This is a genomic window from Shewanella sp. 10B, assembly GCF_023475885.1.
Lineage (GTDB): Bacteria > Pseudomonadota > Gammaproteobacteria > Enterobacterales > Shewanellaceae > Shewanella > Shewanella mangrovisoli.
Map to the genome: position 1 here is coordinate 1 of NZ_JAMDJO010000004.1, position 115,343 is coordinate 115,343.

General features: G+C 49.0%; 102 protein-coding genes (1 of these 102 running past the window's edge). 62 read left to right on the plus strand and 40 right to left on the minus strand.

Going from position 1 to position 115,343, the window contains the following annotated elements:
* Positions 1-564: 564 nt before the first annotated feature.
* A complete protein-coding gene (locus M0415_RS15145; protein WP_011718636.1) occupies positions 565-1,470 on the minus strand; it encodes a substrate-binding domain-containing protein in 906 nt (301 codons plus the stop codon).
* A 56-nt stretch (positions 1,471-1,526) separates the two neighbouring features.
* On the minus strand, positions 1,527-2,423 hold the full coding sequence (locus tag M0415_RS15150; RefSeq protein WP_249556425.1) for a formate dehydrogenase accessory sulfurtransferase FdhD: 897 nt from the start codon (positions 2,421-2,423) through the stop codon (positions 1,527-1,529).
* Between the two features lie 296 nt (positions 2,424-2,719).
* Between M0415_RS15150 and M0415_RS15155 the strand changes: the two genes are divergently transcribed.
* The 13 genes from M0415_RS15155 to M0415_RS15215 all read left to right on the plus strand — a co-directional run bounded on the left by M0415_RS15155 (position 2,720) and on the right by M0415_RS15215 (position 18,426).
* On the plus strand, positions 2,720-3,184 hold the full coding sequence (locus M0415_RS15155; RefSeq protein ID WP_039976978.1) for a DUF3305 domain-containing protein: 465 nt from the start codon (positions 2,720-2,722) through the stop codon (positions 3,182-3,184).
* Complete coding sequence (locus tag M0415_RS15160; protein ID WP_249556426.1) at positions 3,184-3,852, plus strand: DUF3306 domain-containing protein; 669 nt, start codon at positions 3,184-3,186, stop codon at positions 3,850-3,852. Before M0415_RS15155 ends, M0415_RS15160 begins: the two co-directional genes overlap by 1 nt.
* A 186-nt stretch (positions 3,853-4,038) precedes the next feature.
* A complete protein-coding gene (locus M0415_RS15165; RefSeq protein WP_249556632.1) occupies positions 4,039-5,700 on the plus strand; it encodes a 4Fe-4S binding protein in 1,662 nt (553 codons plus the stop codon).
* A 10-nt stretch (positions 5,701-5,710) separates the two neighbouring features.
* On the plus strand, positions 5,711-6,388 hold the full coding sequence (locus M0415_RS15170) for a TorD/DmsD family molecular chaperone (protein ID WP_249556427.1): 678 nt from the start codon (positions 5,711-5,713) through the stop codon (positions 6,386-6,388).
* A 167-nt stretch (positions 6,389-6,555) separates the two neighbouring features.
* Positions 6,556-6,753, plus strand: a complete 198-nt coding sequence (locus tag M0415_RS15175; RefSeq protein ID WP_249556428.1) for a twin-arginine translocation signal domain-containing protein — start codon at positions 6,556-6,558, stop codon at positions 6,751-6,753.
* A 17-nt stretch (positions 6,754-6,770) separates the two neighbouring features.
* Positions 6,771-9,623 (plus strand): molybdopterin-dependent oxidoreductase, encoded by a 2,853-nt coding sequence (locus M0415_RS15180; RefSeq protein WP_249556633.1) that lies wholly within the window; start codon positions 6,771-6,773, stop codon positions 9,621-9,623.
* A 26-nt stretch (positions 9,624-9,649) separates the two neighbouring features.
* Positions 9,650-10,246 (plus strand): formate dehydrogenase FDH3 subunit beta, encoded by a 597-nt coding sequence (gene fdh3B / locus M0415_RS15185; protein WP_007651894.1) that lies wholly within the window; start codon positions 9,650-9,652, stop codon positions 10,244-10,246.
* A gap of 49 nt (positions 10,247-10,295) precedes the next feature.
* Positions 10,296-11,324, plus strand: a complete 1,029-nt coding sequence (locus M0415_RS15190) for a formate dehydrogenase subunit gamma (protein ID WP_011624443.1) — start codon at positions 10,296-10,298, stop codon at positions 11,322-11,324.
* Between the two features lie 381 nt (positions 11,325-11,705).
* On the plus strand, positions 11,706-11,906 hold the full coding sequence (locus M0415_RS15195; protein WP_011624444.1) for a twin-arginine translocation signal domain-containing protein: 201 nt from the start codon (positions 11,706-11,708) through the stop codon (positions 11,904-11,906).
* Positions 11,907-11,923: 17 nt separating this feature from the next.
* Positions 11,924-14,776 carry a molybdopterin-dependent oxidoreductase gene (locus tag M0415_RS15200; RefSeq protein ID WP_011718643.1) on the plus strand — a complete coding sequence of 951 codons (2,853 nt, stop codon included), beginning with the start codon at positions 11,924-11,926 and terminating at the stop codon, positions 14,774-14,776.
* A 29-nt stretch (positions 14,777-14,805) separates the two neighbouring features.
* Positions 14,806-15,375 carry a formate dehydrogenase FDH3 subunit beta gene (gene fdh3B, locus M0415_RS15205; protein WP_011627524.1) on the plus strand — a complete coding sequence of 190 codons (570 nt, stop codon included), beginning with the start codon at positions 14,806-14,808 and terminating at the stop codon, positions 15,373-15,375.
* Between the two features lie 76 nt (positions 15,376-15,451).
* On the plus strand, positions 15,452-16,435 hold the full coding sequence (locus tag M0415_RS15210; RefSeq protein ID WP_249556429.1) for a formate dehydrogenase subunit gamma: 984 nt from the start codon (positions 15,452-15,454) through the stop codon (positions 16,433-16,435).
* A gap of 407 nt (positions 16,436-16,842) precedes the next feature.
* On the plus strand, positions 16,843-18,426 hold the full coding sequence (locus tag M0415_RS15215) for a methyl-accepting chemotaxis protein (RefSeq protein ID WP_220056773.1): 1,584 nt from the start codon (positions 16,843-16,845) through the stop codon (positions 18,424-18,426).
* A 178-nt stretch (positions 18,427-18,604) separates the two neighbouring features.
* Here M0415_RS15215 and M0415_RS15220 read toward each other — a convergent pair whose 3' ends face one another.
* Both M0415_RS15220 and M0415_RS15225 read right to left on the minus strand, forming a co-directional pair.
* Positions 18,605-20,575: a hypothetical protein gene (locus M0415_RS15220; RefSeq protein ID WP_249556430.1), complete on the minus strand. Its 1,971-nt coding sequence runs from the start codon at positions 20,573-20,575 to the stop codon at positions 18,605-18,607.
* Positions 20,576-20,832: 257 nt separating this feature from the next.
* Entirely contained in the window at positions 20,833-21,768 is a 936-nt protein-coding gene (locus M0415_RS15225) for a bile acid:sodium symporter family protein (RefSeq protein WP_249556431.1), read from the minus strand.
* 386 nt (positions 21,769-22,154) lie between these two features.
* On the opposite strand from M0415_RS15225, the gene M0415_RS15230 reads away from it, so the two are divergent.
* The 3 genes from M0415_RS15230 to M0415_RS15240 all read left to right on the plus strand — a co-directional run bounded on the left by M0415_RS15230 (position 22,155) and on the right by M0415_RS15240 (position 24,808).
* Complete coding sequence (locus M0415_RS15230; protein WP_088212454.1) at positions 22,155-23,492, plus strand: coproporphyrinogen III oxidase family protein; 1,338 nt, start codon at positions 22,155-22,157, stop codon at positions 23,490-23,492.
* Between the two features lie 115 nt (positions 23,493-23,607).
* Positions 23,608-23,841 carry a helix-hairpin-helix domain-containing protein gene (locus M0415_RS15235; RefSeq protein WP_249556432.1) on the plus strand — a complete coding sequence of 78 codons (234 nt, stop codon included), beginning with the start codon at positions 23,608-23,610 and terminating at the stop codon, positions 23,839-23,841.
* A 28-nt stretch (positions 23,842-23,869) separates the two neighbouring features.
* Positions 23,870-24,808, plus strand: coding sequence for a DUF4424 domain-containing protein (locus M0415_RS15240; RefSeq protein WP_249556433.1), 939 nt, complete (start codon positions 23,870-23,872; stop codon positions 24,806-24,808).
* Between the two features lie 57 nt (positions 24,809-24,865).
* Here M0415_RS15240 and M0415_RS15245 read toward each other — a convergent pair whose 3' ends face one another.
* On the minus strand, positions 24,866-26,857 hold the full coding sequence (locus M0415_RS15245; protein WP_249556434.1) for a ligand-gated channel protein: 1,992 nt from the start codon (positions 26,855-26,857) through the stop codon (positions 24,866-24,868).
* 121 nt (positions 26,858-26,978) lie between these two features.
* On the opposite strand from M0415_RS15245, the gene M0415_RS15250 reads away from it, so the two are divergent.
* Together M0415_RS15250 and M0415_RS15255 are read left to right on the plus strand one after the other, a co-directional pair.
* Positions 26,979-27,941 (plus strand): LysR family transcriptional regulator, encoded by a 963-nt coding sequence (locus tag M0415_RS15250; protein ID WP_249556435.1) that lies wholly within the window; start codon positions 26,979-26,981, stop codon positions 27,939-27,941.
* An 80-nt stretch (positions 27,942-28,021) separates the two neighbouring features.
* Positions 28,022-28,894, plus strand: coding sequence for a patatin-like phospholipase family protein (locus M0415_RS15255; RefSeq protein ID WP_249556436.1), 873 nt, complete (start codon positions 28,022-28,024; stop codon positions 28,892-28,894).
* On the opposite strand, the gene M0415_RS15260 is transcribed toward M0415_RS15255, so the two are convergent.
* Together M0415_RS15260 and M0415_RS15265 are read right to left on the minus strand one after the other, a co-directional pair.
* Entirely contained in the window at positions 28,887-29,822 is a 936-nt protein-coding gene (locus tag M0415_RS15260) for a LysR substrate-binding domain-containing protein (RefSeq protein ID WP_249556437.1), read from the minus strand. The two genes, M0415_RS15255 and M0415_RS15260, sit on opposite strands and share 8 nt — an antisense overlap.
* Positions 29,823-30,677, minus strand: a complete 855-nt coding sequence (locus M0415_RS15265; protein ID WP_249556438.1) for a DMT family transporter — start codon at positions 30,675-30,677, stop codon at positions 29,823-29,825. It abuts the gene before it with no gap.
* Positions 30,678-30,873: 196 nt separating this feature from the next.
* Between M0415_RS15265 and trmL the strand changes: the two genes are divergently transcribed.
* The 3 genes from trmL (at position 30,874) to M0415_RS15280 (ending at position 33,430) form a co-directional block, all read left to right on the plus strand.
* Positions 30,874-31,338 carry a tRNA (uridine(34)/cytosine(34)/5-carboxymethylaminomethyluridine(34)-2'-O)-methyltransferase TrmL gene (gene trmL / locus M0415_RS15270; RefSeq protein ID WP_088212461.1) on the plus strand — a complete coding sequence of 155 codons (465 nt, stop codon included), beginning with the start codon at positions 30,874-30,876 and terminating at the stop codon, positions 31,336-31,338.
* A gap of 406 nt (positions 31,339-31,744) precedes the next feature.
* Positions 31,745-31,897 carry a DUF4406 domain-containing protein gene (locus M0415_RS15275; RefSeq protein ID WP_283771713.1) on the plus strand — a complete coding sequence of 51 codons (153 nt, stop codon included), beginning with the start codon at positions 31,745-31,747 and terminating at the stop codon, positions 31,895-31,897.
* A 123-nt stretch (positions 31,898-32,020) separates the two neighbouring features.
* Positions 32,021-33,430, plus strand: a complete 1,410-nt coding sequence (locus M0415_RS15280; protein WP_249556439.1) for a hypothetical protein — start codon at positions 32,021-32,023, stop codon at positions 33,428-33,430.
* A gap of 288 nt (positions 33,431-33,718) precedes the next feature.
* On the opposite strand, the gene M0415_RS15285 is transcribed toward M0415_RS15280, so the two are convergent.
* On the minus strand, positions 33,719-34,273 hold the full coding sequence (locus tag M0415_RS15285; RefSeq protein WP_249556440.1) for a hypothetical protein: 555 nt from the start codon (positions 34,271-34,273) through the stop codon (positions 33,719-33,721).
* A gap of 244 nt (positions 34,274-34,517) precedes the next feature.
* On the opposite strand from M0415_RS15285, the gene M0415_RS15290 reads away from it, so the two are divergent.
* On the plus strand, positions 34,518-36,545 hold the full coding sequence (locus M0415_RS15290; protein WP_249556441.1) for a S9 family peptidase: 2,028 nt from the start codon (positions 34,518-34,520) through the stop codon (positions 36,543-36,545).
* Positions 36,546-36,626: 81 nt separating this feature from the next.
* On the opposite strand, the gene M0415_RS15295 is transcribed toward M0415_RS15290, so the two are convergent.
* From M0415_RS15295 to M0415_RS15305, 3 genes are all read right to left on the minus strand, one after another.
* Complete coding sequence (locus M0415_RS15295; protein WP_249556442.1) at positions 36,627-38,090, minus strand: M16 family metallopeptidase; 1,464 nt, start codon at positions 38,088-38,090, stop codon at positions 36,627-36,629.
* A complete protein-coding gene (locus tag M0415_RS15300; RefSeq protein WP_249556443.1) occupies positions 38,087-39,418 on the minus strand; it encodes a M16 family metallopeptidase in 1,332 nt (443 codons plus the stop codon). Before M0415_RS15300 ends, M0415_RS15295 begins: the two co-directional genes overlap by 4 nt.
* Positions 39,419-39,555: 137 nt before the next feature.
* The gene (locus tag M0415_RS15305) at positions 39,556-40,953 is read right to left on the minus strand and encodes an amidohydrolase (RefSeq protein ID WP_249556444.1); all 1,398 of its coding nucleotides are present in this window, start codon (positions 40,951-40,953) and stop codon (positions 39,556-39,558) included.
* A gap of 319 nt (positions 40,954-41,272) precedes the next feature.
* Here M0415_RS15305 and M0415_RS15310 point away from each other — a divergent pair, with 319 nt between their 5' ends.
* Together M0415_RS15310 and ftsZ are read left to right on the plus strand one after the other, a co-directional pair.
* Entirely contained in the window at positions 41,273-42,268 is a 996-nt protein-coding gene (locus M0415_RS15310) for a helix-turn-helix transcriptional regulator (protein WP_249556445.1), read from the plus strand.
* Positions 42,269-42,349: 81 nt separating this feature from the next.
* Complete coding sequence (gene ftsZ, locus M0415_RS15315; protein ID WP_249556446.1) at positions 42,350-43,486, plus strand: cell division protein FtsZ; 1,137 nt, start codon at positions 42,350-42,352, stop codon at positions 43,484-43,486.
* On the opposite strand, the gene M0415_RS15320 is transcribed toward ftsZ, so the two are convergent.
* Both M0415_RS15320 and M0415_RS15325 read right to left on the minus strand, forming a co-directional pair.
* Positions 43,483-44,121 (minus strand): class I SAM-dependent methyltransferase, encoded by a 639-nt coding sequence (locus M0415_RS15320; protein ID WP_249556447.1) that lies wholly within the window; start codon positions 44,119-44,121, stop codon positions 43,483-43,485. The two genes, ftsZ and M0415_RS15320, sit on opposite strands and share 4 nt — an antisense overlap.
* A gap of 58 nt (positions 44,122-44,179) precedes the next feature.
* Positions 44,180-44,533, minus strand: a complete 354-nt coding sequence (locus M0415_RS15325; protein WP_249556448.1) for a hypothetical protein — start codon at positions 44,531-44,533, stop codon at positions 44,180-44,182.
* Between the two features lie 293 nt (positions 44,534-44,826).
* Between M0415_RS15325 and M0415_RS15330 the strand changes: the two genes are divergently transcribed.
* The gene (locus tag M0415_RS15330; protein WP_249556449.1) at positions 44,827-46,947 is read left to right on the plus strand and encodes a putative bifunctional diguanylate cyclase/phosphodiesterase; all 2,121 of its coding nucleotides are present in this window, start codon (positions 44,827-44,829) and stop codon (positions 46,945-46,947) included.
* 270 nt (positions 46,948-47,217) lie between these two features.
* Here M0415_RS15330 and M0415_RS15335 read toward each other — a convergent pair whose 3' ends face one another.
* Both M0415_RS15335 and M0415_RS15340 read right to left on the minus strand, forming a co-directional pair.
* Positions 47,218-47,817, minus strand: a complete 600-nt coding sequence (locus M0415_RS15335; protein WP_249556450.1) for a tRNA-uridine aminocarboxypropyltransferase — start codon at positions 47,815-47,817, stop codon at positions 47,218-47,220.
* 127 nt (positions 47,818-47,944) lie between these two features.
* Positions 47,945-49,153, minus strand: coding sequence for a multidrug effflux MFS transporter (locus M0415_RS15340; RefSeq protein WP_249556451.1), 1,209 nt, complete (start codon positions 49,151-49,153; stop codon positions 47,945-47,947).
* 115 nt (positions 49,154-49,268) lie between these two features.
* Between M0415_RS15340 and M0415_RS15345 the strand changes: the two genes are divergently transcribed.
* Entirely contained in the window at positions 49,269-50,228 is a 960-nt protein-coding gene (locus M0415_RS15345) for a LysR family transcriptional regulator (RefSeq protein ID WP_088212468.1), read from the plus strand.
* 61 nt (positions 50,229-50,289) lie between these two features.
* Here M0415_RS15345 and M0415_RS15350 read toward each other — a convergent pair whose 3' ends face one another.
* Positions 50,290-52,161, minus strand: a complete 1,872-nt coding sequence (locus M0415_RS15350; RefSeq protein WP_249556452.1) for a methyl-accepting chemotaxis protein — start codon at positions 52,159-52,161, stop codon at positions 50,290-50,292.
* 431 nt (positions 52,162-52,592) lie between these two features.
* On the opposite strand from M0415_RS15350, the gene M0415_RS15355 reads away from it, so the two are divergent.
* Complete coding sequence (locus M0415_RS15355; RefSeq protein WP_249556453.1) at positions 52,593-52,928, plus strand: hypothetical protein; 336 nt, start codon at positions 52,593-52,595, stop codon at positions 52,926-52,928.
* Positions 52,929-52,930: 2 nt separating this feature from the next.
* Here M0415_RS15355 and M0415_RS15360 read toward each other — a convergent pair whose 3' ends face one another.
* Positions 52,931-54,388: a DUF4145 domain-containing protein gene (locus tag M0415_RS15360; RefSeq protein WP_249556454.1), complete on the minus strand. Its 1,458-nt coding sequence runs from the start codon at positions 54,386-54,388 to the stop codon at positions 52,931-52,933.
* Between the two features lie 36 nt (positions 54,389-54,424).
* Positions 54,425-55,132, minus strand: a complete 708-nt coding sequence (locus M0415_RS15365; RefSeq protein ID WP_011718673.1) for a hypothetical protein — start codon at positions 55,130-55,132, stop codon at positions 54,425-54,427.
* 190 nt (positions 55,133-55,322) lie between these two features.
* On the opposite strand from M0415_RS15365, the gene M0415_RS15370 reads away from it, so the two are divergent.
* Together M0415_RS15370 and M0415_RS15375 are read left to right on the plus strand one after the other, a co-directional pair.
* Positions 55,323-55,850: a DUF2780 domain-containing protein gene (locus tag M0415_RS15370; RefSeq protein WP_011624477.1), complete on the plus strand. Its 528-nt coding sequence runs from the start codon at positions 55,323-55,325 to the stop codon at positions 55,848-55,850.
* A gap of 96 nt (positions 55,851-55,946) precedes the next feature.
* Positions 55,947-56,408: a tellurite resistance TerB family protein gene (locus M0415_RS15375; RefSeq protein ID WP_249556455.1), complete on the plus strand. Its 462-nt coding sequence runs from the start codon at positions 55,947-55,949 to the stop codon at positions 56,406-56,408.
* 89 nt (positions 56,409-56,497) lie between these two features.
* On the opposite strand, the gene M0415_RS15380 is transcribed toward M0415_RS15375, so the two are convergent.
* Complete coding sequence (locus tag M0415_RS15380) at positions 56,498-57,322, minus strand: HDOD domain-containing protein (RefSeq protein WP_249556456.1); 825 nt, start codon at positions 57,320-57,322, stop codon at positions 56,498-56,500.
* Between the two features lie 295 nt (positions 57,323-57,617).
* On the opposite strand from M0415_RS15380, the gene M0415_RS15385 reads away from it, so the two are divergent.
* Positions 57,618-58,229: an energy transducer TonB gene (locus tag M0415_RS15385; RefSeq protein WP_249556457.1), complete on the plus strand. Its 612-nt coding sequence runs from the start codon at positions 57,618-57,620 to the stop codon at positions 58,227-58,229.
* A gap of 71 nt (positions 58,230-58,300) precedes the next feature.
* Here M0415_RS15385 and yjeH read toward each other — a convergent pair whose 3' ends face one another.
* Entirely contained in the window at positions 58,301-59,569 is a 1,269-nt protein-coding gene (yjeH, locus tag M0415_RS15390) for an L-methionine/branched-chain amino acid transporter (protein ID WP_249556458.1), read from the minus strand.
* 227 nt (positions 59,570-59,796) lie between these two features.
* On the opposite strand from yjeH, the gene M0415_RS15395 reads away from it, so the two are divergent.
* Complete coding sequence (locus M0415_RS15395; protein ID WP_011624482.1) at positions 59,797-60,228, plus strand: Lrp/AsnC family transcriptional regulator; 432 nt, start codon at positions 59,797-59,799, stop codon at positions 60,226-60,228.
* Positions 60,229-60,498: 270 nt separating this feature from the next.
* Here M0415_RS15395 and nrfD read toward each other — a convergent pair whose 3' ends face one another.
* The 4 genes from nrfD to M0415_RS15415 form a co-directional block, all read right to left on the minus strand.
* Positions 60,499-61,440, minus strand: a complete 942-nt coding sequence (gene nrfD, locus M0415_RS15400) for a cytochrome c nitrite reductase subunit NrfD (RefSeq protein WP_088212475.1) — start codon at positions 61,438-61,440, stop codon at positions 60,499-60,501.
* The gene (locus tag M0415_RS15405) at positions 61,437-62,123 is read right to left on the minus strand and encodes a 4Fe-4S dicluster domain-containing protein (RefSeq protein WP_249556459.1); all 687 of its coding nucleotides are present in this window, start codon (positions 62,121-62,123) and stop codon (positions 61,437-61,439) included. The genes nrfD and M0415_RS15405 overlap by 4 nt, the downstream gene beginning before the upstream one ends.
* Positions 62,124-62,127: 4 nt before the next feature.
* On the minus strand, positions 62,128-62,592 hold the full coding sequence (locus tag M0415_RS15410; RefSeq protein ID WP_088212477.1) for a nitrite reductase: 465 nt from the start codon (positions 62,590-62,592) through the stop codon (positions 62,128-62,130).
* A gap of 77 nt (positions 62,593-62,669) precedes the next feature.
* On the minus strand, positions 62,670-63,143 hold the full coding sequence (locus M0415_RS15415) for a DUF2726 domain-containing protein (protein ID WP_088212527.1): 474 nt from the start codon (positions 63,141-63,143) through the stop codon (positions 62,670-62,672).
* 413 nt (positions 63,144-63,556) lie between these two features.
* Between M0415_RS15415 and M0415_RS15420 the strand changes: the two genes are divergently transcribed.
* The 5 genes from M0415_RS15420 to menE all read left to right on the plus strand — a co-directional run bounded on the left by M0415_RS15420 (position 63,557) and on the right by menE (position 69,768).
* Positions 63,557-64,525 carry a LysR family transcriptional regulator gene (locus M0415_RS15420; RefSeq protein ID WP_249556460.1) on the plus strand — a complete coding sequence of 323 codons (969 nt, stop codon included), beginning with the start codon at positions 63,557-63,559 and terminating at the stop codon, positions 64,523-64,525.
* Positions 64,526-64,701: 176 nt separating this feature from the next.
* Positions 64,702-66,423 carry a 2-succinyl-5-enolpyruvyl-6-hydroxy-3-cyclohexene-1-carboxylic-acid synthase gene (gene menD, locus M0415_RS15425; protein WP_249556461.1) on the plus strand — a complete coding sequence of 574 codons (1,722 nt, stop codon included), beginning with the start codon at positions 64,702-64,704 and terminating at the stop codon, positions 66,421-66,423.
* Positions 66,423-67,226: a 2-succinyl-6-hydroxy-2,4-cyclohexadiene-1-carboxylate synthase gene (menH, locus tag M0415_RS15430; RefSeq protein WP_249556462.1), complete on the plus strand. Its 804-nt coding sequence runs from the start codon at positions 66,423-66,425 to the stop codon at positions 67,224-67,226. The genes menD and menH overlap by 1 nt, the downstream gene beginning before the upstream one ends.
* Before the next feature lie 22 nt (positions 67,227-67,248).
* Positions 67,249-68,298 (plus strand): o-succinylbenzoate synthase, encoded by a 1,050-nt coding sequence (menC, locus tag M0415_RS15435; protein ID WP_249556463.1) that lies wholly within the window; start codon positions 67,249-67,251, stop codon positions 68,296-68,298.
* A gap of 6 nt (positions 68,299-68,304) precedes the next feature.
* Positions 68,305-69,768, plus strand: coding sequence for an o-succinylbenzoate--CoA ligase (gene menE / locus M0415_RS15440; RefSeq protein WP_249556464.1), 1,464 nt, complete (start codon positions 68,305-68,307; stop codon positions 69,766-69,768).
* 59 nt (positions 69,769-69,827) lie between these two features.
* On the opposite strand, the gene rpoH is transcribed toward menE, so the two are convergent.
* From rpoH to ftsY, 4 genes are all read right to left on the minus strand, one after another.
* The gene (gene rpoH / locus M0415_RS15445) at positions 69,828-70,685 is read right to left on the minus strand and encodes an RNA polymerase sigma factor RpoH (RefSeq protein WP_011624492.1); all 858 of its coding nucleotides are present in this window, start codon (positions 70,683-70,685) and stop codon (positions 69,828-69,830) included.
* Positions 70,686-70,915: 230 nt separating this feature from the next.
* Positions 70,916-71,881, minus strand: coding sequence for a permease-like cell division protein FtsX (gene ftsX, locus M0415_RS15450; RefSeq protein WP_088212483.1), 966 nt, complete (start codon positions 71,879-71,881; stop codon positions 70,916-70,918).
* Positions 71,878-72,579 carry a cell division ATP-binding protein FtsE gene (ftsE, locus tag M0415_RS15455; protein ID WP_011718689.1) on the minus strand — a complete coding sequence of 234 codons (702 nt, stop codon included), beginning with the start codon at positions 72,577-72,579 and terminating at the stop codon, positions 71,878-71,880. Before ftsE ends, ftsX begins: the two co-directional genes overlap by 4 nt.
* A 3-nt stretch (positions 72,580-72,582) precedes the next feature.
* Complete coding sequence (ftsY, locus tag M0415_RS15460; protein ID WP_249556465.1) at positions 72,583-74,370, minus strand: signal recognition particle-docking protein FtsY; 1,788 nt, start codon at positions 74,368-74,370, stop codon at positions 72,583-72,585.
* Between the two features lie 213 nt (positions 74,371-74,583).
* Here ftsY and rsmD point away from each other — a divergent pair, with 213 nt between their 5' ends.
* Positions 74,584-75,231: a 16S rRNA (guanine(966)-N(2))-methyltransferase RsmD gene (rsmD, locus tag M0415_RS15465; protein WP_249556466.1), complete on the plus strand. Its 648-nt coding sequence runs from the start codon at positions 74,584-74,586 to the stop codon at positions 75,229-75,231.
* A gap of 1 nt (position 75,232) precedes the next feature.
* Complete coding sequence (locus M0415_RS15470; RefSeq protein ID WP_133181637.1) at positions 75,233-75,505, plus strand: DUF1145 domain-containing protein; 273 nt, start codon at positions 75,233-75,235, stop codon at positions 75,503-75,505.
* Here the strand turns inward: M0415_RS15470 and M0415_RS15475 are convergent.
* Entirely contained in the window at positions 75,462-76,463 is a 1,002-nt protein-coding gene (locus M0415_RS15475; RefSeq protein ID WP_342190789.1) for a GlxA family transcriptional regulator, read from the minus strand. The genes M0415_RS15470 and M0415_RS15475 overlap by 44 nt on opposite strands.
* Before the next feature lie 97 nt (positions 76,464-76,560).
* Here M0415_RS15475 and M0415_RS15480 point away from each other — a divergent pair, with 97 nt between their 5' ends.
* Positions 76,561-77,097 carry a cysteine hydrolase family protein gene (locus tag M0415_RS15480; RefSeq protein WP_249556468.1) on the plus strand — a complete coding sequence of 179 codons (537 nt, stop codon included), beginning with the start codon at positions 76,561-76,563 and terminating at the stop codon, positions 77,095-77,097.
* A 69-nt stretch (positions 77,098-77,166) separates the two neighbouring features.
* Here M0415_RS15480 and cymA read toward each other — a convergent pair whose 3' ends face one another.
* Entirely contained in the window at positions 77,167-77,730 is a 564-nt protein-coding gene (gene cymA / locus M0415_RS15485; RefSeq protein ID WP_011718695.1) for a NapC/NirT family cytochrome c CymA, read from the minus strand.
* A gap of 432 nt (positions 77,731-78,162) precedes the next feature.
* On the opposite strand from cymA, the gene M0415_RS15490 reads away from it, so the two are divergent.
* The 6 genes from M0415_RS15490 (at position 78,163) to M0415_RS15515 (ending at position 84,796) form a co-directional block, all read left to right on the plus strand.
* Positions 78,163-78,540, plus strand: a complete 378-nt coding sequence (locus M0415_RS15490; protein WP_088212488.1) for a hypothetical protein — start codon at positions 78,163-78,165, stop codon at positions 78,538-78,540.
* Positions 78,541-78,635: 95 nt separating this feature from the next.
* On the plus strand, positions 78,636-79,094 hold the full coding sequence (locus M0415_RS15495; RefSeq protein ID WP_249556469.1) for a DUF2057 family protein: 459 nt from the start codon (positions 78,636-78,638) through the stop codon (positions 79,092-79,094).
* 107 nt (positions 79,095-79,201) lie between these two features.
* Positions 79,202-79,642 carry a hypothetical protein gene (locus tag M0415_RS15500; RefSeq protein WP_249556470.1) on the plus strand — a complete coding sequence of 147 codons (441 nt, stop codon included), beginning with the start codon at positions 79,202-79,204 and terminating at the stop codon, positions 79,640-79,642.
* 222 nt (positions 79,643-79,864) lie between these two features.
* Positions 79,865-80,125 (plus strand): heavy metal-binding domain-containing protein, encoded by a 261-nt coding sequence (locus M0415_RS15505; RefSeq protein ID WP_249556471.1) that lies wholly within the window; start codon positions 79,865-79,867, stop codon positions 80,123-80,125.
* A 21-nt stretch (positions 80,126-80,146) separates the two neighbouring features.
* A complete protein-coding gene (locus M0415_RS15510; RefSeq protein WP_249556472.1) occupies positions 80,147-81,649 on the plus strand; it encodes an efflux RND transporter periplasmic adaptor subunit in 1,503 nt (500 codons plus the stop codon).
* 9 nt (positions 81,650-81,658) lie between these two features.
* Positions 81,659-84,796: an efflux RND transporter permease subunit gene (locus tag M0415_RS15515; RefSeq protein ID WP_011718701.1), complete on the plus strand. Its 3,138-nt coding sequence runs from the start codon at positions 81,659-81,661 to the stop codon at positions 84,794-84,796.
* A gap of 67 nt (positions 84,797-84,863) precedes the next feature.
* Here M0415_RS15515 and trpS read toward each other — a convergent pair whose 3' ends face one another.
* A complete protein-coding gene (trpS, locus tag M0415_RS15520; RefSeq protein WP_220054165.1) occupies positions 84,864-85,895 on the minus strand; it encodes a tryptophan--tRNA ligase in 1,032 nt (343 codons plus the stop codon).
* 307 nt (positions 85,896-86,202) lie between these two features.
* Here trpS and M0415_RS15525 point away from each other — a divergent pair, with 307 nt between their 5' ends.
* Positions 86,203-87,360, plus strand: a complete 1,158-nt coding sequence (locus tag M0415_RS15525; RefSeq protein ID WP_249556473.1) for a ribonuclease T2 — start codon at positions 86,203-86,205, stop codon at positions 87,358-87,360.
* Between the two features lie 223 nt (positions 87,361-87,583).
* Complete coding sequence (locus M0415_RS15530; RefSeq protein WP_249556474.1) at positions 87,584-89,545, plus strand: methyl-accepting chemotaxis protein; 1,962 nt, start codon at positions 87,584-87,586, stop codon at positions 89,543-89,545.
* A gap of 112 nt (positions 89,546-89,657) precedes the next feature.
* Here M0415_RS15530 and M0415_RS15535 read toward each other — a convergent pair whose 3' ends face one another.
* The 3 genes from M0415_RS15535 to plsB form a co-directional block, all read right to left on the minus strand.
* Positions 89,658-90,434 carry a VOC family protein gene (locus M0415_RS15535; RefSeq protein ID WP_249556475.1) on the minus strand — a complete coding sequence of 259 codons (777 nt, stop codon included), beginning with the start codon at positions 90,432-90,434 and terminating at the stop codon, positions 89,658-89,660.
* 132 nt (positions 90,435-90,566) lie between these two features.
* Positions 90,567-91,823: a tryptophan permease gene (gene mtr / locus M0415_RS15540; protein WP_249556476.1), complete on the minus strand. Its 1,257-nt coding sequence runs from the start codon at positions 91,821-91,823 to the stop codon at positions 90,567-90,569.
* Positions 91,823-94,246: a glycerol-3-phosphate 1-O-acyltransferase PlsB gene (gene plsB / locus M0415_RS15545; protein WP_220054170.1), complete on the minus strand. Its 2,424-nt coding sequence runs from the start codon at positions 94,244-94,246 to the stop codon at positions 91,823-91,825. The genes mtr and plsB overlap by 1 nt, the downstream gene beginning before the upstream one ends.
* A gap of 161 nt (positions 94,247-94,407) precedes the next feature.
* On the opposite strand from plsB, the gene lexA reads away from it, so the two are divergent.
* The 6 genes from lexA to M0415_RS15575 all read left to right on the plus strand — a co-directional run bounded on the left by lexA (position 94,408) and on the right by M0415_RS15575 (position 100,542).
* A complete protein-coding gene (lexA, locus tag M0415_RS15550; protein ID WP_011624510.1) occupies positions 94,408-95,028 on the plus strand; it encodes a transcriptional repressor LexA in 621 nt (206 codons plus the stop codon).
* Entirely contained in the window at positions 95,025-95,537 is a 513-nt protein-coding gene (locus M0415_RS15555) for a cell division inhibitor SulA (protein WP_249556477.1), read from the plus strand. The genes lexA and M0415_RS15555 overlap by 4 nt, the downstream gene beginning before the upstream one ends.
* Positions 95,538-95,943: 406 nt before the next feature.
* Positions 95,944-97,485: a cytochrome c oxidase subunit II gene (gene coxB, locus M0415_RS15560; protein ID WP_249556478.1), complete on the plus strand. Its 1,542-nt coding sequence runs from the start codon at positions 95,944-95,946 to the stop codon at positions 97,483-97,485.
* Between the two features lie 9 nt (positions 97,486-97,494).
* Positions 97,495-99,087, plus strand: coding sequence for a cytochrome c oxidase subunit I (gene ctaD / locus M0415_RS15565; RefSeq protein WP_011624513.1), 1,593 nt, complete (start codon positions 97,495-97,497; stop codon positions 99,085-99,087).
* Position 99,088: 1 nt separating this feature from the next.
* Positions 99,089-99,670 (plus strand): cytochrome c oxidase assembly protein, encoded by a 582-nt coding sequence (locus tag M0415_RS15570; RefSeq protein WP_249556479.1) that lies wholly within the window; start codon positions 99,089-99,091, stop codon positions 99,668-99,670.
* Complete coding sequence (locus M0415_RS15575; protein WP_086902448.1) at positions 99,667-100,542, plus strand: cytochrome c oxidase subunit 3; 876 nt, start codon at positions 99,667-99,669, stop codon at positions 100,540-100,542. Before M0415_RS15570 ends, M0415_RS15575 begins: the two co-directional genes overlap by 4 nt.
* 28 nt (positions 100,543-100,570) lie before the next feature.
* On the opposite strand, the gene M0415_RS15580 is transcribed toward M0415_RS15575, so the two are convergent.
* Positions 100,571-100,801 (minus strand): DUF2909 family protein, encoded by a 231-nt coding sequence (locus tag M0415_RS15580; protein ID WP_041412864.1) that lies wholly within the window; start codon positions 100,799-100,801, stop codon positions 100,571-100,573.
* Between M0415_RS15580 and M0415_RS15585 the strand changes: the two genes are divergently transcribed.
* The 5 genes from M0415_RS15585 to M0415_RS15605 all read left to right on the plus strand — a co-directional run bounded on the left by M0415_RS15585 (position 100,746) and on the right by M0415_RS15605 (position 104,932).
* Positions 100,746-101,657 carry an SURF1 family protein gene (locus M0415_RS15585; RefSeq protein WP_249556480.1) on the plus strand — a complete coding sequence of 304 codons (912 nt, stop codon included), beginning with the start codon at positions 100,746-100,748 and terminating at the stop codon, positions 101,655-101,657. The two genes, M0415_RS15580 and M0415_RS15585, sit on opposite strands and share 56 nt — an antisense overlap.
* 67 nt (positions 101,658-101,724) lie before the next feature.
* Complete coding sequence (locus M0415_RS15590) at positions 101,725-102,270, plus strand: redox-active disulfide-containing membrane protein (protein ID WP_023266448.1); 546 nt, start codon at positions 101,725-101,727, stop codon at positions 102,268-102,270.
* Entirely contained in the window at positions 102,270-103,328 is a 1,059-nt protein-coding gene (locus M0415_RS15595) for a COX15/CtaA family protein (RefSeq protein WP_249556481.1), read from the plus strand. The genes M0415_RS15590 and M0415_RS15595 overlap by 1 nt, the downstream gene beginning before the upstream one ends.
* Positions 103,329-103,345: 17 nt before the next feature.
* Complete coding sequence (gene cyoE, locus M0415_RS15600; RefSeq protein ID WP_249556482.1) at positions 103,346-104,248, plus strand: heme o synthase; 903 nt, start codon at positions 103,346-103,348, stop codon at positions 104,246-104,248.
* A gap of 54 nt (positions 104,249-104,302) precedes the next feature.
* Complete coding sequence (locus M0415_RS15605) at positions 104,303-104,932, plus strand: SCO family protein (RefSeq protein WP_249556635.1); 630 nt, start codon at positions 104,303-104,305, stop codon at positions 104,930-104,932.
* Between the two features lie 14 nt (positions 104,933-104,946).
* On the opposite strand, the gene M0415_RS15610 is transcribed toward M0415_RS15605, so the two are convergent.
* The gene (locus M0415_RS15610) at positions 104,947-105,993 is read right to left on the minus strand and encodes a polysaccharide deacetylase family protein (RefSeq protein ID WP_249556483.1); all 1,047 of its coding nucleotides are present in this window, start codon (positions 105,991-105,993) and stop codon (positions 104,947-104,949) included.
* Between the two features lie 22 nt (positions 105,994-106,015).
* Between M0415_RS15610 and M0415_RS15615 the strand changes: the two genes are divergently transcribed.
* Positions 106,016-107,383: an MATE family efflux transporter gene (locus M0415_RS15615; protein WP_249556484.1), complete on the plus strand. Its 1,368-nt coding sequence runs from the start codon at positions 106,016-106,018 to the stop codon at positions 107,381-107,383.
* 77 nt (positions 107,384-107,460) lie between these two features.
* Positions 107,461-109,398, plus strand: a complete 1,938-nt coding sequence (locus M0415_RS15620) for an alpha/beta hydrolase family protein (protein WP_249556485.1) — start codon at positions 107,461-107,463, stop codon at positions 109,396-109,398.
* 64 nt (positions 109,399-109,462) lie between these two features.
* Here the strand turns inward: M0415_RS15620 and nfuA are convergent, their stop codons facing one another.
* Positions 109,463-110,041 (minus strand): Fe-S biogenesis protein NfuA, encoded by a 579-nt coding sequence (gene nfuA / locus M0415_RS15625; protein WP_011624525.1) that lies wholly within the window; start codon positions 110,039-110,041, stop codon positions 109,463-109,465.
* Positions 110,042-110,208: 167 nt separating this feature from the next.
* Positions 110,209-111,015: a ComFC family protein gene (locus M0415_RS15630; protein ID WP_011624526.1), complete on the minus strand. Its 807-nt coding sequence runs from the start codon at positions 111,013-111,015 to the stop codon at positions 110,209-110,211.
* A gap of 25 nt (positions 111,016-111,040) precedes the next feature.
* Between M0415_RS15630 and bioH the strand changes: the two genes are divergently transcribed.
* Both bioH and M0415_RS15640 read left to right on the plus strand, forming a co-directional pair.
* Positions 111,041-111,835 carry a pimeloyl-ACP methyl ester esterase BioH gene (gene bioH, locus M0415_RS15635; protein ID WP_249556486.1) on the plus strand — a complete coding sequence of 265 codons (795 nt, stop codon included), beginning with the start codon at positions 111,041-111,043 and terminating at the stop codon, positions 111,833-111,835.
* Between the two features lie 61 nt (positions 111,836-111,896).
* Positions 111,897-112,451, plus strand: coding sequence for a hypothetical protein (locus M0415_RS15640; protein WP_249556487.1), 555 nt, complete (start codon positions 111,897-111,899; stop codon positions 112,449-112,451).
* A gap of 66 nt (positions 112,452-112,517) precedes the next feature.
* On the opposite strand, the gene M0415_RS15645 is transcribed toward M0415_RS15640, so the two are convergent.
* Both M0415_RS15645 and M0415_RS15650 read right to left on the minus strand, forming a co-directional pair.
* Positions 112,518-114,482 carry an LTA synthase family protein gene (locus M0415_RS15645; protein WP_249556488.1) on the minus strand — a complete coding sequence of 655 codons (1,965 nt, stop codon included), beginning with the start codon at positions 114,480-114,482 and terminating at the stop codon, positions 112,518-112,520.
* A 217-nt stretch (positions 114,483-114,699) separates the two neighbouring features.
* On the minus strand, positions 114,700-115,343 hold the end of the coding sequence (locus M0415_RS15650) for a Tex family protein (RefSeq protein WP_249556489.1). The gene runs 1,696 nt beyond the window's last position; only the last 644 of its 2,340 coding nucleotides appear in the window; its start codon lies beyond the right edge, outside the window; its stop codon occupies positions 114,700-114,702.

A 115,343-nucleotide genomic window follows, 5' to 3' on the forward strand; every position in this document is an offset into this window, starting at 1 on the left:
ACACCTGTGAGTGTCCACACAGATTTCTTGTTTAGATTGTTAAAGAGCATTTGACCATCTACTTCGCGTTACCGCTCAGCGGGTCAGGGCTGCGTATTCTACGCATTTCCCGAGTCGCGTCAAGGCGTTTTTGCAAACTTCTTGCCGCTTTCGAATCAACTGCACATTTTGCATTCGATTCGCACTGATACCGGATTCGCTTTCGCTGTCTGCCGTGTCAGTGGATGCGCATTATAGGCAGCAGAACTTTTTGTGCAAGGGCTTTTTTGAAGTTTTTTGCATTATTTTTCAAATGCCTTTTTACACCCAATCTAGGCACAAGCTACCCACGAGTTATACCCAGAGTTATCCACAATCGCTGTATTTATCACCGCTGAGTGCCGCTCAAAATCGCTAAGAGAAACGATTTATCACTCAATACAGACGCATGGTTGCAATATTAAAGAAGGAATAAAGATGAAATTCGGCAATGAGGATGGAAAAGCTAAATAGAGGAAGTCGCGACCTTATACTTATATAGCTATATAAAGTACAAGGTCGCGCAACGCGCGCTTACTTGTGGTGTTAGTTAGCACTCCACAGTAACTGGCCGCAATCGGTAAGATCGTACCCACCTAATAACGAGGCCATTTGGCGCGTATGCCCGCTACTCAACATAGTAAAGAGCTGTTGCAGTTGTCTGCGAAAGTAAATGCTTTGCGGCATCACAAAGTCGAAGGACTCTTTAACGAGTGGCACGAAGCTTAAGCCGCTCTCTAAGGCAACGGATTGGCAACCGAAACCTATGTCGGCATCACCCCGCGCGATATATCCTGCAAGTTCACGTTCGCTATAGGCCGTTAGCACCACATTGAGTTGATCTAAACGTGCCCCTTGCTTTAATAGCCATTGTTCTAGATGTTGCTGACTACCAGCGCCACCTTGGCGACTGACCCAACGCCAGGGTAAGGTGAGTACCTTATCCTCTTCTTGGCATCTGTGGTGCATATCGGTACGCATGATCAAGCCTTGCTGGCGGGAATAACCATGCACCATGATCCATTGTTGGTGGTTTTGATAACCTTTAAGTAAGGCTGGATGACGGATATTCCTATCCTCCATGCTACCCCAGTGCAGGGTACAAACGTCGGCATAGCCCTTTGCTAATAGCTCTAACCCGAGGCGCGAGCCCGTTGCGCTGTAACTGATCAGTTCACGGCTACCCACCTGTGCCATCAAGCGCGCCACTAACATAGAAAGCAGGGGATCATCACTGCCAGTGATCAAGAGCCGGTCGGTTAACATACCGCTGTGGCAGGAGTCCATCACCCAACGGTCAATTAACACCTTAGGGAATAGCCATTTACCGGTGATTTTCGTTGCAGGCAGAATTCGGTCATTCGCCATAGCGTAGACTTTCTTCTCGTTTAGATCTAAATACTCAGCAACCTGCTTCGCGCTCATGTAAATCAATTCACTGGCGGATGTCATCTTATGTCCTTGTCGTCCTATCTCTTCTAAATTCAACCGATACCATCGTGAGCAGCTTATTTGCCAGCAGTGGTATTCGCATCAAATTCAATATTTTCACTACCGTGATAGATCAAAAAGTGGCGCCCTTTCGCCCGGGCAATAATGGTGATGCCCAGCTGCTGCGCAAGCTCTAGCCCCATTTGCGTCACGCCACTGCGCGATAGCAATACGGGGATCCCCATTTTGGCAACCTTGATCACCATCTCCGAAGTGAGTCGCCCCGTGGTATAGAAAATCTTGTTATCGCCCCGATCCTGAGCCAACCACATATCACCCGCTAAGGTGTCCACGGCATTGTGGCGCCCTACATCTTCTACGAAGGCAAGAATTTGGTCGTTCTCGCAAACACCACAGCCATGAACAGCGCCGGCATTCTTATAAGTGTCATTATATTCATTGATATTTTTAAGCAAACTGTAGAGCGTACTTTGCTTAAGACTTGGCGTGGGCAGCTGGATATCATCTAAATCCTGCATAAAACTGCCATAAACTGTCCCTTGGCCACAGCCTGAAGTCACGGTTTTTTCTGATAATTTTTGCTCGATATCGGCAGTTTGCTCGCGGGTTAACACGGCGGCGGAGTTCACATCCCAATCGACAATCACTGAGTCCAACTGGCTAACATCGGAAATAAAGCCTTGATTTTTAAGATAGCCTAACGCAAGCGACTCGGGTTTAGCTCCTAAGGTCATCAGGGTCACAATCGGACGCCAGTTCAGGTAAACCGTTAAAGGTCGCTCACAGGCAACATGCTTATCGATCACTTCACCCGATTCGTCTACGGCTTTGACGGCAATCGTTAACGGCACTTCAGCCTGGGTTTTCACAAAAGTGAAGGCTGGTTTCGCTGGCGATGGAGGGTCATTCGGCTGTGCTTGCTGAGCAATATTAGAACTATTATCAGAAATCATAATGTTACCGCTTTACGTGTGATGGCATCAGCATAGCAATATTTATACCTAGGTATGAAACTCTGGGCTAAATGCGTGATCCGTCGCAATTATGAATATTCCAGTGGGCGTAAATGTCCCAGACAAAATGACTCATTAGACAAAATGTCCTAAATTTACCCTTATTTTGATGATCCACCTCAAACAAATACCCCCTGTTTAATGGCATTAATATTGCAGTGACCTTTTATCGCAATCAGTAGGGGAAAGAGAACCGTTCGCTCAGGTTCGCCCCTCTCGGCTGAAACGGAGAGACAATGCAACATACCACTAGTGTTTGGCCAATGTACGTTTCGCTCAAAAAAGTAGAGAAACAAATGGGTCGTTGGACCTCAGTACAATGGGAAATCGATCATCTACTGCCCGCCACCCACGAAGCCCCCGAAGGCGCAACCTTAGTACTGCTAGAACTGCACAAAGATGAACGCGCCAGTTATCGCATCAACCTCGACATGGATAATGCCATGCTGTACTTGGTCTGCGATGAAATGGCAGACGGCACTTGGGTACCCGCGTTACTCTCGGCAGATCAAAACGTGGCGGCAGGCTGCCTTGAAGGCAACACCCCCGTTATCAACATGCTGATGCCAGAGGCGATCGCCTGCTGGATTGAAGCCTTTATCACCCAATACGGCGAAGTTGAAATCGCCGCATATCGCCGCAAGCATGTCGACCACCGTAAAAACCAAGGCCCTAGCCACGACCCACTGCGGAGGGACTAATGGCTGACTCAACCCCAAAGGCTAACGGCTTTTTTAGCCGTTGGAGCCAGCGCCGTGAGCAGGTCGCCGCCGAAGAAGCCGCACTTGCAGCTCAAACGGCCGAAAAAACCGCGGAAGCAAACTTAAATACCACAACTGAGCCCACTGTGGTTGAGCCTGCCGCGCCGACTTCTGAACCTCAGAATACCTTCCCACAAACCGATGAGGATCCCAACCGCCTCCTCACCGCGGAAGAGTTGCCCAATCCCGAAGAAATTGAGATTGGCGGCAGCTTTGCTAAGTTTATGGGAGCCAATGTTGACCCCGCGGCCAAAACGGCGGCGCTGCGCGCATTGTGGAAACAGCCCCATTTCAATGAGATAGATGGTCTTTTGGAATATGCGCTCGACTACAGCAATCAGCCCAAGCTGACGCCTGAGGTATCTGCTGAGTTAGCCCAAAAAGTATTCCGTTTTATCACCAAAGAGAATGAAGAGTCAGACGAAGATCCGACCTCAATCCCTAGCGATGCGGTGGTGAATACAGAAAATGCAATGGAATCAAAAAACAGTGATGTCGAAACCGAATTAGCAAACACTCAGATCACGGACAATTTGGATGGGGAGACTGATGACCTACCCCAAAATGCACCAGAGCCTGCCGCTCAGATGCAAAAGCCAGTTGTTTAATGTCAGTTTAGCTAATTTTTATGTCCATAACTTTGGTATGTGAATTGCTGTACTAAGGGATAAAAACTTAGATAAAAGCAGAAAAGGCAAGGACTTAGTCTCAAATTACCGCCTAAATCTGCAGCAAAACAGCTATAAAAGAGCAGCCAAAGTACTGTTCAGGAACGCAATGTGAGCACTCATTTGATGACCAATCAAACCCAGCTTGCGCTAAAACAAGCGCGGCAAAATGTGTTAGCCCAAACGCAGATTTTACAGAATCTGATCCCGCCAACAGTGAGCTACACCACTGAAGGCACAGTGCTAATTATTGGCCCAGAGGATCTGGCACGCCTCGCGGCGGACAAATTGTCCACTATGGCGAGCCGTGTGATTTTGGCTAACGAAGCGATTACCAGCCAAGATGAAACCCACCTTGAACAGGTGATGGCTGCGGCGACGGATGTCGAAAGCTACTACAACAGACTCATTGGCATTAAAGGATTTTTAGGTCAATTCCAAGTCAGCGTTGAGCATCAAAATGGCGCGGCGGAATTGAGTGTTGTCGCCATTCGTAAACCTCATTTCGATTTGATCCTCGATTTAAGCAGCACACCTTGCCTGAATTTAGAGATGCTGCCGCCGGGCTATTTCTATGTCGGTCAAGACGAAGCCAAACTGGCCGATGCGCTGGAGCAACTCCCTGAATTGGTGGGCCAGTTTGATAAACCCCGTTACGTTAAAATCAATGCCGACTTATGCGCCCATGACCGTAATGGCATCAACGGCTGTAACCGCTGCCTCAACTTCTGCCCCGCCGATGCGATTAGCAGTGTTGCCAAGAAAATTGAGGTCGACCCTTACCTCTGCCACGGCGCAGGTAGCTGTGCGAGTGCCTGCCCGACAGGTGCAATTGGTTACGACTTACCGACGCCACAGGCACTGCATTCTTACCTGAATAAGATTATCAACCGTTACCGTGAGCAAGCCCAAACCGCCCCCGTGATCCTGTTCCACGACAACGCGGTTGGCGCAAGCTTGATAGGGGACGACTTAGCCGGGGATGTGCTCCCCGTTGCCCTAGAAGAAATCACCGTTGCCAGCATTGACCATTGGTTAGCGGCTTTGGCTTGGGGCGCACGCCAAGTGTTAATTCTCAATACCGAGGCGACAGCTCCCACACTCACGCAAATGTTGAAAGGGGAACTCGCTTTAGCCAACAGCATGTTAGATGAAATCGGCCAACCGCAGCGCCTGAGCCTTATCGACCCAAGCATGCTAACGAATTTGGAGCCGCTGCTCGATATCAGCCTCGATTGGCCAGTGATTGTGCCGGGCGCTTTTGCATCGACCACTAAACGTAACACCTTGTTTGACGCGATTGACCATCTGAACAGCCAGGCAGGTGAAATCAACAGTAGTTTAAGTATCAACAACGTTCCCTACGGCAAAGTCAGCGTCAATGTCGAGAAATGTACTCTGTGTATGTCCTGCGTGGCGATTTGCCCCACCATGGCATTGCAAGATGGTGGCGACAAACCTGCACTACACTTTATTGAGCAAAACTGTGTTCAATGTGGCTTATGTGAGGCGGCGTGCCCTGAAAAGGTCATCAGCCTGACGCCACAAATTAACTTTGATAAAGCTGCTCGTCAGCAATTACAAACCCTGAAAGAAGAAGCCCCATTCGAATGTATTCGCTGCGGCTCTCCTTTTGCGACCCAATCTATGGTGCATCGGATGCTGGATATGGTCGGCGCGCACAGCGCATTCTCAGCCAATATTGAACGGCTGAAAATGTGTGGCGATTGCCGGGTAAAAGACATGTTTGAAGACATTCTTCAAGATCCTGAAAAGCAACTGCGATAAGAGATCCGCTATGACCGAATCAGTAAGACAAGTATCAGAAAACGATCAGTTGAGAGCCGATATCTATCAACTGTTGGCCGCCCTGTTGCGTCGCCATCCAAACCCTGAGCTGCTGCAATTTTTGGCCAATCTTGAAATCGATGCCAATGAAGACAATGAGATGACCAAGGCTTGGTTATCCCTGCAATTGGCCGCCCAGCAGTTCAGCAGTGAACAATTAGAAGATGAGTATTTTGCCCTGTTCCTCGGTGTGGGTTGTGGCGAAATTCTGCCCTATGGCAGCTGGTTTATGACGGGCTCACTGATGGATAAGCCTTTAGCTCTGCTGCGCCAAGACTTAATGCAACTCGGTTTTGAACGTGAAGAAAACGTCAAAGAACCCGAGGATCATGTGGCCGCACTGTGCGAAGTTATGGGCATCTTGATCCTAGAAGCGCCAGGCTACCGTCAATTGGCATTCTATCAACGCCACATCGGCAGTTGGATTCAGCGCTTCTGCGACGCCGTCAGCAAAGCCCCAAGCGCGGCGTTTTATGCCACAGTTGCCCATCTTGCGAAGGCATTTTTCGAGATGGAAGCCACCGAATTTGAACAACTGAGTTTAGACATTCCCGTCAATTGCCCCGGCAGTGCGGAGCTACAACCCGCCGCCAGCGATTTAGAAAAACAAGTGGAATTAATGAACTAAACTTAAAACGGTTGGCGATACGCAGATTCAGTGCCTATCGCGTTTTAGTTTGATAGGCAAAGGTGGACTTAAGGTTCACCTTTGCCACAAAAAGGAAGCTTAGGCTTCCACAGTAACCGAGGTGGTCGTGGTATGCATCACCTCATCCAGTAACACAAGGAGACACTATGAAGAAGCAAGCTTCCGACATGGGCCGTCGTCAATTGCTCAAAGCATTGGCACTCGGCAGTGCGGCTGGCGCGGTAGCGACTGTTAGTAGTCAGGCATTAGCCGCGACCCCAACCGTTGCCCCTGTCACCCCACAAAGTGACAACTACCGTGAAACCGACCATATCCGCAACTACTATGCGTCGTTGAACAACTAACCAGAGGAGAGTGTGTGATGCGATTAACCCGCAAAACAGACCAAGTTGTTGAGCCCAAAGTGGCCGCTCTAGGTCTTAATCGTCGCCAATTCTTAAAATCGGCAGGTCTTGCCACTGGTGGAATTGCAGCAGCTTCAATGCTGGGCACAGGTATGATGCGTAAAGCACAGGCGCAGGAACATATCCCCCATAATGCACCGACTGAAGTCAAACGTACCATTTGCTCTCACTGCGCTGTGGGTTGTGGTATCTATGCTGAAGTGCAAAACGGTGTGTGGACAGGTCAAGAACCCGCGTTCGATCATCCATTTAACCAAGGCGGCCACTGCGCGAAAGGGGCTGCACTGCGTGAACACGGCCACGGTGAAAAACGCCTGAAATACCCAATGAAGTTAGAAGGCGGTAAGTGGAAAAAGATCTCCTGGGATCAAGCCATCAATGAAGTGGGCGATAAAATGACTGCGATTCGTCAAGAATCGGGTCCAGACTCTATCTACTTTATGGGTAGTGCTAAGTTTTCTAATGAACAGGCTTATTTATATCGCAAACTCGCGGCACTGTGGGGCACAAACAACGTCGACCACTCAGCCCGTATTTGTCACTCTACCACGGTAGCCGGTGTTGCTAACACTTGGGGCTACGGTGCGCAAACCAACTCGTTAAACGATATCCGCAACTCTAAGTGCATCATGTTCGTGGGTTCAAACCCAAGTGAAGCACACCCTGTCGCCATGCAACACATTCTGGTGGCAAAAGAACGCGACGCTAAGATCATCGTTGTTGACCCACGTTTCACCCGTACTGCAGCCAAGTCTGACGAGTACGTGCATATCCGCCCAGGTACCGACATTCCCTTCATCTATGGTCTGTTATGGCACATTTTTGAAAACGGCTGGGAAGATAAAGAGTTCATCAATCAACGTGTTTACGGCATGGAACGTATTCGCGAGGAAGTGAAAAAATATACCCCTGAAGAAGTCGAACACGTTGCTGGTGTGCCTAAGGCGCAAATGTACCGTATCGCTAAAATGTTAGCCGAAACCAAACCAGGCACCATCGTATGGTGTATGGGTGGTACTCAGCACCACGTCGGTAACGCCAACACCCGTTCATACTGTATTTTACAGTTAGCACTGGGCAACATGGGCGTGTCTGGCGGCGGTACCAACATTTTCCGTGGCCACGATAACGTGCAAGGTGCAACCGACTTTGGTTTGTTATTCGATAACTTACCCGGTTACTACGGCTTAACCTCAGGCGCCTGGGCGCACTGGTCTGGCGTTTGGGACTTAGATCCTAAATGGGTTGCTGGCCGTTTCGACCAAGGCGAATACTTAGGTCAAACGCCACAAACCTCAACGGGTATCCCCTGCTCTCGCTGGCACGACGGTGTACTAGAAGATAAAACCAAGATCGCGCAGAAGGACAATATCCGTCTGGCGTTCTTCTGGGGTCAATCAGTTAACACCGAAACCCGTGGCCGTGAAGTGCGTGAAGCGCTGAACAAGTTAGATACTGTGGTCGTTGTCGACCCAATCCCAACCATGGCAGGTGTAATGCACCAGCGTAAAGATGGGGTATATCTGCTCCCAGCGGCGACCCAATTTGAAACCTACGGCTCAGTGTCTGCCACTAACCGTTCGATTCAATGGCGCTCTAAAGTCATCGAGCCACTGTTTGAGTCTCTGCCTGACCACGTGATCATGTACAAACTGGCGAAAAAGCTGGGTATCGAAAAAGAATTCTGTAAGCACATCCAAGTGAATGGCGAAGAGCCATTGATCGAAGATGTGACTCGCGAGTTCAACAAAGGTATGTGGACCGTAGGTTACACAGGTCAAAGCCCAGAACGTTTGAAAATGCACCAAGAAAACTGGGGCACCTTCGATGTAAACAGCCTGACCGCCCCGGGCGGCCCAGCTAAAGGTGAAGTTTACGGCTTACCTTGGCCATGCTGGGGTACACCAGAAATGAAACACCCTGGTACCCAAATTCTTTACGATCAATCTAAAGAAGTGAAAGACGGCGGCGGTACTTTCCGTGCCCGTTATGGTGTTGAACACAATGGCGTCAGCATTCTTGCCGACGGTTCATTCTCTAAAGGTAGTGAAATTCAAGATGGTTATCCTGAGTTTACCGCCGACATGCTCAAGCAATTGGGTTGGTGGGATGACTTAACCGAAGACGAGAAGAAACTGGCCGAAGGCAAAAACTGGAAGACAGACCTGTCTGGCGGTATCCAACGTGTTGCAATCAAGCACGGCTGTATTCCTTTCGGTAACGCGAAGGCACGTTGTATCGTGTGGACTTTCCCAGACGATATCCCGCTGCACCGCGAGCCACTCTACACTCCTCGTCGTGACTTAGTCGCTAAATACCCAACCTACGAAGACCGTATGGTTGCTCGTCTACCGACGCTGTATAAGTCAATTCAGGATAAGGACTTTACCCAAGGCTTCCCACTGACACTGACCTCGGGTCGTTTAGTGGAATACGAAGGTGGTGGTGAAGAATCTCGTTCTAACCCTTGGTTGGCCGAGCTACAACAAGAAATGTTTATCGAAATGAACCCGGCAGACGCTGCTGACCGTGGTATCCGTGACGGTGACAATGTCTTTGTTCATAGCCCTGAAGGCGCCAAGATCACAGTGAAGGCAATGGTGACACCACGGGTTGTTCCGGGTGAATGTTTTATGCCATACCACTTCGCCGGTATCTTCGAAGGTGAAAACCTCGCGAAGAATTACCCAGAAGGTACAGTACCTTATGTACAAGGTGAATCGGCAAACACCATTTTAACTTACGGCTATGACGTTGTGACTCAGATGCAAGAAACTAAGTCCAGCCTTTGCCAAGTTAGCAAAGCCTAACCTACTTGATGAGGAGATAAGCCATTATGGCAGTCATGAAATTTTTGTGTGACACCAAACGCTGCATCGAGTGTAACGGCTGCGTCACAGCATGTAAAAACGAAAACGACTCCGCGCTTGAGTGGGGTATTCAACGTCGCCGCGTGGTGACGATTAACGATGGTCAACCGGGTGAAGCATCGATTTCAGTAGCATGTATGCACTGTACCGACGCTCCTTGCATGGCCGTATGTCCGGCAGATTGTTTCTACCGTACCGACGATGGCATTGTGCTACACAACAAAGATACCTGTATCGGTTGTGGCTACTGCTTCTATGCCTGTCCGTTTGGTGCACCACAATTTCCGAAGAAAACCGCCTTCGGTAGCCGCGGTAAAATGGACAAGTGTACTTTCTGTGCCGGTGGCCCAGAAGAAACCTTCTCCGAAGCCGAGCACAAGAAATACGGTGCAAACCGTATTGCTGAAGGCAAGCTACCTATGTGTGCTGAGCTTTGTTCAACCAAAGCGCTGCTTGCGGGTGATGCGGAAGTGGTATCAAACATCTACCGTCAACGTATGGCCTCTCGAGGCAATCCTAACGTGATTTGGGGCTACAACCCAAAGACCGGTGAGATTAACTAAGCAGAGTGAAGGTTAGGGAGTCATCCCTAACCTCTGGCAAGGAGTGAAAATGTTAAACAAACAGTTAAACAAATCACTGCGCAGTCTGTTTGCTCTGATGGTACTCGTGATGGGATTGGGCCTAGGTTCAGTAATGAGCGCAAGCCCAGTACAGGCAAGTGATCAGCAATCGAGTCAACAACAGGCGAAAGCGCAAACCAGCGAAGCCGATCTGTGGCGCGCGGTAAAGTCGGGTGAAACCGGCTATACCACAGCCAAAGGGGTCGAAACTGGGGTGTTGATTAACGTTGCCGGCAACCAAGGTAAAGAACTGAGAAACCAATACATCACCCCGATTATGGCCTTGGCTGTAACGGGGGTGTTTGGCGCTTTCTTACTGTTTTACCTGGTGAATGGTCCTTCAAGACTCAGCCACGGCTTTTCAGGCAAGATGGTGGCACGTTGGTCTAAGGCGGATCTTTGGATCCACTGGATCATGGCCATCAGCTGTCTCACGCTGATGTTTACCGGCTTAACCATTATGCTCGGTAAGCATGTTGTGCAAGAGCTGCTAGGGCCGGACATCTGGGCACCGCTGATCTACGGCAGTAAAACCGTGCACGACTGGGCTGGTCCGATTTTCATCATGGCGTGGATTGTCTGCGTGGTGAAATGGATGCCGCTACAAACCTTTAAGATGTACGATCTTAAGTGGTTCTTGGTAGTCGGTGGCTATATCAACTTTGGCCCATTCAAAGGCAAACACCCTGACAGTGGTTTTGCTAACGCCGGTGAAAAAATGTGGTTCTGGACACTGACCCTATTCGGGCTGTTTATCAGTGTGTCTGGCATCATGTTGGTATTACCCGGCTTAGACCTGCCCCGTGAAGCCTCGATGGGCGCGCTGCTGATCCACTCGATCAGTGCCGTTATCCTGATTGCCTTTACCATAGTGCATATCTGGATGGCGACCGTACTCAGTGAAGGCGGTATGGAGTGTATGAAGTCAGGCTATTGTGATGAAAACTGGGCAATCCAGCATCACAATTTATGGTATGACGAAATCAAAGCCAACGGCAGTCTGCGTTATAAAGACTAACTAAAGCCTAAAGCTTTACCCCGATAAAAACACCTCGCACAGCGGGGTGTTTTTTTACCTAGAGCCAAAAAAAACAAACCATTAACAAGCGTTTCATTTTTATCCGAAAATTGACCCATTTTTGCGTGCTCACACAAGTGCTGAAACCATGAGCGAGTTAACGCTTTTGCATCAGCGCGCCTGCCTGTCCGGCAGCAAACTGTTCTAGATCAAATCCTACTCAATCTTTTCCTACTATATTGCCCTCACGCGCGATGATTAACGGCAAGCAAGATGATTTCATTATCTTTTCCACCTCTAATCTTCACTTTTTGATAACAAGTTAAACCCCTCGAAAAGTCGCGCCATCCAAGAACCATAACCCCTCATTCAGGAGTCAGCATGAAGCAACAACCTAGCGATTTATCTCGCCGTTCTTTGCTTAAAGCACTCACCGTTGGCAGCGTTGCCGGCGCCGCAATTGCCGCTACCGGCATGAGCGCAGCCCAAGCCAGCGAGAGCAGCAAGGTAACAACCAAAGAGCCTAAGGGTTACCACGAAACTGCGCACATTATCAGCTATTACGATAGCCTGCGTAGCTAATCTAGGAGAAGTCAGCGATGAAGTTAACTCGCAAGTCCGATGTCGCCCAAGTGGCCGACAAACCGACGTTAGGCATTAGCCGTCGTCAATTTATGAAGCAAGCAGGTATTACTACTGGTGGTATCGCAGCCGCTTCTCTAATGGGTACTGGCATGATGCGCCGCGCAGAAGCCAAAGATGTACCACACGACGCGCCGATAGAAGTTAAACGTACGATTTGTAGTGCCTGTGCAGTGGGTTGTGGTCTGTATGCCGAAGTGCAAAATGGTGTGTGGACAGGTCAAGAACCTGCATTCGATCACCCATTCAATGCCGGCGGTCACTGCGCGAAAGGTGCTGCACTGCGTGAGCATGGCCACGGTGAAAAACGCCTGAAATACCCAATGAAATTGGTTGATGGCAAGTGGAAAAAAATCTCTTGGGAAGATGCGATTAACGAAGTGGGCGACCAAATGCTCAACATTCGTAAAGAATCTGGCCCAGACTCTGTGTACTTCATGGGTAGCGCTAAGTTCTCTAACGAAGGCTGCTATATGTACCGCAAACTGGCGGCCATGTGGGGCACAAACAACGTCGACCACTCTGCTCGTATTTGTCACTCTACCACGGTAGCCGGTGTTGCTAACACTTGGGGTTACGGTGCGCAAACTAACTCTTTCAACGACATTCAGAATGCCAATGCCATCTTCCTAATCGGGGCAAACCCAGCGGAAGCGCATCCAGTATCAATGCAACACATTCTGATCGCCAAAGAGAAAAACAACGCGAAAATCATCGTTGTTGACCCACGTTTCTCTCGCACTGCGGCGCACTCAGATCTGCACTGCGCGATTCGTCCAGGTACCGACATTCCCTTTATCTACGGTATGTTATGGCACATTTTCGAAAACGGTTGGGAAGATAAAACCTTTATCCAACAACGCGTATTCGAGATGGAAACCATCCGCGAAGAAGTGAAAAAATTCCCACCTAAAGAAGTGGCGGATATCACTGGCGTGAGCGAAGAAGTGGTTTATCAAGCCGCAAAACTGATGGCAGAAAATCGTCCAGGTACTGTGATTTGGTGTATGGGTGGTACTCAGCACCACGTCGGTAACGCTAACACCCGTGCTTACTGTATTCTGCAATTAGCCTTAGGCAACATGGGCGTTTCTGGCGGCGGTACTAACATTTTCCGTGGCCACGACAACGTACAAGGCGCGACTGACTTAGGTCTGCTGTTCGACAACCTGCCAGGTTACTATGGTTTAACCTCAGCCGCTTGGACTCACTGGACCCATGTGTGGGATCTGGATATGGAGTGGGTGAAGAGCCGCTTCGATCAAAACGCCTACTTAGGCAAAGATCCAATGACTACCCCAGGTATTCCTTGTTCTCGCTGGCACGATGGCGTGTTAGAAGACAAGAGCAAGCTGGCGCAGAAAGACAACATCCGTATGGCCTTCTTCTGGGGTCAATCGGTCAACACTGAAACCCGTCAACGTGAAGTGCGTGATGCCTTAGACAAGATGGACACAGTAGTAGTTGTCGACCCATTCCCAACCATGGCGGGTGTTATGCACCGTCGTAAGAATGGCGTGTATCTGTTACCTGCTGCGACTCAGTTTGAAACTCAAGGTTCAGTGTCTAACTCAGGCCGTTCTATCCAATGGCGTGAGCAAGTTATCCAACCTTTATTCGAGTCAAAAACCGACATCGAAATCATGTACCGTTTAGCGCAAAAACTCGGTATCGCCGAGCAGTACACTAAACGCATCGCCAAAGAAAACGGCTTACCGGTTATCGAAGAGATCACCCGCGAAATCAACCGCGGCATGTGGACCATCGGTATGACAGGCCAAAGCCCTGAGCGTATCAAGCTGCACACCCAAAACTGGGGCACTTTCAGCAACAAAACGCTCGAAGCCGCCGGCGGCCCAGCGAAGGGCGAAACCTACGGTTTACCTTGGCCATGTTGGGGCACACCAGAAGCTAAACACCCTGGTACCCAAATTCTGTATAACCAATCCAAACACGTTAAAGACGGCGGCGGTAACTTCCGCGCTCGTTATGGCGTTGAATACAATGGTAAAAACCTGCTGGCTGAAGGCTCTTTCTCTAAAGGCGCCGAGATCCAAGACGGTTACCCAGAATTTACCGATAAGCTGCTGAAGCAACTCGGTTGGTGGGATGACCTGACTGCGGAAGAAAAAGCCGAAGCAGAAGGCCGCAACTGGAAGACCGACTTATCAGGCGGTATCGTGCGCGTAGCTATCAAGCACGGTTGTATTCCATTTGGTAACGCTAAAGCCCGTTGTATTGTTTGGACTTTCCCAGACCAAGTGCCAGTTCACCGCGAGCCGTTATACACAGCACGCCGTGACTTAGTGGCTAAATACCCAACCTACGACGATATGCAAGTTCATCGTCTGCCAACACTGTACAAGTCAATCCAAGAGAAAGACTTCAGTGGCAAGTATCCACTGGTACTGACCTCTGGTCGTTTAGTGGAATACGAAGGTGGTGGTGAAGAATCTCGCTCTAACCCATGGCTGGCTGAGCTTCAACAGGAAATGTTTGTTGAAATCAACCCAGGTGACGCAGCCGACCGCGGTATCCGCAACGGTGAGTTTGTGTGGTTAGAGGGCGCCGAAGGTGGCCGCATTAAAGTACAAGCTCTGGTAACGCCACGCGTTAAACCAGGTGTGACCTTTATGCCATACCACTTTGCGGGTGTGATGCACGGTGAAAGCTTAGCGCCTAACTATCCTGAGGGCACTGTGCCTTACGTTATCGGTGAATCCGCTAACACGGCACTGACCTATGGTTATGACCCTGTGACTCAAATGCAGGAAACCAAAGCGTCGCTCTGTCAGATCGTTAAAGCGTAAGTGCAGCTTAAGCTAGGAGAATTGCCACTATGGCTACAATGAAATTTTTGTGTGATACCAAGCGCTGCATCGAATGTAACGGCTGTGTCACCGCATGTAAAAACGAAAACGATTCCGCTCTCGAGTGGGGTATCCAACGCCGCCGCGTGGTGACTATCAATGATGGTCAACCCGGTGAAGCTTCAATCTCAGTCGCCTGTATGCATTGCTCAGACGCGCCATGTATGGCGGTTTGCCCAGCAAACTGCTTCTACAGAACCGAAGACGGCATTGTGCTACACAACAAAGATGCCTGTATTGGTTGCGGTTACTGCTTGTACGCCTGTCCATTTGGCGCACCACAGTTCCCGAAAAAAGGTGCCTTTGGTAGCCGCGGTAAAATGGATAAATGTACCTTCTGTGCCGGTGGCCCAGAAGAAAACCACTCAGAGGCAGAGCGCCAGAAGTACGGTTCAAATCGTATTGCCGAAGGCAAACTGCCAATGTGCGCAGAACTATGTGCGACTAAGGCCCTGTTAGCGGGTGATGCAGAAGTGGTTTCTAGCATCTTCCGTGAGCGTGTGGCTTACCGTGGCGCTAAAAACGCGGCTTGGAATTAATTCAGGTCACAGGATCTGTCCACAGACTTAGCTTGGCGCCTGCGAGCAGGCGCCACTAAGCGAGAGAGGATGTATGATGAACAAATGGTTCAAACACATAGGTTTAGCCATAGCACTGCTGTTTAGTGCCGTGTGTCTAGCCAATGGTGGTGATGAACAGGCGCTCCAACCTCAAGCCTCTGATGCCCAAATTTGGGCACAGCTGAAGGACGGCGCCACGGGATACACTACCTCCCAAAGCGAGTTCCACGCACAACCGATCAATACCTATGATCTGCGCGTGCTGGAGCTGCGTAGCGACTGGTTAGCGCCGGCCTTAATGGCGGCGTTATTCGGCATGATCATTATCTTTGTCTTATTTATCAAGGTGAACGGCATCTCCAAGCTACACCATGGTTTTTCGGGCAAGCTAGTGTATCGCTGGTCAAAGTTTGACGTTTCAATCCACTGGTTAGGCGCAATCCCGTGCTTAATGTTGATTTTAACGGGCTTAACTTTGTTAGCGGGTCGTTTCTTCTTCCAACCTTGGTTGGGCGAAGACATCTGGGAAGCCATAGTCTATGGCGCTAAGCAAATCCACGATGTGATGGCGATTCCGTTCATGATCGGCTGGGCATTGATGACAGTGTTATGGGCGAAAAACCAGCTGCCAAAAATGTACGATGTGAAGTGGTTCCTCGTTGTTGGCGGTTACATCAACTTTGGTCCCTTCAAAGGTAAGCACCCTGACGCAGGTTTTGCTAACGCCGGTGAGAAAATGTGGTTCTGGGCCTTCGCCCTGTTTGGATTAGTGATTTCTGCCTCAGGCATGTTGTTACTGTTCCCAAATCTTTTCGAACCAAGCCGCACCTTAAGCTTAATCGCGCTGGTATTGCACTCAGTGAGCGCCATCGTGATCTGCGCCTTCTCTATCGTGCATATCTTCATGGCAACGGTAATGTCTGAAGGCGGTATGGAGTGTATGGTGTCTGGTTATTGTGACGAAAACTGGGCAACCCAACACCACAACCTGTGGTACGACGAAATCAAAGCCAACGGCACACTCAAATATAAAGAGTAAGCGATTCGCTGACTGATTAAACACCCTAGCAGGGCGACTGCTGGGGTGTTTTATTTTGAACGCACAGACAAATGTTAACGATACAACTTAAAACATTTGTGACTTTTGCGATCCGCTTCACAATGGCTGTTTGGCCTGTTAATGCACTGTAGAAGCGCACTCGCTCGCAAAACCACTTCCGCAATAAAATCAATAACCTGCAAATTAAATGAATTTAACTTACATAACACCTAGCAACCAGTACGCCATCCATAGTTAACACACTAAAAACAACATATTTAAAAACATAGTGTTATGGATATTACGTCCAAAATATCGCCTTGCGACGAGTGAAATCCAAGCGTTAAAATGGCCTCAATGTGTAATTTAATTACACCCCTTCTTGATTGATACCCCAGTAGGCCACCATGTTTAACAATGCAAAAACCAGCACATTGACGGCGCTGCCATCAGTGTTTGCGAGTATTTTATTGATCATTATCGGCATTTCCTCCTATCGGGGCTTTGCTGAACTCAATAACACAAGCAGTCGACTCGTCAACAATACCAAGCTCGCCGAAACCTTCACCAATGTGCGTGAAGCCTTCTTCGAGTTGCGCTTAGCCACCTTAGTCCATAACAGCGACGCCATCAGCTTGCAGCAACGCAATGTGCGGCAGCTTGTCGAGCAACTCGCAGAATTTAACACCGATTTTATGGGGCAAGATGCCAGAACGATCCGCACGCTATTGCCACAAATCGAGCAATATGTGCGTCTCTATCAGCAGGAGTTAGCCTTCGCCAAACAAACGGGCACCGAACCTGAACTCACGCCAGAACGTGGTGCACTTGGGCCCAAAGTGAGCAATGAGATCAATCAATTAGTCAAATTGATCACTCAACGCAACCATGAACTAGGCAAACAGGCCGAAGACAAAGTCAATGCCACCGAGGCTTTGCTCCTTGGTTTAATCCTGATCGCCATAGTCGCTTCTTTACTAAGCGCCCTGTTTATGAGCAGACGTTTGGTCAATATCGTTAATCAAATCAAGCGGGTTGTAGAACACCTTGCCGCAGGCGATCTCACCCAGAAGACTCAAATCAGTGGTCAAAATGAACTCTGCGCGCTTGGCGCCGATCTAGACCGAGTGATTGACCACTTGCGCCATATGATTTCCGATATTGCCCAGGCCTCTGAACATATGTCGGATCAAATTGGGCAGCTGAATGTGCAGTCCAATGCCAATAGCCATGCATTGCAAACCCACGCGGTAGAAACCGACCAAGTGGTTACGGCCATGACCGAAATGAGTGCAACAGCCCATAACGTGGCTGGTGATGCCGCCTCCGCCGCACGCTTTACCCAACAGGCAAATGAACAGGCAGATAAGTCGAAAAAAGCTGTCGAACAGGCGGCAAACACCGTCGTCGCCTTGGTTGGTAAAGTAGACACTGCCGCTCACACCATAGCGGAAATGAATGAAAACACCCGCCATATCGCCACCATCTTAGATGTGATTGGAGATATCGCCGACCAAACCAACTTACTCGCCCTTAACGCCGCCATCGAAGCCGCCCGCGCAGGTGAACAGGGTCGCGGCTTTGCCGTCGTCGCCGACGAAGTACGCGCCCTCGCCGCTCGCACTCAGGCGAGCACGGCCGAAATCAATCAAATGTTAGAACGCCTGCGCACGGGTGCTAACAGCGCCGTGAATGCGATGGATGAGACTAAACAGAGTTGCCAAGACGCAGCGGACACCACCACGCTGGTCACCGAAAGCCTTGAGACATTGACCACCTATGTATTTGATATCAATGGATTGAGCAATCAAATCGCAACCGCCGCCGAAGAACAAAGCGCAGTGAGTGAAGAGATTAATCGTAACTTGAATACCATTCGCGAAATGGTTGAAGAGTTAAATCAAAGTGGTAAAGCGACCCTCAATAGCGCGACCTCTTTGGCCGCCACCAAGGAACAGTTAACAGGCGTAGTCTCGCATTTTAGACTCTAATTCGAGTCAGCTAAGTCGTTACAATGGCCTAATATCGCAAGATGTTAGGCCATTTTTGATTAAGGGCTGAACATATATTAATGACAACATCACAATCTCTCACTCATACACTTCATTCATAATGAGCCATTAGATACATCAAAAAAATAAAGGCACCCTAAGGTGCCTTCATAATCGATTAGTGGTTAATTCCCACCGAAGAGTGATAACGAATCACTCCATTTAAAGGCGGCATGGTATTTTCACAACGCTGATTAAAGTTAACTGCTAGAGATTTGACAGATTTATCAGCATTATAACTCAACTCAAGCACCTCAAAATCTCCGATACTTTGATTGCAGCCACGGCCATCACCCGTAAATGACAAACCTGCCGTCAAGGGGCCTTGAAACGGATAACGAGTAGCATTGATATATTTCTTCACTTGCAGGTTTTCGCCAGCGGGTGCAGCAATATCAAAGCTCCACCAAGTATTTCCGTCAATAGATAAAGTGATTGCATTTAAGCTGTTGTCGTAATTCGTTGGCGTGAACACTGCACAGCTCGAATCCATAATCACTGTTTTCCCACCACCAATGTAGTCACCTTGCGGACTCACATAGTGCATGAATGTGTCACTGCCAGCATAATAGTGCATCGTTAAAGTTCGGAATACTTGGTATCCCTGTCCATTAGAAACCTCTAACTTTATCGCGACATCAGATGTCACTTCATTTGGAACGGTAAAACCTGTCTTGGCACTAGTCGGATTTGAAAAAACAATGCCGACATTATTCACATCTACCCACTTAAATGTCAGCGCACTACCTTTATTCATGACGGTTTGTGAAGCATCGAGCTTTGGCGTGTCGTTGGCTTTATATAAATAGCTACTTGCAGCCACATCGATAATGATTGCATCGCTGGTTTTAAAACGTTCAGACCACATGGTATTCGCCACTGCACCGAATTTGCTTTCAAGCAAAACACCATTAAAGCGATATACCGTATTCGCCTTTAAATCTGTCTCTGGCGTGATGTTTAATATCGCACCATTCACGCTAATTTTGGCTGCAACTTTTCGGTATGGCCATGAATCCTCATCAAAAGAACTTTCGTAAACTTGGTCTTTGATAGGGCGTGACATGAGTAATCGAATCGTCCCACCGGATACAGGAAATGCTTGTAAATCCTGATCTTCAATCATGCCAACATAGTTAAAGTTGTCAGAGCGGAACTCAAATGATGAGTTGGATTTTCCACCTTCAAGATGCCACAAACTTCCCTCAACAATTTGACTCCAATAAACCATGTAAGCTTCTTTGGCAGTATTCACATTGAGCATTTTTGAGTCAGTAACGAAGTTACTCGTCATTTGAACTGAGTCCTGAGCTGATGTGCTGGCGACAATCGAGCCTTCATGGGGAAATTCGTTAAAATGTCCTTTCAATGGTTTAGTAAACTCAAAACCAAAGCCATTATTAAATTGTGCGACCGAAATCTGGCCTTTACCACTAATCGCATAAGTTGCATCGGAAAAGTTTTCCACTCTCGTTATAGAGAGATTGGTAAAACTTAACGCCGAATTACTATTTACAATTAATTTGACAGTGCTTTTGCTTTGAATGTTCAACTGTCTTTGCTGCGGCGAAATGTTATTTTCGAACAACATTTGACCAACCAAATTGAAGTTATCATCTCCATTAACCTGCAGATTAGAAATATCAATTGACCCCTTTGTCTTAGTGCCCTGTTGATATTCAGATAGCGTTAATGAACCTTCGCCATTCACAGTACTGTCGAGTGCTTGAATGTAGCAATCACGATAGGACATATTAAGACTATCGCCGACAGAAATGCCTTTTGAGTCATCGTTATCAATCAACTCAATCGTCGCTAAACCGCCGTTAGAGCAAGACTTTTCAGCGCCATTAGCCTCGATATCGAAGTTGCGTAAGATGTCATTAGCAAAAAAACCAACCTGCAAAACACTCTCCGCTAACGATAGCGAAGTGACAGCAACTTCCGTTGGGTAATCAGCAACTTTAAAAGTTGTTGTCGGAGGAGGATTGGTCGGTGATGTGGGCGTTGTAGAGTCGCCACCTCCACCGCCACAAGCAGATAAGACTAGAGTGCTGCCAAGTAATAGACAGATTCCTTTTGCGGTCATATTCGTTCCCTAAACTAGCAAAAACAGATCATATTTTTAATTTGCCTGCTACTTTACCGAATTAATTAAAGTTAACAACAAGTATCTATAATTTAACAACAAGTTAATCTGCTGGTATAAGTTGATGCTAATTAAGTGATGTGCATTTATGAGTGAGTGACCACATATTCACTTATCAATAAAACACTCATATATTTCATCTACGACATTAAGATATACGTTGCTTCAACCTATTAATAAGCTGCTATCGTTTCCCACTATTTGGTGATGGTTTTCACCCCATCTGGATCTTGCTCTAAGCTCGCCCAATATCCTGCCAGCATAGCGCCCGATAAATTATGCCAAATCGAGAAAATGGCGCTGGGAACGGCGGAGAGCGGGCTAAAAAACTTGATGCATAGTGCGGTCGCAAGGCCTGAGTTTTGCAGCCCCACCTCAATCGAAATGGTTTTACACACTGTATGGTTAAAACCGAGCAAGCGGCAGCAGCTATAACCCAAGGCGAGTCCCAAACCATTATGTAGAAACACCGCGAGTAAAATCACAGGCCCTACCTGCGTAAATTGGCCCGCATTTAAGGCCACAATAATGCTGATGGCCAGTACAATCGCCACGATAGAAATGATGGGTAATGCGGGAGCAAGTTTAGCCACCTGCGGTTTAAAGAAATGATTCAACACCACACCCACAGTCACTGGGATAAGCACTATTTTAACGAGGCTGACTAGCATATCCATTAAAGGAATGGCGACCATCTCACCAATTAATAGCTGAATAATCAACGGGGTGAGCACCACACCCGCTAAGGTGGATAGCGCCGTCATTGTGATAGATAAGGCGACATCACCCTTGGCCAAATAACAGATCACGTTCGATGCCGTGCCGCCCGCCACGCTCCCCACCAGCACCATGCCTATGGTTAATTCCCGATTGAGCCCTAACAGCAAACTAATGGCTAAGGCACTTAAGGGCATTAGGGTAAATTGTAAGATTAAGCCAGTGATAACAGCGCGCTTCTGCTTGAATGCATTGGCAAAATCCCGCACATCTAAGGTCAATCCCATAGATAACATAATCACCACCAGCAGCGGCACTATGCTGGTTTTCAATCCGCTAAACCACGCGGGCATCAAATACGCCGTACCCGCCCCGACTAAGGCAAATAGCGGAAAAAAGCGGTTGATATTAACCAAAGGGGATCCTCCGAGATTTCAGGCGGTTTGGTGAGATAAAGCCATGTCCGCAGGGATAATGACAGCCAGACACCCTCAGTACAAGTCAAAATGCCCACAAGTAAGAAGCTCAACTTTTTATCATTTCAGTCTTTCGATTGAGCACTAAAGTTAATCGCTCAAATTCAATAACAAAGGTCTAAAAACCTCAGTAAATATGCATCTACAATTACTAAAACATGATCTGCTTAACAAAAAGCCAGTGATTTCCTTGTTAGGAAACCGTAACTTATAACCAGTTCACGTTTTGCTTACTCCATACGAGGTAGTCTAATTGCGCTAGGTGGTCGTGAATTACCTAAAGCAATTTCGGTGTTTACGGTTAGCACTCTCAGATAGGAATCGTTATGTCTTCAGTTATTCAAACGCTCAATGGCGCGATCGCAACGCCTTATCAAGCGAATATTACCGTCCCTAACTGGATGCTCAGCTCGATGGAACGAGTCATGCAGTATTATGTCGATAAGAATCTTCGCCTCGATACGCTCTCCGCCGACATCATGCCCGCCCCGGTCGAAGGTAAAAAGTACATGCTTTATGCCCATGTGCCCTTCTGCCATACCTTGTGTTCTTACTGTACCTTCCACCGTTTTATGTTTAAGGAAGACAAGGCGCGCGCTTACTTTATCTCTCTGCGTAAAGAGATGGAGATGGTCAAAGCCTTAGGCTATGACTTTGAATCTATGTACATTGGCGGCGGCACCACCACAGTATTAGAAGACGAACTCGCCCGCACCATTGAGCATGCCAAAACCCTCTTCCCAAGCATTAAAGAAGTGTCTTGCGAGTCGGATCCACAGCATTTAGACAGCCCAGGCTTTAAGCAACTCAAGGGCTTAGTGGATCGCATGTCCATCGGCGTACAAAGCTTTAACGACGATATTTTAAAAATGACCGACCGCCTCGAAAAATTCGGCACTGGTCAGCAAACCTTCGACAAGATTATGGCGGCTAAGGAGCTGTTCCCCATTATCAACGTCGACCTGATTTTTGGCTTCCGCGGTCAAACCGATGAAGTGATCCAGCACGACTTAGACATGGCCTCGCGCCTCGACCCAAGACAGATCACCACCTATCCGCTGATGATCACGCACCAAACGCGTAAGAGTGTTAAGGGCAAACTGGCCGCGCCACAGGCGGATATGGCCAACCAATATCGCCAAATTTTAAACAGTTTAAATGGCCAATATAATCAGTTATCTGCATGGGCCTTTGGTAAGGCGAATGACGAAGGCTTCGACGAATATGTAATCGACTACGATGAGTATTTAGGGGTGGGTTCAGGTTCATTTAGCTTCCTGAATGACACTTTATACGTCAACACCTTCTCGCTGCGTAAATACCAAGAGCGGATCGCCGCCGGCAAGATGGGTGTAGAACAACAGAAAAACTACAGCAAAAAGGATGTGATGCAGTATCGCTTCCTGCTGGGGATGTTCTCAGGCCGTCTATCGCGCAAATATTTCCGCGAGACCTTTGGCGTTAACTTAGACACAGCGCTGTTTAAGGAAATGACCTCGATGAAGCTGATTGGCGCCATCAAGAATGACCCAACCGATCCCGATAATCTGATCATCACGGATAACGGTAAGATGATGGGCCTGTTAATGATGAAAGAGTTTTACGCCGGCATGGATAACGTGCGCGCCCAATTGCGTAAACCACTCAAACCCTGCGATATGTAACTATCAGTAAAATCACAAAAGGCCCATGATGGGCCTTTTTGTTAGCGCCATTTCAGGCTACGCTTGCCACCACTCACGCATGAGTCTGTCGCCCAGTAATAAAGGAGTATTCGTTATGGGTTTTAATGAGCAAGAAAGACAAGCACTACTCGCCGTTAAAGGCGTTGGCCCAACTGTCATTAAACGCTTTGAAGAAATCGGTATTAGCTCACTCGCCCAGTTAGCCGAGCATGAGGTCGAAGATATCGCCAACCTCGTCGCCAGCATGCTACGCACCACTTGTTGGAAAAACAGCCCACAGGCTCGCAACGCCATCGCCGCAGCCATTGCGCTTGCCCGCCGCGCCTAATCCTTTATTGCTATCTTTTGAGATGTTTATGTCAATCCATATTCGCGCCCTAATGGGCGGTTTACTCGCGCTGATGAGCACGGCAGCCTTCGCCAATGACAGCAGTTTTGGTGATGCTAATGGCTCTATCACCCTTAAATATCAGCCGCATATCAGTATGGACAAGGAGTCGCTCTTTATCAGCGAGGCCGAAGTCAGGGTCGATTATCTGTTTACCAACACCAGCTCGCAGGAGCTTACCGTCCCCATCGCCTTCCCTATGCCGCCGATGTTTTTTGGCTCAGCCGATCACAGCAGCATCGATAACTTCACCCTCAAAGTAAATGGCAAAAACCAACCAACCGAGCACAGGCTCGTCGCCCAACTTGCCGATAAAACAGATATTTCTGCTGAGCTGAAACAGCTTGGTTGGGGGATAGATGAAGTCGCTTACTTTGCCGAATATGGCGAAGTCCCCAAGGGCAAACCCGCGCTCCCCAGCCAATGGTTAGATGAGGAGCAACAAATCGCCTTTACCCTAAGCGATTACTTTGTGTGGGAACAAACCTTTCCCGCGGGCCAATCTGTCTCTATCAGCCACAGTTATACACCGAGCCTCTCAACGGGCATCCCCGATACTGCCAATAGTATTATCGATACTTACACTGGACTTGCCTGTTTAGATGAAAGCGCCAAGCAAGGGATTCGTAAGCGAAACCTTATCGTTAAACAAGACGGTGAAGATCAGGAGATTGGCGTCGAGTGGAGCCACCTTAGCTATATTTTGGTGACGGCCAATAACTGGCAAGGGGCGATTAAGGACTTCAAACTGACGCTGAAAAAATCCCAGCCCACAGATCTCATTAGCCTGTGTTTTGATGGCGAGCTTAAAAAAACCGATCCACTCACCTTTGAGTTCCAGCAAAAGCAGTTCACGCCAACGCAGGATCTCAGCATCCTATTTATCCGTAAACCGGATTTTGAATAATCAAAAAAGCCAGCTAAATGCTGGCTTTTTGTATTAAGCGACTATTTTTAAACACGGTTAAAAGCTATAGGTCATACCTAACCAGTAACGGCGTCCATCTTCGATGTAGCCATATTCTTCTTGAGTGATTTCCTTATCGAAAGCGTTATAAATACCCGTGCTGAATTTAATGCTGTCATTAACGCGATAGTTGGCCCCTAAATCTAACAGCGTATAGGAAGGCGCAATCAAGCTGCTCGAGGAAGGCCCAGTGGTTGGCTGGCTCTCTTCACCACGATAGTTAACCCGCAGCCAAGTGCTTAACTTATCTATCGGCTCATAATTAACCGACAATTGCACCAGATGTTTAGGCAATTGATTCAATGGACTACCTTTATAAGCGCCCGTCTTCTGCTCCGAGTCGGTATAAGTGTAGTTGCCCGTTAATGCCAAGTTGCTGAGGATTTTATAGTCGATACTGAACTCAACCCCTTGGGTGACCGCCTCATCGATATTCACATAGGTGGTCGGGTCAGAGCCAAACTGATTCGGCCCATCGGTACATTGAGTCGCAGGACAAGCGACACGGGTGATCTTGTCCTCAAACTCGTTATAGAACACGCCAGCACTGGTGGTGATGGAGTCAGTGAGATCGGTGTAAATGCCTAGCTCATAGTTTACTGAGGTTTCGGGTTGTAAATCGGGGTTACCGTACATATTGCCGCCTCGGCTCACCTGCCCCCAATCGGGCACGGTTTGCCTCAGGCTCGGCGCCCTAAAGCCGGTCGACACACCGCCTTTTAAGGTGGTGTGCTCGGTCAGCCCCCATACGCCGTAAATCCGTGGGCTGAGGTGGTCGCCAAAGTTTTCATCATCGTCTAAACGCAGGCCTAAGGTTAAGGCAAAATTATCGACGATACGCCATTCATCCTCTGAGAACACCGACCATTGGCGGCGACTAATATCGGTTAAGTCACTGACCTGATTGCCGGTTTCATCGGTAAGATCTTGCTTATTGAAGGCCGCACCGAAGGTGGCGGTATGGCTTTCCCCCAAGGTGGCGATCAGGCTGGTTTGAGCATCGGTATTCTTGATCTTCATCTTGCGGGACTTGTTATCAAATACTTCGTGTTTGATATAAGTATCCGAGGTACCAAAGTCCCAACGCCCGGTGTGCGATAGAGAAATGGTGCTGTTTTCATACTCGGTTGTCGACGAAGCTGGGCAACCACGGCGGCCACAACTGGCGCCCGGTGCCAATGGCGCAACGGTTTTGCCTAAGGTGCTATCCAACTCTTGGTTGGCGATGCCAACTTCCAGCATGATGTCATGGTCTTGGTTAGGCGTGAGGGCAAATCTGGCGGTGAGATTATCCGCATCGCGACCTCGGTAACCGCCGTAGATACTATCTTCTTCACGTTGAGTGTATTGGCCGTATAACTGCACGCCCAGTAGATCTTTAATCAAGCCACCGTTCACAAAAAAGTTGCCCTGATACACATTGCCTGAGTCCGACTTTTCCTGCAGCGTAGTGTCGAGGCGCAGTTCCCCCTGCCACTCATTGGGCACTTTACGGGTGATGATGTTGATCACCCCACCTATGGCATCGGAGCCATAAAGGGATGACATAGGGCCGCGGACAATTTCAATCCTATCGATTGCGGCGAGCGGCGGCGTCCAAGCGCCTTCAACACCAGGACCGTCGCTGTTGGTGCGGGTCTCGCGGGAAGACTGGCGTTTACCATCGACGAGGATCAGCGTGTATTGGCTGCCCATGCCCCGCAAACTAATGTCTCGCCGGTCGGCACCGCCAGTCACCACCACGCCGGGCACTTCTAACATAGCATCGGTTAAGTCACGGTAAAAACGTGTATCGAGATCCTCACGGGTGATCACGCTGATAGAAGCGGGCGCGTCACGCACTTGCTGCTCGAAACCCGATGCGGTGACGACAATCCTTTCCATCATCTTGTCTTGATCGGGTGCGGCATCCGCCAAAACCTGAGTGGCGGGTAGCAATAATGCGGCAGAAACTATCTGTGCGAGGATCTTTTTACGACGTAACAACATAACCAACGAATCTCCCTCGATCCTTTGTAAATGATAATAATTTTCAATACGGAAATGTATCCCTATGTTACAATCGGCTCAAGTTAGACTTTGAGTAATCACTTGTAAGAGTTGCTTAAGAATGAATAGAAATATGGTCAAGGGCATGATCGTGTTTGCCGCCATCGCGGAAAAAGGCTCGATGAGTGCTGCGGCAACACAGCTTAATCTGAGTTCATCGGCGGTGAGCCAACAAGTCGCAAAGCTTGAAATGGATATGGGAATTAGTCTGTTTCACCGCAATACCCGCCACCTCACACTCACAGAGGCGGGCACATTATTTTATGAAAACTGCATTAAAATCATAAAAATAGTAGAAAGCGCCGAACATCAGCTGCACGCATTAAAGGGCACACCTTCGGGGGAGCTTAAAATCGCCGCCCCAGTCGGTTTTGGCGGTGGTTTACTCAGCCAGCCATTAGCGCACCTGTTGGCGGCTCATCCGCAGATCAGCCTCAATCTGCAGTTGCAGGACGGCCCAATCGATATAGTTAACGAAGGAATCGATCTAGCGATTTGCATCGGCCCTCTATCGGATTCGAACCTTATCGCTCGCCCCTTGGCGGATTGGCGCATGTTGCTGTGCGCTGCTCCTAGCTATATTCCCCAGCATCAGAGCCTACAACACCCTGCCGACTTACAAGGATTCAACCGTATTAGCCACAGCTATGCTAAACCCGAGTTCTTAACCCATTTACAGACTCAAGAACGAGTCGAACTCTCGGCCCAGCGCATCAACGTCAATAATATGCAGACGCTTATCCAACTCACCCTCGATGGATTAGGCTTTGCCGCATTGCCTGAGCCCGAAGTGCATCAATATCTTGCATCTGGCCAATTGGTAACCCTTTTATCCGAGTGGTCGCTACGCACCTACAGCGTTTACAGCGTGACCTCGGCGCGGGACAAACAGCCCGCCAAGGTGAAAGAAGCCATAGCGGCACTCAGCCAATATTTTAGCCAGATGGATTTTAGCCCGACCCCAGCGTCACTGGTTCAGCCCAACGCCTGCGAGCTCACGCCAAGATTTGCCATACCCGCCTAAGCACTCATAGGCACGCGTTTCATTTCTCAGTGGAGTTAGAGTATGCTGTTCTATCCATTCGATTAAACAGTAGTAACTCAATGCAAGATGTGGCCTTAGTGTTAGAGGGCGGCGGCCTGAGGGCAATTTATACCGCCGGCGTGTTAGATGCCTTTTTGCAGCAACAATTGCACTTCCCCTATGTAATAGGCGTATCGGCGGGAGCGATTTATCCCGCTTCTTATGTCTCACGCCAATTTGGCCGCAATTTACAAATTCAGCAGCAATATCTGCGGGATAAGCGCTACATGGGGCTGCGCCACTGGTTAGCCACGGGTAATTACGTCAATACCGACTTTACTTATAAGCGCATGGCCTATGAGTTACTACCTTTTGATTTTAAAACCTTTTTAGGTAGCGGAACCGAATTTAAAGTCGGGGCGTTTAACTGCCAAACAGGACAAACCGATTACTTTGGCATGGCCGATTTTCAGGAGCACGACAAATTGCTCGACGTGCTTATCGCCTCCTCTAGCCTGCCTTTTATGGCCAATCCCTACCGGATAAACCACCAAACCTACCTCGACGGCGGTATCGCCGCACCCATTCCGGTAGCGAAGGCGCAGCAAGAGGGCTATAAGCGGCAGGTGGTTATCCTGACTCAGGACGCAAACTATCGAAAATCGCCGATGAAGTTCAACTGGTTAGCGCGCAAGCGTTATCAAGCTTATCCGGCAGTGGCCGCCGCGCTCAAAGTACGCCACCAACGTTATAACCAATCCCTCGAGGAACTCGCCCAGAGTGTTGCCAGCGGCCAGTCCTTTGTGATCCGCCCTGCTGCACCGCTTAATCTCTCGCGACTAGACCGCAATATCGATAAAGTGACCGCCGTGTATCACCAAGGCCTCGCCGATGGACAGGCGATTTTGCCTAAGCTGCGGGCTTGGCTAAACACTGGGGCAGAAGTTAGTTAGGGAGCGAGGCGCGGACCTTGTCGATAATCAGTTCCCGCAGCCATTTATGGCTGAGATCGTGCTCGAAATGCTTATGCCACATCAGCAGATACGCACCGGGGATCAGTTTAATTGGCGAGGGTAAATACATAAGATCAAACGACTTCATCACCGCTAAGGCATAACGGGAAGGGGCGCAGAGGATCAAATCACTCTGCTCACACAGGGCCAGCGCACTCTGAAAGTCCGTCATATTCACCGCAATATCCCGTTTACGCCCTTGGATTTGCAGCACATCGTCTAACAACCAATATTCCAAGCCACCAAAGGCGACCTGTAACTGGCGATAGCTTAAAAAGGTATCGAGATTCCATTCCTGCGAAAGGGCTGGATGGTCACGGCGCATCAGACACACTGTGTAATCCTGAACCAATTCAACATAATGGATATCGTCCGGAATATGGTTTACATGCATGGGCGAACGTTCATCCCATTCGCGGCAACCTATGGCTAGATCGATATCGCAACGCAGCAGTCTATCCATGGTGTCCAGCCGCCAGGTTTGGCAATTAATGCTCACACCGGGCGCCTGCGCTAAAAGCGAAGGCATAAAGTGTGGGAAAGTCAGCGAATAGGTCGTCTCGACCAGATGCATCCGAAACTGGCGCTGACTTAAGGCGGGTTCAAAACTGTCTGGCCGAGTAAATTGCGCTAGTTGCTGTAAGCATTGGCGCAAGTCGGGCGCCAGCGACAGCGCCTTGGGCGTCGGCTTGAGGCCGTAAGCGGTGCGCTCGAATAAGGGATCATCAAACACTTCGCGCAGGCGAGTCAATTGCTTACTCACCGCCGACTGACTCAAATGCAGCCGCGCCGCCGCGGCCGTGACACTCTGCTCCTCGAGGAGAATTTCCAGTACGGGCAGTAAGTTTAAGTCTAAGTGTTTTAGCATCTAACCCCTCGCTTTTAAGGGATTCCACCTCAAGTTTTGCGGCAACTTCATCAGCAGTAGCGACAGTAAAATCACTAAAATCCCTGCCCACTGGCGCATATCTAAGGCTTCACCCACAATCAATACGCCTAATGATACGGCAACCACGGGATTGACTAAAGCCACCATCCCCATGATTTCTGGTCCTAAATTTCGCATTGACCAGAGCCAAGCCCAATAAGCCACTGCGGTATTGGCGGTAACTAGCCAGATTAACGAGGGAATCACATCCATACTCGGGATCTGTGGCGGTCCCGCCATAAACCACGCCAGCGGGATCAACATCAATCCCCCCAAGAGTAATTGCCAAGCGGTGAGCACTAAAAAGTCGCCCACATCCCAGCGCTGCATCCAGCGGGAAGAAAAGGCAATCAGAGTCGTTGCGCTCAGCATACATAGGACACCAATCGGGTCGAGATCCGCCGAAGGATTAAGCAATAAAATCACGCCACCGAGGCCCATTAAGCCGAGCAGTAGCCACTTCATCCCCGGGCGTTTTTTATCAATCAGCCAAGCGAGGATCAAAAAGATTAATGGCAATGTCGCACCCAGCGTGCCCGCAACGGCACCCGGTAGCCGATAGGCGCCAATAAACAGCAGCGCAAAGAAGGCGCCAATATTACAAAACGCCAGCAAGCTTAATTTAGACCACGCCAACGTCGGCAAACGTGGGCGCAGCATCAGCAGCAATATGCCCGCAGGCAGCGCACGCCAAACCGCCACCCAGTAAGGCGACATATCCTGTAAGTAAAGACTCACCAGTGCATAGGTAGTCCCCCAAAACACTGGAGCGAGTAACGCAATCACAAACGGCATAATGACTTCTTAAAAAGTATCTTGATATTGAGATATATTACTTTGAGAGAATAAAACAGGCAAGTGCTGAGATAAGGTTAATAGGGAGAAAAGAAAATGGACTCGCGTTTATACTGCTTTAGATATGCGCACGCAGAGCTGCGCTTAAGGCTTGTTTGCCGTATAATCGGGCGTCATTTTTTACAGGCGGGCAAGCATGTTCCATATCGCACTCTATGAGCCAGAAATCGCACCCAACACGGGTAATATCATTCGCCTTTGCGCAAACAACGGCAGCCAACTGCATCTAATTGAGCCACTAGGGTTTGATTTTGAAGAGAAAAAACTGCGCCGCGCGGGCCTAGACTATGCCGATTTAACCAATGTGACTCGCCATAAAAACTTCGATGCCTTCCTCGAAGCCATGGCAGGCAAACGCATTATGGCCTGTACCACTAAGGGAAGTCGCCCTCACACTGAACTCAGTTTTGCCAAGGATGACGTGCTGTTATTTGGCCCCGAAACCCGCGGTCTGCCTATGTCGATTATCGAGTCAATTCCAACCGAACAGCGATTACGCATTCCGATGGCGGCCACCAGTCGCAGCCTCAACCTCTCCAATGCCGTGGCGATTATCAGCTACGAAGCCTGGCGTCAGCTCGGGTTTGAAGGCGCTATTTAATAGGTAGGAATACTGATTTGAATTGGCTGGGCTGAACCAGCCAATATTCCAATTACTAAGCCAAATCATTCAGCCATCCACGCCGAAAAATTGTTTTAACTCAATTCGGGCTGAAAGCCAGTAATTTTGTCGTCAGGTATGTTGGATGAATTGTCATTGTTTCCCCTGTGACACGCCATAAACTCATCCCTGAGGGCTCGACGGCGGCATCCATGCCGCCAACGGTCACAGTTGCAACAATGACAATCTTTACGACCATTGAACTGTTCATCTGGCTAAAAGATATTGCCCCAAAAAGTGACAGAGAAGCCTTTCGGTCCCTTGTTGCACTGAGTAAGTTGACCAAATCTTAGTTTTAGTAATTATACAAAGTGTCGACTATTACTGGATCATATTCCCCCTTGGACTGGCTGAGCCACAGTACATGGACATCAGTTACGCCATGAGCCGTGCAAGCCATGAAATAGTGATGTCACCAGGTTGGCGTAAGTCGGCAGCCGCTAAGGCGGAATATTACTATGCAAGACAGATTGATCTGAAGATAGTTATGAGGCTATGAATTACCCCGAACGAGTTTACAAGTTATAGATGGGACAGTAATGAACGGATTTTCTGGCCTAGAAATTTTCATCGTTACAGTATGGTTAAGTTGATCACTACAATCTGAACCGCATGTGAATCAATGAATATGGAAGTATCATTTACAGCGATTGAAAATGCTTTCCGGCGAAATCGAGTTAGCTACCGAGAGATAAAAATGTATTTTCGCAAATTATTGAAGCTATTCTTTAAAAACAAGAATGACATCGGAGAAGTGCACACGAAAGCTGCTGAGCCAGTGTATTTGATTTCTAGTGAGCATGGATCTCGAGAGCAAAATGGTGCATCAACTCAGGTACACTCAATTTCGGAGTTGGAATCTAAACAGGTTCAACATTGCACTGAGGAAGGGGGCACTCAAACATCGTCAGAAGAGGAGTTACAACATAAAATTCAAGTGATTTCTGATAAAGTCTATGCAGAAAGCGGTGCAAGCTTTTACAGTGAAATATTTACAGATCACGTGGTACTCCCTAGTTCTAGCCGACACAACGCTAGAATGGTGCTAAATCCATCAGTGATAAGTGAGTTTTATCAATTATGCAGTGTGAATATCAACCAATTAAAACCGGGAGATATTTTGCGCGTCAAACAGAATGGTATTTTTAACCATTTAAATGGGTTGGTTTGTGACTTAGCTAACCTTGGGTCTAAATTGGCGTATCGAGATACACTCAAAGTAGAAGAGGTATTTGCAGCAACTAATACCGCGCCAGCTTACGTGAAAGTAGAGCGAATTGGTCATGAATACTTATTGATTGATTATATCGAAGTGAATCGAAGTCATCTAAAAACTAACTATGGGCAACCTCTTCTGTCAATAGCTCTCGATTATGCTGAGAAATCACCTCGTTCAAAAGAGTATTTCGGTTATAAGTTGCAACTCGTCGAAGATTTAAATGGTTATGCGGTGATCATTTTTTGGGGATCAATTGAAACGGCAGCAAATGAGATAGACTTTGGTGTCAATGGACAGGGCACAGATGGGTGTATAGTGTTAGGCAAGTTGCCTAAAGGGAGCTTATCAGAAGCCTCTCTTTCTCATATGACTGCTATCACTGATGATTACGGCAGACCACATCCCTATTTGAACTATCTGAGTGGGAAACGTCAGTTAGAGCTGATTGTCAAAGAAGGAAAAATTTACCTTTGTATTTTTGATATCGAGGCGGTGAGAACAAGCAGAGTTGATGATTCCAACCAAACAGTATTACCAGTCAATAATTCTGGTACAACTAATTATATTCGGATCGAAAATGGAAAATATCGTTGCTCACAGTCAGAAGAAACGTTTGTTTCATCTTGGTACTTTGAAAAGCGACATAGTGTCAAGCTGAGTGATATTGAGGTGCTGAAAGCTGCACAGGCAGATGGGATTCAGTATGATAAGAAGTGTCACATCGAGTTTGAATCTGCGAGGAAGATTTGGGGAGAATACGTTTATATGTACCCAGAAAGGTGGCTTGAGCAACAAAGAGGGAGATTGTGGTAAATAAAGGTTTTGGCTTACCTACTCTGAGTATGAACAGTGGATAAAAGGATGACTCAGGTCTGAGCGAGTACAGCTTAAGAAATTCTTACAGTCTGACGCCAAAACCACCGCGTTTTTGTGTCACTTGCTGCGCTCAAACATTAACAAAAAAACACGCCCGCTTCGGCGTAGCTGAAGCGAGTGTTATCCCATAAAATTTTTTATTCAAAACTGACGATTTAGAGCAAAGGGTCTACCACTCTTTTGTCCCAAAGTGAGTTGCGTATTGTCGGGTATCAATAAGTTGGCTTAATGCGATGGTGCGATAGGCGTCATCTCTATCCCGCGAAAGAGCTGATAGCGGTCGATATCATCTTCCAAATATTGGATATTTTGCGTCCACTGCCATGCGCCTTGGGGCGATTTAGCTTCGAATAACAGTTGGATTAAGGCGGCGCGCGCATTCACGACTCCCTCACCCAGCAGGGAATAATCGCCATTTTGTTGATATAAACTAAAGAGTTGCTGCTTTTCCTGCGAGACACCGTCGTAATAGGTTAACAACACTTGCTCGCCTTGCTCCCGAAACCACCAAGTCTCGCTGTAGGGAGCGCGCGTACCGACACTCACGGAGAGGATCAACTGGCGCTGATCATGGGAGCAAAAGCCGTTGACTATGACTTGCTTGGGGATCTCCCCCACCTTAGCGGCATTGCCCTGCCACTGCCCCACCATTTGCGGGCAAAAGGCTTTAAAACTGATCTTAGCGGCTTGCGCAGGAAAGATAGCCAAGCTGCCCAAGGCGAGTATCAATACATTTTTTATCAATAACTTGCCCATTTTTTGCGGGATGATTAACGCCATATTCGAGTCCTATTTTAATCTTCCAATACATTAGCGTTAAAACCCCTTAGCCACAAATACGCTACGACAGTTTGCGCCATGCCAGTCATACCTAATCATCAAAATGCGGCCTGTGGTTACAGTTACTTACATAAAAGTCCGCCTCAGCCTTCACAGACTCAGCTTGATTTCATGCTCGGTTTTTATACTTTGGGGTTTAATGGGAAAAATAACGATAACACTCTGAATGATAAGGAGACATCTAGTGAAGAAGGCAGGAATTATACTGCTGAGTCTGCTAATGCCCCTCAGCACGGCATTTGCAGAAGCGAGCAAACCACTCTCAGTCGAATTACTTTGGCAACTCAAGCGCATAGGTAGCCCAGTGGTGTCCTCCACGGGCGAGCACATTATTGCGCCTGTGACAGAATACGACCTTAAGGAAGACAAGGGCTCAACCCAACTGTGGCGCTTCGACGGTGAAGGTAAACATAACCGTGCGATTACCGCCAAAGGCTTAAAAGTCAGCGAGCCAGTGTTCTCGCCAGACGGCAAAACCTTAGCCTTTATCAGCGAACGTAACGATGATGACGCGGGCCAAATTTACCTGTTACCTATGGATGGCCCGGGTGAAGCCAGCAAACTCACGGATATCCCCACCGGCGTCAATGGCATCAAGTGGGTTGGCAAGCATTTGTATTTTATCAGCAATATATTCCCTGAGCAGAACTGGGAGCAAATGAAGGCCCAGCTCAAGACTGATAAAGATAATAAAGTCTCCGCCCGCCAGTGGAACGCGCTGCCCTATTCGCAGTTTGATCATTGGTTAGACGAGCGCCGCCAGGCCCACGTGTTTAGGATCCCAGCCACAGGCGGCGCGGTTGAAGCCGTGACTCAGCCGCTAGGCCATGAACTGCCACGCTCAAGCCAAAGCAGTTCAAGCTATGATATTTCCCCCGATGAACGCTTAATTGCCTTCAGCGCCTATGGTTCGGATAATCGCGTCGACCCTAAGTTAGACTTGTTCCTCGCCACCATTGGCGGCAGCAAGGCTGAAAACATCACTCCCGATAACCCAGCGCCGGATCTGAACCCCACATTTAGCCCTAACGGTAAAACCCTCGCCTTTACTCGTCAAAAAATCCCCGGATTTTATGCCGATACCGCAAGGTTGATGCTGCTGGATGTAAGTAGTCGCAAACTCACCACGCTCACCGCGGATTGGGATCGCTCGGTATCTCAATTCGAGTGGACACCCGACAGCAAGGGCTTCTATGCCAGCATTGATGATGCGGCGACAAACCGTATTTATCATATCGATGCCAAGAGCGGTAAGGCCAAGGCCATCACTCAAGCTACCGACTTTAGCCAGCCTGCGATCGCTAAAGATGGCCAGTTGATTGCGACCAATCAGAGCTTTTTATATCCCGCGCGTTTAGTCAGCATCAACCCTCGCAATGGTAAAACCGAGCGTTTAGAGCAGTTTAACGACGAGATTTTAAAGGATGTCAATTTAGGCAGCTATGAGTCGGTCACCTACAAGGGTTATCAGGGCCAAGACATTCAAATGTGGGTACACTATCCACCTGGGTTCGATCGCAGCAAAAAGTACCCGCTGTTTATGCTGATCCACGGCGGTCCACACAACGCCATTAGCGATGGTTTCCACTTCCGCTGGAACGCACAAACCTTTGCCTCTTGGGGTTATGTTACCGCGTGGCCAAACTTCCACGGCTCTAGCGGGTTTGGACAAGAGTTTGCCGACGCCATTAACCCGGATTGGAAAAACAAATCCCTCGAAGACGTGCTCAAAGCCGCAGACTGGTTTAAGCAACAAAGTTGGATCGATAGCGAACGTATGGTCGCCGGCGGCGCCAGCTATGGCGGCTACTTAACCTCGATTATTTTAGGCCAGCCGCATCCCTTCAAGGCGCTGCTGATCCATGCGGCGGTGTACGACATGTATGCACAAATGTCGGCGGACTTTGCCGTCCACAGCACCCGCTTTGGTAACTACTGGGATAATCCTGAGCTGTATAAAGCCATTTCGCCCCATTACTTTGCCGCTAACTTTAATACCCCAACCTTAGTCAGCCATGGTCAACTCGATTATCGTGTACCCGTCGGCCAAGGTTTTGAGCTGTTCCGCACCCTGCAAACTCGCAATATTGAATCGCGGATGATTTATTTCCCCGATGAAAACCATTGGATTATGAAGCCCAACAACTCCATCTACTGGTATAACCAAGTGAAGGATTGGATGACCCATTACGCTAAGCCCGGTGCGCAATAAGGCTTAGCGACTCACAGATAAAAACAAAAGGTCTGCGTTATGCAGACCTTTTTATTGGGCGAAATACACTAACGCCAGTGGTTATTGACCAAAACCCACCGCATTAATATCGACGGTTTGCACTTGGCCATACTTGGCCGCGATAGGCGCAATCTTGCTGGCGTTGCCAATCAGCACAAACTGTAAGTCCTTTTGCGGGAAGTAAGTTTTCACTAACCTTTGGGTTTCTTCTAAGGTTAAGCCGTCCACTTTTGCTTGGAACTCGTTGATAAACTTATCATCGAAGCCGTAGAGGTACATGCCAGATAAGAGTCCAGCCAATTGGCCCGAGGTTTCGAACTTAGGTGGGAACTGACCTTTAACATAGGCCTTAGCCGAATCAAGAGTCGCTTGGTCGACGCCTTTCTCCCATAAGCGAGCATAGGTTTTCAGTGCTAAATCAATCGCTTCTTGAGTGGTTTCAGTCTTAGTAAAGGTGCTAATGGTAAACACACCTGCGTCGGTATAAGGACTAAACCCGGAGCGTGCGCCATAGGTTAGCCCCGCATTCACTCGCAGCTCATCGTTCAGCCAAGAGGTAAAGCGGCCACCTAAAATGGTGTTCACTACCGTTAGCCCAACATAATCAGGGTTATCACGACTAATGCCTAATCCGCCGATAACAAAGGTGGTTTCCATCGCATCAGGCTTATCCACCAGCAGCACTTTGGCCTCAGTTAACTTTGGCAAACCTTGGTTTAAGTCGGGCTGAACCAGTTTTTCGCTGCCTTTCCACTGACCAAAAGTCTGAGTTAGCTTGGCCTTCATCGCCGCCACATCAAAATCCCCCACTACAGTTAATGCGGTATTGGCGGGTTGATAGTAGCTCTTATGGAAGGCGCGTAGCTGCGACACTGTGACTTGCTCAAGTGACTCACGATTACCCGATGAGGCATTACCGTAAGGATGGGCACCGAACACCAGTTTATCGAAGTAGCGACCAATCACGGCGCGCGGGCTTTCTTTATCCTGCTGTAAACCCGCAATTGCACGCTGCTTAAGCTTATCGAACTCGGCCGAATCAAAGTCGGGGCTTAAGAGCGCGGCGCTGAATAGGCCGAGCATCACATCGGTATCTTTCGCCATAAAATCGGCGGCCAGATAGCTACCTTCTTTGTCGGCTTCGGCCCCTAAGCTAGCGCCGAGAAAATCCACTTGCTGCTCAATCTCAGCCTTGGACTTACCCGCCGCGCCAAGAAGTAAACCTTCGGCGGTCATTTGGGCGATACCCGCTGTGGTGTCGTTTACTGCCCCGGCACGCACTACTGCGTTTAAGGTGATCAACGGTACTTCGCGCTGTGGCATTAAATACACCGTCAGGCCATTATCTAGCACTAACTTGTCGTAACTTGGCATGACAAAACTGCCAGTATCGACGCGTTTAGCTGCCGTGGTAGAGGCGCAGCCGGATAAGGCTAAGCTAGTGCCTAGGGCTAATGCGACCATTAACTTAGTCGGCTGTAGAGATGATTTTATAAAGGATGATTTTACAAAGGAGAGTTTCATTGATCCGACTCCTCGTTTGCCGCCAGCACCGCAACAGTGCGATTCGATTTGCGTAAATAGGTTTGGGCAACACGTTGGATATCCGCAGGCGTTACCTTGTTATAGGCCTCTGGCGCATTAAATAATTTATCGTAGCTACCAAAATACATTTCATAGGTGCCTATGGTGTTGGCCTTGCCATTGATGGTTTCCATCGCACGATAAAAGTCCATCAACTTGATATTTTTGACTTTATCTAGCTCTTGCTGAGTAACGCCATTGGTCGCGATGCTATTAATTTGTTCGATCAGCGCGCGCTCTAAGGTGTTAGCATTCACTTCAGGCGTGGCTACGCCCATCACATAGAACAGATTAGGATCGACCGACATCGGCATATAAGTCTCGGCTTCGAGCGCGACTTGCTTGTCCACCAGCGCTTGATATAAACGCGAGCTATTACCTTGGCTTAGGATAGAGCTGAGCAGCTCCAAGGCATAATAATCGGTATGAGTCGCCGCTGGCACATGGTACGCCAACATCACGTTAGGTGTACTGACCGAGGCTTTTTGAACGAAAGTACGGCGCTCACCCTTTTGCAAAGGCTCGACGGTACGCACGGCCTTAGGCGGTGTTTGCGCAGGAATGGGCGCAAAATACTTATCCGCCAATGCCTTAACTTGGGCCAGTTTTACATCACCGGCAATCACCACGACCGCATTGTTCGGCGCATAGTAGGTTTTATGGTATTGCACTAAATCTTCTAGCGTCCAAGCGGCAATATCCGACTCATGGCCAATGACAGACCAAGAATAGGGATGTGCTAAAAAGGCCACGCCTTTAACTTCGCCTTCGAGGGTATTCCAGTTGGAGTTTTCAAGCCCAGTCGAACGCTCCGACTGTACTACGCCACGCTCGCTTTCCACCATATCGGGATTGATATCTAAGTTGGCGATACGGTCAGCCTCGAGGTCGAACATGGTTTCTAGCGCATTAGCTGGGAACCAGTCGGTGTAAACCGTCATATCCTCTGTGGTGTAGGCATTGTTAGCCCCGCCCGCGGCTTCCATGGTACGGTCGAACATCTTAGGGCCGTATTTTTTCGAGCCGTTAAACATCATGTGTTCGAAAAAGTGTGAGATACCGGTAATCCCCGGGACTTCGTTGCGGGAACCGACTTTCCAAAACAGATACATATTGGCATTAGGAATAGAAGAGTCCTCTAGCACCATGATTTTCATGCCGTTGGCTAGCGTAAAACTCTTGATGTCTTCTGCCGTTGTGGCCTGTGCTTGGCTTAAGGGATTAAAGAGTCCCATCGCCAACACCAGCGCCGATAGCGTGCGCTTCATCTTGTTCGCTCCTTGCTGTAAAAATCCACATATGAAGGCAAATTGCCTAGCAAATCAAGCGTGGGAAGGTCTTCCCACGCCGATTTTTTGTAAGCTCAAGTTATACCGAAAAGCTGACGGAATAAGGCTTAAGCGGTTTATTGCGCCTTAAGTGCCGTAAGAGCAACCTTGGTCATGGCTTCTACCCCGACTTTGAGTGCACCTTCATCCACATAGAAGGCGGGAGAATGGTTACTGGCCGCCGTTTCAGGATCTGTGCCTTTGGGTGTTACCCCTAGGAAGAAAAACATCCCAGGAGACTCTAGGGCATAGAAGGAAAAGTCCTCGGCACCAGTGATTAATCCAGGCTCAATCAGCATCTTATCGCCGACCACACTGGCAAGCACTGGGCGCATACTGGCGACCAATTCAGGATTGTTCACCACCACGGGGTAACCTTGATGGATTTCGGTTGTCGCGGTGGCACCTAAGGTTTTTGCCGATAACTCGGCGATTTCGGCCAAGCGCACCTTAATATCGGCACGCATAGGTTGGTCAAAGGTGCGGATGGTGCCAATCAGCTCCACTTCATCGGGAATAATATTCGAGCGAATACCACCATTTACCGCGCCAAAACTCACCACGGCGGGCGCTTTGGTAATATCCACCTGACGACTGACAATGGTTTGCACATTGGTAATAATTTGCGCCGCGGCGACGATAGGGTCGACGCCATTCCAGGGGCGAGAACCATGGGTTTGACGACCTTTCACTTTGATTGTAAAGGAATCTTCACTCGCCATGGCAGGGCCGCTACGCACCCCAATCATGCCGCTTGGCATACTCGAAGTTACATGCATGCCAAACACTTGGTCGGGTTTGCGCTTGGCAAACAGCCCTTGTTTTAGCATTAATTCCGCGCCGCCCTCTTCGCCATCAGGCGCACCTTCTTCGGCGGGTTGGAAGATAAACATCACATCACCGGCAAGGCTATCTTTCACTTTCACTAAATTCTCGGCCACCCCCATCAACATAGCCACATGGGTATCATGGCCGCAGGCATGCATCACCCCTACGGTTTGACCGCGATAGGTATCTGTCGCTTTAGAGGCAAAAGGCACATCGACCACTTCGGTCACGGGCAAAGCATCCATATCGGCGCGGATCGCAATCAAGGGACCGGGTTTACCGCCCTTTAAGATGCCTACAACGCCAGTATGGGCAATGCCCGTTTGCACTTCTAATCCGAGGGATTTCAGATGCTTTTCGATAATCTTGCTGGTGCGAAACTCGCGATTAGATAACTCAGGATGTTGGTGCAAATCACGGCGCCAGTCGATCACCTTTTGCTCCACACCCGCCGCCAACTTAGCCGCATCGGGCTGCGCCGCATAGGCAGCGTTTACCCCTGCACCCATTAAGCTCAAGGTGACGATGGAAGCGAGCAAGCTCTTAGTCAGTTTGGATGAACTCACACCGAGTGAACGGGAATAAGGTGCAAAGGATGTTGCTACAGAGGATGTTGATAACGCGCGCGATACCGAGGATACAGTCATAGCGATAACCTATTGTTGTTTTTATAAGCTATCTAAACTACACGCACATCACAGAATTGTTAATAGATTTAATAGTAAGGAGACATTGCGCAAGGATGTTTTAGTGTACTCAGTGTAAATCACGCGGCTTGCACAACATGCCGACAATCCATTGTTGATGGCCTTCTGAAATCAAAAGACGAGGCAAAGCGATTACTCGCATAAAGTGAGTCAGTCAGGATTTTGAAAGATTTTCACACACCATTCGAAATCTGCGACAGCTTTTGTCGCAGCCTTTGATTAATATACTGTTATTCCGCTAAACATCGAAAAATCCACTATGCAGCCTAACTTTCAACGCCAAGTCACACTACTGAGCTTAATCCCGCGGGCGCCACGTAAAATCTCGGTAAACGAATTAGTCGAACGGCTGGCAAACCGCACGCAGGATATCAGTAAGCGTTCGGTGCAAAGGGATTTGAAGGCCATGTACGAAATGGGCACCTTTGGCTTACGTCTCGATGATAGAAATAAGCCCTATGGTTGGTCGATTGAGTCCTGCTGGCGCGGGTTGAACCTAGAGCTAATGGACCAACATATGGCGCTGGCTTTAACCACTTTAAAGCGCAGTGCGAGTCAGTTGATGCCACCACAAAGCTTGCAGCAACTACAGCCCTACTTCGACAGGGCCGATCAGGTGCTGGCTAGCGATCCAGAAAATCCTTGGCTCTATTGGGCGTGCCGAGTCGCACAGCTTCCCGAGCCTTACCCCTTTATCCTACCCCAGCACCAACCTCAGTCCTTAGAAGTCATACAGCAAGCTATTTTGGATAAGAAACAAATTCGCTGCGATATCAAAAAATGGATCAATGGCAAAATGCATTGGCTGCATTACAACCCCATTAATCCACAAGGAATTTTAATTCGCGATGGGGTGGCGCTACTCGCCTTTACCATTGGCAGCTTTGATAAGCGCCGCCACCACAAACCGATAGGCTTACTGCGTAACGCACAGCTATTGCCCAGCGCGGCGGTTAAGAATGCCGATTTTGATATAAATAAAACCGCACAGAGATCGCGTGGCGAGAAGATGCGTCTCGAACTGCTGCTCTCCGATAAGGCGAGTTTTATCATGCGCGAAGCCAAGTTTAGCGATAACCAGACCATGCAATTACGCGAGGATGGCCGCTTTTATGTGGTAGCAGAGGTCACTGATTCCCCAAAACTGCGCGCTGCATTGTGGGAAATGGCCGATACCGTGGAAGTGCTAGCACCGGTAAAACTGCGGGAGCACTTTGCCGCACTCAGCCAAAAAATGGCGGCGAAATACCGTTAAACCGTTTATCGCATTGATGCGACAAGCTGAGTCGCAACTCAAGGTTAGTCTTGCTTTACCATTGCTAACTGTGAGAGTGCTATGTTTGAACTTATTCATGAAACCGCCACTGGCGCCATGCCTAAATTAACGGTATTCGGCGTCGGAGGTTGTGGTTGTAATACCATTAATCAACTCAGCCAAGTCAATCTGCCATCCAGCGTAGAATTAATTTCCGTCAATACCGATGCCCAAGCCATGGCCGCCACCAGCAGCCATTACCGTATTCAAATTGGTCCACAAACGACGAAAGGCTTAGGCGCAGGCGCCAAGCCCGATGTCGGCTGCGCAGCAGCGATTGAGTCGGCGCAGGCATTAACTGAACAAATGCAGCATAGCGATATAGTGTTTCTCACGGCGGGATTAGGCGGTGGTACGGGTACGGGCGCGCTACCGCAGGTGGCAAAGCTCGCTCGAGAGTTAACCAAACCTGTTATCGCCGTTGTGACCATGCCTTTTAGCTTTGAGGGCCAGCACAGAAAAGCCAATGCCGAAGCCGGATTGCAAGAATTATTGGAGAATGCCAATGCCGTTATCGTTCTCCCCAACGATAAGCTTGCCGAGGTGCTCGGGGCCAAAGTGACCCTGCTCAATGCATTCAAAGAGAGCAATAAAATTTTACAGGATGTGTTATTGGGGCTTGCCAATACCATCAGCCAAGCTGGGCTTATCAATATTGATTTAAATGATTTTATTTCCGTTATCAGCCGCCAAGGTCGCGCCGCAATGGGCGTGAGCTGCCTTCAGGGCGATGAGGATCTTATCTCGGCGGTTAAACGCGCCATGCAACATCCCTTGCTCGATAATATCGAACTCAATCAAGCGCAAGCGGCAATTGTCAGCGTTGTCGCAAAAGACACGATAGAGCTCAGTCAATACAACCAAATCGGCGCAACTGTACACGAGCAATTACCACGGGATGCCCTAGTGATTATTGGGCTCACTATCGACCCTGACCTCGAATCGGAGCTCGAAATCATGGTGATAGCAACGGGGATTGGATTCGCGCAGCCGGAAATTCAAGATCCTATCCAAGCAGTTAATGACAACTATATCAATGTGCATGATTTTATTAAGTGTCAGGCGATACCAATCGCCGACCCCGCACCATCCAAGTTCGATTTAGATAACTTACAGATCCCAACTTATCTGCGGCAGCAAAAGCCCCAAGCGCATTAGTGGGCTTTATGCAAAAACACGACGTCTTTGTCGATGATTTCCAGCTGCCAGCCGTAATGCTCGGCGAGCCATTGAAAGGTAGCTTCGGAGTAAAAGTTAATATGGGTGGGATCATTTTTATAATGCCAAGTGCTAAATGCCGTGGGGTTGAGCACTCGCTTGGTCATCACGGCTAAAATGCCTTTGGGTTTGAGTAAAGTGTTTAATAAGGTCAGTAACGCATCGGCATCACTCACATGCTCAATGACCTCAGTCAGGGTAATGAAATCATATTGCCGCGTGAGTAACTCGGGGTGATTAGCGTAATAGAGATCGTAGTTCTCGACCCGATAACCCCGCGTTTGCGCCAGCAGACTCAATGCCTTACCCTCACCACAACCAAAATCGAGCCCTAATGCCGTTGGCGCAAAGCGGCTCAACAAGGGGGCGAGGGTTCTGTCTAGAAACCGCTGATAACCAAGATCCTGCGGGTGATTTTCGTGCTTATCGTATTCGGCCTTTTCGGCTTCAGGGCTTAGATAAAATTCGGCAGGTACACTCACCAAGGCACACTGCTGGCAATGTTGGTAACGACGGCGTTTATCTTGGTGGTAGGCCACTAAATCGGCACTGTGGCAAAGGGGACAGATGTTCAACGACAGTTCCTAGAGACATCGTAAGGCAAACGACGGATATTGCCTTTAACTAAAAAGATTAAGGTTTGGGGATTTTACGCTCTTTGGCGGCCGCTTCCTTGGCTTCTTGCAGATATTTTTGCTCGCGGCTTTCCCGTTCATCGAACTGCTTTTGTGCCTTGAGCTTTTGCTGGGCTTCCCAATCTTGCGGATTGGACTGTTGCCTGATTTTATCTTCCCGTGCAGAGGTCTCTTGGGCGGCTCGACGGGCCTTTTCAAGCTGCGCTTGCTCGATTCTTTCTGAATCGATGCGCGCCTTATCGGCCCTTTGTTCTAAGGTCAGCCGCGGCTTTGGTTGATCAGCCGCTTGCACGATAGGCGATACCAGACCGACAACGACACTTAATACGATGGTGGGGATAAGTTTTTGCATCCTATGTTCCTTAGAGTCCTTCCTCGGCTGATTGGCACGGCAAACTGAACATTCAGGGCAAAACATAGCATAAAACCGTATTTTGCAGTGATGAGTTAGGAGAATTTTCGTGTATAACACTGAAAATCAGCTATCTTAAACTGTCAGTTTTTAGTTGTGATTTAAACAAAACCTCGATTAGGTTTATTTTTAACCTCAATGGAATGATGTACTATTTGAATTAATTTCGTTATAAACGAAGTACCTAGGCTGTAGGATGTGACCTTAATTTGCGTCACAAGGGAGTATCCTAAATGATCAGATGGCAACACTTGCTCAATAAACTCAGTACAGATGACCCTGTATTGCAAGATAAGCTGTCATGCTGGCAAGCCGATCCACACCAGACTCCCCTCGCTCTGATCCAAGGCTTTAGTTTTATCAGCGCAAATAGCGCCACCCTCGATTACTTTGGCACCGAATACGATGCCTTAGTGAATACCACGCCCTATGACTTTTCACCGAGGATCCAATCTTCTGGGCGTAATAGCGTTGAATTTGCTCGGGAAATGATTCTTGAGGCGGCATCGGGCAACCATGTCGAATTTAGCTGGCTCCACCTAAGCCAACAGGGTAAAGAACTCCCCACCAAGGTAAGACTCTACCCTTGTTATTTACAGCAACAGGCCGTGGTGCTTGTTGAGCTGCAAGCACTCAACCGTCGCACTCAAGTTAGACCGTCGATCTCCGATGGCTTTGCCCATATCCCTCGGGAAATTATGGCGACCACGCTCGAAGAGAGTGCTGAGGCTGTATATATCACAGATGCTGACAATCGCATCTTGGCAGTGAACAAGGCAATGTGCCGTATCTGTGGTTACAGTGCCGAACAATTAATCGGTAAAACCCCTGAGTTTTTGGAGGCAAAACTCCTGCCGTCAGGGCAAGAAACCGATTGCCAAGCCGCCATGAAACTTCGCGGATTTTGGCACGGTGAGACACTTAAACAGCGATCTGACGGGAGCCACTTTCCCGCATGGCAGAGCAGTCGCCGCATCGAGACCGATGATAATGCCCTGTATCATGTGAATATTTTCAGCGATATCAGCACCAAAAAGCTGCTCGAAACGCAGCTCACTACCCGCGCCATGTACGACACACTCACGGGGCTGCCGAACCGTTATCATCTCAAGCAAATACTCAATAGCGCCCTCGACAAACTGAAGGATGATCCTTCCGCCCTCGGCGCACTGATGTTTTTAGATCTCAATGGTTTTAAGAACATCAATGACAGCTTTGGTCATTCCATGGGTGACAGGGTATTGCAACTGGTGGCCGCGCGTTTAGAAGCGGGCTGCATTGAGAAGGCCGATATCGCCCGTATGGGAGGCGATGAGTTTACCTTAGTGCTGCAGGAATGCAGCTGTAAGGAAGAAATTCAATTATTTGCCGAGCAAATACTGAGTCTATTCGACAGTCCATTTGAAATCGAAGGACAAAAGTTCTTCCTCGGCACCAGTATTGGTATCGCGCTGTTCCCAACCCACAGCGATCAAGCGGGACAGCTGATTAGCTTGGCCGATACCGCTATGTACAGCGCTAAGAAAAACCAACCACACTTAGTCTTTTATGATAAAGCGATGAGCCAAGCCGCCGAGCTTAAATTAAAACTTATCAATAATCTAAGGCATGCCCATAGTCTCAAGCAGTTCAATCTTGCCTATCAAGCGATTGTGGATTTGCACACCAATAAGCCCATAGGTGCCGAGGCGCTGTTGCGCTGGCAAAAATCCCCAAGCGAGCATTATGAAGCGGCCGAGTTCGTCCCTTTACTCGAAGAAACCGGGCTCATCATCACCATTGGGCAATGGGCACTTGAGCAAGCCTGTAAACAGGCCGCCATATGGCGCGCAAGTTATCAGCCAGATTTTAAAGTGTCGGTCAATGTGTCTCCCTTGCAGCTGGAGCATGTAGATTTTGTCGGCCAAGTAATTAGCGCCCTAGAAATGGTCGCCCTGCCCGCTGAAGCACTGATTTTAGAAATCACCGAGTCAGCACTGTTACGTCAACCCGAGTTGGCTCGCCAGACCCTTGAGCGCATTAAAGCCTTAGGTGTCGGTATCGCGATTGACGACTTTGGCACGGGCCTCTCTTCACTGAGCCGTTTAGGCACTTTACCAATAGACAGTGTGAAAATTGATGCTGAATTTGCCCTGCGTTTACACGATGCCTCCGGGCAAAAACTTTGCCATGCCATAGTGCAATTAGCACAGGCTCTCGATATTCACTTTGTGGCAGAAGGCATTGAAACGCAGCAACAAAAAGACATCATTACCCATATGGGGCAAGGTTTTGCGCAAGGCTTTTTGTTTGGCTATCCCAGTTCGGTTGAGCAGTTTACCCAAGCCTTTTTAGCCGAAAGGTGTATCGCTTAAGGTTGAGCGGCAACGCAGTAAGAATGGATTGATTTATCGAGTGGATATTTCAAGGTGAATCATTGGCTCGATAGCCCTGCCAGCACACCATAAAGTATGGAATCACTCCCCTGCAAAGCAATTGGCTGGCAAAGCTATCTCATCATTTGCAGCGCAAATGAATCCTCATTATTAAACCTTGTTTTACGTTACGTTAGCGTGATCTGAATAAGATTTTAACTATTTTAATTCGTACGGGGTCTCAAAAACGTAAGAATTTAAAATCACTTACTATCCGTTCTGATAACGCAGCCTCACCTCAAGTGGCATGGAGCGAATGCGCATCTCCACCATAGCATCGAAGGCATTCAGTAAAGGCGACACATCTAAATCCGGCTCGAGGGCTTTTAGCATATAAGCACTCGCTTCTAAGGTTGACAAACTATCACTGCGGCTAGATTTGCGGATCTTGTATCTCGAGGCATAACCTTCGGCCAAGTGCACCGCAGGCAATTGAGCCAACCATGGATTGAGTTGCAAGATTTTAAAGGCTTTTCGCCAGGTGCCATCGATCAACAACAGTACACAATCGGTGTTAAGCCTCTGTTGTTCGACACTCACACTCTGCTCAGAGGGATACACAAGATAGACAGGGCGCCCACAATCCATCAATTGTTCACGCAATAAGGCAAAATCCGCTTCCGTCTCCCCCACATACACTTGGGTGTTAGGGATAACTAGACTTAACACCTTGACGCTATTCTTTTTATGCTCGACTTCGGAGGGGTGTTGCAATACCACTAGCTGCGTTTGCGGCTGTATGGGTTGTACATGGTCACAGAGGCAAGCAGTAAGGGGATAACGACAATGAGGGCAATAGTGGCGGCTCAAAACAAAATCTCTATAAAACGTTTATCCAGCAGTATAGCAGCTTGAATTATGGATAAAAAATGCCCGTAGCTATGGTCAAATAAGCTACGGGCAAAGGGTGTTTCTTTGATTAGCCGTTTAGGGCGTATTAATGCTCGGCGGCTAACTGCTCTTGGTGCCAGTGGTCAAAGCGGCTGAGCGCCATCATCGAGAGTAATCCGATAGAGAAAAATCCCATCACTAACGCCACCGCATAGGGTGCTGTCAGGTTTGTTTGCTGCACTAAGCCTGCGATGACGGATGCGCCACTCATCTGAATAAAACCTAACATCGCCGTTGCGGTGCCTGCGCGCTCACCAAAGGCGGACAGTGCCATACTGGTCGCTGGGCCTAATAAGAAAGCAAAACCAATACACAACAACATCATAGGCAACATAAAGGCAAAGGCGGCAGCCATACCCACACTTGGGCCAAAGGTTTGAGCTGCGATAATCAATACCGCCGAGAGCACTAATAACACTAAGGCAAGGATGGCGGTTGGACGGTTACCTAACTTGCGGATCACCACTGGCGCGGCAAAACAGGCCACAATATTGACCAAAGCATTCAAGCCAAACAACCCACTAAAAGCTAACTCTGACACGCCTAAATGGCCAATAAGCCACACGGGAGAGTAAGACACATAACTTAAAATCGCCGCCATTGCCGACATACAGGCAAAGGCATAGAACAAGAAATGGGTATTGCTCAGCACAGGTTTATAACGACCCCAGCGGTACAAGGGACCACTGCTCACGGTATTGGCTGGACGGGTTTCGGGTAAACGATAGCCCACCAATAGCATCATCAAAATCGCGTATAAGGTCATAAACACAAAGGTCGAACGCCAGCCAAATTGCATGGCTAATAGTCCACCAAGGGTGGGCGCCAGTGCGGGGATCACGCAGATAGCCCCATTTAAGTAACTGTAAATACGGGCGCCTTCCTTGGGCGAATAACAGTCACGCACCGCGCTAAAGACTACAATCGAGGTTGAACACGCCGCTAACCCTTGCAACACACGGGCAAGTTGTAACCAATGGAATTCAATAGCAGCAGCGGCAAGCAAACTGCTCGCGCCATAGAGCAACACGCCAAAAAGGGCCACGGGTCGACGTCCGTAACGGTCGGCTAAGGGACCAATCAAAATTTGGCCCACACCCATAGCAAATAAAAACAGTACTAATGTGGACTGTACTTCGCTGGCAGACACGGCGAACTCTGCCGCCATGGTGGGCATAGAAGGTAGATAAATATCAATCGCCAATGGGCTGAGTAGCACCAAAGACATCAAAATAGGTAACAGATTGCGCCGCATAAAACTTATCTCGGTTAAACAGTAAAAGGTATTTCAGTGGGCGCTATTTTAAATAACTCAAGGTATGAACAGAAATGGTATAATTTCCAAAGTGAATTTCCTCTGAGGAATATCTATGAATCTCGACAACTTAGCCAGAATCGATCTCAACCTACTGGTGATATTGAAGGTTTTGCTCGAAGAACAGAGTGTCACCCGCGCAGCCAGCCGATTACATATTAGCCAATCGGCGTTGAGCAAGAGCTTGAATCGCCTGCGAGAAACTCTAGATGATCCCCTGTTCCAACGCACTGCCCACGGCCTAAAACCCACGGCACATGCGCTCAATATCGGGCTGAAGTTGCCGAATATTTTGCAGGACTTATATCAACTCACTCAGCCACCGACGTTTACGCCAGCCAGCAGTAACAGGCAGTTTTCCTTTGCCATGGTTGAAAGCGCCTACGAAACCTTAATTCCCTATTTTATCGGCCCATTATTAAGCACTGCACCGAACCTGAAGCTCGACTCCTATGTGTGGACCGAGAAATCGATGCACGATTTGCAGCAGGGGCAAATTGACTTTGGGATCTCGGGGCGGGATCTACACCCGCTGTCAGACTCGCAAACGGACAGACTCCCAGATGGCATTAGCTGCCAAACCCTGTTCACCGACAGGCAAGTGTGTTTGGTGCGCCAAGATCATCCTTTGATGACCGCACTCACCTCGCCCCAGTGGGATTTAAATTTGTATTTGGATATGGCGCATGTGCAGGTGCGCTGTGAAGGGAGTGATTGGTGGGCGCTGGATTACTTTCTGGCCGACCTTGGCCACAGGCGCAAAATCAGCACGACTGTGCCCGATTTTTATGGCGCGGCCAGCATCTGTGCCCACAGTGATTTAATTTTTACCTTACCATCTAGCTTTGCACTGCACGCATGCAAGCTGTATCCACTGAGGCTGTTGCCTCTACCCTTTGAATTTATCCCTATGGCCTATGTGCTGCTCTGGCATCAGCGCAACGATGAAGACCAAGGCCATAAATGGATGCGCGATACTATCTGTCAAAGTGTTGAAAAGCTTATGCAACCCTAAGATAAAAGCCATAAAAAGCCCAGAGTACAAGCGTACCCTAGGCCGATTAAACTCAACACACTTACAGAATAAAGGTCGCGACCTGCGCATTAAGATCGTTCGCACGCGCCTTTAATGCTTGAGCTTGAGTCAGATCCGATTTCGCGGCCTCGGTGATTTCGTCGGTCACGTCCTTGATCGCCACGGTATTTTGGGTGATTTCCCCCGTAACCTGAGTTTGTTCCTCAGCAGCAGTGGCAATTTGCCCCGCCATATCCGAAATCACATTCACGGCTTGGGTGATTTCCTCCAGCGCCTTCGCGGCAGCATTTGCATCTTCCACGCTGTTGCCCGCGAGCATTTGACTGCTTTCCATCAAACTTACCGCTTTTGCTGTGGTGCGTTGCAAGGTTTCAATGGTCGCATGTACTTCTTGGGTCGAATCTTGCGTCCGGCGCGACAATACCCGCACCTCATCGGCGACCACGGCAAAACCGCGGCCCTGTTCGCCCGCGCGGGCTGCTTCAATCGCCGCATTGAGCGCTAATAGGTTAGTCTGCTCCGCAATCCCTTGAATTGTCGCTAAAATGCTAGAAATCGACTGGGCATGGCGACTTAAATCTTCAATCACGTCTGTTGCCTGAGCGACTTCATCGGCTAGGGAATTGATCGAACTGCGGGTTTTATTGACCAGCTCTTTCCCTTGGAAACTACTCGCGGCCGACTGCTGCGCCGCTGTCGCAGTATTTTCCGCATTGGCGGCAATTTCATTAGTTGCGCTTGCCATTTCGGTCACCGCCGTTGCCACCATAGCCACTTCCTGCTGCTGACGTTGCAGCTCTGCCACCGCAATATGGTTGGTTTTAAGACTGCGCTCGGCATCCGCATCCAGCTCGCTAGCTAACTGGCGAATATGGCTGATCAGTTGATGCTGACTGCCGACAAAACGGTTAAAACTATCGGCCAGCACGCCCACTTCATCCTGAGTATCGACCTCTATACGTTGAGTTAAATCGCCATTGCCGTCAGCAATGCGTGCCAGCGCCTGTGACACGCGTCCGAGTGGACCTAGCAATAGATTCATCAACCAGGAAATCGCCAATACGCTCAGCAATAACACTACGGCGGAAAGTCCAAATTGCGTCAACAAAAGATCGGTCAGAGGTGCCTCTAGGGTCTCCTTATCCAGCACAATCACCAGCTCCCAATCGGTATTGGGAATATCGACGCCCCAGACTAACTTATCACGGCCCTCATTCTCAAAATACATGGGCAGCAAGGCTCCCGCTTGGCGGCTCTGCTGGGGTAAATCATGATTCAGATCGTTGTCGATTTGGCCGACAGGTTTCATCGCCTTAGAGGCATCTTTGTAAGCAATCACAGTGCCGTCTTTGTGCATCATGATCGCATAGCCATTGGCAGGGAGCGTCATGCGATTCACGCTCTCGACTAGGCTCGCAATCGAGAGATCGCCCCCAACCACACCTTGAGAAGTGGCCTGCGCCATAGTGACCACTAACACGTTATAGGCCACGTCGACATAGGGTTTAGTCAGGATTAAACCGCGCTCATTCATCGCCTGTTTATACCAAGGACGCGTTCTCGGATCGTAACCCGTACGGTCGATACTTGGATCTGAGTCCAACATCTGCCCAGTCTCGGTACCATAATAAGTTAGCTGAAATCGCCCTGAGGCCTGCGCCTGTTGCAATGCACTTAAACTGTTACCTTCCACCTTAGAGGCCAATGCGCCGACGATATCTTGGCGTCCAGTCAGCCATTCTTGAATACGCTCGGCCTGTTGTTCACCCAAGCGCTGCACCTGCTCTAGGCTATTTTGCAATAACAATGATTTTTGACTGGAGTAGCTTTGCCAAGACAGCAAGCTGATCACGAGGGACAAGGCGATCACGACCGAAATCAGGATCTTTTGTTTAAGTGAATATGAGTTCATTTTGGTATCTACGATTTACACAGCGCTGAAGGAAGGTATTGGACGAATGGTCATCACTCAATGTAATAAATTTACAGATTTAGCCATAACCAATCAAAATATCGGTTAAATTTTCGCACATCTTGCACAACAAACAAAGAATCACTTATCATCAAATTAATAAATAATTAAGCAAAAACATAAAGATAACTTTAACCAAATCATTAAAAACCTAATGATAACCAAAAGATCACAGACACCCCAGATTACACAACAATGTAAGCTTATAGACGTAAAACAACGTAAATTAACCCAAATTAACGTGACCCAATCCGTTTATTTATTGCACACTGACTCTCCATAGCATTGGAAAGAGGCCTCTCGATGACGCCAAGTTGGCAAATCCTTAGATGATTTACCTTACGCCTCGCCCATTTTGATTAGGAGTTCTTATGATCTATCAACAATTTCAACAGAGCCCATTTCAGCCACGCATTTCAGGAGCACGGGCTTGGTTAGCCATGGCCGTTAGTGTTAGCCTAATCTGTTTATCATTGTTTTTATTGCCTTTTGTGCTTTTATTTGGCGCAATTGCGCTCGGCTGCTTAGTGTTATTTAGCCGCATTTACGTGGCGCGCCAAGTGAGTAAGTTTAATCGTGCCCAAGCACAAGCGCAGGAAGCGGCGAGTCAAGAGACTGAGTTTTATCGTTCCAGCAATGTGGTACGTGAAACCCATGCAGAGCAATATCGCGGCCGCACCTTTGAACATCAACAGGATGAGAAATAATACTAAGCGCTTAGTAAGGTTTTTGCGCGCTTAAGGGTTTGAATCTCGCCGGGATCTTGGGTCATTTCCAGCACAGTATCAACTTGCAATGCGAGTGATTGCCATAGGGGCTCGATGATCTCGGCCTCTTTGGCATTAGCATGACGGCGCGCCAAGTTAAGCAGTGCCGCAGAGCCCACCACATCGATACGCCCTAAAATACCGTCCGCGAGTGCCATGCTCAGTTCAATCATGGCTGGCACACTGTGACCGTATTTAATCACTTCACGTAGATAACGCTCCGCCTGACTCACATCGCCACCCAAACCACTTTCGTCATTTAGCATGTGTTGTGCGCGGGTAAGCATGGCATCCAGCTGACCTTGCTCGGCCGCTTCGGCCATCCAATACTCACTCACGATAGGATCACGCTTACAACCATCACCATTGGCGAGCATTAAGGCCAGATGGTATTGGGCATGGGGATAACCCGCTTGCGCCGCTTTATTAATAAAATGATAGGCTTGAGCCAGATCTTTGGTCTGATAGTAAAGCACACCTAAATTCGCCATGGCTTCGGTCTGCTCGCCCGCTGCGGCCAATTGCAAATAGTGCTTCGCCTGCACTAAATCCGGCTTAAATGACTCACTGCCCACCAGATAAAAATACCCGAGTAACGCCATCGCATTGACGACTCCCGACTCAGCAGCCTTGGCAATCGCAGCTTCGCCATGAATGGCATCGGCCTGTCCTTGATAGCCATGGATAAGCCCAACCCCGTGTTCATAGAGGGCATCGGAATGATTTGGCGCCGCAAGGGCAAACCAATAGGCGGCTTTAGCAAAGGTATCACTGGCTTTTTGCGCCACTTCCTTTACCGCTGGGCCATTTTCATCTTCATTACCATAGGATTGATCAACCAAGGCAAGCTCTTGCTCTTTAAGCATTAATGCTTTGGTTTTAAAAGAGATCCCCACAAGATATTGCGCGTTAGGGTCGTCTTCCATCACAGCGCGGTAACAGAGATCTTTGATGGTAACGGCGTCACTGGCTTGGTAACGATAAGCGGGAGCCGCGCGCCCAATCACCTTAGGATACAAGTGCTCAATTAAGGCCAACACATCCTTGATGGCCTTTTGGGCCAAGGCGAGCAACTGCTCTTGGGTTAAATGGTATTTTTCAGGGTGGGCGCCACGGTTGCCATCGCCACGCAGACGATGTAAGGCTCGTGTCGTCTTCACATCGATCAGCCGCTTTTGGTTTAACAGCTCGATACGGTCATAGAGATTAGGACTGGTGAAGGAAACGGCTTTATCTTGACCGAGCAGTTCGGTCAGCCTGTGGGTAAAACTGCGGATATGCAGCAATGACTGAGTGGGCACATCCTGCACATAGTTTTTAGCGTTGAGGTAATCATCGAGGAGAGAGGCCGAAAAACCTTGGATAAATTCGCTATCCAGTAACTCAGCCCCTGTTCCCATAAATCCTTACCTCAGTTCGAATGTACTCGGTTGATGTTATTCCGCGGTGGGCTGTTTAGTCACCATATACAGGCGGAACAGCGCTAAGTTCACGAATAGACCGATAAATGCCATCAAGGTATCCGCCAGCATTTGCACTGGCAAACCGCCCAGAGAAGCTGCGCCAGAGAGCTGAGCACCCACGACAGAAAGCGGCAGATAAAGCATCAATAAAGCAATGGTTTTCAGTACGATAGGACCACTAAAGCTAAAGCTTGCCTTAATCGCTTCCAGTGGTGTTAAACGTTCAACCACCACCATAAAGTTCACATAGGCGAGTCGCGCAAATAGATAGAAACTGATGACGAGGCCGACTAACCAAAGTGGTCCAAACGCAGCAAATAGCATTACAGGCGCTAAAATCGCCAGTCCCGAAAACACGCCAGCCAGCAGCAGGGGTGGTACAAAGGGTAAGCTGGCCTTCAATACCATTCCCGTCGAGGGATTATGCCCTTGGGATCTCAGCTCTAAAAACAGCGTTAATGCGGCGATCAGCACCGAAAAAATCAGCAGCAGTAGCATCATGGCGATCATATGCGGCGCGCCAAACTGCGGGTTTTCCAGATCGACTTTGCTCATCTCTGTACCTAGCCACAGCTGGATCCCCACCTGCACTAACAGCAATGGCACTGTCAGCATGGCAAGCTGAGTGAGATGATTACGGAAAAAGTTATAAGCTTCGGTCAAAATTGCGGATAGTGACATGCGCCTTTCCAAAATAATTGAAGTAAATTAACACCGTGAATTGCCGCTAAGGATACCCAAAATCCCGCCCCAATGCACAACACAAATCACTTGAGTGAACCGTAAATCACAGAAAAGGACTGCAACAAAAGTCGCAAAGCCGTTACACTGTGGCCCTTTATTGCGCGCAAACCCTCAAAGGATGCCACTCATGAAACACACTCTCACTCTCTCAATCCTGATCAGCGCCACGCTTTTAGCGGCTCCCGCCAGTGCAGGCTGGTTAGATAACCTCGCAGGAACACAAGCAAAAACGGAAAAAGTAGCCACAGGCACCGCGACTCAATCTAACGAGTTAGTCGGTAGCGTGATGTCGCAACTCGGTTTAAGCCAAAACCAAGCCGAAGGCGGTTTAGGCAGCCTGTTAGGCCTAGCCCAGTCTAGCCTAGGTTCGAATGATTACACCAAATTAGCCGCCAGCATTCCGAATGCAGACAGCCTATTAGCCGCAGCGCCTAAACTCGACGCGAACTCGGGCGTTTCAGGCCTGCTATCTAAGGCTGGCAATATTGGCTCTTCCCTTCAAGGCAGTGCTATGGTGTTAGATGCCTTTGAAAAATTGGGTATTTCTAAAGATTTGGCCATGCCGATGATCAATATCGCCAAGTCTTACCTTGAGACAAATGGCGCCGAAGGCAGCTCAGATCTCCTGATGAAGGGCCTAAATTCCCTGCTGTAACCTTCGCTTTCACCCTAAGCCCATCGCTTAGGGTGAACTTTAGCGCCGTAAATCACTCTATTTAGTTATCCCTTCTTGCCAGAGCAGTGCCCTTTTATGATTGCTAAGCTGAAACGATTCCTTCAATCCCACACCCAGGCCATCTCCCCCGAGGAGAAAGCCCACCAGCTCAAATTGGCGGCGGCGAGTATGTTGCTCGAAGTGGTATTTGCCGATGAAACCCTCGCGGCGGAAGAAATGGCGTTACTGCCTACCTTGCTGACAGAGACATTGTCGATGCCTGTGCGGGAAGCCAATGAACTGATTGAAGAAGCGAAAAAAGCCCAAGGTAATGCAACCTCACTGTTTGAGTTTACCAATACCATCAATGCCGAATTTAGCTTGGAGCAAAAGCAACAATTGCTGTTAGCTATGTGGCAATTAGCCTATGCCGATGGACAACTCTCCCAGTACGAAGATCAAATCATTCGCCGCACCGCCGATTTGCTGTACCTCAAGCACAGCGAACTGATCCAGATGCGTAATCAGGCTATCGAAGCGACCCAAGCGGCACGCTAAAAGCACTCCATAAAAAAGCATGAATCGCAGTGTTGCCATTCATGCTTTTGAATCAAGGCTGTAGATTGCCGCTTACTGTTCCAGCAGGCTTAGGCGAGCGCCTTACCGATTTCGAATCCTGCGCCTCTGAGCTCAGTTAATTTGGCTCGCAATCCCCCCATTTCCATCTTTAAGCCCTTCTTGGTCGCTAATTGCGATAACCAACTGGTTTTATCGTCATCGTCTATGCTGTCCCACTCCTCCAGCACTTTATAGGCGAGGCACAACAAGGCGGCCAATTTAGAGAAAGGGTTCGAATCCTTGGGATGATCCTGATAAAGGATGCCCTGCACCAACGCAGGGGTGAATTTCCAGTTTTTAGCCAACAGGGCGCCTATATCGGGCGAGTCATAGCCGAGCAGTTCACGCTCAAACATGTGCTTATCTTTGCCCTGAGCGACGGCTTCGGTAATCTTCTCGGCATCTTCAGGGGATATCGCCGCGATCAGTAAGTCACCAATTCGGTGGAGGATACCGCAGGTAAAGGCCTCATCGGGTTGCACTCCACAACGTTTGGCCATCTCTTGGCAATAGAGTGCAATTTCAAAGGTCTGCCCCCAAAACTGCGCGAGGTCGACCCCTTGGCATTTCGGCACTGACCCCATCACCGCCGACGCGAGGACTAACGTCCGCAGCGTCTGCATGCCAAGGCGTACTACGGCTTCGTCAATACTGCCCACCTCACGGCTGTGGCCATAGTGGGCGCAATTGGCCAGTCTCAGCACCTTAGCGCTGATCAAGGGATCGTGGGACACCTTAGTCGCAATATTTTTGACAGTGGCATTATCATCGTTCACTACTTCAAGCAGTTCACTGATGGCTTTAGGTAAACGGGGTAAGTCATCGACTCGACTCAGTAGCGCAGCAGAATCCATATTTATTCTCCTTCGACATGAATGATCAAAATATAGAACACAGAACTTCGCCTCGCTTGCAAAGATATCGCCGTATATCAATGGCGTCTGCAACTTTCGTCTGCCTTCAAACCGCTTTTAAAGCAGGCGGCAATCCTCCACAAATCCGCTCGATAACAGGATGTGCTCGTGCTTTATGCCATTCCAGTCCCTGAAAAATCGTTCAACAATTCTGCTTACTTGTAAATAAATGTTTCTACATTTTAGTAATGAGTGATATAGATTAAATCTTGTTCATCCATTGTAAGGAAGCACTATGGGCCAACATGCACTCGTTAATCGCACAGGTATTATCCTTGTTAGCGCACTGATCACCTTAGGTTTGTTCGTGTTTATGGCGCAACTGATCCATAATCCGCAGCCCTTGAGCGGACAAGCGAGCGATGCCACGCAGATCAATATTTTGATGACGGAGCGAACGCCAATTCCGCCGAAGGAAAGCCGTAAACCTGAGCCACCTAAACCCATTCCGGCAAGGGAGCGCGTTACCGCTCCGGGAGAGAGCAATCAGGTCGTCGATTTCAACACTCAGACTCTTACCCCCGAAATGCCAACCCAAACCACACTCTTTACCCAATCGGCAATGACGGCAGAAGCCTTACCTGTGGTGCAAGTGTCCCCCCGCTATCCCATTGATGCGGCACAAAATGGTAAGGAAGGTTATGTGGTCGTGGGATTTGATATTACGGCGGATGGTACTGTTAGCAATGTGCGCGTGCTCGATGCCAATCCGAAGCGGGTGTTTGATAAGGCGGCGCTGTCAGCGGTGCAAAACTGGAAATACAAACCTAAGTTTGATTCGGGCAAGGCTGTGCCACAGCTGAATCAACAGGTGCAGCTCGACTTTAAACTGGATCAGAAGATTTAAGGTAAGAGGCCAGAACGCACGCTGGTTGGCGTTCTGGTCTGTCATTCAGTGATAGTTCAGCACTTCGACCACTAGGACACTTTATTTACCGCTAAGCTCTGTTTGCGACTGATATGCGTCTTCTGCCACCACAGGAATGGCGCCACGAACAAAATCAATACCAGCACATAGGCCATGCTTGCCCCAAGCGCGATGCCTAACGCTAGGCAGAAGCCACATCCTAATACCACTAAGGGTAAGTTGCTGCGGTGCAATAACTTTGCCGCGGCTAACATGGCCATTAAGTAGATCACCACGAACACTCCATTACTCCAGGCAATCAAATGTTCGAGCTCTTGGCCCGTGGTGTGGGTCAGCACTATCACACTCGCCATCACGCTGAGTAACGCCGCCAAGGCACGGATTGGCACACCGTGACGATTTTTTACCGCAAAGCAGCGCGGCAAAATGCCTTCGTTACTAAAGCTCCAGATAAGGCGCGCAGCACTGGCGGCGTACACGTTAACTGTGGCAAGACCGCTGGCAATCCCCAGCACACCAATCACTTGAGCGCCATAGCCGCCCAAGAGCGAATCAAACACGCCAATCATAGCCACGCTTTTATCGGTCGGCACTAACAGTAAAATCAAGGTGCAGGCCACATAAATAATGCCCACCAGCACAGTACCCATCATCATCGCTGGGATCATATCCTGCTGTGGACGGCGAAAATCATCGGCGAGGTGAGTCATCGCCTCAATCCCCAAGAAGCTCCAAAAGGCGATACCTGCGGCAATCATAATGGTGGGGATTTCTGGCGTGCCATAGCTTGCTAATGAGGTTAAGTGCCCGGGTTGCACACTGCTCGCCCCGAATAACAGCACCACAATCGCAACAATACAAAGGGTTAAGCCAAATTGCAGTTTGGCCGAGACTTGAATGCCACGCAGATTGAGTAGGAATAAGCCGAAAACCACTAATACCTCGGCGCCAACCTTAGGCCAGCCATCGAGAGGAATGAGTGCATTCACAAATTGGAAGGTCATCAAAATCGCGGCCGGCGCGCCCATGGGCACCACCAGTAAAAAAATCAGCCCAATAGTACGGCCAGCAGTGCGACCAAAGGCCTTTTCGACAAAATATGCAGGACCCGCTGCATGGGGAAAGACGCTCGCCAGTCGACCAAAAATCAATGCCACTGGAATAATGGCTAAGGTCAGGAGTGACCAGGCGATAAGCGCGCCGGCCTGGGCTTTGTCGATTGTCATTTGCGGGAGAATAAACACCCCTGTGCCCAGCAAAGTGGTGGCCATTAAGCCTGCGCCTTGCCAACGTCCTATAGTTCCGCTATGTGAGTTCATCTGTTAAAATTCAGTGGTTTTGAAGCCGTCAGTATAGTGAGATTCTACGCCGCAATCTGCCGTCAATCTCAGTGTTCTTAGTGGCAAACACCAGCAAAATGACGGCAAAAATGCATATTCCCGGCAAAATGACGGCACAGCCCCAGCACAAGGTGCTTAACTGATATTAGCTTGCCTTGCCGATGTGCCTCGCGCTTTTTTACAACCCGTTTTTATCGGAGCTCAAGTTGGATAAGTTTGATACCGCCATCATCCACAGCCTGCGCCAAGATGCTCGCCAGAGTGTCTCCAGTATTGCCGAGCAGGTGAACCTTTCCCGCAGCGCCGTTGCCGAGCGGATAAAAAAACTCGAGCAAACTGGGGTGATCCGTGGCTACCAGGTTTTACTGAGCGAATCGCAAAAGGAAGGAGTGTCGGCCTATTTCGAAATCCAGCATAAATGCCCGCGCTGCGCCGATGTTGTGCATGTGTTTCATGCCATCCCCGAGGTGATCACTTGCCGCGGTATCTCTGGCGATATGGATTTACTGGTGTATGTGCACGCCCCGTCGATGCGCCGCTTGCATGAAATTCGTGAATATATCGATACCCACACGGACATCATTAAAATTAAAACCCATGTGGTGATGAGTGAGTGGATTAATAACGCGGGTGAATAAACATGCTTTGCCCCCAAACAAGAAACGCCACCCCTAAGGAATAAAGGTGGCGAGGCCCTTGTGGAGGCAGGGCAAACAATACCTAAATGTAAAAATATGGCTTCCCTTCCCAATAACCTCCCTGTGACAGCAAATCGCGACAAGACAACACTCCTTTAATCACTCAGCCAGCGTCATTAAAGGGGTTGGCTCACGGTGTATTCCTTAGACACCGCTTCGCCATTCACTGTAATTCCTTATTATCTATAACCTTGGGCGAACCATGCCCAATTAAACGACCGTCATTTGCCCCGTGTAGAGAATAAAGTTACGCAGCAGCAGTACACCAATGAGACTTAAGCATGCTGTGCCTGCCACATAGGCCCACTTACGTTTTGAAGTGGCCGTCATAAACAGGTTCATCGCCAATGGGCCAGACAATCCCAGCCCGACAATGCCAATCCAGAAGATCCATCCCCAGAAGCCATAACCTATCGCATTGAAGGCAGCAAACTTACTCTGACCTCCAGACAAGACCAGCCCCATAAAGAAGGTGAAAATCAGCACTATCTCCACCAAAATCAGTGGGATCTCAACCTTGTGGATAAAGTGCACTTCCTTGGCATTAGGGTTAGCGTTTAGCAACACGCCACCCAACAGAGAGGATGCGGCGCCCGATGACAATCCCGAAGCCAAAAACAGCAGTGGCAACACGGGGTTTTTCAACATCGGATAGCCGGGTAAGGCCGACAGCAAAAAGCCGGTATAGGCCCCAAGCGCGAGGGAGAAGATCACCAACAAACCAGTAATCGTTGCCTCGAAACGGCTCAACCAGGCGGTGAACTTAAGCACTATGGGGAAGCGATTCTCACACCAAGCATCGATAGGTTTACGGAATAACAAGCCAATCCACATAAACATAAAGACTTGGTAAATCAGTAGAATAAGCACCCCCATAGACATAACTGACTTGGGATTATAGAAGACTAAGATCTTCCAAAAATCGAAGGGCTTAGTTAAGTCCAATACCAAGATACCCAAACCCGCCATCACAGCCACAGGCGCCACAATACAGGCCGCCTGCACAAAGCCAGACTGGTAGGCGTTATGCTTTAACACAAAATGTTTGAGTAACACCGCAAAGAACATAGCGCCGGCCGAAGCGCCTGCTAAAAACAGGTAAATCGCAATCGGCCAATGCCACACTAGCGTATCAAAATGTAGGGCGCTCATATTGCCACCTCCCCTGATTTAGCCACGATACGGAACAGTTTTGGCCGCGTTCCTAGGTCGACCTTAGCCCTTTGGGTTGGGTTAGCCTTCAGCACTTGTACCACCTGAGAAGTGGGATCCTTTAAGTTGCCAAACACTAAAGCCTTAGTTGGACAAGCCGCGACGCAGGCGGGCTGTTTACCTTGGGCAAGATTGGTCTCACGGCAAAAATCACACTTGTCCGCGGCGTGGGTAACGGGATTGATAAAGCGAATTTTGTAAGGGCAGGCCGCAATACAATACTGACAGCCCACACACTTCCACGCATCCACCGACACGATTCCCGTCTCTTTATCGATAAAAGCGGCACCAGTCGGGCAGACATTGACACAGGGCGCGTCTTCACAGTGCTGGCAAGACTTACGACTGAAGTGATAAAACTGGTTTGGATATTCTCCGTAAGGTCCGGTTTGTTCTATCTTCAGCCGCGCCACGCCCTCGGGCACCTGATTGGTTTCGCGGCAGGCGACCTCACAGGCCTTGCAACCTATGCACTTAGTCTCATCGTGGATCAGCGCATACTTCACGCTGGGTTCGGCCTTCGCCTCGTTCGAAGCACTGACAGTCGCGAGTAAGGTCGCTCCCGAAGCACCGGCCAACAGGGCGCATGTCCCTTTGAGAAATCTTCTTTTTGAATTTTCCATAACCTTACTCCTGCTGGCCTGTATGACAATTACGGCACAGCTCACTGCGAACCTTAGGCGTCATCTCCGCCATAGGATCGGTGGGGCTATGTAATTTATGGCAAGCGGCACAAGCCACTTTTTGCGCATGCACATTATGCGTCCACTCTTGGGCACTGAGCTTGGCGGGAGTATGGCATTTTCGGCATACTTTCAACTGGGCTGCGGTATCGGACGCATCTTCTAATCCAAATACCACTAAATCATTCGGTTTCTTAGGGTGATCACCCTTTTCACCATGACAACTTGAACAGGTCATTTTCATGGCATCCTGGCCGTGATGCCCTAACATTTGACCATTACGCTTATGACACTTCATGCAAGCATCACTGTTGATTTGCTGAGCGGGTTCGGCACTCGTTGCAGAAAAGCTGAGTAGCAAAGCCACGGCACCCAAGCGTAATGACCACAGCCATTGTCGTGTAGACATAGCGAGTCCTCATATCGATAGATTGGGAAGGCAAAGAGGAAGCAGGGTTCGGATGGCTCCGAACCCGACAGTCGTGGTCAGACGGCTAAAGCTTGCTTAAGGCTTTGGGGATCCCACTGCTTATGCTGGTTCATTTCAATAAAACCAATATTGAATTTACCGAACAGCTTTTTCATGGGTGAGTTGATTTGCTTACCAGCATCACTGATCACCATTTTGACTTCAGATGAGTCATGGTCAATCAACACATAGTCTAGACGGCATTCATGATTTAAATCAGCATCATGCTGGTCCATATCAAATACTGTGTCTAATGGCACATTGCAGCAGACATCGTATTTACCTTCTACGACAGTTTTGAGTGATTTAAAAAAGTTAAAACTCTCTTCATCAAATAACACTGGTTTCAGTTTCATTTCATGATGTGCTTCATCAGGATCTGCTCTAAAAAACTTAATGCAGGTCATGACAAACATTACAAACACGAATGGCACTGCGACGAATAGTACAAAGTACATAAACGCATAGCTGAGAATGACTGAAGTGTTCATATACGCCTCCAATAACACAATTATATTTTTGTTATCTCCTTTTAAAGCAGCTTCAGTATTATTGTTAATCCGAATTATTTTTTTGATCTTCGTCACATTTAAAAATGGCAAATTAAACATAAACAACAAGTTAAGATACGGAACACATTACTGTTTAACATAAATCTTAAATGCATATATTGATAACAGTTAATTGAAAAATTGAAATTCAAATAATCAAATATCAGAAAGTAAAATTTCAAATTAAATTAAAAATATTTTTTGAAAAATAAAAAATATAAATCTAAACTTTCTGTTACACATGGATAAATCAAAGGTGTAAAACTTGGGACGGGTTTCACATTAAATCTAATAAATAACATCATAATCAGGTGTTATTCATAGCGTTAACTCAATATTAAGGAATATTAAAAATGCATATTAATAACATGGACAACCTCGATATTTTGAGTTTAAAAATACTTGTTTCATTATATGAGAACAAATCCGCAACCTATGTATCAAAGGCGCTGGACATTCCTGCCCCCAAAATAAGTCGTAGCCTTAAAAACCTGCGGGAGACATTTGGTGATGAGCTTTTCATTCGAAAAAAATACGGCTTATTTCCCAATGAGTTTGTCACTCATTTATATCCCATTGCGAAACAAACCATAGAATGCTCGGATAAATTTCAAAAGGTGCGCGCGGCAAATGCAAGCCAAGTCAAAAGCCATGTTGAAATTGCAGCGCCGGGCCTTATTGCCTATGCGTTTCCTAAAGCCTTGATGCAGGCCATTAAGGATGAACAAAAGCCCATGCAGATTAATATCACCCCCTGGTCGCTGCATACGACGCAGGACATCATCAATGGCGATGTGTCCTTAGGCATTTGCTGCAATAAGAGCACCGCCGATGTGGCGGCTTTTGGTGATAAGTTGCAAACCACGACGCTGCAACACATGGACAAGGTTTATCTCATCGCCAGTCGTAATCATCCGATTTTTAAGCGCGAAATCACGCTTGAGAGCATTGCCGAATATCCTTATGTGAACACGGACCTCGGTAATCCCAGCACTCGGCTCAGTCCGTACCAAGAGTTTTGTATTAAACATGGCATAAAACTCAATACTGAAATTACCATTACCAGTATTTCGAGTCTGTTTGAATATCTCGGCGAGAGTCAGACGATTTCCTTACTGCCCTATCGGGTAGTTTATGAAATGGTGAGCGATATTCCCGAGTTACACACCTGCCAGTTATCGCAACTTGAGGCCGAACGTTTGTACGCCCATACCGAGGCGCCGACGATTTTCCTCGTGCAAAAAAACCAACCGAATAAGGTGAATGAAGACTTGCTCTGGCTAAGCGGGCAGATAAAGAAAATCGTCGACAATATTATCTAACCACTAAATGACTGTTCATTTTCCATCTTGTTATACGAGGTGATAGGCAACCTGCGCCTTAGCTTAGGCTCCACCTCACCCTCCTACGCACAACCCCAAGTTTTGTTAAGCCAGACATACATCTTAGCCGCCAAACACGTTACACTAAGCCCATCTTTATCCTGATAGATCTTGCTATGCGAACCGAAAACACAGCCACACTGAACCTGATGTGGGGCGCACTTATTCTGGAAGAATTAGCACGTCTTGGTGTGCAGCATGTCTGCATGGCACCGGGCTCTCGCTCAACGCCGCTAACCTTAGCCGCGGCTCAGCAAACCAAGCTTAAACGTCACTTGCATTTCGATGAGCGTGGCTTAGGTTTTATGGCCCTCGGATTAGCCAAAGCCAGCTGCGCCCCCGTAGCGATTATCACCACCTCAGGCACGGCCGTCGCCAACCTTTATCCTGCGATAGTCGAAGCTTGGCTCACCCATGTGCCTTTGATTGTCTTAAGCGGTGACAGACCGCCAGAATTACTCGGCTGTGGCGCCAATCAAGCCATAGTGCAACCGGCGATTTTTGCCAATTATGCCCAGCAGGTAAACCTGCCCACGCCGGATGCGCACATTGCGCCGCAGATGTTGCTCACAACGCTCGATGAGGCGGTGGCAAACCAAACACGCCCAGTGCATATCAACTGCATGTACCGTGAACCCCTCTATCCGAGTGAGATGAGTGGCAGCATTCTCGATAGCGAATCGCCTTATCTGAGGCCACTACAAACTTGGTTACAACACGCCAGACCCTACACTCAATACGGTAAGAGTGAACAACTCAGCAGCCCGAGCGATGACGCCATTATGCGTTTCGTCCACGGCAAGGGCGTCATCATTGCGGGTACGCTCACGCCGGAGCAAGATCCACAGCAGCTTATCGCCCTCTCACAAAAAATTGGTTGGCCCTTGCTGACCGATGCACAGTCGCAACTGCGGCAACATCCGGCGGCGATTGGCAATATTGACCAACTACTGCAACATCCCAAGGCGCGCAATCTGTTACAAGAGGCGGATCGCGTGCTGGTGTTTGGTGGACGCTTATTGTCTAAGCGTTTGATTGCTTACCTTGCCGAGCAAAACTGGCACAGTTACTGGCAAGTGCTGCCACAGCAGGACAGACTCGATCCAAGCCATAATGCCAAACACATTTGGCACGCCAACGCCGCGCAATTTGCTCAGCTTAATTGGTATCGTTCCTCTTCGGCCAATTGGACCAACACCTTAGTCACCTACAACGATGAATTGCATAGTTTATTTGTGCGAAATATCGATCAAGGTGAGTTTGGTGAGGCGCAGGTTATCCGCGCCATTGCCAATACGCGGCCGTTAGAGCAGCAATTGTTTATCGGCAATAGTCTGCCCGTGCGGTTATACGATATGTACGCCCCAGTGAGTTGTTGCACGGCCACCACTTACACTAACCGCGGCGCATCGGGGATCGATGGCTTACTGGCCACCGCCTGCGGCATTGCCGCGCACCAAGGTAAGCCCACGAGCTTGATTATTGGGGACTTATCCCAGCTGCATGATCTCAACTCTTTTGCCATTGCCCGCAGCTTAACCAGTCCGCTGGTGATCATTATTCTCAACAACGATGGCGGCAATATCTTTAATCTCTTGCCCGTTCCCAACGAGGAGCTGCGCAGTGATTACTACCGCTTAAGCCATGGTCTAGAGTTTGGTTACGCGGCTGCCATGTTTAATCTGCCCTATAATCAAGTGGATAATTTAGCCGATTTCCAAAGTTGTTATCACGAAGCGCTGGATTATCAGGGCGCCTCAGTGATCGAAGTCAGTGTGAGCCAACACCAAGCCAGCGAGCAGATCGCCACGCTTAATTTATGGGTGAAACAAAGCTAATGCCAACCGTGGCCCGTTACGGGGAAGTCTCGCAGCCAAACTTAGTCCTGCTTCACGGCTTTTTAGGGACTAAGGCCGATTGGCTGCCGCTTATCCCCGAACTGAGCCAGCATTTTCACTGTATCTGCCTCGATTTACCCGGACACGGCGATAATCAGAACGAACTGCCATCGACGCTCGCCAATGGTTTTGAGCATTGTGTTCAAGACATTATCAGTCGCCTCGACCGCCTTGGTATTGAATCCTTTTATCTCTACGGTTATTCCCTCGGCGGCCGCATCGCCCTGCACCTTGCCAAGGCGTATCCGCAGCGCATTTTGAGCTTATGGCTAGAGTCCTGTCATCCCGGGCTAACCGATACCGCAGAGCAAGCCGCACGCAGTAAAAACGACAACCTGTGGGCCAAACGCTTACTCAGCTTAAGCAGTCGGGATTTTTTACAGCTTTGGTATCAACAGGCGGTGTTTGCCGATATGTCCGACAAGGCTCGGCATGCCTTGATTGCCAAGCGTGCGGCGCTGCTCGACCCACATCCCAAGCAGACACTAAAACAGATTTTTTTGGCCACATCGCTGGCTCGCCAAGCCTCTCTCTGGGATGTACCTGAAAGCCTTGGCTGTGAATGCCATTTTTTTACTGGCAGCCAAGATGCGAAATTCACTGCAATAGCAAAGGATTGGCAAGCACAACAGCCCATCATCTTGCATCAGATTGAACTGGCTGGGCATAACATACATCAGGCCAATCCCGCGGCATTAGTCGCCTGCTTAAGCGCGCTAAAGCTTAAAAAATCGATGACTTGAAACAGATAAATTTAGGGAAAATATGATCTTAACGTCGCTCAGCTTGTACTTATATCGCCAGCCCTTAGACCGCTTTTTACCCGTGGGGAAACAGCGTATCGACCATAGAACGGGCTTAGTGTTGCAGGCAAAGGCACAAACTGAGGGCGAAGAAAGTGAGCAACTGGTTGAAATCGCGCCGCTCTCAGGGTTTGATATCGACCAACAGCCATTGTCCGGCTTTAGCCGCGAGAACCTAGACGAAGTACAACAGGCCTTAGTGGCGCTATTGCCCAAGCTGCAAAACCAGCCTATCGATTGCTTGCTCGAGCAGGCCGAAGCGAGTCCCTTTCCATCCATTGCCTTTGGCTTGAGCCTATTGCACGCCAAACTTAGCGGAAAACTCGAATCGGTGCGCCCAGTTACCACCACAGTGCCGCTCATCTATCAGCCGGCGGATGCGCCCAAAACCGAATTGATCGCTAACATTGCGAGTCTCGATAGCGGCGTGCGCTCAGTCAAAGTGAAAGTCGCACAAACCTCAATGGAAGATGAGTTGGGCCTGATTTATGGCATCTTAGGCCAGAGACCCGATCTCAAGCTGCGCTTAGATGCTAATCGCGGCTTTAGCTTAGAGCAGGCCCTCGACTTTACCGCCTGTTTACCGCTAGAGAGCATTGAATATATTGAAGAACCTTGCCAGCACCCGCAGGATAATCAAACCCTGTACCGCGCCATTCCTCTGCCCTACACCTTAGATGAATCCCTCAATGATCCGGATTATCAATTTGTGATGCATGAGGGGCTCACAGCGCTCATCATCAAACCTATGCTACTTGGCAGTATTGAAAAACTTCAGCACCTTATCGACGAGGCCCACAGCCATGGCGTACGCTGCATCTTAAGCTCAAGCCTTGAGTCCAGCTTAGGCATCAATGACTTGGCCCATTTAGCCGCCATACTGACGCCCGATGAAATCCCAGGGCTCGATACTTTGAGCGCCTTTAGTCAAGACTTAATCGTGCCAAGCGGCAAGCCACAATGCTTGAAGCTTCATCAACTTAAGCTTGTCGCCAGTACGCAGCCGGATTAGTCGCCAATGTCCGAATCTAAAACATTGGCATCATCCCAATCCATTTCACCGCAAGGTATCTCGCCATTACATAGCGCTGCGCTCACCTCGCCCACACAAACGGCGGTTAAGTGTAATGGACAAGACGTCAGTTACGCCCGTTTAAGCCAAATGGTGCTGGCCTTGGGTGAACAGCTAACTCGCATAGGTGTTGGCCAAGGGCAACCACTGGCGTGTATCAGCCGCAACAATCTGGAGATGATCTGCCTGTATTGGGCCTGTGTGGATATTGGCGCTATTTTCTTTCCTATCTCGCCGCGTTTTCCGCGGGCGCAAGTTCAAGGGCTTATCGATAGCTACCACATTCCTTTCTATTGGAGCGAAACTGAGCTGGCCTTGTCAGGCAGTCATCAGCTCACGCTGGATTTTAGCCTCGACGTGAGTCCAACCAGTGAGCAAGCCGCGACAGCCTTTGATATTTATCGCCCAAGCAATGTGATTTTGACCTCTGGCTCCAGCGGTTTTCCTAAGGCGGCCGTGCACCATCTTGCGAATCACATTGCCAATGCCGAGGGCGCTCGCAGCCTGATCCCGTTGATCACAGGTGATGCTTGGTTACTATCCTTACCACTATTTCATATTGGTGGCCTCGCCATTCTCAACCGCTGCGCCTTAGTGGCGGCGACGGTAGTGCTGCCGGATCCGACTCTCCCGCTGCAGGCGCAAATCGAGCGCGACGGCTTAACCCATGCTTCCCTCGTGCCGACACAGTTACTCAATCTACTCGCCGACAAACAGGCTTCACTCAAGAGTATTAAAGCCCTGCTACTCGGCGGCGGCGCAATTTCTGTCGATTTGCTTAAACAGCTCGAACAGCGGCATATTGCCAGCTTTACCAGTTACGGCATGACCGAGATGGGCTCGCAAATTACCACAGGCCCAGCGCTAAGCGATGGCACCAGTGGCAAATTACTCCCAGGACGTGAGCTCAAAATTGTCGATGGGGTGATTTGGGTGCGGGGAGATTGCTTATTTATGGGCTATCTCACGGATAAGGGGATCGAAAAACCACTCGATGCCGAGGGTTGGTTTTATACCAAAGACAGGGGCAAGTGGGATGCTAACGGTAATCTAAAGATACTAGGCCGCGTCGATAATATGTTTATCAGTGGCGGCGAGAACATTCAGCCAGAGGAAATTGAAGCGGCGCTCAAACTGCATCCGCTAATTGATGAGGCGATCGTCTTTCCTCAGCCTGACGTTATCTTTGGCCAACTCCCCGCCGCCATTATTCGTGGCGACATTATTTTCGGCAACACAAGCCAAGAGATAAGTGCAATAGAGGCCGCGCTTGAAGTCTTTCTCGCCGATAAAATCGCTCGATTTAAAAGGCCGCGCCGCTATTACCCTTGGCCAGAGAATGCCGAACAAACGGGTTTAAAAGTGAATCGCAAACAACTTATTGCCGCTATTCAATCCGAATCCTGTTAATTTCAAACATAAAAAAACCTGCCGTAGCAGGTTTTTTTATGTTCTCACGCCGAGCCGAATTAGGCTTCCATACAAGCCTTAAGCTTGTTCATGGCGTTTTTCTCTAACTGGCGAATGCGCTCAGCCGAGACTTGATAGGTTTCTGCCAATTCTTGCAGTGTGGTCTTATCATCGTCTAACCAACGGGCACGCAGAATATGCTGGCTACGCTCGTCTAAGGTTTTGATGGCCGATAATAAACGACCTTGGGCATTGGATTCCCAGTTATCGTTTTCGATGTTTTCGGCTAAATCCGACGAATGATCTTCGAGATAATGTACAGGGGCAAAATCCTGCTCATCATCGTTATCACTGCTCAGGTCAAACGCAGGATCCTGCGCCGCCATACGTGATTCCATCTCAGTCACATCGGCCTTAGATACACCTAAGTTTTCTGCCACCATTGCGACTTCATCATCGCTAAACCAACCGAGGCGAGTTTTCGCTTTACGGATATTAAAGAACAACTTACGTTGTGCTTTGGTGGTTGCAACTTTAACAATGCGCCAGTTTTTCAGCACATATTCATGAATTTCGGCTTTAATCCAGTGCACAGCAAAAGACACTAGACGGACACCCACATCGGGATCGAAGCGCTTAACCGCTTTCATCAGACCGATGTTGCCTTCTTGGATCAAATCCGCCTGTGGCAGACCGTAACCTGAGTAGCCCTTAGCAACGTGCACCACAAAACGTAAGTGCGACATAATCAGTTGCTTCGCCGCTTGCAGATCACCCGTTTCCTGCAAACGCTTGGCTAACTCATACTCAGTCTCAGCGTCTAACATTGTCATGCTAGTCACTGAATGGATATAAGCTTCTAAACTACTGCTGCCCTGAGGGACTGTTAGTGCCATTGATTGCGTTTGAAAGGTCATTCGCGCTCCTACTCTCTTACTACTTATCAAATATAAGTCGATTTCATCCTGTGGTTTAACTCAAAACACCTTAAGGATGAGCTGACGAACTATCGGCTAATTGACAGAGTATGTCAACCTTCGCTCGTCTGGGGTGTTACTTTTAACCCCGTTGAATAGACATTGCAAGTGAACAAAAGTTCATCGCTTGCCTTATCTACCCGCATTTTTAAACGATAAACGATTGATCATTAAGAGGGTTCAATCGCTCTTAAATGTTGTCTTACCGAAAGGTAAGAGCCCAGCCAACCTAAGAAGGAGGCTAAGCCCACTAATTGTAGCAGTTCGGTAAAGGTCAAAGACTTCATCTCTAACTGACTGCCATACAAACCGAGCAGTTCGGCTAGGGCAGAATCTAAATACCAAACCAATATGTTAATGATAAGCCAAGCCAATACGCCGCCAATCACTCCGTACCAAATGCCAGTATAAAGGAAGGGGCGCTGAATAAAGGACTCTGTAGCGCCGACCAGCTTCATCACTTCAATTTCAGTACGACGATTCATAATCGCCAAGCGAATGGTGTTACCTATTACCAACACCACGGCGAGCACCAGTAAGGCCGCAATCGCCATCACGGTACGTTCGAGCAAGCGTACTACGGCTTGCAGGCGCTCTAGCCATTCGATATCTAAGCGGCCAAAGCTGATTTCAGGCTCGCGCTCCAGCTTAGATAACAACTCTCTGGCACCCACGGGGGTGGAATAACGCTGAGTCGGCGTTACAGTAATCACTGCTGGCAGCGGGTTTTTATCGAGATAGGCTAACGCCTCACCAAACCCCGACAGGCGCTGAAACTCTTCGAGCGCTTGATTACGGTCGATATACTGCACCTTTTCCACTTCGGCATAGGCTCGGATGCGGGTCAGTAAGCTTTGAATCGTCTGCTCGCTGCGATTTTCATCAATAAACAATGAAATCTCCGCCGCGCTGTTCCAAGAACTAGTAATGGTCTCGGCATTTTTCACTAATACTTGCAGCGCCGCAGGTAAGCTTAAGCTCACTCCGAGAACCGCCATCGTCATCAGAGAAGAAACAGGGCTGCGCCACAGCTCGCCCATACTCGCCATGGCTTGCTGCACATGACGAATAAAAAACATCACGATACGCCCCGAGATGGGCAACTTGCTGCGCGTTAGTTTGGCGTTGTCACTCATAACCCATCACCTCGAGCGGTCGCGTGTCCATGGTGTAATTCCTGTGCACCGAGCATACGCCCTTGTTTCAAGGTAAAAGTGCGGTACTTCATCCGCGCGATCAGTCCTAAATCGTGGGTGGCGATAAGCACGCTAGTGCCCGCATCGTTAAAGGTTTCGAATAAGCGCAAAATATCCATCGACAACTTAGGATCCAAGTTGCCCGTTGGCTCGTCGGCCAACAATAGTGGCGGCTTATTCACAATGGCGCGGGCGATACCAACACGTTGCTGCTCACCACCGGATAACATGATGGGGTTATGGCGCTCTTTGCCATACAACCCCACCATATCCAACGCGCCAGCGACACGCTTACGGATCTCGCCGTGGGAGAAACCTTCAATCACTAACGGTAAGGCGACGTTGTCGAATACGCTCCTGTCCATCAATAGATGATGGTTTTGGAAAATCATCCCAATATTACGACGCAAATAGGGCACGTGTTTAGGGCTGATTTTGGCAATATCGTGACCATTAATCGCCACACGGCCAGTGGTTGCGCGCTCGATCACTGTGATTAATTTCAACAGGGTACTCTTACCCGCGCCCGAATGGCCGGTTAAGAATGCCATTTCACCTTTTTGTAGGTGAAAATTCACTTCCTCCAGCGCCATTTGGCCACCAGGATAAATCTTACTGACCTGCTGAAAATCAATCATAAATTAGCTATCCGCTTTTTCTTGAGTGAACAAGGCATCAATAAATTCTTTAGAATTAAAGGTACGCAAATCATCAATTTGCTCACCCACGCCAATATAGCGTAGCGGGATTTTAAACTTGTCGGCAATCGCAAACACCACGCCGCCTTTAGCAGTACCGTCGAGCTTGCTGATGGTCATGCCGGTAACGCCCACAGCCTCTTGGAATAGCTGCGCTTGGCTAATAGCATTTTGGCCCGTGCTCGCATCTAAGGTCAGCATCACTTCGTGCGGTGCCTCTGGGTCGAGCTTCTTCATCACCCGCACCACTTTCTTTAACTCTTCCATCAGGTGCGATTTGTTTTGCAGACGACCAGCGGTATCGGCAATCAAGATATCAATATTACGGGCCTTAGCCGCTTGCAACGCATCGAAGAGCACCGAGGCACTGTCGGCGCCAGTATGTTGAGCCACCACGGGAATATTATTGCGTTGACCCCAAACCTGTAATTGCTCAACCGCTGCAGCACGGAAGGTATCGCCCGCCGCCAACATCACAGACTTACCCTGACGCTGATATTGCTTCGCCAGTTTACCGATAGTGGTGGTTTTACCCACGCCGTTAACACCAACCATTAAAATCACATAGGGGCCGTTAGCATTTTCAGGCACTAAAGGGATAGCGACAGGGTCGAGCGTCTTCTGCATTTCATCACGCAGTAAATCGTAGAGTGCTTCGGCATCCTTTAATTGCTTGCGGGACGCATGTTCGGTCAGGCTCTGGATAAGGCGTGAAGTAGTTTCTACACCCACGTCGGCGATTAAGAGCTGCTCTTCCAGCTCTTCAAACAGATCATCATCGATTTTTTTACCACGGAATAAACCAATGAAACCGCTACCAATATTTTCGCTGGTGCGCATCAAGCCGCGTTTTAACCGCGCGAAGAAGCTTTCTTTGGCGGGTTTTGCCTGAGGTTCGGGTTGTTGCTCAAGGGGTTGTTCAGCTTGGATCTGTGCAGCGGCAATTCGTTCTGCTTCAGCTTGGGCTTCTGCTTGGGCTGCTGCGGCCTGCTGCGCGGCAACTCTTTCCGCTTCGGCTTTTTCAGCGGCTAACTGTTCTGCCTGAGCTTGCTCCGCCGCTAAACGTGCAGCTTCGGCCGCTTGTTGTTCGGCTAAACGTGCGGCTTGTTCTTCAGCAACACGCTGCGCTTCCGCTTCTGCTTGGGCTTTTGCGGCTTGTTCCGCAGCAACTCTTTCCGCTTCGGCTTTTTCTGCAGCTAACTGTTCTGCCTGTGCTTGCTCCGCCGCTAAACGCGCGGCTTCGGCGGCCTGTTGTGCGGCTTGTTCTTCAGCAATACGCTGCGCTTCTGCTTGAGCTTTTGCGGCTTGTTCCGCAGCAACTCTTTCCGCTTCGGCTTTTTCTGCAGCTAACTGTTCTACCTGCGCTTGCTCCGCCGCTAAACGTGCGGCTTCGGCGGCCTGTTGTTCGGCTAAACGAGCAGCTTGCTCTTCAGCAATACGCTGCGCTTCCGCTTCTGCTTGGGCTTTTGCGGCTTGTTCCGCAGCAACTCTTTCCGCTTCGGCTTTTTCTGCGGCTAACTGCTCCGCCTGCGCTTGCTCCGCCGCTAATTTGTCGGCTAGCGCCTGCTCGGCTGCGGCTTTTTCAGCCGCGAGACGGGCCTCTTCAGCTTGCTGCTTTGCTAATGCTTCGGCTTGCTCGGTTTGCGATGGAGTAGAGACTGGGGTTTGCTCGACAACCTCATCTTGTGATTTATCTTTACGAAACCAGGAAAAAAAACCTTTCTTTGCCATGTGTAATTCCAGCGCTCTACTTCAGTGTTGAATTTAAAATAAGACCCTGCCGTTATACCAGATTACCGCGGCAATTACGCCCAAAAAGTCGGCAATTAGTTCTGCTCTATCAGCCTTCTCACCTTTTACGAGGAGTTTGATATAAAATAGTGGCCTTTATAAAGGTGGCATAGTCTACCACTTTCTTTCTTCAGGCAAAATCACGGGGGCACTTTGGCTAATAATCGTGCAAACAACAAGCAAGTGACCAAGAGTCAAACGGCCAACAAGAAAGCCGGTAGTGGCCAAGTGCGGATCATTGCCGGGCAATGGCGTTCGCGCAAACTCCCCATCCATGATTTAGACGGCCTGCGGCCGACCACAGATAGAGTCCGCGAAACCCTATTTAACTGGCTTGCCAATGATATTGCCCACGCAAGGGTGCTCGATTGCTTCGGTGGCAGCGGCGCCTTGGCACTTGAGTCTCTCTCGCGCTACGCCAGTTACGCCAAGATTATCGAGTTGCAACGTCCTGCCGCCATGCAACTTAAAGCGAATCTCAATACCCTCAAGTGCGACAATGCCGAGGTACTCAACGCAGATACCTTAGTCGTGCTGCAAAATGGCTGCGAGCAAGGGTTTGATGTGGTGTTTATCGATCCACCTTTCCGTAAAGGCTTGGCAGAAAAAACCATTCAGCTATTGGATAGCAAAGGTTGGCTTAATGATGGTGCGCTAATTTATGTGGAGATTGAGTCGGAATTAACCCAAATGGCAGTCCCTGCGACTTGGCAACCGCTCAAAGACAAGACCGCAGGGCAAGTTAACTATCGTTTATACCAATACCAAGCCGAAGACTCTCCGGCTAACACCGAGGAATAGCATGTCGTTTCTGATCAATATGGGCAAAGCCATCACTTTAATCGCGTGGTTGATGATGGCTTATAACCTTGTTATGCCTTTTGCAGGCAATATCGGCATTATTCTCAATATCTTACTTGGCATTACTTGCTTGATGCATTGCTTCCAAGTTGCCATCTTCCATATGCTGTTTAAAACCCTGCTGACGCTACGCAAGCAAGATTATCTGCAAGTGTTTATCTTCGGCGTATTTAGTTTATTGAGCTATCGTCGACAGGTGTTGGCGCAGGCGTAAGCGCACTAAACCGCTGCCGAAATGCACTCGGGGTTAGGCCGGTAATACGGGTAAACGATTTGCGACAGGCGCTCACATCCTCATAGCCCACTTGGTGCGCTATGGTCTCGAAACTCTGTGGACTATTTTCGAGTAAGTCACAGGCCTTTTGGATCCTGAGTTTTTGCAGGTATTCATTAGGCTTATGCCCTGTCGCTTTCACAAAACGTCGCAAAAAAGTTCGCTCGCCCATGCAGCACTGCTGCGCCAAAGCCGCAACACTTATCGGCTGACCATAGTCAGTCTGTAGGCGATTTTGCAGATTCAAGATAACAGTATCCCCATGGTCTCGCTTAGGTAAAAACTGTTGGTAATAACGTTGTTCACGCCCGCCGGTGTCGATAACAAGGTATTTGCCCAGTTGGCGCATGACTTTCACATGGCAAAACTGCGCGACTAACTCCAACCCCAAGTCGAGCCAAGACATCATGCCAGCAGCTGTGATGATATCTCCCTCGTTGACCATGATTTTCTCTATCTCGAGTTTTACCTGCGGATATTGAGTCTCAAATGTTTCCACTAATCCCCAATGGGTTGTCGCCTTGCGGCCATCGAGTAAACCCGCAGCGGCCAGCACAAATGCGCCCGCACAGGCGGAGCACAGGATAGCGCCTTGGGCATGTTGCTGCTGTAACCATACTCGCAATGAAGGCGCCGCATTGAAGTAAAACTCAGTTTCTATGCTCGGCGGGATAATCACTAGCTGATAGCACTCTTCAAAACTCATCTCCTCTAGGGATAACCGAGTCACTGCAAAACTGCTTGAGCCTAGTGATTTATTTTCGTCAGCTAACATCAGCTTGTTAGCCACCAGCAGCATCTCTTCTAGGCCAAATACGGCCGAAGTTAAACAACCGGGTATGGCTAATATCGCCACTTTTAATGGGGATGGTTCGGCAAAATTTGTCAATTTAAGCACCATAGATGTCATTTCTGCCACTCTTAATGGGCATGAATCTACCGCAAACTCTCCTTCGAAGACATCTTTTGCTAGAGAAAACGAATAGGAGAGAAATATGTCGAGTTTAAACAAGATCCCAGCGAACAGCGCCTTAGTGATTATTGATGTGCAGAATGACTACTTTGCCCATGGGGCTTACCCGCAATGGCAAGTCGATGAGGCATTAGCGCGCACCTTGCACTCAGTGCAGCGTGCCAAACAACAGGCGATACCTATTATTCTCGTGCAGCATATCGCCGATACGACTCAAGGTGAGGCGCCCTTTTTTAACCCAAAAACCCAAGAGGTTGAAATCCATCCAGCGCTTTTAGCAGAGCTGCCCAATGCCCCTATTGTGGTAAAACAATTTGCCGACAGTTTCGATGGCACAGAGCTGGCCCACTTACTCCAAGATATGCAGATCAAGCATTTAATGTTATGCGGCATCATGACGCAAAACTGCGTGACCCATACGGCGCTATCGCCCGCGGCACAGGCCTATTCAGTGCAAGTGATTGCCGATGCCTGCACTGCTCCCACGCAAATGGTGCATCACATTTCGCTAAGCGCCTTGTCCCGCAGAGTGGCATTAATCAATAGCCAAGACTTATAAGGCCAGATAGCAAAAAGCCCTCTTTCGAGGGCTTTTTATTTGAATATCAAGCTATTGAAGCGCTAAACCTTATCCTTTTGGATAGGGGTGAGCGACACCTTTGTGACAATCCACACAGGTCTTTCTCGCTTCAGGATCTTTCTTGAAGTTGTTGCTGTGCATTCTCACAGCCATTGGCTTCATGGTATCAGGTTGGTTTTCATAAATACGAGTATGGCAGTGTTGGCAGTTTGCAGAGTCATTACCACGGAAGTAAGCCAATGCTTTGTCTGCTTGCTCTTTGCGGTTTTCGTCTAACCAAGCTTGAGTGTTAAAGCCATCGATAGTTAAGAAACCATATAAGTCTTTAGATACGATGATCTTCTTAATCAAGTAATCCACAGGACCGTGTGGTAAGTGGCAGTCTTGACATTGTACAGTCACACCAGCACGACCACCGCCGTGGGCAGAAGCTAACACTTCATCTTTCAATGAGTGGTTGCTATGGCAGCTCATACAGAATGCGTCTTCGCTTGTCGCATGTAAGGTTTGTTGGGTTGCAAAATAGCCGACAACACCGATAACAATACCGACGACGATCAGCGCCAGGATGGAATATTTTGCGCTTGGTTTAAATAGTGCACGCCAGTTCATCACTCTATCTCCAAAAAATATTGTCAAAATTAGTTTTTATAAGACTATTTTATATTTTTTCATTTATTAGAAATTTGATTCTAAGCCTAAAAATGCCGATTAATTTAAACTTAAAAGTGCAAAATGAGACTTAGGTCTAACTCTTAATACGACAACTCGCTCAAACCAGCTTAGCAGAGCCATGTGGTACTTCAACTCTCACTAATACATTAATCATTATGCTAAGCGATCAATGATTAAGTACTACCTTAAGAAGCTAAGACAATGAAATCATTTTTAGAATACAAAAATGTGATCCACGCGACATTTACCCCGTTTATAGCTTTCTTTTAAGGTGTTTTTTCCGATAAAAAAGAAAAAAATGAATTTTGGATGAAACTTTTCCGGACTTTTATTGGTCTTTAGGAACAGGTACACATTAATCGAGTTTTTATGGCTAAGTTTTGGATCACCATAGCACTGTTATTTTCACTTATCGCCCAGTCGGCGATGGTGAATGCTATGCCAACGTCAGCGATGAATGACTTGTATGATGCTCACAATGTACAAATGACTAGCATGCAAATGGCCGATGGCAAAATGAATTGTGCCATGCCAGATTGTCCTCCAGACGAATGCATGCTGCATTGCCAAGACTCCCTCACCAACCATTGTAAAACCCATTGTCTCGCACAACTTTATCTTACCGCCTCACAGCCTCAACTTGCCTTGATGAATCATGCAAGTAAGCGTATTGCGGTCCAAGGTTGGGCGATTCAAACGGCCGACCTCGGGTTAACCACGCCACCTCCCAACTCCGCTTTGCTGTAACCGATCTTTTTTAACGATTAAATCGATTCAATATTCTGCGACTGTGCCACCACGATTGCGCACCCTCGCGATACAGCAAATTTTTGGAGTTTATTATGAAAACCACTTTATTAAATAAAGCATTCGTTGGCGCTACTTTAATCATGAGCACTCTGGCGATTAGCGTGACTGCAACTGCGGCAACCTTAAAAGGCACTGATACCCTCAATGTGGTCAGTATTAATGGCCAAGCTACTAAAGCCTTTAAACCTGTGCAATTGCCAGAAGGTAAAGTGCTGGTCGAAGTTAAATATCAAGATATGTTTAGCTATCGCGCCGATGATAGCGGCACTTGGGTCAAATCAGAGCCTTTATTCTTTACCCTAAATGTCGCGCCTGAGTCTAATTACCAAATCAACACCCCAACTAAATTAGTCAGCGAAGCCGATGCTAAACGTTTTATTAAAAACCCTAGCATTCAGTTAAGCGTGGATGGCGCCGAACCGCAGCAACTACCACTGCAAAACCACAGCCAATTGATGGCGGATATGCTGGAAAGTCACCCTTCTAAATAATAAACCTTAGGAGTTTACAAGCAGGGGCATTAACTGAAATGTGAGTTAACGCATTGCAGCATAATGCCTCTATGCTAAAATCGAGTCGTTCATTATTTGGAATACATATGCATCAGACACTTAGTCGTTATCTATTAGTCATATTCACTTTACTCGCACTCGTCGGGCAAAGTGTCGTGTCTAATGGTCACGCTATGGTGATGCGCTCTATGGAGATGGGCGCTATGGTTCATCATCCTTCCAGCCAAGGAATGGACCATGCAGCCATGATGCAGATGAACACAGAGAACCGCTCTGACTCAAGTACAATGGCCAATACAGATTGCTGTAACGATCAAATGCTTCCCGGCGCGAAGCAGCACTGCTGTGATGGCACCACATCCTGTCTCAACGACTGTGGACATTGTTTAATGATTTCAGTTGCTGGCACTCTTTTCAGCCCACACCTCTGGCCGAGTGTGAGTCTGAGCGATACCCCAGTGGCCACTCCTATGCCTCATTTCCACTCTATCTCTTTGTCTTCGGCCTTCAAACCGCCGATAGCCTAGCCTCATTGCGCCCTTTTTTCAGGGCAAACCAAGCTAACAAAACAATTTATTTCGCCGTTTATTGTGGTGCGCCAACATCTAAGCACCCTGAGTAAAGCAAAAGCGTTGTACTGAGCACACAGGCCACTGTGTCGACCCTTTCTCGCGCCTCAAAACGCCAGAATCCCGCAGTCACGTTTTATGCACTCATATTCGGCTGTAAAACCCGATGGAGTGAACAATATGAAAACCTTAACTAATCTTGCCTTAGTTGCATTTTTAATGACCAGCACCAGTGTGTTTGCTACGGCTACACCCCATGAGCATCACCACAACAATGCTGCGCCACAGGAACAAGCTCAAGCCTATGTTTGCCCTATGCACCCCGAAGTGACAGGCAACAAAGGCGATACTTGCCCTAAATGTGGCATGAACTTAGAGCCAAAAGCGACGGAAGAAAAAATGGCTGACGGTGCAATACACAAAGATCACGCGCACCACTAAGCTAGGCTGGAGATGAGGCATATGAACCAATTTCACAAAGTAAAAAAGCCGGGCCCTAAGGCAGTATTGATACTCAGTAGTTTACTGATGGGTACGCCTTGGTTAACCCAGGCCCAGCTCGTTAATCCTGCCACTCAAGCAGAGGCTGGCCACGAGCATGCGCACGATACTCATAGTGCAAATCAAGTCAAAACCTACACTTGCCCTATGCACCCCGAGGTCGAAAGCCACGAACCCGGCCGTTGCCCTAAGTGCAATATGTTCCTCGTTGAAAAAGAAGAAGAGGAAGAAGCCAGCACGGCCGCCCAACATGCTGAGCATCAAGCGGCAAGCCAAAATGCGGCGCAAGTCTTTGATACACCAACGCCCAAAGCGAATAGCTTAGTTAAAAGCCAAAGTTCGGGTGCAACCATTAAATATGTCTGCCCTATGCACGCCCACATTATTAGTGATGTGCCAGGCACTTGCCCTATCTGCGGCATGAATTTAGAAAAGGTTGAAACTGGCGGCAATACTCAGGAAATCAACATTAATGTCTCTGGCAGCATGCAACAGGCGCTTGCGCTGAAAGTCGCCGAAGCAAAACGCGATACTCTGTGGAAGTTTGTCGAAACCGTCGGCCAAATTGACTACGACGAGAGCCAAATCAACCATGTGCACGCCCGTGTGACTGGCTGGATTGAGAAGCTGATGATCAAATCGGTGGGCGACTCAGTTAAAAAAGGCCAGTTACTATACGAGATCTATTCACCCGATCTGATTAACGCCCAGGATGATTATCTGTTAGCACTCGATACCGCCAAATCTGCGGGTAACAGTGGCCGTTATCAGGATTTAGTCCGCAAAGCCGGGCTGCGTTTATCGCTGCTTGGCATGAATGAAAAACAAATCCAACAACTTGCAGACTCACGTAAAACCCAATACCGGGTGCCTTTCTATGCCCAGCAAGATGGCATAGTCAAAGCACTCGATGTGCGTGATGGCATGTATATCCAACCGTCAACCGAGGTGATGTCGGTTGTCGATCTCTCCAAAGTCTGGGTCATCGCCGACGTGTTTGAAAATGAGCAAAGCTGGATTGCCCTAGGGCAGAAAGCCGAAGTCTCTGTGCCCGCCATGAATATCAGCGGTATCGAAGGCACCATTGACTATATCTATCCCGAGCTGGACCCCGTCACCCGCAGCTTAAGAGTACGCGTGGTGCTGAATAATACCGATATTTCCCTAAGACCTAAGACGCTCGCCAAGGTCTCGCTCTTCGGCGGCCCGAATAAAGATGTGTTAGTGATCCCGCAGGAAGCCCTGATCCAAACAGGTAAAGAAAATCGCGTGATAGTGAAACAGGCCGATGACAGCTTCACCGCTAAGGCCGTGACGGTCGGCATGATGAGCCAAGGTAAGGCCGAAATAGTCTCGGGCCTGAGCGAAGGTGAACGCGTGGTGACATCGGGACAATTCCTACTCGACTCCGAGGCCAGCCTCAAGGGCAGCTTAATGCGTTTAAGCAGCGGCCATCAGCACTAGGAGCGGATTATGTTGAAATATATTATCGAGTCCTCGATCAGGCAAAGGCTCATGGTGTTGATTATCGCCATGATGATCACTGTCTGGGGGATACAGGAGCTGCGTAAAACGCCGCTCGATGCTCTGCCGGATTTATCCGACGTGCAGGTGATCATTAAGACTCCTTATCCGGGTCAAGCGCCAAAATTGGTTGAAGAACAAGTGACTTACCCACTCTCAACCGCCATGTTAGCCGTGCCCGGTGCAAAAACCGTGCGGGGTTATTCGATGTTTGGTGATTCCTATGTCTATGTGATCTTCGAAGATGGCACCGACATCTATTGGGCACGCTCACGAGTGTTGGAGTATTTAAGCCAGATCAGCAGTCGCTTGCCTCAAGGAGTGCAACCCTCACTCGGCCCCGATGCCTCAGGTGTGGGTTGGGTGTTTGAGTACGCACTGGTCGATCGTTCCGGCAACTTAGACCTGTCGCAACTGAAAAGCTTACAGGATTGGTATCTCAAGCTTGAGCTACAAAGTGTTGCCGGTGTCTCCGAAGTCGCGACCGTCGGCGGCATGGAGCAAACCTATCAAATCGTGCTTGAGCCGGACAAAATGGCGATTTACAAGCTCGATATCGCCGCCGTTAAGCAAGCGATCGATAAAGCCAATAGCGAGGCTGGTGGTTCTGTAGTCGAAATGGCCGAAGCCGAGTACATGGTGCGCGCTAAGGGTTATCGCCAAACCTTAGAGGATTTTCGCGAAATTCCGTTAGGGATCACTAGCCCATCAGGCACAGGTTTGTTGCTTAAGGATGTTGCCACCGTCCGTAAAGGCCCTGCTTCTCGCCGTGGTATTGCCGAGCTAGATGGCGAAGGCGAAGTCGTGGGCGGCATTGTGGTCATGCGTTACGGTGAAAACGCCCTCGCGACGATTGATGCGGTCAAAGCCAAACTCGAAGAGTTAAAAACTGGTCTGCCAGACGGCGTGGAAATCATTCCAACCTATGACCGTTCGCAACTGATCCAAAAGTCCGTCGATAACCTGTTCAGCAAAGTGGTCGAAGAAATGCTGGTCGTGGGCTTAGTATGTCTGCTGTTTTTGCTGCATGCCCGCTCAACCTTAGTGGCCGTTATCACCTTGCCGCTGTCGATTCTTATCGCCTTCATCGTGATGAATAAAATGGGCGTGAATGCCAACATCATGAGCCTTGGCGGGATCGCCATCGCTATCGGTGCTGTGGTTGACGGCGCCATCGTGATGATCGAAAACCTGCACAAACATTTGGAGCATTTTAAAGCCGAGCACGACCGTGAGCCTTCGGTAAAAGAGCATTGGCGCATTGTGACTGAAGCCTCGATTGAAGTCGGCCCCGCGCTGTTTTTCTCACTGATTATCATCACCTTAAGCTTTGTACCGGTCTTCGCGCTAGAGGCGCAGGAAGGACGCTTATTCGCACCGCTCGCCTACACCAAAACCTTTGCCATGGCGGCGGCCGCATTTTTATCTATCACCTTAGTGCCGATTCTCATGGGTTACTTTATCCGTGGGAAAATCCCAAGCGAGCGCAGTAACCCTATCAGCCGCGTGTTGATTGCCCTGTATCAACCGGCATTAAAGCTGGTGCTTAAGTTCCCTAAAATCACCATTCTGCTTGCCTTAGTGGCATTGGCGAGCGCTTGGTATCCTATGACACGTATGGGCAGTGAGTTTATGCCCGCCCTAGAAGAGGGGGATTTACTCTATATGCCAACGGCACTGCCAGGGATCAGCGCCAGTAAAGCCGCCGAAGTGCTGCAACAGACCGACCGTTTGATTAAAACCGTCCCTGAGGTAGCCCGCGTATTTGGTAAGGTCGGCCGCGCCGAAACCGCGACCGATCCCGCGCCACTGACCATGCTCGAAACCACGATTATGCTTAAACCCCATGAAGAGTGGCGTGAGGGCATGACCTTAGATGGCATCATTAATCAGCTGCAACAAACGGTAAAAGTGCCCGGCCTAACCAATGCTTGGGTGCAACCGATTAAAACTCGTATCGATATGCTGTCGACGGGGATTAAAACCCCCGTGGGGATTAAGATCACTGGCGCCGATGTCAACGAGCTACAAACCCTAGGCGCTAAGATTGAGGCAATCTTGAGTAAAGTGCCACACACTAAATCGGCTTATGCCGAACGCAGTGGTGGCGGTCGCTATATCGATATCAGCCCCAAACTCGATGTGGCCGCCCGCTATGGCATGACGCTACAGGATATCCAAGATGTAGTACGTTACGCGATTGGCGGTATGGATATTGGTGAGTCAGTTCAAGGCGCGGAGCGTTACCCCATCAACCTGCGCTACCCACGTGAACTGCGTGACAATATTGAGAAACTGCGCGAGCTGCCAGTGATCACTAAATCAGGGCATTATTTGCCGCTGCGTAACTTGGCCGATATCGAAATTAACGATGGCGCGCCAATGCTTAAGAGTGAGAACGGCCGGTTAATTTCGTGGGTATTTATCGATATCGAAGGCACTTCGATTGGTGAATATATCGCTGCGGCAAAAACCGCTTTAGATGAAGAACTCGTTGTGCCACCCCGTTACAGCTATAGTTTTGCGGGTCAGTACGAGTACATGCAGCGGGTCGATGCCAAGCTTAAGCAAGTGATCCCTATGGCACTCGGGGTGATCTTTATCCTGCTGATGATGACCTTTGGCTCGACCATGCAGGCCAGCATTATTATGCTCAGCCTCCCTTTCGCCCTCGTGGGTAGCACTTGGTTATTGTATCTACTCGACTACAACATCTCGGTCGCCGTCGCCGTGGGGATGATCGCTCTTGCGGGGGTCGCAGCCGAATTCGGGGTAGTGATGTTGGTGTATCTCAATAATGCTATTAAACATCGGCAGGAGAAAAACACCTACCACACGGTCGAAGACTTAAAAGAAGCCTTGATTGAAGGTGCGGTCATGCGTATTCGCCCTAAAGCAATGACAGTCGCAACCATCTTCTTCGGCCTCTTGCCCATTATGTGGGGCGCAGGTTCGGGTAACGATGTAATGCAAAAAATCGCCGCGCCTATGGTCGGCGGTATGGTCACAGCACCTATACTGTCGCTGTTTGTGCTGCCAGCACTGTATCTGTTGATCTACGCTCGCCAAATCAATAAAGCAGAATAATCCTTCGCTTTAACTCACCATAACCCCTAGCGTGATTAACGCTAGGGGTTATGCTTTTTAGGTCATTTCAAAATAGATTTAAACCAAAGGCAGTTTTGACTCGTCTTAAAACTCCATCCGACTCTTCGCGAGCCTTAGCGGTTCCCTCCTTAAGAATCGACACTAACTGAGCCTTATCGGCTAAGAGCAAAGCGCGACGCTTACGAATGGGGGCAAGTAAGCTTTGTAAGCATTCCTCTAAAATCGCTTTCGTTTTTCCATCCCCTAATCCACCTGCACGATAATGGGACTTTAGTTCAGCAACATATTGAAGATCAGGATGAAAAGCGTCGAGATAGGTAAATACAACGTTGCCTTCGACTCGACCGGGATCGTTTATATTTATATGCGTGGGATCGGTATACATAGCCTTCACAGCCTTCGAAATATCTTGTTCACTCGATCCAAGCATAATGGTATTGCCGATCGTTTTTGACATCTTACTTTTTCCATCCACACTCGGTAGACGTGTCATATGACTTAACAGCGGTCGACATTCAACCAGCACCTCATCCTGCGCAATCTGGTTCAGTTTTCTGACAATTTCATTAGTCTGTTCCAACATTGGCAACTGATCATCCCCGACAGGAATCAATGTGGCTTTGAACGCTGTGATATCCGCCGCTTGGCTAATTGGATAAGTCAAAAATCCTGCGGGAATCGAACGCCCAAAGGCCTTGCTATTGATTTCATTTTTAACAGTGGGATTGCGTTCTAATCTGGCAATCGAAACCAAGTTTGCATAGTACATAGTCAACTCAGCTAACGCGGGGATAGAAGATTGCAAGCAAATAGTTGTTTTCGCAGGATCTATGCCCACTGCGAGATAGTCGGCAACCACATTTAAGATATTTGCAGCCACTTTTTGTGGCTGATGACCGTTATCCGTCAATCCTTGCATATCGGCGACGAGAATAGTCTGCTCAAATCTATGCTGTAACTCAATTCGTTGCTTCAGCGAACCAACATAATGACCTAAATGCAAAGGCCCTGTGGCTCTATCGCCAGTCAGCACTTTATCTGGTTGGGCAGGAATGGATAGTGATGAATGTTGTTGCATGGTATATCTCCAAAAAATTAGCCGACCGGAGACACACTGATAGATATTCACTCGTTGCCATCCGGCAGCTAGTGAATGTAAAAAGCCTAGCGCCGCTCTATATGACTGAGCGCCACCAAGTGGTTACGAAAGTAAATGTAAGAAAAGCAATAGAATATTTTTTCATCATGGCACCTTAACCAGAACTCGAAGATTTTGCAAACATCGAGTAGCTATCCCATTAGCACATTCTACAATTTCACTGCACAATAGCAGCTTGCAACGCCATGTGTTTGTGCCACCGCTATAGCAGAAAGGACGCCAGCGAATGACAGCTTTATTTTCTCTTCCCCTCCACAACCGCGCAGGTATTTGTCGCCATTGCTATGGCTTGCTGGGGCTGTTGTTGATAGCTTTAACGCCCATAGCCCTTCAGGCGGTGCCCGCCTCGGGAGAGTTTGTCGCCAACAAGCGCTGCGAACTGTTTCAGTCTAAAAATAAACAAACCAATCCAGATGATTGGCAAAGCAATATTGGCGAGCGTTATCCCGTCGCCGAAATTTTAGGTAATAGCACTAATCCCGATTGGCTCAGGGTGCGAACCAATGCTGCCAGCTCGCCACTGCGTTGGATAAAAGGTGATTGCGGACAATACAATGCCACAGGCACTATGCCCGCCGAATCCATTGCGACCGCTCAACCAGCCGCTAATGTCGAGCCCACGCAAACAAGCCTCACTAGCAAGAGCACAGCGGTTAAGAGTGAAAACCAGCAGGAGCGGAGTACGCCAGAAAAACGCCAAGGTAATGTGTGCCAAATCGAAGATAACTACGACTCCAATGTGCTCGCCCTGAGTTGGCAGAGCACCTTTTGCGAACTCTATGGCAGCCGTAAAGCCGAGTGCCGCGCCTTAAGCCAAACGAGTGATGCGCCTCAGTGGCAACACTTTAGCCTGCATGGCCTGTGGCCAAATCGCCAGCAATGTGGCACCCGTTATGGCTTTTGCAGCAGCGTGAAACAACAACCGAGTGATTTTTGTGATTATCCCGAGGTGCCGCTCAATGCCTCTGTCCAAAAAAATCTAGAGGAAGTGATGCCAAGCGCCCGCTATGGCAGCTGTTTAGAGCGTCATGAATGGTGGAAACATGGCACCTGTCGCAACCAAGACCCTAATGACTACTTCTTACTCGCGACTCAGCTGACGCAGGAAGTGAATGCCTCGGTATGGGTACAACAATTTATCCATGAAAGAATCGGTAAAAAAGTGACTCAACAGGAGCTAAATCAGAGCTTTGATGCCAGCTTTGGCCAAGGTGCGCACACTAAGGTCACACTAGACTGCGCCAAAGGACTCTTGAGTGAAATCCGCATCAGCCTACCTCAGGTCATCAACAACTCCGACTCTTTGCCGAGTCTGCTCGCGAAGGCGCCGAAGGCGAAAAAGACTAATTGCCCAGCCACACTGTTAATCGACAATCCAAACTAACCGCATACGGCCAGTAGCGAGGAATATCGCCACTGGCCAGCTCTTACAAACCAAGGGAGCTAAATGCAGTTATCCCTCGCAAATGAGCCCCAATATTAACGAAACTTCATTTAAGCTTTCTCTTACCTCGAAATAAGTCTCCTATACTCAAACAAGCCGTGCCTAGTACAGGAGCTAGCGCTTTAATCCAAGCCATGGAAGACAAGTTCACTCTGAGGTAACTATGTTTTCTATCAATCAGTTAACACTCACTAAAAAGCTTGCGATCGTTCCTGTCTTTCTCGTTGCCATGCTGATCACTTTAGGGGTATTAAGCTACTTAGCCCTGACCGATATCGATAATCGAATGCGCGCCGTGACTGAAGATCTTGCCCCAGAAAGCGATCTCACCAGTAGCCTGCTTCAGGAAATTTATCGCTTGCGCCTGACTGTCAAAACCTATGTCAAAACGGGTTCCAGCGAAACGGCAGCCGAATTTAGCGCCCAAGACAGTAAAACCCGCGACCTATTAGCCAAAGCCAAGGCTCATATAGATAATCAGGAACGCAGCCAAATGCTCCAACAGATCATTGAGCATGAAAAAGACTATGTGGATATCTTTAATCAGCAAGTCGTCCCCAATCAACAACAAAGAGCCAAGCTAGTCACTGGCATACTCGATGTAAAAGGGCCTGAAATAGAGAAAATAATATCCCAGATCATGCAGTACTCCTTTACCGATGGCGATGTGCAAGGCGCCTTCTACGCCGGTAAAAATCTGCGTGAACTGCTCTTGGCTCGCCTCTATGTCAGCAAGTTTCTCCTCGATAACCAAGCCGATCAGGCGCAGCGTTTTCGGGATGAAATCGTCAATACTCACACCACTATGGATGAGCTTGCCACGGCGCTCGATAATCTGACCTATCAGTCTCAGGTAAAACAAGCTGCAGGGCTGTTAACTGAATATGAGCAAGCGGCAAACAGCGTCGTCACGGCAATCAATAACCGCAATCAAGCCATAGTGCAGCTGGATAATATTGGCATCGAAATGGCGCAGATGACCTCTGATTTGCAAGATAATACGATGAAGTCGCTGTCTGAAGCGGGCGATAAAGCCGCTAAGGAAGTTAGCCAAAAAATCACCTTTATCAACATTATCCTGCTGATCGCCATTCTGCTTTCCGCCTTCATCACAGTGATAGTGACCCAAAGCCTGCTGCGCACCATACGCGAAGTGGTGGCGCTGCTGAATGAAATCGCCGATGGCGAGGCCGATCTCACCCAGCGACTGCCCGAGAATGGCCATGACGAACTGACCCAACTTGCCAAAAACTTTAACCGCTTTGTATTGCGGATCCAGCAATTAGTGGCCGAAGTCAAAGACACGACAGTTCAAATGGTTAGCGCATCAACCCAGCTAAACAGTGTGACTCACAGCGCGACGCAAGACATGAGTTCACAACAGAATGAAACCCAACTCGTCGCCTCGGCCATAACCGAAATGGCCGCCAGTGCTGTCGAAGTCGCTGCCAGTGCCGACACCGCCAATAAGCTCTCGGAAGATGCCAAAGCACAAGCTCTCCTCGGCCGCGAGACAGTCACCCGCGCCACCCATTCGATGCGGGAACTGGCGAGCAAAGTCGAAGCCTCGGCAACCACCATAGAACAGCTACGTAACGACAGCGATAAGATTGGTGCCGTACTGGATGTGATCCGCGCCATTGCCGAGCAAACCAATCTATTAGCGCTCAACGCGGCCATTGAAGCGGCTCGGGCGGGCGAGCAAGGACGTGGCTTTGCCGTAGTAGCCGATGAAGTACGCTCACTTGCCAGCCGCACGCAAGAATCGACCAAGCAAATCCAGCAAATTATCCAAACACTGCAGGATCGATCGAGCTCTGCGGCGACCATGATGGGACAAAGCCGAGAAGCCACCAACAGCACGGTCGAGCAAGTGACTCAAGTGGAATCGGCCCTCTCGACTATCACCGAAATGGTCATGTCGATTACCCACTCGGTCTCACAAATGGCCCATGCTGCCGAGCAGCAGTCGACCGTGGTGGAAGAAATTAATATGTCGATAAACAGCGTTAATGACAGTGCCAACCGCACTCTGACGGGGGTTAAACAAGCGGCAAGCTCTGCCAATGGCTTACTGGGGATAGGTCAACAGCTGGATGGTTTAGTGAGTGAGTTTAAGGTGTAACCAATAGCGGTTAAAGAAATAAGCGTATCGACATAAGACCATATAAAACCTAGGTATGACTCAATAAACCTAGGTTTTATGATCGCTTATGCTGAAGTGTCATCTCGCCAGCTTAAGATAGCTCATTTAATTTGATGACCGCGAAGGTTGCCCCTTGCGCGTCGGCAATCACCGCAAAACGTCCCACATCAGGGATATCACTTGGCGGCACGCATATCTGTGCGCCTAGCCCCTGCGCCTTAGCGGCAAAGGCATCACAATCCGCAACTACAAAATAAGGCATCCAATGGGCGGGGATCTCGCCCCATTCCGGCATCATTTTCATCATGCCCCCCATAGACTGACCGTTAATTTGCCACTCGGTGTAATCGATGCCAGGTACATGACTGGGGAGCGTGGTCCAAGGAAACACTTGAGTGTAAAAACGTGCTTCGGCGCTAGGTTCGCGGCAGGCCAGCTCCACCCAACACAGGGTATTTTCTTCCCCTTGGCGACGTGAGCCAGGGTGGTTTTTCGCCTGCCACAGGGCAAAGCGCGCGCCTTCGGGATCACTCACCTGCGCCATCACGCCCGCATCACCCACCACATGCGGTCCCATATGTAAGTGCCCACCCGCAGCAAGGATGGCGGCAACCGTGGCTTCGATATCCTTAACCGCAAAATAAATCCGCCAATGGCTAGGGCTCTGTGGTTCCGACTCAGGGATTTGATACATGGCACCTAAGTCATCACCGTCGAGGTTGAACAACGAGAAATGGCCATTAGGAATCGCCATTTCCACCGCATTCCAACCAAACAGCGCGTGGTAAAACGCCTGTGCACCCTGCCAGTCATGGCTCGCCAGTTCGACCCAACAGGCCTGTCCCTGCGCGTACTGAGTAATCCTCATTGCAGACTCCAATCAAACAGATAATGTGTTCGAGTTAAGCTGGAGTTTAGGCAACTGTCCAGTTTTGGCGATAAAAAGATGAATATAAAGAAAAAGCCCTCAATTTGAGGGCTTGATTCGTACGAGAAATACTTAGGAGAACTGCGGCAATAGATTCGCCATCGCGAGTAGATGACAAGCCCCAGTCACCACGCCATATAACACCACAAGGATAATTAAGGGTGTGCCACCAAAGACTCTAAAACCTTGATGGTTTGGGAACTGCTGTCTCGATTTATAGGCCATCAGTGCAGGCACGATGACGGCCCACACGGTTGCCGCTAAGGCAGCGAAACCTATGGCGATCAAAAAGCCATCGGGGAATAACAAACCTAAAATGGTCGGCGGTACAAAGGTGACTACCGCCGTTTTCATCCGCCCCGAACGCGTATCGTCGAACCCGAATAAATCGGCCAAATAATCGAATAAACCTAAGGTCACACCGAGGAAAGAAGACGCCACAGCTAAGTTAGCAAACAGGGTTAACATGCTGTTTAACCAGCTGCTTTCCATTACTTTCGACAAGGCGCCGACTAACACGCCCATATTGCCACCCTGGGCAATAATCTCACTAAACTGGCTGCGAGGAATGTTGCCCATAGTGGCCACCAACCAACAGGCATAAATGATCAGCGCGATGAAAGTACCGACGAAAATCGCTTTGATGATGGTCGATGAATCTTTGCCGTAGTACTTCACCAGACTCGGCACGTTGCCATGATAGCCAAAACTTGCCAGACCAAAGGGCAAGGCCGCCCACAGATAAGGCATAAAGCTTTGATTACCATCCGGTTCGAGCAGCTTAGTCACATCGATTTCGATCAGTAAGTTACCAATCGCGAGAAAGAAAGTGATGATCATCCCGCCAAGCATTATGGTCGTAATACGATCCACCGCCTTGGTGCTGATCAACACGATACAAGCCAGCACGACCGCAAACACTAATCCGGCAACACTCTGGGGTAACTCAATCCCCATACCCTGTAGGCTATGGTTAACAATCGAGCCGCCGCCACTGATGTAGGCATAGGTTAAGATGTAGAGCACGAAGGCAATCGATACCCCATTCACGATCCGCCAGAACTGGCCTAGGGTTTCCTTGGTCAGGGTATCGAAACTCGCTCCCGGCTCAAAATGCAGGTTGGTTTCGAGCAGTAACAGTCCCGACATCAACATGCAGAACCAAATACCGAGTAACATCAGTACCGAGTAGCCAAACCACATGCCAGCGCCCACAACGGGCAAAGAAAACATCCCCGCCCCGACTGTGGTGCCGGCAATAATCATGGCACCACCGAGCAAAGACTTGCCCACCGGCTTATTCTTCACCGCATTCATATGGTTAGCCATTAAACGATATGCTCCGCAGTCACGCTCGCTACTATGGTTTGTCTCACTGAGGCTCGAAGTAAGCTATTAGCTTGATCGCGAATACGCTCAACGTCGGATTTATCTTCCTTCTCGGAGAAATAACCCAACTCTTTAAGCTTAACACTCAAGGTGTTATAGAGTTTCTTGTCGTAGAATTCTGGTGCAGTAATTCCATGCAGCGCCCCTAAACGTTGGGCAAGCAGATGGCTTTCAGACTCCAGCTCCGAACGCTCCATCTTAGGTCTGTGGGCCAGCAGATTGAAAATAATCGCATAGCGTTGCAAAGTCTCGCTAACGCTTCCGGCCAGCAACAACATTTGGCTAGTGTGCTCGGTCACCACCGACAGCGTATCGCTTTCCTGCACTAGACCCTGCTCAATAAACAGATCCAGCACTTGATTCACATAACTTGGGAGGTCCTTGATACCCATGAATAACTCCGCCTTCAGAAGCGGATAGAAGTCACTCACAATCCCTAGGATATGGGCTCTTGAAATCTGCTTATTGTTGGTTAAACAGCTGGCAATCAACGACGGAATGATAAACAAGTGGATGATATTGTTACGATAATAAGTCATTGAAATCGCTTGATTCGCGTCAATAGATACAATCTCACCCAGAGGATCGGCGTGGATGGAGAACTTATTCAGCTCTAATCCTTGTTGCACCAAGTGCTTGCCATCACCTTCGGCCACCGACGTAAACGAAGTGTAAGGCACACGCTTAAGCAGAGTTAAGTACAAATCTAACTGACGCTCGAGCAAGCAACGCTCTAGGGCATTTTGCTCCGACGCCAGCAGCACTAAGCTGGTTAAGGTAATTGAACTGGCGGCAGCAGCATCGTTAATGCGGGTCATCACACGATTCGCTAACACGTTCACCGCAGGGGTTAACCAAGTCGGTTTTTGTTCGGGATCGTCGGCCACTTCAGTGCGCCAGTTTGGCGCCGTTTCATTCAAGAAGTTTTGCAGTGTAATCGGCTCGCCAAAGTTGACATAACCTTGGCCAAAATTACCTAATTTACGAATAGCACCAAAGACTTGCCATACAGATTCTTTCTGTTTTTTCTTACCACTCAGCTCTTTGTGATAAGTCGCCACTTCCATCACGTGATCGTAGCCTAAATACACAGGCACTAAGGTGACTGGGCGTTCGATACCACGCAGCACACTGTTGATCGTCATGGCGATCATGCCCGTTTTCGGCGCCAATAGACGACCGGTGCGAGAACGGCCACCCTCAGAGAAATACTCAACCGAATATCCCTTAGCGAACAACTGATCGAGGTATTCACGGAACACGGCCGTATAAAGTTTATTACCGTTAAAACTACGGCGAATAAAGAAAGCCCCGCCACGGCGGAACAACGGCCCAGCTGGCCAGAAGTTTAGGTTAATCCCCGCCGCAATATGCGGTGGCACCATGCCTTGGTAATACAGAATGTAAGATAACAGTAGGTAATCCATATGGCTGCGATGGCAAGGTACATACACAATCTCGTGACCATCATGGTGCAGCTGGCGGATTTGCTCGGCACCTTTGATATTGATACCGCTGTAGAGCTTGTTCCATAACCAAGTTAAGAAACGCTCGGCAATACGCACTAGGCTATCGGAATAATTCGCTGCAATTTCATCAAGATATTCAATTGCTGTTTCACGAGCTTGGGTTTCGGAAATCTTCTTACTCGCCGCTTCTTCCTGAATCGCCTTGCGTAAGGATTCGGATTTCAACAGGGAGTGGAACATCGCCTGACGATTAGGCAGCACAGGCCCTGTCATCACTTTGCGTTGGCGGCGGAAATGTACTCTAGCCACCCGCGCCAGTTTATGGGCAATCCCCATATCGGTGCCGTGTTCGTCGGCCATGTAACGCAGCGATACCGCATTAGAAAACTGCACAAAGTTATGACGACCCAAAAATAAGATCATCAAGCACTTACGTAACCACGTTGGATTCTCGCGCTCAAGCACAGCCGCCTTCATGGTGTCGTCTTCTTTACCCGGAGTTCGGCCCCAATACAGACTCACAGGCACCAGCTGAATATCTAACTCAGGCTTTTCCTTATGGACAGCCAACAAACGCATAAAACATTCGAGGAATGGTTCATTACTGGCACGCTCGCCAAACAAAGGCTTACGGCCTTCGAGGCAAACGACGCGGGGCGCGACAACGCCATTTACCACGAGCGGCTCGTAGGGGCTTGGCAAACCCAGCTTAGTGGTGATCTCGCTTAACGCAGCAATATCACTCAGGGATTCTGTTTTCATTACATAAGCAAGCGGTCTGGACGCGTCCAGATTCAGATCGGCAAAGGGATCCTGCGGCACAACAATAGTGTGCACTAAGTGTTTTTGGATCCAGCGTAATGATTTCAACCAAAGAGAGTCTTGTTTAGGCATTATTCTTATGCAATGTAAGTACGTTCATTAGCCCCATAGAATACCAGATTCTAGGGAACATTCGCTAATACTCTCCAATCGCGTTAAAAAGTGGTTAATACTTGCACTACGAATAATACTGTATATACTAACAGTAACTGTATAGAAAAACAGGAAAGAACATGAGACCGTTGACGCCACGCCAAGCTGAAATTTTAGAGCTGATTAAACGTAATATTGCCGAGACTGGCATGCCACCCACCCGGGCCGAAATCGCCACCCGTTTGGGTTTTAAAAGTGCAAATGCCGCCGAGGAACACCTTAAGGCATTGGCGAAAAAAGGCTGCATCGAGATCATGCCAGGCACTTCCCGCGGGATCCGCCTCCCAGTTGAGGAAGAAGATAACAGCGAATCAGGCTTACCACTGATTGGCCAAGTGGCTGCGGGCGAACCTATCCTCGCCCAAGAGCATGTCGAACAGTACTACCAAGTCGACCCTAGCATGTTCCACCCAGCCGCCGATTTCTTACTGCGTGTCAGAGGCGACAGTATGAAGAACATCGGTATCCTCGAGGGGGATCTGCTCGCCGTTCATAAAGTACAGCAAGCGCGCAATGGCCAAGTAGTTGTTGCTCGCGTTGACGATGATGTAACAGTTAAACGCTTTGAAAAGAAAGGGAATCTAGTTTATCTACATGCAGAGAATGAAGATTACTCCCCAATTAAAGTCGATTTAAGTTTCCAAAGTCTAACAATAGAAGGGCTCGCCGTAGGGGTGATCCGCAATGGAGATTGGCTATGAACAAACTATTAGGTAATGCCCCGCGTCACCCCGGTTTATGGCTCGATGCGGTACGCGAAACCGATACTGACTGGCAGCATACGCCTATCATCACTATGCCCACCCAGAGCCAAGGGCGCCAGGAACTGATACAGCTTAGCAAGCAGTTAGCACAACTGAGCCAACAAGGTCGCTGGGTCGTGCTCATCAACCCACCGAGTATTGGCTACAAGCAGTTACTGGCCACCGCTGGCGTGCGTATGGATCGCGTCCTCTTAGTCCATGCTAAAGATGAAGTCGAAACCCTGTGGGCTATGGAAAAAGCCTTAACCAGTGGCACTTCAAGCGCAGTAATTACTTGGATCCACTCACTCGATGCCCGTGACAATCGTCGTTTGCAAATTGTGGCCAAGAGCGCCCGCGCCATGGGAATAGTGCTCGAAGGTGTTGTAAATCACTCGACTGCGGACGCGACACTCAAGCAGCCCGCTCACTTTGCCCAAGGTAGTTTTTTTAGCTCTGTTCATTAAAATTTTTGCACTGCGTATTTAGCCTTGAAAGCCGCCTCACCTGTGAATGTGGGGCTTTTTTTTGGCAATTTTTCAGACAATTAGAAAAAGAAGTGATCTTGATCAATTTTTAAACAGCAAGTATGTTTGATTCAGACGAGCATAATATATCGCCCGTTTAGGCAAAAAATATCGACGATTTATCGAATATCTCTTGCCCACAAAAATCGAGAATAATGGGTTTATTCAGCAGTATGTGCCAGTGTGGCTAATACCAGCAGTAACAATACTTAATCAAAAGTAAGCCGCCAACGCACGTTGAAGTCAGAGAAGCTTTTTTGGGAACTGAAGAGTTTGCATAGAGTTGAGACTTACTGTGTTGCTCTTCTTTGTAGTTGCTATTCGCAATTGGCAGAGGAGAAGTCTTGTGAAGCAATGGTTGTATTGTTTACTCGTGGTGCTATTCGCCCCACCGTTGGCCGCAGCGGACATGCGGTTCAACATGACCCCCGGCGTAACAGAAATCAGTGGCAAGGTTTATCACTTACACATGACGATTCTGTATATCTGCTGCGCGATAGGCTTAGTGGTTTTTGGCGTGATGATTTATGCCATGATCAACCACAGAAAATCCAAGGGTGCGGTCGCGTCTCACTTCCATGAGAGTACAAAAGTCGAAATCGCGTGGACGATTATTCCTTTTGTCATTCTGATCTTAATGGCGATTCCCGCCACGAAAACTTTGATTGCCATGGAAGATCCCAGCAATGCCGATCTCACGGTAAAAGTCACAGGCTCTCAATGGAAATGGCACTATAGCTACTTCGATCAAGATATTGATTTTTACAGCATTCTCGCAACACCAAGACCTCAAATCGAAGGTAGTGAAGCCAAGGGGGAGCACTACTTACTCGAGGTCGACAAACCCCTAGTATTACCCATCAATCGCAAAATCCGTTTCTTGATGACCTCAGAGGATGTTATCCACTCATGGTGGATGCCCGCCTTTGCCGTTAAAAAAGACGCTAACCCAGGTTTTATCAACGAGGCGTGGACCCGTATCGATAAACCCGGCATTTACCGTGGCCAATGTGCCGAGCTTTGCGGTAAAGACCATGGTTTTATGCCGATAGTGGTGCAGGCATTGCCCGAAGCCGAGTTCGATGCTTGGGTTGAAGAACAAAAACAAGCCGCCAATGCCGCAGCGCAAGCCGCACAAGCCGCGTTATCGCAAACACTGACTAAAGAAGAGTTGATGGCTCAGGGTGAGCAAGTTTACCTCGGTCACTGCGCGGCCTGTCACCAACCTAACGGTGAAGGTCTACAAGGAGTATTCCCGCACCTCAAAGGCAGCCCCATTGCGACCGGACCACTGAGCGGCCATCTTGAAATCGTGCTCAATGGTAAAGCGGGTACGGCCATGCAAGCCTTTGGCAAACAATTAACGACCCAAGAGATTGCCGCCGTGATTACCTATGAGCGTAATGCGTGGGGCAATAACACGGGGGATGCGGTGCAAGCCAAAGACGTTGATGCCCATAAATCCGGTGGCACCAATAGCGAACCAGTAGCAACGACTCCGCCCCCCGCAACCACCGATGCACCAAAAGCGGCGACAGAACCCGCCGCCAGTGTCGACCCCGCGAGTCTTCCCACGCTTAGCCATGCTGAACTGATGGCCGAAGGGGAAAAAACCTATGCCACGATTTGCGCCGCCTGCCACCAGCTAACAGGTGCAGGTATGCCCCCAGCCTTCCCCGCCCTTGCTGGCAGCGCTATTGCAACGGGTCCAGTCGCCAATCACATCGACATTGTGATGCACGGAAAACCGGGCACGGCGATGCAGGCATTTGGCACACAACTCACGCCACAACAGCTTGCCGCCATCATTACTTATGAGCGCAATGCGTGGGGCAATAATACTGGCGATACAGTGCAACCCGCTGATATTGCTCGCCATGGACAGTAGGGGATTAAGATGAGCACACTGACTCAAGATCAAATTGCCGCCCATGATGAACACCATCACGGTGCACCTAAAGGCATCATGCGCTGGTTACTCACCACCAACCACAAGGACATTGGCACCCTGTACCTATGGTTTAGTTTCATAATGTTTTTAACCGGTGGTGCAATGGCCATGGTGATCCGCGCCGAACTCTTTCAGCCCGGATTACAACTCGTTGAACCTAACTTCTTCAACCAAATGACCACAGTACATGGGTTAATCATGGTATTCGGCGCCGTGATGCCAGCCTTTACAGGGCTGGCTAACTGGCTGATCCCTATGATGATTGGCGCGCCCGATATGGCGCTTCCTCGGATGAACAACTGGAGTTTCTGGATCCTGCCCTTCGCCTTTACTATTTTACTGAGCTCACTGTTTATGGAAGGCGGCGGCCCTAACTTCGGTTGGACCTTCTACGCACCACTCTCGACCACTTATAGTCCTGACAGCACTGCATTATTTGTATTCTCGATTCATATCATGGGGATAAGTTCGATCATGGGCGCCATCAACGTGATCGTCACCATAGTCAACCTGCGCGCTCCCGGCATGACATGGATGAAGTTACCGTTGTTCGTTTGGACTTGGCTGATTACCGCCTTCTTGCTGATCGCCGTGATGCCCGTACTCGCTGGCGCCGTCACAATGGTGTTAACCGATAAGTTTTTCGGTACTAGCTTCTTCGAGGCGGCTGGCGGTGGTGATCCTGTGATGTTCCAGCATATCTTCTGGTTCTTCGGTCACCCCGAAGTCTACATCATGATTCTGCCTTCCTTCGGCATTATCTCCGCCATAGTTCCGGCTTTCAGCCGTAAACCATTATTCGGCTATTCATCCATGGTGTATGCCACGGCGAGTATTGCGATTTTGTCCTTCCTCGTCTGGGCGCACCATATGTTCACCACCGGTATGCCTGTGTTTGCCGAGTTGTTTTTTATGTACTGCACTATGCTGATTGCCGTGCCGACTGGGGTAAAAGTGTTTAACTGGGTAGCGACTATGTGGCGTGGCTCATTGAGTTTTGAAACCCCAATGTTGTTCGCGGTGGCCTTTATTATCCTGTTCACTATTGGCGGCTTCTCTGGCCTGATGCTCGCCATCACGCCAGCCGACTTCCAATACCACGATACTTACTTTGTGGTGGCCCACTTTCACTATGTGTTAGTCACTGGTGCGATTTTCTCCATCATGGCGGCGGCCTATTACTGGCTGCCAAAATGGACCGGCCATATGTACAGCGAAAAGCTCGGCCAGTGGCATTTCTGGTGCTCGGTGATTTCGGTTAACGTGTTGTTTTTCCCGATGCATTTCTTAGGTCTTGCGGGTATGCCAAGGCGTATTCCCGATTACTCGATTCAATTTGCCGATGTAAACCAAATCGTGTCGATTGGGGGTTTTGCCTTTGGTCTTTCTCAGCTGATTTTCCTCGTGCTGGTGATTAAGTGCATTCGGGGCGGTGAAAAGGCGCCCGCCAAACCTTGGGAAGGCAGCGAAGGCTTAGAGTGGACCCTACCCAGCCCTGCCCCCTACCACTCTTTCACCACGCCACCCGAGGTGAAATAACATGCAAGGCCAACCCCATCAGCCCAACATCAAGTCCAACCGTAAGCTCATCAGCCTGCTGGTGCTGAGCTGCCTTGGGATGTTTGGCTTTGGGTTCGCCTTAGTGCCGCTCTACGATGTGTTGTGCGAAAAACTGGGGATTAACGGCAAAACCTCTAATACTGCCAGCAGTTATCAAGCGATCACTGTGGACAAGAACCGGGTGGTAACGGTGGAGTTTATCTCGCAGGTGCAGACGGGCATGCCGTGGAAATTTGAGCCACAAACTAAGCGGCTCGAAGTGCATCCAGGAGAACTTATCCACACGGCATTCCTGGCGCAAAACGTCTCGAATAGAGCTATAGTGGGCCAGGCGATTCCCTCAATTTCGCCCGGACAAGGTGCGGCTTATTTCAATAAAACCGAATGTTTTTGTTTTAACCAACAACACTTAGCCGCCGCAAGTCGTGCCGAGCTGCCGTTGATCTTCTTTGTGGATCCTCAATTACCCGAGTCTATCCACACCTTAACCCTCTCTTACACCCTCTACGACATTACCGACAAGCAGTTAGCGTCTGCCATAGAGCAAGGAGCTGCAAAATGACCACTAAACATGAGACTTACTACGTCCCCGCCCAGAGTGCTTGGCCGATTGTTGGTGCTATCGGCTTGTTTTTAATTGCCTTTGGGGCAGGACATTTTGTACATCAACTCAAATCTGGCGCTTCGGGTGGCGGCTATATTCTACTGGCAGGCATAGCCGTCATCCTGTTTATGCTGGTTGGTTGGTTTAGAACCGTGATCAAAGAATCCATGACGGGCCTCTATTCCCATCAGATGGATAGATCGTTTCGCCAAGGCATGAGCTGGTTTATCTTCTCCGAGGTGATGTTCTTTGCCGCCTTCTTCGGCGCCTTATTTTACGCCCGCATGGTCGCAGTGCCTTGGCTCGGCGGTGCATCCAACAATGCCATGACCCACGAAGTCCTGTGGCCACACTTCGAAGCCGTTTGGCCACTCGTCACCACGCCTGATGGCACCAAAACCGAAGCCATGCCATGGAATGGACTACCGCTAGTCAACACCATAGTGCTGCTAACCTCCTCTGTCACGTTGCATTTTGCCCATATCAGCTTAGAAAAAGGTAAGCGTTCGGCCATCACCCTCTGGCTTGGGCTCACGATTTTGTTGGGGATTAGCTTCCTTGCTTTGCAGGCGGAGGAATATAGCCATGCCTACCATGAGATGGGACTAACGCTCACCTCGGGCGTGTATGGCAACACCTTTTTCCTGCTGACGGGTTTCCACGGCATGCATGTCACCTTGGGCACTATCTTTCTATTAGTTTTATTTTTCAGAGTGTTAAAAGGCCACTTTAGTGCGGATAAGCATTTTGCCTTCCAAGCGGGCAGTTGGTACTGGCACTTTGTCGACGTAGTTTGGCTCTGCCTGTTTATCTTTGTTTATGTGCTTTAAATATTCATCGAAACAATAAGTTGAAAGCTTAAGGCGTGGGATTGAGACCAAGCAGTCCAGTCCCTAAAGCCACCAGCAAGAGCAGGATCACTAGTACAGAAAACATCACCCTCCGGCCCAAATAGCGACTCATAGGCACAGGGTGATCAGCGGTTTGATCGTCACCTTTAACCATAATGATTAAGGCTCTGCCTAGGTTAAAAATGATAAACAGTAACAGCAGTACTAAAACACACTTAAAAATGAACGGGATGTTCATACGCTATCCTTATGTTTTGCTGACCAAATTAATGAGGTTGCCAAGATATATTTGGCTGCATAGGGCAATGTTGTTACTGCTGATATTGACTGTGGTGGTATTCGTGGTTTTGGTCAAGCTGGGTTTGTGGCAAATGGATAGGGCCGCGGAAAAAACCGAACTACTCGCACAAATGGAGGCCAGACAATCCGCTGCCGCACTCAATCCTGAACAGCTCATAGCTGAATTAGCTAAAGGTGGCGTTACTGGCTATCGCCTTGAGGTTCAAGCCAGCCCCGTTAATCCACAAATCTGGTTACTCGACAATCAGGTCTATCAAGGGCAAGTGGGCTATCTCGCCTTTCAATTATTGCAAATAACGTCAGAAAATCAGACAAATCATCGCGAGCAATCTTGGCTGTTACTCGAACTCGGCTTTATTGCCGCTAAATCCCACCGAGATGCCTTGCCCGAAGTCAGCCCCATAGTCGGTGAACTGGCTCTTACAGGCCGCCTCTATCAAAAACAGATTAATCCCTTGAGCCATCATTTATTAGCAGAACCCTTCACCACGGAGCAAGGTGAACGGATTCGGTTTCAAAATCTCAATCTGCCCGAGATGGCACAAATGTTAGGACATCCCATCCTGCCCGCGGTGTTACAACCCGATGCCTTGCCCCAATTACAACCCGCGCAGGCCTTACCCCACCCTTGGCAGCCGTTCCCGCTTTCGGCCCAAAAACATTGGGGTTATGCATTGCAATGGTTTGCTATGGCAACTGTGTTTGCGGGGCTGATGGGCTGGCAAGCAATGAAATACCTCAAAAAATCACGACAACGGCATCGAGCCGATAAGGAAGCAACTAAAACCGAGTAACAGATACCAGCAAGATTTTAATAAAAAACAATAAAACAAAGCATTAGGGACAATAAGAGGAGCAAATATGGACTCCCAACAAACAGCCAAATACCGCGCATTGGGGTTATTGCTACTGGCCTTTATCGCGCCTGTGGTCATCGCTAAGTTAGTGCTGAGCATGCATTGGTATCAAGGCGGCTCCACCAACCACGGTGAGCTCATCAGCCCAGAAACCAGTTATACCAGTCTTGGCCTTAACAATCCTCAGCCTAAGGAATGGCAACTGTTGTATTTATTGCCCGCAAAGTGCGATGAAGCTTGCCGCGAACGCTTGTATATTCTGCGTCAGAGCCATACCGCCTTAGGGCCAGATCAGGCTCGTGTCGAACCGCTTATTCTTGTGAATCCAGACAGTGACTTAAGCGCATTAAGCAGCTTTAACTTCAACACTCAGCCCGCCAGCCAAAGTCTTATTCAATGGCTTGACCAACAGCAGTTGATTATTGTCGATCCACTCGGCGCACTCGTGCTGCGTTACCCCCAAGTGCAAGGCAAGGCGGCACATTTAGCTCAGGGTAAGGCCTTGGTCGCGGATCTGCGTAAGTTATTGAAACTATCGAGGGTAGACTAATGCAACTGACTTGGCTCCTACGCGTCACCATAGTCTTTACCCTGTTAGTGATTTTAATGGGGGCTTACACTCGGCTGTCGGACGCAGGACTTGGCTGCCCAGATTGGCCCGGTTGCTACGGCCATATCAAAGTGCCCACACACGACCATGAGATCTCCCATGCCCAAACTCTGTTTCCAGACCACGATATCCATCCCGAGAAAGCTTGGCTCGAAATGATCCACAGGTATATCGCGGGCGCCTTGGGCATACTAGTGTTACTGATTTTGATCCTTTGCTTAAAAACATCCCAAGCCCCCAAGAAACTGCCCTTTGCCATAGTGTTACTCATCATCTTTCAGGCGGCGTTGGGGATGTGGACTGTGACGATGAAACTAATGCCGATTGTCGTGATGTCCCATTTAATTGGCGGCTTTAGCCTGCTCTCGCTCCTGCTTTTGCTGTATCTGCGAACACGACCGAGGCGAATTTTCGAAACCGCTGATATTCACAGTCAGCGTGGTGCGGGCGCAGGATTTAATGGCGCCCATGGTTCGCGGATAGGCACTAGCCTTAAATTTCTCGGCCAGAGTAAACATTTGCCGAAACTGGCGCTGTTGAGTCTGCTGGTGCTGATAGGTCAGATCATGCTTGGCGCCTGGACCTCCTCCAACTATGCCGCACTCGCTTGCACGGCTTTGCCGATTTGTGAAGGTAATTGGATGGATAATCTCGCCATTGCCGATGCGTTTTCCCCTTTCCAAGGGCAACACCCAAGCTTTGAATTTGGCGTATTGGATTACCATGCCCGCATGACCATTCATATCGCCCATCGCGTTGGCGCCATTATTACCGCCAGTCTATTGTTGCTGCTCGCCTATCGGTTATTTTTCAGCACCCAGCTCAAGGCCCTTAGCCTATTGCTGGTCGCCTTCGTGATACTTCAGGTCAGTTTAGGGATTTCAAACGTGGTGATGCATTTACCACTGGGGATTGCCGTTTCCCACAATGGCGGCGCGGCGCTGTTACTACTCACCTTAGTCGCGATTAACTATTTCCTTTGGCGCAGGGCACCTTAATCATCGGGGGATTTATCATGGCAAAACCACTCTCTATCAGCAGTCACCCCAGTGTCCATTTGGCTTGGCGTGCCTATTTCGAGATGACCAAACCTAAGGTTGTGGCTTTAATGCTGCTCACCGTCTTAGTCGGCATGTGTTTAGCCATGCCTACCATACTGCCAGTCAAACCCTTAGTGGCAGGTTTGCTCGGCATCGCCATGATGGCGGGATCGGCCGCCGCTTTAAACCATCTGATTGATAGGCGAATCGACTGCATGATGGCACGCACTTATAACCGTCCACTGCCCAAGGGCCGAGTCTCAGCGACGAGGGCGTTGTTGTTCGCGGCACTCTTAGGCAGCCTAGGTTTTGTGATCCTCTATATTTTTACTAATCCGCTCACCGCTTGGCTGACCTTTGCCAGCTTGATTGGTTACGCCTTGATTTATACCGCCTATTTAAAACGGGCCACACCTCAAAATATAGTCATTGGCGGTTTAGCGGGCGCAATGCCACCGCTCTTGGGCTGGACGGCGGTGACGAATCAATTCCATGGTCATGCGCTATTGCTCGTCATCATCATATTCCTGTGGACGCCGCCGCATTTTTGGGCACTGGCAATTCACAGACGCGCAGAATATGCCAAAGTGGATATTCCCATGCTGCCCGTGACCCATGGGGTAGAATTTACTAAGACCTGTATCTTGCTCTATACGATTTTGCTGGCGATAGCTTGTCTATTGCCTGTGTTAGTCGGGATGAGTGGACCGCTCTACTTTGTATGCTCAAGTTTGCTCAGCACGGGATTTATTTATAAAGCGTGGCAGTTAAAGTATCAGGATTGCGAAGGGCTGGCGATGCAGGTGTTTCGTTTTTCGATTTATCATTTAATGTTGTTATTCATGTCATTACTGCTCGACCACTATCTTTGGGCTTAATGTGCAGCGAGCGATAGGGCGAGCATGGTCAAAGGACAAAATATGCAAGCAAGAATCTCCAACAAGATCTTAGTGATAGCGATTCTGTTAATAGGATTGGGTGGACTATTTGCAGTGAAGTTCAATCCACCTAAGCCCGTTGAGTTAGAGAGTGGTTTTTTGTTTCCCGAGGCGTTCGAGCTAGCGCCCTTTGAGCTTGTCGATCAACAGCAGAAACCCTTTACTAATGCCAATTTGAAGGATCAATGGAGCCTTTTCTTTATCGGCTTTACCTATTGCCCCGATGTCTGTCCGACCACTTTAAACAAGCTCGCCGCCGCCTATCCTGAGCTGAAAAAAATTGCCCCCATTCAAATCGTGTTTTTATCCGTAGATCCGAAGCGGGACACCCCAGAGAAACTCCTCACCTACGTGAATTTCTTTAATCCTGAGTTTAAGGCGGTGACGGGTGAGCAAACCCAAATATTCCCCCTCACCCGCAGCCTAGGGCTCACCTATGCCATGGTCGGCGAAGGGGATAATTATCAAGTCGATCATAGTGCTGGTTATGTACTGGTTTCTCCCCAAGGCACGCGGGTCGCGGTGTTTAAACCCACGGCAGCCTTAGGTAAAGCCCCTCAAGTGGTCAACCAAGCCTTGATCAGCGACTTCGATAAAATCGTCAAAAGCTACAAACCTAAATAGCCGTCGCTGACGTGTTACTCTTTAACCCAAGTGCCGTCGTCTTTGGGTCTCACCCATGCCTGCGAAAACCAGTAATAGCCGTTGCGCGTCTTGCTTGGTGCCGTGCAATTGTAGCGCGAGCGACCCGCTGGCAGGGCTAAATCGGCTTGAATGCTAAATTCATTATCACTGCTCCAAGTTGGTGTTTTAGCGCCCTGCCCTTGGATATAGCACATGACTTGCTTGGCCGAAATATCGCTCATATCGAGCTTAACCTTAAGCTCTGGGCGCCAATGCCCGCCCTTCAGTTCAGGATCGCTAGGCGTTTGCTCAAGCACTGGCATATTGAGGCTGTATAACTTGGCTTTTAGGCTCTTTAGATCCGCATATTGTCCCGCCACAGGGAAGCGCGGCAGCGCCGTGAGTGGCGAGTACGGCCCCGCCGCACCAGACTGCTGGCCAAAGGCAACGAAGCCATTTTCGGTCAACATATCCTGAATCGCCTGATTGTATTCGCCATAGGGATAGGCCAGCATTTTAAAGTTCTGCCCCGTCGCCTCACGAATCGCGTTTTCGGTGTCCTGAATATTGGCTTTAATTCGTGCCAGCCATTGGCTTTGGGGTTCATTGTCAAGTTTGCGGATCAGATGCTCATGGGCCCAGCTGTGGTTCGCAATGCCGGCCCCTTCCTTGGAGAGCTTAATCAGCTCTTCCCAGGTCATCATCTCGGTAAACTTTTGTTTAATCGGCTCAATTGCCACAAATAGGGTGTAGGGAAAACCAAATTCCTTTAGGATAGGATGCGCTGTGGTCGCAATGCTGCGATAACCATCGTCGAAGGTGATCGCCACCGTTTTTGCGGGTAAATCTTGCTTGTTTTTGATCGCCTCAACCACTTGGGATAAGGGAATAACCTTAAAACCATCGTCCGCCAGAAACTGCATTTGCTCACGAAATTGTGCAGGCGTGACGCTCGTCGCCGCCGGCGTGGTTTCTGACACATGGTGATACTGTAAAATGACCACAGCATGGGCCGAGAAAGTCATCAGCCCTAAGAGTGCCAATAACGCACGTTTAACCATAATGTGAATACCTCTGAAATCAATGACTACCGCAAAATCCACCGCACTCGCGCTCCTGTTGAATGGCACCAAGAATCGCCAGCTGCTCGCGCTTGCCCTGCCGATGATCCTCTCCAATATCACAGTTCCGCTGTTGGGATTGGTCGATACGGCCGTCATCGGGCATTTAAGTGACGCCTATTATTTAGGGGGCGTCGCACTCGGGTCAACGATTATCACATTAATCATTTGGTTATTAGGCTTTTTACGGATGGCGACCACTGGATTGGTCGCACAGGCCTATGGCGCAAACGATACAGCGCGCCAATTAAAGTTGCTGGTCCAAGGCGCCATACTGGCGACTGGGCTGGGTATCGCGGTGATCCTATTACAGATCCCGATACTGAATTTAGCGCTCGGCCTCTCTGAGGCGAGTGTGGAAGTGGAGCATTATTGCCGAGAATATTTTCAAGTCCGAGTCTGGTCGACGCCATTCGCCCTGCTCAATTTAGTGATGCTAGGCTGGCTCCTTGGCAGACAACAGCCCAAGGCGGCCATGTGGCAGCTCATCTTCGCCAACTTAGCCAATATTATCCTCGATGTGTTGTTCGTCTTAGGTTTAGGCTGGGGAGTCAAAGGAGCTGCACTTGCCTCAGTATGTGCGGATATCACCGCCTTTAGTGTTGCGTTATACATGGTATTACAACAGCTTAAGTTAATACCTCGATTCCAATTTGCCGACATTAGAGTTCACCTGAACTTGTCGGGTTACGGCCAGCTGCTTAGGCTCAATACCGATATTTTTATCCGCAGCCTATGCCTGCAAGCTGCCTTCGCCTTTATGACTTTTCACGGTGCAGGCCTTGGGGATAATACGGTCGCAGCCAATGCGGTCTTATTGAATTTACTATTATTAATCGCCTACGCCCTCGATGGCATAGCCTATTATGCCGAGGCGGAAGTGGGCAAGGCCTACGGGCAACAACGCACACAGCCACTGCGTGAAGCAGTACTCCTCGCCTGGTGTTGGTCAGCCATCACAGCCCTAGGTTTTAGCCTGATATTTTATCTTTTTGGAGACCATATCATCGGGCTGCTAACCAATATTGATGAGGTGAGAACCACAGCGCAAATTTATCTGCCTTGGCTGATATTACTGCCGCTTTGGTCTTTTAGTTCCTATCTGTTTGATGGGGTTTATATTGGCGCCGCTAAGGGCAAAGTCATGCGCAATAGCATGATTATCGCCACATTTGGCGCCTTCTTCCCGACATGGTATTTGCTGCAATCGCTGTTGCCTTCCGAACAAGCTAACCATGCACTGTGGGCGGCCATGACGGCCTTTATGCTAGCGCGCAGCCTCACCCTAGCGACACATTACCGCTTTAGCAAGGCATTTATTCTTAATTAGTTCTGTAAAGACAGTAGCTTACTTAAGGTTATCCCATTAAGATACGCAGCATTATTGTAATAAAATTGTGATGCGCTATGAAAAGGATTTTACCTTTGTTACTCCTGTGGCTAAGTCTGCCACTGCTTGCTCAAACGGTACCACAGCTTCCGGTCGAGGCTTTTGCCAGTATTCCCGATGTCAGCTCAGTCCAACTGTCGCCCGATGGCAAAAAAATTGCCTCTATCGTTCGGGTCGATCAGCCCAAACTTAAGGGCACTGTGGTCAGTATTCTCGATTTAGAAACGGGCAACAAAGACTACGCGATTCACACCGATAACCAGAAGTTTGTCCTACTGTCATTACAGTGGGCAAATGACACTACTTTGCTGATCAGCGCTAAGTTTCCGGCAAACCGCTACGGTACACCGACCACAGAAACTCGCTTGGTGAAGTACGATTTAACTACACGAAAAACCACGAGCGTACTCGCCCGTAGCGTCATCGACCGACTCAGTTGGATCCCCCAACATCAGGGACAGATTATTGATATGATGCCGGATGATCCCGATAATATCTTGCTCTCCCTCGATGGTATGGGCGAAGAAGTGGGTGAAGACAGCGTGCTGAGAGTCAATCTCTCTCAGGGAAAATCCGCATTTATTCAAAACTCTAAACGTAAAATCATCGGCTGGATTACCGACAGGCAGCACAAGGTTCGTATCTCCATCTATAACGATGACACTGAATATAGGATCTACGAGCAACCCGAACAAAAGGCAGAGCCACGCTTACTCTGGACCTTTAAAGCCTTCTCCGACGAAAGCGTCTGGCCACTGGGCTTCGATGCCGACCCCAACATCTTATTCGTACGCGCCTACCACCAAGGCTTTGAAGCTATCTTCAAGGTGAATTTAACCGATCCTAAGCTCACCAAGGAGCTGGTGTACGCCAACGAAGATACCGATGTTGAAGGCAATCTCATCTATTCAGAACTCAAGAAAAAAGTCATTGGGATCAGTGAAGGCGACGGCGAAGAATATACCTTCTGGGATCCTGAATATGCGGGTCTGCAAAATGGGTTGAAAGCGGTATTGCCCAATGCCCATAACTACATCACCCAATTTAGCGCGGATGAACGCCGCTATATCGTCTACTCCACCAGTTCGACTCAACCTGGCACCTATTACTTCGGCGATAGGGATGAAAAGGCGCTGTTTCCGATTGCCGATAGATATAGCCAGCTAAGCAGCGAGCAACTCGCCGACACTCAATATCTGAGCTACGAAGCGCGGGATAAACTCAAAATCGATGCTTACCTGACAGTGCCAAAGGGCCTCGAAGCCAAGCAACTCCCCACCATTATCTTCCCCCACGGCGGACCGATTAGTTACGACAGTAACGACTTCGATTATTGGTCGCAGTTTTTCGCCAACCGTGGTTACGCGGTATTTCGAATGAACTTTAGGGGCTCGGCGGGCTACGGCTATGAGTTTATGAAGGCTGGCCTCAAAAGCTGGGGACTCGAAATGCAAAACGATGTGGAAGATGGTACACGTTACTTAATCAATCAAGGTATTAGCGATCCACAACGTATCTGTATCGTCGGCGCGAGTTATGGTGGTTATGCCGCCTTAATGGGCGCGGCGATGACACCTGATCTGTACCGCTGCGCGGTCAGTGTGGCTGGTGTAACAGATGTGGCTTACCTAGTAAAATCCAGTCGTCGTTTTACCAATTATGAAGTCGTTAAAGAACAAATTGGCGATGATTTTAGCGCCCTCTATGAACGCTCACCCGTTAGTAAAGCCGATAAGATCACTATCCCGGTATTACTACTGCATGGCGATAAGGACCGAGTGGTTAAGGTGCAACATAGCCGCGAAATGTTCGACGAACTGAAATCACGTAAGAAAAACGTCGAATATATTGAACTCGAAAATGGCGACCATTACTTAAGTAACAATGACCATAGGCTAACTACGTTCAAGGCGCTCGATAAGTTTTTAGCCGACAATCTGAAAACCCAACTGTAGCCACAAAACGCCATAAAAAAACGCGACTCACAGGTCGCGTTTTTTTATTCAGTTCGACACCAGCTTAAGCGTAAGAATGCGCGCCGTGTTGGTGATCGGTCACATCGCTCACACCAGAGAGTTCACCTGGGAACATATCTAATAGTTGCTTCTCGATACCATCTTTTAAAGTGATATCGACCTGTGAACAACCGTTACAACCACCACCAAACTGCAGTACTGCTACGCCTTCTTGGGTGATTTCAACCAGCATGATGTTACCACCATGGCTTGCCAGTTGTGGGTTGATTTCAGATTGGATCACATACTCAACACGCTCGGCTAAAGGCGCATCTGAAGCCACTTTACGCATTTTTGCGTTAGGGGCTTTAAGGGTTAATTGCGAACCTAATTGATCGGTCACGAAGTCGATTGAGGCTTCTTCTAAGAAAGGCGCACTCTTCTCGTCAACCATAGCGCTAAAGCCATTGAATTCTAATTCAATATCATCGCTTTCAACGGCGTCAGGCGGGCAGTAAGACACGCCACACTCGGCTTGTGCGGTACCTGGACTGATCACAAATACGCGAATATGAGTGCCTTCAGGTTGATCGGCTAACAACTTTACAAAATGGGCCTGAGCCGCATCGGAAATAGTAATCATGGAAACCAGCTCCGTCAGGGGATACCTGAGTGTTTTAGTAAGAATTAGGCGTATGATACTCCTACTCACACGCGCTTTGTAGTCCCTAGGGTAGCAAGTTCTGGAATTTTGCAAAATCCATCACGCTTTCAATGCAACAACTTAACCTGTAGATCACTAACGGATAGCTAACGCGGAATGTCGTTTTCACCCGCAATATCATCCAACAACCCCGGTGCTTCGGCTCTGGCGAGACACCATATTTGCACTTGTATATATCGCGCCTCGAACAAGCGGGCAATTTCTGCCACTGTGGTCCCCGTGGTGACCACATCGTCCACCAGCGCAATCCGTTGATAGGCAAAATCGGCATTTAACTCAAAAGCATCCTGTAGATTTCGCCGGCGCTGTGCGCCATTGAGTCCGGCTTGTGGGCGGGTATCCTGCCGCCGAATTAATCCGTCACTGACCAGTGGCAACGAGAGCTGCTTCGATAATTCATGGGCAATTAACCATGCTTGATTAAATCCACGTTGGCGCAGCCGATTCGGATGTAAAGGGACTGGCACTATGGCCTGCGGTAGAGTGATTAAGTCTTGTTGTTCGAGCTGACCAATGCGCGCCACTAAGGCTTGGCACAATATGGGTAAAGCGGCGAGTTGCCCCTGATATTTAATGGCCGCTATCCAAGGGCCAAAGCCTTGATGATAACTGCAAGGTGCGATGACTTTTCGCGGTTGATGCCTTAGGCACTCACCGCAATATTCGAGTTCAAGCGGCATGGATTTTCCACAACCTAAACAAATTGGGCTGTGATATAAGCCCGTTTGCAGGCATATCTGGCAAAATCCGGCTTCCTTTGCATTGAGGGATTGGTGGCACAGTAAGCAGCGGTTAGGTAAACTGCCCGCCAAGTAACGCTGCCCCAAATGCGAAACTATGCGTAACAGCTTCGCCCCCTGTTGCGACCAAGTCCATTTGCTATCGCCCGACATACAACTTCCTATTAGAGGTATTTTAGTGAACTCTGCGACGCCAGCCCATCATCCGCAACTGCATATCGACACCCGAGGCCAAGGGCCGGATCTGGTCATGCTCCATGGTTGGGGTGTTAATAGCGCCGTCTTCACGCCGCTCCATGAGCAGCTTTCTGAGTATAGAGTCCACTATGTCGATCTGCCGGGCTTTGGCTTAAGTCAGCCAATCGCGGGTGATTTATCGACTTGGGTGGATGCGCTAATTCATGCCTTACCCGCCAATGCGATTTGGGCCGGCTGGTCACTGGGTGGATTAGTAGCCACCCAAGCTGCCATAAGCTATCCATCCCATGTCAGAGGATTAATGACTATCGCCTCCTCGCCCTGTTTTATGGCAAGGGAGGAAGAAGCATGGCCCGGTATTCCACCGCAGGTCCTCAGCATGTTTGGCGAGCAGCTTGGGCAAAATTTACCAAAGACGATTGAGCGCTTTTTAGCGATTCAGGCCATGGGCAGCGAAACGGCTAAAGACGATATTAAGCAGCTGCGGGATTTAGTTCTAGCGCGTCCGTTACCCGATGCTGCCGCCTTAACTCAAGGTTTGGATATGTTGAATCAAATCGATCTTAGGCCACATCTCTCGGCGATACAGCAACCTTGGCTGCGGATCTGGGGTCGACTCGATGGACTCGTGCCCAAACGCGTTCAACCTCAAATGCCCACCGCCAGTCACATCACTGATGTCATGCTTGCCAAGGCATCCCACGCACCGTTTGTGTCCCACAGGGAAGAATTCTTGCAGGCAATCACACCTTGGCTGGCGCAATTCAAGGACTAGTGCTTTATCTTTGTGCAATAAGTGGCTAGTATTTAACCATTAAGGCTACAAGGAATTTTTCATGCTGCTTGTCAGTAACTACCCCCAAGTTCCGATAGCGACGACTAATGTCGCGACGGACTCGGCTCGGGTCGACAATCAGCTCAAGCCCGTCGTTATTCCGCCACAGGCCGCCACTAAGGGCCATGAAGAACGTGCCTTTAATCCGCAAAATGAGCGTACTGCCGATCAAACTCAGCAACAGGCACGTTTGCTCGAGCAAAATCAGCAACAAGTTCAAGACAAGCAGAAACAGCAGCAGTCTTCACAGCAGCAGAGCCAGCAACAGCAAGAGAAACAAGCGCCCCTAGTTGCTGCCGATCGTGCGCTCCCTAAAACCCTTAAAGTGCCAGTGCGCGGCCCAGCGGCGCTGCAGCGTAAGGATATTCGGTTAAAGGTCGGCCAAAATACTCCTCGCCCCGCCAATACTACGGCGAAAACCACGACTGCGGCCGCGCGTCAGCCGATGCAAGGGGAATCCCCTCAGTTTTATCAACAAGTTGGACAGCGTATTGGGCAATATTATGCGCAGCAAACTCAGCCCGAAGCCGAACCAGCTATGTCGGCTTGGATTTAAAATCTGCTGGTTTAAGGATAAGTTTCAAAATAAAAATGCCGCTAATCAGCGGCATTTTTCATTCGGTTATTTACCCGAGCGATACAGCTCTTGCTGGTAGGCTAGGCTGCCCCACAGTGCCCAACCTAAGGCCTTTTTCTCCAGCGCCTGCGCCGCTGGGGCATAAGGCGTTAAGTGCTCGGTCTTTTCATCGTACTGGAAGCCCTGCGCTGCTTTCTCTGGCTGCAGGATAACCACATCTTTACCTTCCATCAGGGCAAAGTTTTTATCGTATTGCATTAGCGCACGACCCGGCCAATCCTCGCTGACCTGAGTTAAGTCACGACCTAACATAGGGTAAGAGTCTGAAATACCAATCAAAGATAACAGGGTTGGCGGCAAGTCGATTTGACTCACAATACGGTGATCGCGTTTTGGCGCAACATTATCCCCAATGATTAACCCCGGAATACGGAAGCGCGATACTGGCACCAAATCGGCACCACCAACGCGACTATCGTGGTCGGCCACCACGATAAAAATAGTGTCCTTCCAGTAGTCGGCATTTTTCGCCAGTTTGAAGAACTCACCAATCGCATAATCGGCATATTTCGCCGCGTTATTGCGGGTTTGCTTAGGTTGTTCATACAGCTCAATACGGCCATCGGGGAATTCGAATGGGTCGTGGTTACTCGAGCTAAACACCAAGCTAAAGAATGGTTTACCTTCACTGTGAAGACGCTCGAACTCACTATTCGCCTTACGCATTAAATCTTCGTCGGATGCGCCCCAAGAGCCAACAAAGGCCGGAGACTTATAATCCTTCTGGTCGATAATGTCGCTAAATCCATTACCGAGGAAGAAACTGCGCATGTTGTCGAAATGGCTCTCACCACCGTAGATAAATTGGGTGGTGTAACCGTGGTTTTTCAGCAATTCGGCGAGAGTGAAAAAGCCCGTCTGGCTCTTACCGAGTTTTACCACGGCGCGGGCCGGTGTTGGCGTAAAACCTGTGGTGACCGCTTCGATTCCGCGCACTGAACGTGTCCCAGTGGCGTAAAGATTATCGAAATACCAGCCTTCCTGTGAGAGCGCATCGATATTCGGCGTTAAGGGCATACCGCCTAAGCTCCCCACAAAACGGGCGCCTAAGCTTTCCTGTAACAGGATGACTAGGTTTTTCGGTTTACCGCTGTAACTGGCCTGGTTAAAGCTCAATGAAGGGATGTCACTCGAGGTAAAGGCACTCTCAGGGCGACCACTCTCTTGTCTGATGGTCTTGATGATCTCATCTCTATCTAATGAGCCATATACCTTAGAGGCGTCTTCTTCGCTGCCCATTTGCTTGATTGCAAACACTAACGAATAAGCAGAGTTAATCACGAGGGAGTTCACTAATGGATCGTCGGCAAATGCCACCATAGCTGGGTTGATTGGACGATGGCCTAAGGTTGAGCGCGCGCCCAATAGGGTCACGACGATAACCATGACAGCTAACACAGGACGCCAATACCAACGGGGGAAACGCAGATTTTTAGTTAACTTACCGCTGAGTATCCAACCGCCCCACAGCGTCGCTAGGGTAAGCAGCACAGAGAAAATCAGCTCCAGCTTGCGTCCCGCCCACAGCATCGACAGCACTTCTTTAGGGTAAATCAAATACTCCACATACAAGCGGTTCGGGCGAATGCCGTATTCCTCAATAAAGGCTGGCGTTGAAACCTCAAGGAACACAATGGCCCACAGGCCTAAGGTTAGCCATAGGCGCAGCACCCATTGCCAAATGCGGCCAAGCAGGTGTTCACCCGAAAACAACGCCGTACCTAAGGCGGCGACGCCCCATAACCAACACAGGGTTGCGATATCGACACGAATACCTTGTAGTAGCAGATGCGACCAACCGTCAACGGCGGCCACACGTTCGCCCTGCCACAGACCTAAGCCGATACGGCTTGCCGTAGCAATAGCGAGAACTAACAGACTGAAAACAAGAATGACGCGAAATGGCCCATGGGCGGACTGGCGTCCACGAGCGGATGAACCTGACTGCATGTATAACCCCAAAACATTAAACTTCCACTCAGCTTTGGAGTGTCAATTTGAAAAAAATCGGTGAAAAAGTTGTGGTATGACAACCGATTTTGCTTAACGTTGCATTAAATGCCGACTTTATATTACCTAGGACAGCATATATGCAACAATTTTGTGGCTAACAAGTAAAAAATGTCGACTCGAACACAGGTGTGTATCCGAGTCGACCTGAGTCAGATTACTTTTTCAGCTTTGCGAAAGCGTCGGCAAAGGCATTGCCCATGGCCGCATTGACAGGTGCCGCTTTTGGCGCAGGGCGCGAAGACTTATGCTGGGCATTGCCCTTATGAGCCTGTGGCTTACCTTGGGATGGGCCGCGAGTTTGAGCCTTGCTCTGATCGATAGCCTCATCCAGACGCATACTCAAACCGATACGACGACGCTCGACATCGACCTCCATCACCTTCACTTTCACTACATCACCCGCTTTGACCACAGTATGGGGATCGGTAATAAATTTGTCGGTTAATGACGAGATATGCACTAAACCATCTTGATGCACACCGATATCCACAAAGGCGCCAAAGTTAGTCACGTTGGTGACAACGCCTTCGAGGATCATCTCAGGTTTCAGATCCTTAAGCTCCTCAACCCCATCCTTAAACTTGGCGGTTTTAAACTCACCACGGGGGTCACGACCCGGTTTATCCAGCTCGCTGAGGATGTCGGTGACTGTCGGTAAACCAAACTCAGGGGTCGTAAACTCCTGCGGTTTGATATTGCGTAGCAGCTCAGAATTACCGATAAGGCTCGCCAACTCCACTTGCTTAGTCTTAGCAATGGTTTCGACCAGCACATAGGCTTCGGGGTGAACCGCCGACA

Excerpts from the sequence above, each read along its gene's own strand:
- M0415_RS15615 (WP_249556484.1), top strand. The coding sequence starts at position 106,016 with ATGACTACCGCAAAATCCACCGCACTCGCGCTCCTGTTGAATGGCACC.
- M0415_RS15640 (WP_249556487.1), top strand. The coding sequence starts at position 111,897 with ATGCTGCTTGTCAGTAACTACCCCCAAGTTCCGATAGCGACGACTAAT.
- M0415_RS15295 (WP_249556442.1), bottom strand. The coding sequence starts at position 38,090 with ATGAAACTCTCCTTTGTAAAATCATCCTTTATAAAATCATCTCTACAG.
- M0415_RS15585 (WP_249556480.1), top strand. The coding sequence starts at position 100,746 with ATGATAAACAGTAACAGCAGTACTAAAACACACTTAAAAATGAACGGG.
- M0415_RS15590 (WP_023266448.1), top strand. The coding sequence starts at position 101,725 with ATGGACTCCCAACAAACAGCCAAATACCGCGCATTGGGGTTATTGCTA.
- M0415_RS15215 (WP_220056773.1), top strand. The coding sequence starts at position 16,843 with ATGTTTAACAATGCAAAAACCAGCACATTGACGGCGCTGCCATCAGTG.
- M0415_RS15220 (WP_249556430.1), bottom strand. The coding sequence starts at position 20,575 with ATGACCGCAAAAGGAATCTGTCTATTACTTGGCAGCACTCTAGTCTTA.
- M0415_RS15285 (WP_249556440.1), bottom strand. The coding sequence starts at position 34,273 with ATGGCGTTAATCATCCCGCAAAAAATGGGCAAGTTATTGATAAAAAAT.
- M0415_RS15370 (WP_011624477.1), top strand. The coding sequence starts at position 55,323 with ATGAAACACACTCTCACTCTCTCAATCCTGATCAGCGCCACGCTTTTA.
- ftsE (WP_011718689.1), bottom strand. The coding sequence starts at position 72,579 with ATGATTGATTTTCAGCAGGTCAGTAAGATTTATCCTGGTGGCCAAATG.
- M0415_RS15180 (WP_249556633.1), top strand. The coding sequence starts at position 6,771 with ATGCGATTAACCCGCAAAACAGACCAAGTTGTTGAGCCCAAAGTGGCC.
- ftsZ (WP_249556446.1), top strand. The coding sequence starts at position 42,350 with ATGTTTGAACTTATTCATGAAACCGCCACTGGCGCCATGCCTAAATTA.
- nfuA (WP_011624525.1), bottom strand. The coding sequence starts at position 110,041 with ATGATTACTATTTCCGATGCGGCTCAGGCCCATTTTGTAAAGTTGTTA.
- M0415_RS15380 (WP_249556456.1), bottom strand. The coding sequence starts at position 57,322 with ATGGATTCTGCTGCGCTACTGAGTCGAGTCGATGACTTACCCCGTTTA.
- M0415_RS15530 (WP_249556474.1), top strand. The coding sequence starts at position 87,584 with ATGTTTTCTATCAATCAGTTAACACTCACTAAAAAGCTTGCGATCGTT.
- M0415_RS15150 (WP_249556425.1), bottom strand. The coding sequence starts at position 2,423 with ATGATTTCTGATAATAGTTCTAATATTGCTCAGCAAGCACAGCCGAAT.
- trpS (WP_220054165.1), bottom strand. The coding sequence starts at position 85,895 with ATGCAACAACATTCATCACTATCCATTCCTGCCCAACCAGATAAAGTG.
- M0415_RS15505 (WP_249556471.1), top strand. The coding sequence starts at position 79,865 with ATGAAAACCTTAACTAATCTTGCCTTAGTTGCATTTTTAATGACCAGC.
- M0415_RS15325 (WP_249556448.1), bottom strand. The coding sequence starts at position 44,533 with ATGCAAAAACTTATCCCCACCATCGTATTAAGTGTCGTTGTCGGTCTG.
- M0415_RS15515 (WP_011718701.1), top strand. The coding sequence starts at position 81,659 with ATGTTGAAATATATTATCGAGTCCTCGATCAGGCAAAGGCTCATGGTG.
- M0415_RS15375 (WP_249556455.1), top strand. The coding sequence starts at position 55,947 with ATGATTGCTAAGCTGAAACGATTCCTTCAATCCCACACCCAGGCCATC.
- M0415_RS15535 (WP_249556475.1), bottom strand. The coding sequence starts at position 90,434 with ATGAGGATTACTCAGTACGCGCAGGGACAGGCCTGTTGGGTCGAACTG.
- fdh3B (WP_007651894.1), top strand. The coding sequence starts at position 9,650 with ATGGCAGTCATGAAATTTTTGTGTGACACCAAACGCTGCATCGAGTGT.
- M0415_RS15345 (WP_088212468.1), top strand. The coding sequence starts at position 49,269 with ATGAATCTCGACAACTTAGCCAGAATCGATCTCAACCTACTGGTGATA.
- ftsY (WP_249556465.1), bottom strand. The coding sequence starts at position 74,370 with ATGGCAAAGAAAGGTTTTTTTTCCTGGTTTCGTAAAGATAAATCACAA.
- M0415_RS15580 (WP_041412864.1), bottom strand. The coding sequence starts at position 100,801 with ATGAACATCCCGTTCATTTTTAAGTGTGTTTTAGTACTGCTGTTACTG.
- M0415_RS15575 (WP_086902448.1), top strand. The coding sequence starts at position 99,667 with ATGACCACTAAACATGAGACTTACTACGTCCCCGCCCAGAGTGCTTGG.
- M0415_RS15415 (WP_088212527.1), bottom strand. The coding sequence starts at position 63,143 with ATGAACACTTCAGTCATTCTCAGCTATGCGTTTATGTACTTTGTACTA.
- M0415_RS15500 (WP_249556470.1), top strand. The coding sequence starts at position 79,202 with ATGCATCAGACACTTAGTCGTTATCTATTAGTCATATTCACTTTACTC.
- M0415_RS15410 (WP_088212477.1), bottom strand. The coding sequence starts at position 62,592 with ATGTCTACACGACAATGGCTGTGGTCATTACGCTTGGGTGCCGTGGCT.
- M0415_RS15265 (WP_249556438.1), bottom strand. The coding sequence starts at position 30,677 with ATGCCGTTTGTGATTGCGTTACTCGCTCCAGTGTTTTGGGGGACTACC.
- M0415_RS15360 (WP_249556454.1), bottom strand. The coding sequence starts at position 54,388 with ATGGGAACAGGGGCTGAGTTACTGGATAGCGAATTTATCCAAGGTTTT.
- ctaD (WP_011624513.1), top strand. The coding sequence starts at position 97,495 with ATGAGCACACTGACTCAAGATCAAATTGCCGCCCATGATGAACACCAT.
- M0415_RS15305 (WP_249556444.1), bottom strand. The coding sequence starts at position 40,953 with ATGACTGTATCCTCGGTATCGCGCGCGTTATCAACATCCTCTGTAGCA.
- M0415_RS15310 (WP_249556445.1), top strand. The coding sequence starts at position 41,273 with ATGCAGCCTAACTTTCAACGCCAAGTCACACTACTGAGCTTAATCCCG.
- M0415_RS15250 (WP_249556435.1), top strand. The coding sequence starts at position 26,979 with ATGAATAGAAATATGGTCAAGGGCATGATCGTGTTTGCCGCCATCGCG.
- M0415_RS15555 (WP_249556477.1), top strand. The coding sequence starts at position 95,025 with ATGAACAAACTATTAGGTAATGCCCCGCGTCACCCCGGTTTATGGCTC.
- M0415_RS15235 (WP_249556432.1), top strand. The coding sequence starts at position 23,608 with ATGGGTTTTAATGAGCAAGAAAGACAAGCACTACTCGCCGTTAAAGGC.
- plsB (WP_220054170.1), bottom strand. The coding sequence starts at position 94,246 with ATGCCTAAACAAGACTCTCTTTGGTTGAAATCATTACGCTGGATCCAA.
- M0415_RS15355 (WP_249556453.1), top strand. The coding sequence starts at position 52,593 with ATGATCTATCAACAATTTCAACAGAGCCCATTTCAGCCACGCATTTCA.
- M0415_RS15200 (WP_011718643.1), top strand. The coding sequence starts at position 11,924 with ATGAAGTTAACTCGCAAGTCCGATGTCGCCCAAGTGGCCGACAAACCG.
- M0415_RS15155 (WP_039976978.1), top strand. The coding sequence starts at position 2,720 with ATGCAACATACCACTAGTGTTTGGCCAATGTACGTTTCGCTCAAAAAA.
- cymA (WP_011718695.1), bottom strand. The coding sequence starts at position 77,730 with ATGAACTGGCGTGCACTATTTAAACCAAGCGCAAAATATTCCATCCTG.
- M0415_RS15350 (WP_249556452.1), bottom strand. The coding sequence starts at position 52,161 with ATGAACTCATATTCACTTAAACAAAAGATCCTGATTTCGGTCGTGATC.
- M0415_RS15245 (WP_249556434.1), bottom strand. The coding sequence starts at position 26,857 with ATGTTGTTACGTCGTAAAAAGATCCTCGCACAGATAGTTTCTGCCGCA.
- M0415_RS15195 (WP_011624444.1), top strand. The coding sequence starts at position 11,706 with ATGAAGCAACAACCTAGCGATTTATCTCGCCGTTCTTTGCTTAAAGCA.
- M0415_RS15330 (WP_249556449.1), top strand. The coding sequence starts at position 44,827 with ATGATCAGATGGCAACACTTGCTCAATAAACTCAGTACAGATGACCCT.
- M0415_RS15210 (WP_249556429.1), top strand. The coding sequence starts at position 15,452 with ATGAACAAATGGTTCAAACACATAGGTTTAGCCATAGCACTGCTGTTT.
- M0415_RS15165 (WP_249556632.1), top strand. The coding sequence starts at position 4,039 with ATGACCAATCAAACCCAGCTTGCGCTAAAACAAGCGCGGCAAAATGTG.
- M0415_RS15170 (WP_249556427.1), top strand. The coding sequence starts at position 5,711 with ATGACCGAATCAGTAAGACAAGTATCAGAAAACGATCAGTTGAGAGCC.
- M0415_RS15175 (WP_249556428.1), top strand. The coding sequence starts at position 6,556 with ATGAAGAAGCAAGCTTCCGACATGGGCCGTCGTCAATTGCTCAAAGCA.
- M0415_RS15525 (WP_249556473.1), top strand. The coding sequence starts at position 86,203 with ATGACAGCTTTATTTTCTCTTCCCCTCCACAACCGCGCAGGTATTTGT.
- M0415_RS15495 (WP_249556469.1), top strand. The coding sequence starts at position 78,636 with ATGAAAACCACTTTATTAAATAAAGCATTCGTTGGCGCTACTTTAATC.
- M0415_RS15190 (WP_011624443.1), top strand. The coding sequence starts at position 10,296 with ATGTTAAACAAACAGTTAAACAAATCACTGCGCAGTCTGTTTGCTCTG.
- menC (WP_249556463.1), top strand. The coding sequence starts at position 67,249 with ATGATCTTAACGTCGCTCAGCTTGTACTTATATCGCCAGCCCTTAGAC.
- M0415_RS15510 (WP_249556472.1), top strand. The coding sequence starts at position 80,147 with ATGAACCAATTTCACAAAGTAAAAAAGCCGGGCCCTAAGGCAGTATTG.
- M0415_RS15300 (WP_249556443.1), bottom strand. The coding sequence starts at position 39,418 with ATGAAGCGCACGCTATCGGCGCTGGTGTTGGCGATGGGACTCTTTAAT.
- menE (WP_249556464.1), top strand. The coding sequence starts at position 68,305 with ATGTCCGAATCTAAAACATTGGCATCATCCCAATCCATTTCACCGCAA.
- M0415_RS15420 (WP_249556460.1), top strand. The coding sequence starts at position 63,557 with ATGCATATTAATAACATGGACAACCTCGATATTTTGAGTTTAAAAATA.
- M0415_RS15470 (WP_133181637.1), top strand. The coding sequence starts at position 75,233 with ATGTCGTTTCTGATCAATATGGGCAAAGCCATCACTTTAATCGCGTGG.
- M0415_RS15145 (WP_011718636.1), bottom strand. The coding sequence starts at position 1,470 with ATGACATCCGCCAGTGAATTGATTTACATGAGCGCGAAGCAGGTTGCT.
- M0415_RS15240 (WP_249556433.1), top strand. The coding sequence starts at position 23,870 with ATGTCAATCCATATTCGCGCCCTAATGGGCGGTTTACTCGCGCTGATG.
- M0415_RS15610 (WP_249556483.1), bottom strand. The coding sequence starts at position 105,993 with ATGGTTAAACGTGCGTTATTGGCACTCTTAGGGCTGATGACTTTCTCG.
- M0415_RS15260 (WP_249556437.1), bottom strand. The coding sequence starts at position 29,822 with ATGCTAAAACACTTAGACTTAAACTTACTGCCCGTACTGGAAATTCTC.
- menH (WP_249556462.1), top strand. The coding sequence starts at position 66,423 with ATGCCAACCGTGGCCCGTTACGGGGAAGTCTCGCAGCCAAACTTAGTC.
- M0415_RS15340 (WP_249556451.1), bottom strand. The coding sequence starts at position 49,153 with ATGCGGCGCAATCTGTTACCTATTTTGATGTCTTTGGTGCTACTCAGC.
- yjeH (WP_249556458.1), bottom strand. The coding sequence starts at position 59,569 with ATGAACTCACATAGCGGAACTATAGGACGTTGGCAAGGCGCAGGCTTA.
- M0415_RS15570 (WP_249556479.1), top strand. The coding sequence starts at position 99,089 with ATGCAAGGCCAACCCCATCAGCCCAACATCAAGTCCAACCGTAAGCTC.
- ftsX (WP_088212483.1), bottom strand. The coding sequence starts at position 71,881 with ATGAGTGACAACGCCAAACTAACGCGCAGCAAGTTGCCCATCTCGGGG.
- M0415_RS15595 (WP_249556481.1), top strand. The coding sequence starts at position 102,270 with ATGCAACTGACTTGGCTCCTACGCGTCACCATAGTCTTTACCCTGTTA.
- M0415_RS15280 (WP_249556439.1), top strand. The coding sequence starts at position 32,021 with ATGAATATGGAAGTATCATTTACAGCGATTGAAAATGCTTTCCGGCGA.
- M0415_RS15230 (WP_088212454.1), top strand. The coding sequence starts at position 22,155 with ATGTCTTCAGTTATTCAAACGCTCAATGGCGCGATCGCAACGCCTTAT.
- fdh3B (WP_011627524.1), top strand. The coding sequence starts at position 14,806 with ATGGCTACAATGAAATTTTTGTGTGATACCAAGCGCTGCATCGAATGT.
- M0415_RS15160 (WP_249556426.1), top strand. The coding sequence starts at position 3,184 with ATGGCTGACTCAACCCCAAAGGCTAACGGCTTTTTTAGCCGTTGGAGC.
- M0415_RS15255 (WP_249556436.1), top strand. The coding sequence starts at position 28,022 with ATGCAAGATGTGGCCTTAGTGTTAGAGGGCGGCGGCCTGAGGGCAATT.
- M0415_RS15490 (WP_088212488.1), top strand. The coding sequence starts at position 78,163 with ATGGCTAAGTTTTGGATCACCATAGCACTGTTATTTTCACTTATCGCC.
- M0415_RS15365 (WP_011718673.1), bottom strand. The coding sequence starts at position 55,132 with ATGTCACTATCCGCAATTTTGACCGAAGCTTATAACTTTTTCCGTAAT.
- M0415_RS15630 (WP_011624526.1), bottom strand. The coding sequence starts at position 111,015 with ATGTCGGGCGATAGCAAATGGACTTGGTCGCAACAGGGGGCGAAGCTG.
- menD (WP_249556461.1), top strand. The coding sequence starts at position 64,702 with ATGCGAACCGAAAACACAGCCACACTGAACCTGATGTGGGGCGCACTT.
- trmL (WP_088212461.1), top strand. The coding sequence starts at position 30,874 with ATGTTCCATATCGCACTCTATGAGCCAGAAATCGCACCCAACACGGGT.
- M0415_RS15405 (WP_249556459.1), bottom strand. The coding sequence starts at position 62,123 with ATGGAAAATTCAAAAAGAAGATTTCTCAAAGGGACATGCGCCCTGTTG.
- M0415_RS15385 (WP_249556457.1), top strand. The coding sequence starts at position 57,618 with ATGGGCCAACATGCACTCGTTAATCGCACAGGTATTATCCTTGTTAGC.
- lexA (WP_011624510.1), top strand. The coding sequence starts at position 94,408 with ATGAGACCGTTGACGCCACGCCAAGCTGAAATTTTAGAGCTGATTAAA.
- mtr (WP_249556476.1), bottom strand. The coding sequence starts at position 91,823 with ATGGCTAACCATATGAATGCGGTGAAGAATAAGCCGGTGGGCAAGTCT.
- cyoE (WP_249556482.1), top strand. The coding sequence starts at position 103,346 with ATGGCAAAACCACTCTCTATCAGCAGTCACCCCAGTGTCCATTTGGCT.
- rpoH (WP_011624492.1), bottom strand. The coding sequence starts at position 70,685 with ATGACCTTTCAAACGCAATCAATGGCACTAACAGTCCCTCAGGGCAGC.
- M0415_RS15480 (WP_249556468.1), top strand. The coding sequence starts at position 76,561 with ATGTCGAGTTTAAACAAGATCCCAGCGAACAGCGCCTTAGTGATTATT.
- nrfD (WP_088212475.1), bottom strand. The coding sequence starts at position 61,440 with ATGAGCGCCCTACATTTTGATACGCTAGTGTGGCATTGGCCGATTGCG.
- M0415_RS15645 (WP_249556488.1), bottom strand. The coding sequence starts at position 114,482 with ATGCAGTCAGGTTCATCCGCTCGTGGACGCCAGTCCGCCCATGGGCCA.
- M0415_RS15620 (WP_249556485.1), top strand. The coding sequence starts at position 107,461 with ATGAAAAGGATTTTACCTTTGTTACTCCTGTGGCTAAGTCTGCCACTG.